The following is a 115,343-nucleotide window of genomic DNA, read 5'->3' on the forward strand; positions in this document are numbered from 1 at the left end:
ACTTTAGTTTGGCGATTTTAGTGGTAAAAAAAAGACTTTTATTCCACATAGACAATGGGTGAGACTACTTCTCCTCATTGTCTTGAAAAATACACCTCCTTTTTTCATCTAAAATTCCATCAGTTGCATTTGTGACTTGAATCTAAGCATTCTTTTATTAGTTAAATTCTCAATTACAGATTACAAAACTTCCCTCTATCTCAATATATGTTTAGAACACAGATTTGTATGCTCATTTAATATATATTCAGCTAATTTAGCTTAGAAATTAGAAATACCTAAACAATGTCGATAAACGACACGTTTAGAACTGTATTTGACCTTGACTGAAAACCGCTGATAACCTTACTTTAAGGTATTAGTATTAATCTTTAAAAAGTAAAAATATGAAAGATCTGTTTTTTATGGGTGGTGCACTCTTTATGGGTGTACTTAGCATTCTTCTTATTGTTATGGTATCGTGGATTGCTTATCATTTTATTGGTGTTCTATTATCCAAGAAGACAACGCAAGATGAAGCACTTCGAAAAGTAGAGTATGGAAAATCAATTGGTTTATTTGCTATGGTTATTGGCATACTTGGGCAATTACTAGGCTTATTCAATGCATTTTCGGTTTTAGAACAAGCTGGTAGTATTTCACCAAATGTGATTTATGGTGGCATAAAAGTTTCGATGATACCTACACTTTATGGAATCATTATTTACCTCCTCTCTATCCTATTATGGTTTGTTACCAGTGTTTTGATTGAAAAGAAATTAAATTAACAAAAAATTCTGAAAAAGTAAAAGCTCATTCTTTTTGCAAGAATGAGCTTTTAAAATTTCTATATATCACCAATCAATGCGCCTCAAGCCAGTTCTCGCCTACTCCCATTTCTATGGTAAGTGGAACGCTTATTTTTACTGCATTTTCCATTTCTTCGCGAAGAATAATTTTCATTTGATCGAGCTCAGATTTTAAGCAATCAAAGTTCAATTCATCATGAACTTGAATCAGCATTTTAGACTTCATGCCTTCCGCTTTCATACGATTACTAATGCCAATCATAGCCAATTTAATTACATCGGCAGCAGAACCCTGTACGGGTGCATTAATCGCATTTCGTTCTGCAATGGAACGCATCATACCATTGCTCGAGTTGATATCCTTAAGGTAACGACGGCGACCTTTAATCGTTGTCACATATTCGTTTTCTCTTGCGTCGGCAACGGACTTATCCATAAATTCTTTAACACCAGGATAGGATTCAAAATAACCAGTAATTAAAGCTTTCCCTTCCTTACGAGATATCTTCAAGTTTTCAGCCAAACCGAAAGCGGAGATACCATATATAATACCAAAGTTGGCAGACTTAGCATGCGAACGCATATCACTAGTTACTTCCTCAATTGGCAATTTATAGATTTTTGCCGCAGTTGCCTGATGGAAATCAGCTGCATGATTAAAGGCATCGATCATTGCTTTATCCTGACTCATGTGAGCCATTAAACGTAATTCGACCTGAGAGTAATCGGCTGATAAAAAGATATGATTCTCATCAGATGGAATAAAGGCTTTACGTACATATCGCCCTTGAGGTGTACGAATTGGAATATTCTGAATGTTTGGATTAATAGAACTCAAACGACCCGTTGCCGCTTCGGCTTGCTTAAACGACGTATGAATTCGTCCCGATTTCTGATTGATATAGGTTGGCAAGGCTTCCACATAGGTTGAAATTAACTTCTTCAATCCACGGAAAGTCAAAATTTTCTCAATAATTGGATGCTTATCCTTCAACTTGCTTAAAACTTGTTCCGAAGTTGAGAATTGTCCCGATTTGGTCTTTTTCGCTTTGGAGTCTAGAGCCATTTTCTCAAATAAGACCTCTCCCAATTGTTTAGGCGAAGCCACATTAAATTCCTGACCAGCCATTTCGATAATCTCTTTCTCAATTCCCTCTACCTCGGTATTTAACTCAACAGCGTAGGACTTAAGCATTGGCACATCAATCTTCACTCCTGTGAATTCCATGTCAGCCAAAACCAGAAGAAGTGGCATTTCCATATTGTAAAATAAATCCAGAAGCTTCGAATCGGTCAACTCATTCTCTAAAGCTTCAACCAATTCAAGATTCACTAATGTCTCTTCACAATATTTATCGTGCTTAATTGGTTCTGGTTCTAACATCAGACTCAACTGAGCTTTCTTTTTCTTATCGGGTTTTTCTGCCTCCATCATTTTATAATGGATACTTGCTTGGGCAATGGTTCCCATATCGTGCTTCAATTCTGGCTGAATTAAATAATGCGCAATCATGGTATCAAAAATAGCACCTTTCAATTCTACACCACACCATCGCAATGCCAAAACGTCTTGCTTGATGTCGTGACCAATTTTTAGAATTTTTTCATCCTCAAAAATAAATCGGAATTCTTGAGCCACTTTTTTCGCTTGGGAAGGATCTTGAGGGAATGGCACAAAAAATGAGCGGTTATTTTTAAAGGCAAAGGCCAATCCTAATATATTTGATTGATTAGGATCAATATCACTCAAAACGATTCTAAAAGAGAAGGATTTTTGAACACATAAATCAGCTCGTAAATCGGCTCTAACTGCCGCATTATCAAGCACAAAAAACTGAGATTTAAGGTCTTTAAGCTCTCTTAGAATAATTTCTTTCTCTTCTATCGTGCTCTTACCCACAGATTTTGAACTGTCAGGTGTATTGTTATCGACATTATCTATCGATTTACCATTTGTATTAGACAAAACCTTTTCTCTCAAAGAAAAGAACTCCAACTCCTGAAAAACACTTCCCAATGAGTCTTCATCAATATCTATTAACTTATATTTTTCATCAGAATAGTCGATAGGTACATCCAATGCGATTGTTGCCAAGACTCTCGAAAAACGAACTTGTTCTTCTGAATTGACAATATTTTCTTTCTGCTTACCTTTTAGCTTATCCGTATTTTCATATAAACCATCGATAGATTTATAAGCTGCTAATAATTTTTGAGCCGTTTTTGGACCAATACCTGGACAACCCGGAATATTATCGGCAGCATCACCCATCAACCCTAAATAGTCAATTATTTGCTCAGGATCTTCAAGACCAAAATTCGTTAAAATTTCGGGAACGCCTAAAACCTCTGTTTCATTGCCAGAACGACCAGGCTTAAACATGAATATATTATCACTCACCAATTGGGCATAATCCTTATCAGGCGTCATCATATAAACCGTGAAACCTTGTTTTTCAGCTTTCTTTGCCAAAGTTCCAATCACATCATCAGCCTCATAACCTTCAACCTCAATCTCAGGAATGTTAAAGCCTTTAATAATTCGCTTAATATATGGAATAGAACTTTTTAAATCATCAGGCATAGGCGGTCTTTGTGCCTTATACGCCTCAAACATTTCGTGACGAAAGGTTTTACCTATTGGATCGAAAACAACTGCTATATGAGATGGTTTTTCCTTCTCAAGAACATTCAATAATGTATTTGTAAAACCCAACATTGCTGAAGAGTTTATTCCCGTTGATGTGTATCTAGGATTCTTGATAAAAGCATAATACGATCGATAAATCAATGCAAAAGCATCAAGCAAAAAAAGTTTTTTATCAGGATTACTATCTGATGAATACATATATTATAGGTTTGTTAATGATGAACTATTCTAATTAAAACAAAAGTAAGAGAATTATTCACGGCCTTACATTTGTAGCTAAAATTATTGAATCTCTTTTAACCAATTTTCTATCTCCTCTACAATCAAATCTACATTAAGCTCTTTTCGTTGAAACTGACTGGCAAACAAAACCATTTTCTTTGAATTTGATACGTCTAGATCTGCTCCACAAAAATTCCCAAATCGGAAAGCTTCCAAAGTTAAGGCATCCTTTAAGAGCTTATATAATAATAAAGCTTCTTCTCTATTCTCAAGTTTAAACTGAGCCATATTTTCATAAACATCTTCCGGACTATTTAATTGTGATTGAAAAAGAAAGTGTGTTAAGTTATTCTTAAAGAGATTTTTGCCGAAAAAATTCGCCTTTCTGAGTTTCTCATAGGATTTAAGTCCAAAATTTGAATTCTTTTGATTCTCTTCTCTACCCATATCAATAAACAGAGCACAAAATTTTATAATTTGAACTTGATCACCTTCTAATTTCTCAAATTCAGCTATTCTTTCCACGAGTTTAAATACGCGATATGCATGTTCAATACCGTAATGACCAGTTGAAAAAAGGGACAACATGGAATTAAGAGATTTTGTCTTATCAAAATTGGAAGAATCTAGAGTCATTTTGATATTAATTTAAAATTTGGGGTACAAAAAAGTCCGGATAAAAGCCGGACTTCAATTTATATATTTTCTTTTAATTAGTTATCCTCTGCATACCATTCAGCAAAAGAAGTTGCTGTTTCGTGGAGTTTAAGAGAATGTAATTTTACATCTGCTGGTAAACGTTTAAGAATTCGTTGTGCAAAGTCAGCTATCATGTTCTCACAAGTTGGCTGATAATCAAAAACGAAAAATCGTTCAAACATTTGAGGAATATTCAATTGGTCAAGCATTGGCGTTTTATCACTTAAAACAACAGCATGATCCAATTTATCAACGATCTCTGAATTTACAATCCGCTTAAGATCTCCAAAATCCATTACCATTCCCAGTTTTGGATTCTTTTCGTCCGCAACAGGTTCTCCAATTACGGTTACATATAGAATGTATGAATGTCCGTGAATATTCTTACACAAGCCATCGTAATTCCAAAGGGCATGTGCCATTTCGAATCGAAATTCTTTGGTTAATCTAATTTTTGCCATTTAATCAATCTAAAAAACTGTTTAAACCAGTTTTATTTTTTATGCCTGAGTACAATTACTGATACAATCAATAATATTGCTTAAGCTACAGTGCTTTAAGAAATAATATGTATTCTTCCCTTCGCGTTTCGATTGTAAAACACCTTTATCCTTAAGAATACCTAAATGATGTGAAGTTGTTGATTGTTCAATATTCAATAATTCATGTATTTCAGTCACCGTCAATTTCTTTCCATCGTCGAGATAACCTAAAATTGCAATTCTCATTGGATGGGCAATTGCCTTTAACATGTTGGCTGCTTGTTCTAACTTTTCCGGTTCTAAATCACTAATTTTCATATACTAAACTTAAACTTGTATTTAATAACTATACAAATATATAAATATATTCGGTTAAGAAAGAAAACTATCATATCGAAATAGCTAAATTTGTTACTTTGATATTAAATAAGCCCGTTTTGAAGAGATTCTAGTTGAATTTAGGTGATTAAAAACAAGCCTATTCCATTAAAATTAGATTGACAATAAACTTCTATTCTATTTAAAGAGGGATACATCTGAAAATTTACATCTTTTTTATCCGTTGAAAGCACTAAATTTTTACCTTTGGTTGCTATGACAAAAGCTTCTACTTTAAAGATTATAAAATCTCCTATAGAAAAAGAGTTAAAGGAATTTGGTCCGTATTTTAAGAATGCCATGCGGACTAAAGTTCGCCTGCTTGATATTATCAACCATTATATCATTAAAAGAAAAGGTAAAGAAATGAGGCCTATTTTGGTTTTTCTTGCAGCGAAACTCTGCGGAGAAACCAATCAATCAACCTTTACTGCAGCAACCCTTACCCAGCTATTGCATACTGCAACTTTGGTTCACGATGATGTTGTTGACGAAGCCTACGAAAGAAGAGGTTTTTTCTCGATAAATGCACTTTGGAAATCAAAGGTTGCCGTTTTAGTGGGAGATTTTCTTTTGTCAAAGGGTTTATTAATTGCTCTCGACAACGATGAGTTTCAACAGTTAAAAGTTGTTTCTGAGTCGGTTAAAGAAATGAGTGAAGGTGAACTTTTACAAATAGAGAAGTCGAAAAAACTTGATATTACCGAAGAGGTTTACTTTGATATTATCTATAAAAAAACAGCCAGTTTAATTGCTGCTTGTACACAACTTGGTGCCCTATCGGCAAATGCTGATACTGAAACCCAGAAAAAAATGAAAGAATTTGGGACCAACTTAGGCATTGCTTTTCAGATTAAAGATGACTTATTTGACTACGACAAGCAAGCTGCTATTGGGAAACCAACAGGGAACGATATTAAAGAAAAGAAACTAACTCTGCCTCTTATCTCGGTACTAAGAGATTGTTCTCCTAAGGAACGAAGATGGGCAATTAAAATTCTGAAAAAACATAATAAGAATAAAGAACGCGTTCAAGAACTGATACAATTTGTAAAAGACAAAGGTGGTATTGAATACACACGAGAAAAAATGTTAGAATACAAGGCTAAAGCGGAAGCTATTATTATGACTTTTCCGGAATCTGATGCTAGAAATGCAATGAGCGCTTTGGTAGATTATACGATAGAAAGGAAAATATAGCAACGAACTTATTGCTTTGGAACTGTAAATGAGAAACAGCTTCCCACTCCTTCTTCACTTTCGACCCAAATAGTTCCATTATTGGTATCAACAAATTCTTTACAGAGAATAAGACCTAAACCAGTTCCCATTTCCATTTCTGTACCAACAGTAGAATACTGATTATCCAATTGAAAGAGTCTCGCTTGGTTACATTTATTTATTCCTTTACCATCATCTTTAATCGAAACAAAAAAATGTTTTTCTTGTTCTTGTATCGAGATATCTATATTCCCTTTTTTGTAGGTAAACTTCAATGCGTTAGCTAATAAATTCCTAATAATAGTATCAATCATATATTTATCAGCAAAAACAAAACAATTTTTTTCTACTTTAAAATCTACGTTAATATTTTTCTTATGAATATTGGCTTGTATCAGTTTGATATTTGAATCAATTAAACTTACTAAATCAAATTCTTCTGGCTGCCATTTTATATTTCCTCTTTGCGATCTTGACCACTCTAATAAATTCTCGAGTAAATCGTTACCCTGTGTTGCAGAAGTATGAATAATACCAGCAAACTCTTTTATTTCCTCTTTCGAAAGGTCATCGTTATTTATAATATATTCCGAAAGTGTTTTTAAAGAACCAAATGGATTTCTAAGATCGTGAGCAATAATAGAAAAGAATTTATCTTTTGTTTTTAAGGCTTCTTCTAGAGCCTTTTCACTTCTTATTCTCTTTGAGACATCACGAGCAATAGCTAATACATATTGTATTTCGTCCTCAGTATTAAATTCAGGAATTAATTGCCATTCGAAATAAATTTCTTTCCCTCTTACATTAATTGAGAAATCAAAAATATCAGAAATTCCAGTTTCAAAAACCTTATCCATTGCAACTTCCCAGAATTCACACAAAGCATCTGGAAAGCCCATTTCTTGGTGAGTTTTCCCTATAAATTCCTCGGGAGCAATATCCAAAACAGGTAAAGTTGCTGAATTTACAAATACATGACGGTGATCTCGATCAATACGCATCACTAAATCAGTCGCATTTTCTACTAAGGTTCGAAAATGAATTTCACTCTCTAAAAGTTTCTTTTGAGCTACTTTTCGATTTTCAATATCCCTAAAAGTGATAAAAAATACTGTTTCATTTAAATATCTTATTGGAGATGAACTAGATTCAACCGGAATCAATTTACCTGATTTAGAAATCAAATCAGTTTCGAAAACGGCTCCTTTATCTCTCTTTATTCGGAATAGTCTATCTTCAAAGGGAAGCGAATTAGTAGGATCATCAATATCGAAAATTGTCAGTTTTGAAAATTCTTCTTCAGAATACGAAAGCATTTTGGATAGCTTTCTTGTGAACTTCAAAATTCGACCTTTACTATCTAAAACTAAAAGAGCATCACCTGTCGACTCAAAAAGTTGCTCATAAAAAAGCTCACTTTCTTTTATATCCAATTCATTAGGTTGAATATGACTTGTAGGCATTATCATACTTTGACGTCGAGAACCGTCCTGACCATCTAATTGAGGTTCTACAAAATACTTAACATCCTTATGAGGGGGTTGATCAGAAATCGCACATCCCTTACAAGGTTCATCCAAACCATAAAAAGCAGCATGGCACTTCTTGCCATGAAATTTCTCGTGAGATTCAATTAAATCATTATTCCATTGATCATGAATTGAGAGAACATTATAATGACTATCAACAACTCCCCAAAGATTAGTGAAATTTTTAGAATTAGAAGTTTTCCTCTGACTTAGGGAAACAACCTTAGAGACCTCCAGCTTTTTCTTAAGTTGAGAAATCTCTTCTTCTAATTCAAGGATCTTTTCTTTGTCTGTCAAGTTTGTTTCTAGTTTCATTAGTTAGATATTTTTTCAAACATCTTATAAATCATATTTATTTAAAGCCGTATACTCCTCCTCATCCTACATCGTTGAATCCATATAAAATACTCCGAAATATGACCATCAAAAAATACGCTCTACCTTACCATGAGCTAACATAAAAACATGACAAACAGACATATTACAATGCTAAACAGATGTTTGAAGAGGTTCTAAAGCTACATAATATTTCACACTAATCAAGTTTTAAGTTCAATAATATAGATTTTAAAACGACAAAAGCCGGAATAATCCGGCTTTCGTTTCAATATAAATATCTAAAGAGTATTAGAAATACTTGATCTCTGTCTCTTCTCCTGTTTCTAATTTGTGAATCTCAGTAAGCAGATTATTCGCTAAACTTGAAGCTCCAATTCTACACCAATTATTATTCAACCATGCCTCTCCTAAGTTATTCTTAGAAATTGAATAGAACTCAATAGCATCCTTAGCTGTTGAAATCCCTCCTGCTGGTTTAAAACCAACCATACGGCCTGTTTTTTCGTAATACTCAGTAATTGCCTTAGTCATAATATAGGCAGCTTCTAAGGTTGCATTAACAGGTACTTTACCTGTTGATGTTTTAATAAAATCGGCACCAGCCTCCATTGCAATAATAGATGCTTTACGAATATTCTCTGCTGTTTTTAATTCTCCAGTTTCAAGAATAACCTTAAAATGTGCTTTTCCACTAGCTTCTTTCTGAGCTACAATTTCATCAAATACCGTTTGATACTCGCCTTCAAGAAAAGCTCCTACTGATATCACAATATCGATATCGTCAGCTCCTTTTTCAACGGCCATTTTACATTCCAATGCTTTTACTTCAACGTATGATTGAGAAGATGGGAAAACACCTGCTACAGCTGCAATTCTAACGCCCTTAGCTTTTAAGTTTTCATTTAATGTTGGCACTTGGTATGGATATACACAAATAGCGGCCACATTTGGCATGTCAAAATCATTCTGGAAGTTATTTACATTGTCAGCAAAACTTTTAGCTCTTGCGTGCGTGTCAGTCGAGTTTAGTGTCGTTAAATCTATAAAAGAAAAATTCTTTTTTAGATTTTCAATTGTGTACAAAGATTTAAAATCTCTATCCAAAATTGTCTTGACATTTGCCTTTACTTCTGCATCGCTAATCTTAAGATCGTATGATTTTAAGATCTCTAAAATGTCTCTCTTCATAATGTGTGTAAATAATTAATAACCAGTTGCGAATCGTTATTCGCTGATTTTTCCATTAATACTCTCAGCCAAAACGGCATAGAATATTTCCTTTCGAATCACAAAAATAGAATAATTTTTACGCATCCCCTATTTCTATAACATTAATTTACTTTGGTTTAATACATAAATAACGACTTATATGATAAAGAAATAATTGTAAAGTAAAAACCATAATTTCAATATGTAAGACAAGGCAGCTTCTTAAATTGAAGCTGCCTTGTCTTACATATTGAAATTGAATTAATCTATTGTTATAATTTTGCTTTAGCCTTATCTAAGTGAGATAACCAAATAGCTCTGGTTTCAGCATAATCTTCTAAACCTTTCATTACATCAGTTACGGTATAACCAGCAGCTTCTAATCTTTCTCTCCACGATTGCTCAGCAGGATTAGTTTCACCTGTCACACCGTTCATATCATTGTTAGCATGATCTCCAGCAATCGACATTAAAGGAGTAATCGTAACATTTTTAGAACTTAAATCTAAAGCATCAAGTTTTGTAACAATAGAACCAATTGAAGTTGTTCCATTCTCGAAAGTAATACCTTCAACAGTTCCAACGAAAAAATTCTTATACAATTTCTGCAATTCAACTTCCATTGCAGGATATTTCGCGTTATTTACGTGAGGCGTACCATGTCCCATAAAAAGGACAGGCTCACCTGCAGCTATTTGTGTTGAGAATTTATCAGCTAAAATTTTTGCTACCGCGACCAAATCGTCATCACTATTTAAAAGTGGCATACCTACAGTTATTTCTACCCCTTCGTATTCCGCTTCAATTTTATCTACAGTTTCAATTAATTCATCGTATTCTTCTCCAGGGATGACATGTAATGATTGAGCAAAGATTTTACCATATCCTTCTTCAATCATCAATTTAAAGGCTTCTTCTGGACTATCGTTATCAATGATTTTTCCATTTAATGCACCTTCTCCATTTCCTTGTCGCAATTTATTAAGTATAAGATCTGAAGTAAAACCCCAACGGATTTCCTCACCTGCAAATTTAGTTTTTGCGGTTTTATCCATACCTGCAAAAGACGCTTGAGGCGCTTCGTAACTTGAACCAAAGGTAACTAACAAAATTCCTTCTTTGTTACCAATTTTGGTTTCGTTCTTGTCATCATCATCACTACTACATGATGTACACAAAAGTGCTGCAGCACTTAAAATCAAAAATACTTTACGGATACTAAACATGTTATTAAAAATTATAAAGGTTAATTTTAACTATAGCCATTTATGGCTGTTTATTTATTTTTATTTGAAAAATTCAGTTTTATGCCAACAAATACGCTTCGCCCCGGGTTTAAAGTACCATAATGAGAACCATAAGGACTATCATCTACATAATCAAAAATATTATCAACACCTCCAGTGATTGACCAATTGATTTTTTTGAACTTACGTATCTTATAATTAGCTGTGAATTTGAACAATTGGTAAGCCTTAGCGTAACTTTTCTCTAAATCTTCATCGATATAAAACCGATTTGATTTATAAACACCCGTTAAATTCAGATTTAAACTTTTAGTGTGCCAAGCTTTTGTCCACGAAGCCTTAAAATTGGCACTATGTGCGGACACGCCATTTAGTCTAATATCTTCGGTTAAATTGCGAGCATCAACATAACTATATCCTGCATTTAAAGATAAATGAGACGAAAATTTGTATCTTATTTGATAATCTATTCCGCAAGTACGGGCATCATCTATATTATATCTTTTTTTTGTTTCTTCTATCCCTCTTAGTTCATCATAATAATCGGTTTCAATAAGACGAAAATCAATCATATCGTAAAGACGATTTAGATATAAATTTAGGCTAGTTTGGAACTTTTTATGCTTGTATTCGGTTGACAAAGAAAAATAATGAGAGCGTTGAGGTTTTAAGTCTTCGTTACCCAAATAAAGACGATAAACGCCCATCATATTACTCTCGTAATAATAGTACAGCTCTTTTAATGTAGGACTTTTAAACCCACTGGAATACGTGAAGCGATAGGTAAACCCTTTCTCTTTGTACATCGTAGATATCTTTGGTGTAACAGAAAATCCAGATATATCATGATAAAGTGTACGAAGGCCTAAAACCACATCAATTTTATCGCCAATTTTAATTTCATCCTGACCGTAAACAGAATATGTAAGTGCATCTGCACTAGGCTTATTTAATCGATACTGCGCCTCCAGATAATTACTTAAAACATCAAAACCTAAGCTCAATTTGTTCTTTGTATTGATATAAAAAACACCTTTTGCCTGTGCATTAATTGTTATCTGTTCGGAATTTTTAAATCTATCACCCGGATAGTAGGTTACACTAATGACATCAGAGGCAGTAGTATAGGTTTCATTATATTTATAAGGATATTCGGTGTAATACAGATAATTACCAAAAGTGATATTGAAATCGATATAATTTTTGTTCTTTAACTTGTAATTACCACCAAGGTCAATGCTTCTGTTATTGTAATAGTAGTTGTGCATTCGTCCTCTAAAAGGAAAATATAAGGTCTTCTCATACCATGAAAGATCTGCATTTAAGCTCAGTTTCTTATTTACATCATACTCTAGATTCTGAGTAATGGTGTAGCCTCTGCTCTTATTTACGGGTTTATCGTAGGTTAGCACCAAATATGGTAAATCATGGTTATCTTCCCATGAGGAATTATATTCCATATTATTTAACTGCCAGCCATCTGTTCGTTTATGAGAATAAGTCGTTTTGGATAATAATTTGTTTTTACGGAAGGATAAAGAATTAAACTGCTTTAATTCTCCATAAGCACCAATTCTGGTATGACTATTAATCTCCAGCTTTTGCTTACTTTTCTTTGTAATGATATTAATCACCCCAGCAATGGCATCGGAGCCATATAGTGTTGAGGATGCTCCCTTAATAATTTCAACCTGCTTAATATTATCAAAATCAATTCTACTTAAATCAGTATAACCCCCAATACCACCAGTAAGTCTTTTTCCATTTAATAATAAAAGAACAAAATCATCACCCAAACCATTTAATTTGATATTGGTTCCCATAGAGCTAGAGGTATAATCAAACGAAGATGATATATTTGAGATAATTTCCTCAAGATTACGACCACTTATCTCTTCAATGTCTTTCTTTGTTATAATTTCCGTCTGAACAGGAACATCATCAAGTTTGTAATGTGTACCAGTACCCGTTACTACAATTTCATCGAGAAATTTGAGATTTTCTTCTAGCTCAAAGTTGATAATATTCTCACCTTCCTTCAAGCTTATAGCTTTACGAACAGTTATATATCCTGAAAAAGAAGCAATTAAGGTGTGTTGACCAGTTTTTAAATTCTTTATCAGATAATCACCTTTGGAGTCACTTGCACAACCTTGGGTACTCCCTTCGATATAGACGCTTGCACCACAAAGAGAATTGGCACTTCCTTTCTCCTTAACATTGCCCAACAAACTTACTGTTTGTGCTGTAAGTGATAGATTCGTCAACAAAATAAGAGCAAACAGAAAACAATTCTTTAGTCGCATTAATGTGTAATTATTTTATAAAACACTGCAAATTGCGACCAAGAGTTTGTTATACAAACACCTAATTAGAATAGTAAATACTGAACAGTTATAAGGTTCAATACATATACTTCGGTTCCCGGAAGCAAAATGTTATTAAGTTACGATTGGGCAGGTCTCCTGACTTTTCTCAATTTTCACGGCCTTCCCATTTCAACTAATTGAAACAGTGGCTTGTGGTGTGAAAACTATGTTTTGCATTTGCAAAATGAGAATTACAGTAGCGGGTGCTGTTCCGGATTTTAACCGGATTCCCTTTTCATTCTCTCAGACGATAATCTGAGAAGAACACCTAAATCGCCACAAATATATAGTATTTAAATTAATTTTAAAATTAAAGCAATCATTATTATTATGTTCTTAAACACAGAGTAATATAGTAAACTTAATAGAACTAATCTCGGTAAAACTAGAATATCAAGACACATCGAAAATGCTCAAAAAACCAAACAGTTAGGGACTTTCAGACAGTTCTACATTACAACTTCGCTTGGTGCAAAAGTTCAGTAAATTAAAGATGTTAGAATAGAGAACATAAAATTGCTAGAAGAACTGATCACTAGCAAGTGTGTTCAAATAAAAAAGCCCAAACCATTGCAATGATGATTTGGGCTTTCGACAACAATTAATTAAAGTTACTCTTTCACAATTTTATAAGTCTTACGAACATTATCCATATCAAATACTAGTAAGTACATACCAGCCCCTAAATGCTGGAGTGATTTATTAATTCTGACTTCCTCCCCTATATTTTGATGTGTTTCTTTAAACATTAAGCTTCCCGTTAAACTGTATAAAGCTATATCTAGATTTTCTCCTTTAAAATTTGAGAAATCGATATGCAATTCGTTGGCCACAGGATTAGGATAGATACTCACCATCGTTTCAGTAAAGCTAGGTTCTATACCTGTAACAACCTCCACTTCAATATTGAATTCTTGTTCAACTGTAAATTCTGAGTCTTGGGCTTCTAATACCACATGATAAGAACCTCCTAGAGTTGGTGTACCACTTAGCATGAATGTACCATCGCCATTATCAACCAGACTTAACCATTCTGGTTTTTCAATAGCAAGCACATTAATAGCATCGCCATCAACATCTATACTTTCTATTGTGTAAATATATTCCATGTCCTCAGCGCCTACGGTAATAGCTTCAGATACAAAAACAGGTGCTTCATTCACATCGGTAATTTGAATGGTCAAACTTTCGGTATAGCTCAAATCATTTTGATCAACAACAGTAATTTCAACAGAATAACTATCCAAAGTTTCAAAATCGAAAGCTGCTTTACTGACTAACTTGTCACCTACAAGCTCAAAGTTCTCATTCTCGACAATTGTATAAGTAAAAGTTTGATTTGTATCTACATCATTTGTGCTTAGTATTCCAACTTCAGTTCCTATTGCTGAATTCTCTGCAATTGTATTGGCTGAAAGTTGAATATCACTCGGTCCATCATTTACATCGGTAATAGTAATGCTAAAACTCTCAGTATAGCTCAAATCGCCTTTATCCGTCACCGTGATTTCAACTGAATAGCTATCCTTTGTTTCAAAATCAAAGACTGATTTACTTACCAGCTTATCTCCTGAAATCCCGAAGTTTTCATTTTCAGCTACTGTGTAAGTGAAGCTTTGATTGGCATCAACATCGCTGGCTGTTAACATTCCAACTTCTATACCTATTACTGAGTTCTCAGAAATTGTGTTTGTAGAGAGTTGAATGCCTGTTGGTGCTTCGTTGATATCAGTTACATTAACACTTACTGTTTGAACAGAACTGGTATTTTCTCCATCACCTACTGTTACAGATAAAGTATAAGTAGTTGTTGTTTCAAAATCAAGATTCGTATTGTCTGCAATCGTAATTGCTCCTGTTGACTCATTAACAGCAAAGACAGAATTTGTATTCCCTGCTGTAATTGTCCAACTGCTAAAAGTCGTACCTGCATCGTCATCTGTTGCTAAAACAGTTCCTACACTAGCATTATTTACTGCAACCTCATCAATATTAAAAGTTTGTGAAGCCGTAATAACAGGAAGTTCATCGTTAATATCAGTTACATTAATACTTACTGTTTGAACAGAACTGGTATTTTTCCCATCGCCTACTGTTACGGATAAAGTGTAAGTAGTTGTTGTTTCAAAATCAAGATTCGTATTGTCTGCAATCGTAATTGCTCCTGTTGACTCATTAACAGCAAAGACAGAATTTGTATTGCCTGCAGTAATTATCCAACTGCTAAAAATCGTTCCTGCATCGGCATCTGTTGCTAAAACAGTTCCTACACTAGCATTATTTGCGGCATCTTCATCAATGTTAAAAGTCTGTGAAGCTGTAATAACAGGAAGTTCATCGTTGATATCAGTTACATTAATACTTACTGTTTGAACAGAACTAGTATTTTCACCATCGCCTACTGTTACGGAGAAAGTGTAATTCGTTGTTGTTTCAAAATCAAGATTCGTATTGTCTACAATTGTGATTTTTCCTGTTAATTCATGAATCACAAAAATTGCATCTTCATTGCCTGCTGTAATTGTCCAACTGCTAAAAATTGTACCTGCATCGTCATCTGTTGCTAAAACACGCCCTACAATGGCACTATTTACAACGTCTTCATCAATGTTAAAAGTCTGTGAAGCTGTAATAACAGGAATCTCATCGTTGATATCACTTACATTAACACTTACTGTTTGAACAGAACTGGTATTTACTCCATCGCCTACTGTTACGGATAAAGTGTAAGTAGTTGTTGTTTCAAAATCAAGATTCGTATTGTCTGCAATCGTAATTGCTCCTGTTGATTCATTAATCACAAAAATTGCATCTGAGTTCCCTCCGGTAATTGTCCAACTGCTAAAAGTGGTATTTGCATCGTCATCTGTTGCTAAAACACTTTCTACACTAGCATTATTTGCGGCATTTTCATCGATGTTAAAAGTCTGTGAAGCTGTAATAACAGGAAGTTCATCGTTGATATCATTTATAGTAACACTTACAGTTTCAATAGAACTTGTATTTGTTCCATCGCCTACTGTTACGGATAAAGTGTAAGTAATTGTTGTTTCCAAATCAAGATTCCTATTGTCTGCAATTGTAATTGCTCCTGTTGATTCATTAATCACAAAAATTGCATCTGAGTTCCCTCCGGTAATTGTCCAACTATTAAAAGTTGTATCTGCATCGTCATCTGTTGCTAAAATGATTCCTACACTAGCATTGTTTTCAGCATTTTCATCGATGTTAAAAGTCTGTGAAGCCGTAATAACAGGAAGTTCATCGTTGATATCAGTTACATTAACACTTACTGTTTGAACAGAGCTCGTATTTTCACCATCGCCTACTGTTAGGGATAAAGTGTAAGTAGTTGTTGTTTCAAAATCAAGATTTGTATTGTCTGCAATCGTAATTTCTCCTGTTGATTCATTAATCACAAAAATTGCATCTGAGTTCCCTCCGGTAATTGTCCAACTGCTAAAAGTCGTACCTGCATCAGCATCTGTTGCTAAAACGGTTCCTACACTAGCATTGTTTACAGCATCTTCATCAATATTAAAAGTCTGAGAAGCCGTAATAACAGGAAGCTCATCGTTGATATCAGTTACATTAACACTTACTGTTTGAACAGAACTGGTATTTACACCATCGCCTACTGTTACGGATAAAGTGTAAGTAATTGTTGTTTCAAAATCAAGATTCGTATTGTCTGTAATCGTAATTTCTCCTGTTGATTCATTAATAGCAAAGACAGAATTTGTATTACCAGCTGTAATTGTCCAAGAGCTAAAAGTCGTACTTGCATCGTCATCTGTTGCTAAAACAGTTCCTACACTAGCATTGGTTTCAGCATTTTCATTTACATTGAATGTTTGGCTTGCAGTAACAACCGGAATGGCTTGCGTTGTAAAACTCACCTCAGAACCATAAAAAGTACCTGCAGTATTTATAGCATAAGCTTTTACCGAATAAGTGGCACCTGCAGTCAAGTCAGTAATACTTTTACTGAATATTCCCGTTCCTGTCCCATTTGCATTTACGGTAACTCCTGTTCCTCCTATTTCGGGATTACTGTTGGTTGCTGTTACAGAATAAACCACTCCTCGTTCGCTCACTGAAGATCCTCCATCAGCTGTTACTTCTCCACCCATTGTAGCTGATGTCGTATTAAAAATTGTAATGGCTGCTGTTGCTATAGAAGGTGTGTTAATTGTAGTAAAATTCCAACTACCTGATGCTACGGTAATTTCAGCATTCCCATTGTCACTCAAATCCTTTACAAAGTCAGAACTAATCTCAATTGTTATCAGACTATTTTTGGGTAAGCTCTCTGTGATGTCTAAACTAAGAGTTTTATTATCTGTCGACTGAGTAAAAGCATTTCTATCATCAACTACAAACAAATCGTATGTCTTTAAATTCGATCCGTCACTAATCAAAGATAATGTACCTGTTGATGCAAGGCTTATCTCTTCGTCGAAGGTTACCGATAGCGTTGGCTTTAAACCTACTGCTGTTGCATTATCAAGAGGACTAAAAACAGATACTGATGGTTTTATAGTATCTATAACTGTAATGGTAAAGGCTTGCTCAACATATCCAGCATCATTAGTGGCTCTAATCACAACTAAGTGATCTCCTAAATCTGACTTAGAAGGGGTTCCTGATAGTATTGCACCGGTTTGCAAACGGTAAACTTCATTGGTTCCAAACTTCGCATAAACAAGTGCTCCTGAAGATGTAAATGACAAACTCCAAATATTGTCATTCGTTAATAATGATACATCTTCATAAGACGAAAAATTCTGGGTATATTTCCGTACCCCACCAGATGACATAGAAAGGTAAAAGTTTCCTCTTTTGTCCTGCCTAATTGAACTAACATTATTTGGTAAACCCGAAAGAACAGTTGTGATACTACTTCCATCATACTTTAAAATTGATTTATTAGTCCATGTAGCAATATATAGATTGTCATCTTGATCAAAAGTTAAACCAAAAGGTCCACTACTAGGTACGCCATCTGATGAATCTAATAATAATTCTACTGCTTTAGAATCTTCATTTATTCGGGAGATAGTAGCTGAATTCCAATCAGCAGCATAAATCCAGCCATCCTTATCAGTTAATGAAAGTGCTCCTCCTGCTATCGAAGCAAATGTTTCTTCGGTAGCCGATGAATTATTCAAAGGCAAACGAGTAATCGACTGACTTGAATTACCATAACGAGGAATATACAAGTACCCATTTGCAATATGAAGCGCATAAACCTGCCCTGAAATTAAATCATCCCTCCACAATGTGGTATTACCATCAGGAGCAATTTTATATATTGTAGTTCCATTAGAAGTAATCGCATAAATATTACCCTCATCATCGCCAGCTACACCAGAAATAGATACGCCTTCTGGAATATCACCAAAAACGCTTGCTTGACTTTGTCCATCAGCACTAGCCGTAAGCCAGTCAGGTACAGTTGGTGCCGAAATTATTGTTTCTAATTCACCCTCGGTTGTGGCGACAATACTATATGCGTATGGCTTATCGTAAGCTACAGTTAATTCTGGTGTTGTAGTAATTGTTGGTTTATTTACCGTTGTAAAACTCACCTGAGAACCATAACTTGTTCCAGCACTATTGGTGGCATAAGCACGAACGTAATAAGTTATACCGCTTATTAAACCTGTTATATCTGAGACAAATGCTCCGGTTGTAGTAATTGCACCTTCTTCGGTTTTACTATCTGCTACTGTTGGTGTCCCCGATGTATTCCAACAAACGCCATGTTGAGTTGGATTTGGCGAACCAAGATCAGTAATACTTCCATTTGCCGTGGCTGTTGAAAATAAAATGTCAGAAATAGCCAGAGTTGTGACTGTAGATAAATCGTCGGTTGCCTGCAATTCAACAGTGGAAACTATTGAAAGATCAGCCATATTATCGTTGTCGCCTGTATTAATACCACTATCTGTTAGGCTAGTAATGGTCACCACTCTATCTGTAATATTAGGTGTATTACTATTATTTTGGTAAGCAATCATATTAATCAAAACCTGAAAATCAGAAGTAATTAATGTTCCTCCACTTAGGCTTAAAGTTGCAGTTGTTCCACTTAGAGAAACACTATAGGTAAGTGAATTAGTAGTCGTTGTTCCAGTAGTACCATGGGTTAGAACAATAGTACTTCCATCCAAAGTAAGAACTTCATTAGAACCATCGTTAACATTGGAAATTGTTGCGGTAAAAGCAGAAAAACTTTGGTCACTTTCAATTGTTGATGCTGAAGCGTTACTAAATACAAAAACAGCACTTCCATCTTCAGTAAATGTGGGGTTGGTAGCTGTAGCTGTTAACGTAGGTTCATCGTTTACATCTGAAATGTCAATATTTACAGTTCCTAAAGAAATATCTGTTCCGCCTCCTGTTCCAGTATTACCACCATCATTAACAGTCAAACTTACTGATGACGCATCATTTCCACTTACATTAAGAGAACCTGTATATTTTATATTCGAAGCAGAATTTAAATAAGTATTGATATTGGCAAGTGTGCCACTTAAACTAAGCACTCCAGTATCCGAACCACCAATGGTAACAGAACCACCTGAGCTTGCTACAAGGGTTCCTGTTCCTGCAGTTATTGTTAATACAATACTGTTTCCCCCAGCATCAACATCACTTAATGTTGTAGCCGAAAGATCAACATTACTAGTAACATCCTCCGTAACGTTGATATCAGAAGGTAAACCAGATATTTGAGGATCATCATTTACTGCACTTATATCAAAACTAACCGATGCAGCACTTGAAGTTTCTGTTCCATCATTAGTTGTAAATGAAATCGTACCTGCATTGGTTCCATTTAAATTAGAAGTTGGTGTAAAAGTTGCGGCATCCAAAGCCGTATTAATTGCAGCTAAAGTACCAGCCGCCGTAAAACTTGATGAACCATTTCCACCGCCACCAAAGGTGAGACCTGAAGTTCCAGTAGTAAGCTTTCCTCCGGTTATTGTAAATGTAAGAGTTTGATCATCTCCATCGGTATCTGACACTTGAATATCATTTGCCAGAGCAACATTTGTGTCATCTTCGGCTACTATTGGAGTACTTGGCGCAGTAGCTGTTGGAGCGTTATTAGTAACAACTGTATTCGTTACATTTGAAATAGTTATAGATCTAAATTCAAAGTTTGAAGTCGGATTGGCTGTAGTATAATTTATTGCTATTTCAGCGACATTATCGTAACCACCAGCTGGCCAAGCTGTAGAAAAGGAAAAACTACTAATTGAAAAGTCGAAATTATCAATTACCTGACTCCCAGAAAATGTATGAGCAGCAATAGTTGCTCCAAATGCATTCTTTAGTATAACTTCAAATTGAGTAATTATAGTTGAAGCTGTAAAAGAACCTATTACCATATTTTCAAACGTAAAGGCTTTCATGGTTGTTGTTCCTTCTGCTTTCCATTCAACAGAACCAAATGTAGTATTTCCATTGGCCAACTTGTTATTCAAATAAATAACTGGCTCCGCACCTTGAAAATTATTGCTAATTATAAACTTATCACCTTGAGTTTTATATCCTGCCCCTCCAGAATTGTCAGCTCCAACATTTCCAAAATCATACGTGCCATCTGCCGTTCCATTTGTGATTGCCATACTAGAATTCACGGAAATAGCGAACAATATGACGACTAAGAATAAGATTTTGAAAGTATCCTTAACTATATTAGTATTCATAGCTCTAATTGGTCCAAAAGAGCACGGATATTTCTCTTCTTTGTGGTTTTTTGAGTATAGTTTTTTCATATATTCGTTTTAAGGTTTTACATTTTAAGAGAGACTACCTGTTTCGATATTCTCACTTTTTTTTAGACTAAGTAGCACTCTTCTACAGTATGAATTCACACAATCACACCTCCTATACACTTGTAAATAAACACATTAATTGGTTGGTAAAAATAAAATAATACATAAATTCGTCAAGGCAGTAATGTGACAAAGAGCACAATAATTGTTGTAAACATACATTATTAAACGACGAATACACTTATTCTAATGATTAATAGTATAGTGTATTACATAAAAACACATAGAACATAATATTACACAAAACAGTATATACTTATTATTAGCTATTATTTACTCAAGAAACATTTAAGCAAACAAAAAGGCCAAAACCATCGTAATGATGGCTTTGACCTTTTTATAAAACTAAATATATACCTATGTACTAATATGCAAATGTCGAGCTTATTCAGAATAAGACATTCATCTAAAATATAACAAAAGCTAGAATAACTTAGTGTTATTTATATGCCTCTCCTTATCACGGCAGGTTTTCTTTTCCATATTTTTCTGAAAAGCTTTATTTAAATCCACCCCAGTTTGGTTAGCAAGACAGATTAAAACCCAAAGTACATCGGCCATTTCGTCTGCTAAATCTACTTTCTTGTCGCTCTCCTTAAAAGATTGTTCTCCATATTTGCGTGAAATAATACGAGCTACTTCCCCAACCTCTTCAGTTAAAATTGCCATATTGGTGAGTTCAGAAAAATATCGTACACCATATTTCTTTATCCAGGCATCGACTTGTTCTTGGGCTTCTTTTATACTTATATCTTTATTCATAATTTCACTATTTACATATTAAACACTTCCGCTGATTGCGCAGATTAACTTAGATTTTTTAGTTTTCATTTATACATATTACCTCAACAACATATCCCCCAATCGTCACGTAAACAAAGCAAATTCTCCCACAGATTTCACAGATTAACGCAGATTTTTTAATTTGCATTTCAGCATATTTCAGAGATATCATATCTCCCAATCATCACAGGAACACATCAAACTACTCTTTGATTTTGGTATCAATAGTAATGGTAACCGGGCCGTCGTTAATTAAAGAAACTTGCATGTCGGCGCCAAACTTACCTCTTTGAGGTGTTTTACCACTCTCTTTCTCCAAAGCTAAAAGAAAGGCTTCGTATAAGGGAATTGATATATCCGGTTTTGCGGCATGAATATAAGACGGACGATTCCCTTTTTTGGTTTTTGCATGCAAGGTAAACTGGCTAATGGCTAAAATATCGCCTCCAACTTCTATTAGAGATTTATTCATTACACCAGCTTCATCATCGAAAATTCTTAGATTACAAATCTTTCTACAAAGCCAATCGATATCCTCTTGTTTATCGGCATTTTCTATACCGACCAAAATCAAAAGCCCCTTCTCTATTTCACCAATAATTTGCTTCTCCACTTCTACCGAAGCACGATTCACTCTCTGTATAACAACACACATTTTCTATATTTTAGATTATCAATTAGCAAAGTTAAATTTTTACAGATTCTATAATAGGGAATCCTTAGAAAGCTTCTATAAAATTAAATCAGAATAAAGGCAATCCAATTTTATTGAGCATATTTGTAAGAGACAATCAAAGAATTAAAATTGATGATTTTGAACGATTAAGAACAACTAATCCAAAATCATAAAGCAAAAACCCTACGAATTACATGTTCTACTATATCAGCAATAGCAATCAAGCAGCATACAATCAAGCAACAGAAGAATACTTTTTAAAGAACTTTGAAGAGAATTTCTATATGCTCTACCGCAACAAAGCGGCAGTTATTATAGGCAAACATCAGAATGCTTTAGCTGAGATTAATTTGGATAAATGTGAGGACGAGGGAATCGAAATTGTTCGTCGCCTATCAGGAGGTGGTACCGTTTTTCATGACGACGGAAACTTAAACTATTGCTTCATCAGCAATGGTACTAAGGGTGAATTAATCAATTTTAAAAAATATTCTCAACCTGTTATCGATGTGCTTCAAAGTCTTAATGTGGATGCTAAATTCGAAGGGAAAAGTGATTTAACAATTGCGGGAATGAAATTCTCGGGTAACGCTTCTCACATTTACCGAAGCAAAGTGTTACAGCATGGCACCATGCTTTTTTCAAGCGATTTAAACCGCCTAAATAGCCTTCTAAAGGTTAATCCATTAAAGTTTACAGACCGAGGCGTTCGTTCCATTAGAAGTCGTGTAACGAATATTTGCGATCATCTCTCCTCTCCTTTAAGTATTGAAGAACTACAGACTAAAATTGTAGATCATCTTCAAGAAACATTCCCTGGAATTAAAGCCTATGAATTGAAAGAAGCAGATCGTGAAGCCATTTTAAAACTGATGGAAGAAAAATACTTGAAATGGGAATGGAATTTTGGCTATTCTCCCAAGTACAAAATCGAAAGATTACTCAGTTTTGCCAATGGTAACATACTAGAAGTTGAACTTGACATAGAGAAAGGAAGAATTGTTAGAGCTGAAATTCTCGGTAACTGTATTAAAAAAGAAAGCATAGCAAAACTTGAAGAGAAACTAATTAACATGCCCCACCATAAAGAAACGATAAGCAGTGAGCTTAAAACTCTTGATATGGATACTTATTTCAATAACTTAAGTCTAAATGAGCTTATAAAAGCTATTTTTTAGAGAATTAGCTAAGGTAAAAAACATAATTAATCACTCTAACTTAAACATCCTAATTGAAATGTTTCCAGAGCTTTAGGGCTTTGGCTTTACCAATGCATTTTTCAAGATCTTCTAAGCTTGTTTTTTTTATATTCTCAACCGATTTAAAGGTCGCAATCAAACTTTGCTTCGTTTTAGGACCAATTCCTGAGACTTCATCAAGCTCTGAGACGATAAAAGCCTTAGATCTCTTCTGCCTATGAAAGGTAATTGCAAAACGGTGAGATTCATTACGCAAATATTGAACAACCTTCAAACTTTCCGAATTCTTATCTAAATACAAAGGATAAGGATCACCAGGAAAGAAGATTTCCTCTAAACGTTTCGCAATCCCAACAATCGCAATCTTCCCTCTTAAATCTAATTTCTCAAGAGCATTTAAGGCTGCACCCAACTGCCCTTTCCCACCATCAATTACAATCAACTGAGGTAATGATTTCTCTTCCTCCAGTAAACGTTTATATCGACGATAAATGATCTCTTCCATAGAAGCAAAATCGTTGGCTCCAACAACCGTTTTAATATTAAAATGTCGGTAGTCTTTTTTATACGGTTTCCCGTTTCGGAAAACAACACATGAAGCCACAGGAATGGTTCCTTGAATATTGGAGTTATCGAAACATTCGATATGCACAGGCAATTCCTGAAGACGAAAATCCTTTTTCATTCCCTCAACAATTCTATCCACATGTTTCTTGGGTTGTATTTTTGCAAGCTGCTTTAATTTTTCCTGTCTGAAATATTTCACACTTCGAAAAGAATAGTCTAAGAGCTTTTTCTTATCTCCCCTTTGAGGAACTGTAAACCCAATGTTTTGCATTGATAAATCAACAGGGAAAGGAATTAAAATTTCCTTGGCCGTACTAAAGATCTTTTGTCGTATCTCCACAATTCCCATTAGCAATAACTCTTCCTCGCTCTCATTCAATTTCTTCTTAATCTCGATACTATGAGCCTGAATAATAGCACCATTTACAAGTTTCAAGAAATTGACATACGCTGTATCTTCATCAGCTATTATGGAATAAACATCAATGTTTTCAATAGTAGGACTAACAATGGTTGACTTACTCTTATACTTCTCAAGTAAATCTAACTTCTCCTTAATTAAATGTGCCTCCTCGAACTTAAAGTCTGAAGCTAAAACACGCATTTTATCATGAAGAAAGTCGGTAACCGTTTTAATATTACCTTTTAAAATATGCTTTATATCTGCAATAGTCTGGCGGTAATCTTCAAAGGATTCTTTACCAACACAAGGCGCTTTACAATTACCCATGTGGTACTCTAAACAGACCTTAAACTTACCTTGTGAAATACTATCTTCAGTCAACTTAAGGTTGCAGGTTCTTAACTTATATAACGAACGAATTAAATCCATTAATGTTCTTACCATACGAACACTGGTGTAAGGTCCAAAATATTCTGAGCCATCTTTCACCAATTGTCGCGTGATAAAAACACGGGGATAAGTTTCTTTTTTAATACAAATCCAAGGGTAGGATTTATCGTCTTTAAGAAGAATATTGTATCGCGGTTGATGCTTTTTAATTAAATTATTTTCCAACAAAAGAGCATCCTCCTCCGTCTCAACCACAAGATGTTTAATATTCGCGATTTTTTTGACCATCACATTGGTCTTTCCACAATCGTGAACCTTATTAAAGTAAGAAGCGACACGTCTTTTTAAACGTTTAGCTTTTCCTACGTATATTATTTTATCGTTCTCGTCGAAAAATTGATAAACTCCCGGTTCCTCTGGCAAAGCCGAAACCAGTTCTTTTAGACGAGCAATATGCTTATTTTCTATCACAGATAACAAATTCTAATGGATCAAAAGGCAATATAGGCAAGTCTATTTACAATACAAATCAATTAATTTGAATTGTTCAACATCAAAAAGGCCTTTATCTGAAAGTTTAAGTTTAGGTATTACAAGTAAAGACATAAAAGCCAGTGTCATAAATGGAGAATGAAAGCTACTTTCGAAACTTTTAATGAAAAAAGACAAATGATTATAATCTGCTAATAGATACTCACCTCTTTTATTTGACATCAAACCAGCTATATCAAGTTGTACCGATCTAACCTTATCGCCATGAAAAGCAACCATGCCACCTCTTAGTTCAATTACAGTATTCAATGCATTTAAGATATCTGCATCATTCGTTCCCACAGCAATAATATTGTGACTATCGTGAGCAATACTAGCAGCAATAGCCCCTTTCTTAAAACCAAAACCTTGTGCAAAAGCCACAACAGGTTTTTCGTTATTGTAACGACTCATTACAACAATCTTTAATATATCTCTATTTGTATCAGCAACAAATTTACCATCCTTTACTTTAGGTTTGGCTTTTTCCCAACCTGTTAATAATTCACCATCACTTACAGTTATTACATTTACATCACAGTCTCTAGCCTCAATTTGAATATCCTTCAACTTGATTTCTTTACGGTAAAAATTATTCAATACGATCTCATTGTGGCTTTCGAAAAAGACTTCCCCTTCCTTATAAATACACTCCCCTTTCATATAGGAAGAATATACATTAAAAGACTCTGGATTATCAATGACAATAAAATCTGCAGAATCTCCTTTTTGTAGTAAACCTAAATTCAAGTCATAATGCTTAATCGCATTAAATGATGATGCTCGCAATAGATTCATAAGATCACATCCTTTTTCTAATCCTTTACGAATAAGATTATCAATATGACCATGTTCAAACAAATCGTCAGGATGTGTATCATCGGTACACAACATCACTCTATCAGGATTAGAATCAATTAAAGAATATAAGGCATCAAAGTTTTTCGCGGCACTACCCTCTCTAATCTGTACCATCATACCCAAGTTAATTCGAGCTAAAGCTTCATCCAAAGTAGAGCATTCATGATCGGAAGAAATGCCTGCAGCGGCATACTTTTTTAAATCACTCCCCATAAGTCCAGGTGCGTGCCCATCTACTTTTTTACCCAACCGTTTGGTAGCAACTATTTTTTTCATGACTTCTAACTCATGACTCACGACACCAGGATAATCCATAACCTCAGCCAAGCACACCACCTCTTCACGTTTGAGTAAACTCTCAACCTTATTCGATCCAAGCTTGAACCCTGATGTTTCAAATGGTGTGACTGGCACACAAGATGGTACCCCAAAACGAATTTCTAGGGGCGTCTTTCTTGCATCATTTATCATGAAATCGATACCAATCTCCCCTAGTACATTAGCTATTTCGTGAGGATCAGTCACAACACCTAAAGTCCCTTTTCGTACAACTAAATCGGCAAATCGGCTTGGAATCAAAAGTGAACTTTCAATATGCACGTGCGAATCAACTAAACCAGGAAGGATGTAACGATCGGGAACATCATCCAGTTCTTTAATAGAAGAAATGAATCCATCACAAATGGTCAACTCCCCCTTAAAAATTTTCTTTGAGACAACATCTATAATATTCCCTGCAACAGTAAATTTAGATTTAGTCATAATTAAAGGTTTTCAATTTATATACAAGTTACTTAAGTATCCAATTAAAAAGAATTCTAATTAGAATATGCTTTAATCTTAGTCAAACACCTTATGCTACATACACAAAAACGCCCATTTCCAAAAGAAACAAGGCGTTTTCGAGTCCTTAAAGGACACATCTACATACAAACCTAACACAAGGTTCCACGTGGAACGTTAGCGCCCCATAAGTACTAAAAGAACGTTTAAATCGCTTGGCGACACACCAGGTATTCGCGAGGCTTGACCAATCGTTTCAGGTCTAATTTTATCTAGTTTCTGACGTGCTTCAGTCGATAAAGACTGTAAAGTCGTATAATCAAAACGATCTGTAATGACAATCTTCTCAAGTCGAATTAACTTATCAGCGATCAATTTTTCTCGCTCAATATAACCCGAATATTTAATCAAAACTTCTGCCGCTTCAACAATCTCCTCTGTCCTATTGGGAATAGAATCAACCATTTCTTTTAAAGGAAGAATAGAATCAAGTAAATCGGAAATATGAACTTGTGGTCTTAAAATAACATCATAAAGTTTCACACCTTGTTTAAGTGGACTTGTTCCCAAATCTTCTAAAGCAGCATTTATATATTTAGGTTTTACACCAAATTCTTTACAAAAATCAATAAGCTTATTTCTATATTCAATCTTCTCATTAAGCAAATCCATACGTTCTTGACCAGCCAAACCTATCTCGAAAGCTTTTGGCGTTAATCGCACATCAGCATCATCTTGTCTCAATAAAATTCGATACTCAGCTCTTGAAGTAAACATACGATATGGTTCGTCCACACCTTTAGTCACCAAATCGTCAATCAATACACCAATATAGGCTTCATCACGTTTTAGGGTAAAAGAATCACGATTTTGAACCTTTAAACTTGCATTTATACCGGCCATCATACCCTGTGCTCCTGCCTCTTCATATCCTGTTGTTCCATTAATCTGACCAGCAAAATATAAATTTGCAATGAGCTTTGTTTCTAAGGTACGATATAACTGTGTTGGCGCAAAATAATCGTATTCGATAGCATATCCTGGACGATACATTTTCACCTTCTCTAGACCAGGTACTTTTCTCAATCCATTCAGTTGAATATCCCAAGCTAAGCTTGATGAAAAGCCATTAATATAGAATTCATGAGTTGTTTCACCTTCGGGTTCTAAGAATAAAAGATGCTCATTCTTAGCAGAAAAAGTCACTAATTTTGATTCTATACTTGGGCAATATCGTGGTCCTGTACTTTTAATTGTTCCATCGTACATTGGTGATTCTTCAAAACCCAGTTTAAGCTCTGAATGCACTTCAGGATTTGTATATGTAATATAACAAGGACGTTGAATTAATTCCTTATCAACATGATTCGTTAAATACGAAAATTGATGAAAATCATCTTCCCCATCCTGACGTTTCATAACAGAAAAATCAATACTTCTAGCATCTAAACGAGCAGGTGTTCCTGTCTTCATTCTGCCTACTTCAAAACCAACTGATTTCAACTGCTCACTTATTCCAAGCGAAGCTGGTTCTGACGAACGACCTCCCCTTTCTTGCTTATGACCAACATGCATTAAGCCGTTTAGGAACGTTCCATTGGTTAAAATAACAGTTTTCGATTTAATATCAATCCCTAATTTTGTTTTAACACCTACAACTTTTTTATCCTCGAATAACAGGGCAACTACAGCATCTTGCCACATATCTAAGTTGTCTGTATTCTCGATAACACTTCTCCATTGTGCAGAAAAAACCATACGGTCGCACTGGGCTCTTGGACTCCACATAGCAGGTCCTTTAGAACGATTAAGCATTCTAAATTGGATAGAAGATCTATCGGTAACAATGCCCGTATAACCACCTAAAGCATCAATTTCTCGCACAATTTGTCCTTTCGCAATACCGCCCATGGCCGGATTACAAGACATTTGTGCAATCTTATTCATATCCATAGTGATTAAAAGCACCGAGGATCCTAAATTCGCAGCTGTAGTTGCGGCCTCACAACCTGCATGACCGGCACCTACTACTATTACATCATATTCAGCTAACATATTTGCTTTCAGTATTTTAGACCAAAGTTTTCAGTTAAACTTTAGGGTAATATATTATAGATCAACTCTTTATATGCAAGATAAGCAATGTAAAGAACTAATAATCAATTTTTTAATTAGAAAATTTTACAAATCTAATGAATCTTGGAAAGTAATACTAATGATTCATCTTCCTTTTGGGTCATTATTTTCTGATCCTCATCACACTTGTCATCAATGCCAAGCAAGTGAAGTATACCATGAATTATAACGCGGTGCAATTCTTCGAAAAAATCAACCTTATATTCTTCGGCATTATCACGAACAGTATCAATAGAAATATATAAATCGCCAGATATAATATCTGATACTCTGTAATCAAAAGTGATAATATCCGTAAAGTAATCGTGATTTAAATGTTCACGGTTCATTTCTAACAAATAATTATCGGAACAAAAATAATAATTAATCTCCCCTATTTCACATTCAAAATTCTCTACCACTTTAGAGATCCACAAACTAATTCTTTCCTGATTAATTTCAGGCATTTCAGTTTCGCAAGTACTATAACTTATTTGCATTAATTAAATATTAAAAATCATTTTAACATGTCTACCATCTGCACTATATTTTACAGAATCGGCCAAATAATTCATCAAAAATAAACCTCTTCCGCTTAATTTCTCAATATTTTCAGGAAGAGTTGGATCTGGAACGCATAAAAAATCAAAACCATCACCTTCATCCATGATTTCGCATGAAATACTATTTTCACTTATCTGAAAGTGAACAGTCACAGTTTTTTTATAATCAAGCTTATTACCATGGCAAATGGCATTTTTCACGGCCTCTAAAACAGCTAATGAAACTTTATCTTTAGCTTCTTGATTAATATTGTAATGTGATGACAGATTACTAATTAGATTCTCAACGCGCTTTAAGTAATCAACACGAGAAGGAAGTCTTAGTAGGTTATCTGATTTTGCCATTGTTTAATTGAATAAGGTAATCCAAATAAATTCTATTGTAATAATCTATGAGTTTAACATTCGAATCATTTAATAAGTCATCGAATTCGGTATCTATTTTCTTATACTTAAATATCTCCTTGGGGTTGCTTAATTTATGATTATAACCCGATTTACTTTCTCTTTTCTTCTCAAAATCCTTTTCTCGTGAAGCATTTTCAGCTTCTAATAATCGTGACATTATAAGATTCTGACGTTTTATAGTTTGACTATTGATAGAATAATTAGACGTTTCACGTTCCGTCTGTTCCATCATTCTCATCACTTCTTTTAAAATCTTATCTGTTTGCTCACCATGTCCTCCATGCTGAATCATATCATTCATTTTTTGACGGAACATCTCTTGTTCTTGAAGGTATTTACCTAGTTTTTCACTCTTATTACCAGCCTTACCTTCTCCATCTTTCATACCTTCAATCATCTGCTCGAGCATCTTTTTAAGGGACTCTTGCTGTGCTTTCATTCCTGAAAATGAAGGCTGATTTCCCTTTTTGTCTCCCATTTGATTGCCTGGCATTCCATTTGCCATTTGCTCCATCAGTTGTTTCAATGCTTCTGACAAGAACACGGCCAACTCATTGATTTCTGTCATTGATTTCTGTTGAGTAACCCTAGCCTGATAAGCACGACGATTAGTTAACTCATCAAGGCTGTTACGCAATAAATCTTCTAAATCAAATATTCTATTACCTATTAAGGCCGCAACCTGAGGTGTACGACTCGATAAAGATAATAGAGAATCTTGTAACAATTCATATTCTTCTTTCAAAACCCCTTGTTTGTCTATAATATTGACATATAATGGGTTCTGATAGTTCGTTTTTTGCAATTCTAAAATAAGCTTTTCTTGTTGAAAAGAAAAATCAATTAGATTAATTAGTAATTTATTTAACATATCAGTGTCAACACTCATTTGCATAGACATGCTTCCAGACATTGCGCTAGAAAGCTTCTGAGCAATTTGAGATTGTTTCTGAGAACTATTTTGCATACTTTTTTCAGCCTTATTTAGATTATTATCTCGAAGCTGATCGAGACTTTCTTGCATACTATTTTGTATGTCTTCTTTTTCCTTGTTAAAATCACCTAAACTAAAAGGTTTATTAATTTCTGTATTTTTCTTTAAAAGATCATCAAGATCCTTTTCAATCCGCTCCCATTTCATTTTAGATGCAACCTGTTTTCCAATTGCAGATTCTTTATCTTTTCGTTTAAACTTGGAAAGTTCGTTTTGCTCTTCGGCTAGTTTTTCAATTCGAGATGAAATTTGTTTTACCCCTAACTCAATTTCATAACGCTGCAATAATTGTAAATTTCTATCGAGTTGTTTCTGAAAATCATTCATAGACATTTTCAATTGGTTTCCCAATTTATTAATCTTATCTCTATCGAGCTCTTCGGACAATTTATTGAACTCTTCAAAAAGTGATTTCAACTCATCGTCCATTATTTTCTCCATCAGCTCTTCAATTTTCTTTTGTTTGTCGAGAAGTAGCGAATCTTGCAATCCTGCCGCCTTCATAAGCTGATTTTTACGGCCATTATCCTTCTTAATTTCTTTTAAGAGATTCTCAAGGTGGTTTTTTTGTGCTTCAATCTCATTAAACATCTGATTTTGTTGCCATTGGTCACTGGAATTGTCCAATAAACTTTTCTGTAATTTATGCACTTTCTGCTGGATAGAACGACTTATTTCCTTCCCTTTCTCAATTTTGCTTGTCAAACTATCCTGAATGTGAGAATTCAATTCAAAAACCTGTTCCGCGTTTGGTAAATAATAATTTAGAAAATCGGACTTTGTACTTTTGGGTTTATTGATAGCATCATTATCAAAAACTTCAAAATAATATTGCAAACGACTTCCTGCTGGAATATTTGATGAAGCGAAGTCAAAGGCAAAATAAAATTCTTGTCGATTAAGATTTTTCTGAATGGGCACATTTACAAATTTAGAATCACCCTCTTCAAGCTGATAAACGAAATTTAATTTTGTAAAACCATAATCATCTTTTATCACCCCCTTAAAATAATAAGCCGAATCATTAATCGAATCCGCCTGAACACTTATTCCAATACTCGGAAATTGATCGGGCAAAACTTCAAGTTGGTAACGAGCATAAACTTTCTTAGGATAGGCTTTATTCGCTAAACTAATTTCATAGGTATCTGATTCAAAAATGACATCGGAAAATTCTAATTTGGAATCGTCTTTTGAAATAAATTTATCCTTCTTCACAAAATGAACAGCAAGCGTATCCGCATCATAGGCTTCTATAAACCATTTTAGACGTGAGCCTATAGGAATACTCACATCTCCAATTTGACTCTCCTTACGAGAAGGTAAACCTGTGTAAACAGGAGGAATTATATTAATCTCAAGCTTATCTAAAATAGGTTTAGATTTTAAGTATAATTGATAAACTCTCGATTTTGTTCTACCCGATTGAAACGAAAATTGAATATCAGCATTTAAATTTCTAAACTCATAGGTATACGATCCAGACTCATTTAAAGTCATCAAATACTTTTGTCCACCATATATCAAATCTACAAACTCAGGTAATAATTTTCCTTGAGTATGAACACTTAAAAGGTAATTTTCTCCCTTTTCTGCAAATAGCTCACTTTCCACAATAAACTCAAAATCTGCTGGAGCTTGAAAATCTTGCTGAAAGTGAATTAATCGCGTACTGCTAGTTGAATAAAAGTCGGGGAAAGCAAAATAAATGATAGTCGCTAAAAACAATATTCCAGCTAGATATTTTAGATAAATATAGGTGTCCTTAAAGGTAATGCTTTCGCGAAATGATAATAGTTTTAGTGAAGATATCCTCTTATTAATACTTGCTATAAGCAAAGCATTTTCGTCTGAATTAAGAGATGCTTTCTCGTTTAATTCATAGGTATTCAAAAGCCTATCCTCCAAATCGGGAAAATGTGCCGAGATTAACGTAATAGCCTTTCGATACGAAATGCGTGAGCCTTTATTTAAAAGGCTTCTTAGTGGAAGTAAAATGGAAAATATTAAAACAATTATCTGCAAGCTAGCTCCTACAATAAGCAATACTGTTTTAACTTTTGATGATAAATATAAATGGTATTCAAAAACACTTAAACCCAGGTAAAGTAGTATCAGGAAAATAACCGTAAGAAGTAGTCCTCTTAGGATTTTTACTTGATAATATTTCCGGATAAAATTATCCAGTTTTTCAATAAATATATCTTGATTGGATTTCATTTACTTGAAAATAGATAAGCATATTAAAAGCATAAAATCAGCTACTTTTTCAAAAGCCAAGTAGCCGGATTCAGTTTAGTGGTTGCTTTCCAAACTTGAAAATTTAACACCGTTTGATTCTCATTTTCGTCTGTATAAACAACCCCTATTTTCTCTTTAGCCGAAACAAAATCGCCTTTCTTAACATTCACGTTAATTAAATTGGAATAGAGAGTGATATATGAACCGTGCTTAATAAGTACAACCATATTTAAGCCTGGCATAGATAAAATATGTGTTACCTCACCCTTAAAAACCGCTCTACATTCCGACATGGGCTTCGTTGTAATATCAATACCACTATTATTCACCATAACCGATTTGAGTACTGGATGTGCATGCTTCCCAAATTTTTGCGAAATAAAACCGGTTGCTGTAGGCCAAGGTAATTTACCTTTATTTTGTCCAAAATTATCGCCCAATATTTTCTCTTCTGGTGTTAGGCTATAAGCTCCACTGGTATTCTTTTTCTTTTTAGCTAACCTTGCTTGATCTGCAATTATATCGCGAATTTTATTCTCTAACCTTTTCGCGTTTTTACGTTGTGTTTTAATGTTTTTAAGAAGTGTTTTCTCCTTTTTCTGCAATTGAGTTAAAACACTTGATTGTTGAGACTTTTGAGAAGATAAATTCATTGACGCTTTTGTGTTGAGAGCCAAAAGCACTTGCTTTTCCTTTTTTACAAGCTTTAACTTATCAAGTTTAGAATCTAATGACACCTTTGTTTCAACCAATTCCTCGCCGCGTTTTCTAGTAAACTCTGAAAACTGCTGAAGGTATTTATACCTCATATAAGCCTGATTAAAATCTTTTGAGGCAAAGAGAAACATGAGTTTATCACGTGAATTTTTTTGACGGTGAGCATACATAATAAGCTTTTCGTATTGAACCTTAAGCTTTTCGTATTTTTTTTCTAACGATTCTATTTCTCTATCAGTTGTACCAATTTTAGAATCCGTATAATCCAGTTCTTTTTGGATATTACGAATCATTTCCTTCTGTAATAAAATCTTTCTATTTAATACTGATAAAAACCCTAAGCTAGCCTTTTTCTCTTTTTGTGTGTTCTGCAAGAGCTGTTGCGTATAAGCTATATCTTCAGCATTCTGTTTTTTTTGTTGCTTAAGCTGAGATACATCTTGTGCATTTACAGGGCTACACAGCACTAAAACTGTAATAATTAGAAATAAAAATGACTTAATATTTGCAAAAAATTCCATAGTTTATTCTGGATAGATTCTTTCAAATTTACTTGAAACTTTAAAAGGAAACTTTAAATCCTCATCAATTTCGAGTTTATTATATTTTAGTTTACAAGATAAGGATTGTATTGAATCCTTCACCTTAAAAACCAATTCACTTGGAAATTTTTGCCCTTTTAAATCAATAAAATCACGATATTTTAAGACTATATCCCTGTCTTCTCCAAACATTTTAACCGCAACATCGGTAATTTTCATTAAGGAGGGATCAATCTCAAAACGCTGATAGTTAAATTTATGAAGTTTCCAGAACTTGTCTTTCCTCAATTTTCGTTCTACTTTTGACCCTTTATCTGAGATAAAAACATACTTGTTATCAATCACTTTACTCTTAAAATTTCTTACAAAAGGTCTCCTTCTTTCAGAGAAACTCTCTAGTTGAAAAAGCTCGTTTGTAAGAATACTTTGAAGCGTATAAAAGTCAACATTCATATTAAGTTTCTCCGACAAAAAACTAAAGTCACTTACAATATACTTCTTCTTTATCCGGTCAAGCATTTTTACAGAGTCGGGTGTAATATACAAACGAGCGACTTCCATAATCCCAGCTGGTGCATTGATTTGCACCATGATAATACTATCTCTTAAAATCTTTATTGATCCTCTAATACTTTGTGATTTTTCCTTAGACTCATAATGAGCAGCAAAGCGTTTAACCCAAAGAGTTTTATATAATAAACTACTATCTGCAATTTGATTATACAGTTTATTATCACTTATTCCATGAGCTCTCTTACGTCCTAATTCGTAAGTAGATTTACACGAAAACTGCAAAAACATTAATAGCAAAACTGCAATACTAAGTAGACTATTTTTTCTTTTAAATACGCTCATTTTACTATTCAGAAATTATCCCTGTTTTAATCTTATCCAATAACTGTTTTGATCCCTCACCAATCTTCTCAGCATTTTTCCATTCTGCCATCGCAGCTTCTTTTTCTCCCAATCTATAAAGAATATCACCATAGTGTTCTACAATTACAGCAGATTCTCTTCCTCCAAATTGAAGTGACTTCTCCATAGCTATTTTAGCATCAGAAAAAGATCCTAACTTAAATAAAACCCAAGCATGAGTATCTAAATAAGTTGAATTTTCTTTTTCGATCTGAACGCATTTAAGACTCATTTCTTTAGCCTTTTCCAAGTTCTGATTAAGTACAGATAGATAATAACTATAGTTATTTAATACAACCACATTTGCAGGTTCGAAAAGCAAGACTTCATCGTAAGCTTCGAAAGCTTTCTTTATATTACCTAGTTCGTATTGAGAATCTCCTAAATAGGTTAGGAATTGAATTCGCAAGGCGAGATTATTCCCCACATAATTAAATCCAATTGTAAGTGTCTTAACTGCAGTCTCAAAATCTTTCTTTTGTGCTGCTGCAACACCATTAAAAACATATAAAAGTGGCTGAGTAGGAAAATATTTAATCGCTTCGGCACTTTCAGTAAACATACTATCAAAATCTAAAAGCTCATTGTCTATAAACATTAACTCTTCCCAAATGGCATACGTATTCTTCTCTTGCAAAAGAACTTTTCGTAAAAGTTTACGAGCACCTACACTGTCTTTTTGGCGACGTAAATAATCAGCATATATTAGATTAACATGAATATCATCAGGATGAACTTTCATTAGCAAATCCAATAATGTTTTTAGATTTTCATCAGATAACGGGTTCTGAGTATCGGCCAAAACAACACCCACTAGATATTGAATTTTTTTATCTGAGCTAACCATATTACTGGAAAAAGCTTTTTCGAGATGTGATTGAGCCATCTCTTTTTGCTTTTCTTTTCGATAATACTCTGCCAAATAAAAATGAACTAATCCATTTTCTGGAGCAATCTCAACAATCTTTTTATATTGCTCTAATGCTTTTTCCTTATTACCATCTTGAAGATACATATCGGCCAAAAGACCATAAGTTTCAATCTTAAATGGAAATTTTTTGATTAGTTTATTGAGTTCAGCGTACGCATTTTTCCTTTTATTTAAACGTAAGTAAAGCGTATGTTTGTTAATGCTAACATCTTCGGTTACACCAAGCTTTTTTTCTATGGTTTGGTACACCTCTAGTGCTTCTTCAAACTTCTCAACGGATATAAATAATTCGGCTTGTATGAGTCGAAAATCATCTCTTTCTGGAAACTGAACAGCTAAATTTTCATAGACTTCACAAGCTTGATCAATCATACCTTTAGCTTTAAAAATACCCGCTAATTGTACTTGATACCAAATATTTTTGGGCTGAAGAGCCACAGCACTTCTTGCCAACTCAAGAGCCGAATTAAAATTTTCCTGACTGATATAGATATTAGCCAACTCGTAATAAACAACAGCACTCGTTGTGTCAAGCTTAAGGCAATTTGCAAACCACGATATGGCCTTTTCATATTCACCTAAGCCAAGAGCTTTCTCACCTTCATGAAACGCATAATCAAACTCAAGACGTTTTTGTTCAGTCAATTCAACTTTATTCTTCTTTTTATCAGTTCCTCTCTTTTGAGCAAAACTTACTGAAGAACTAAACATAAGCACTCCAACTAGCACATAAACTATAGATTGTCTTTTTAACATTCTCATTTGTGTTTCAATTCCATCAAGCTCTTATATACAAATCAATTCTGAAGTCCATATACACAGACTTCAGAATCTAAACTTGAACTAAATTAATTAACAGTTGGTATAATCACCAATACTGTATTCTTTTGCTTCGCCAGTAACTTCTACAAAATTACCTAGCATAGAATTCTTAATATTTGCACCAATAATTTTCGTATTGGTTTGTACAATCGCATTACAAACTAATGAATTATCAACTAGCGAATTATCGCCCAAAGAAACATGGGGTCCAACAACTGAATTCTTAATAACGACATTCTCTCCAATATAGCAAGGAGGAATAATCACAGAATTTTCATTGACCATAGAATCTGCAATAAGCTTGTCATCCTTATGGTATTCTAATATACGTTGATTCGTATTAACCGTTGCATCCTTATTACCACAATCCATCCACTCAATTACCTGACCAGGAACAAATTTAAGTCCCTTGTTTTTCATGTTTTCAAGGGCATCAGTTAACTGATATTCGCCATTTACTACAACTTTATTATCCAATAAATACTGCAGTTCAGATCTAAGATTAGCACCATCTTTAAAGTAATAAATACCAATAATAGCTAAATCAGAAACGAATTCCTGTGGTTTCTCAACAAAGTCAGTTATACAATTATTATCGTCCATTTTAACCACTCCAAAGGCAGAAGGGTCTTCTACTTTCTGAACCCAAATGACTGAGTCAGCTTTATCATCTAAAACAAAATCGGCCTTAAACAAAGTATCTGCAAAAGCTACAACAACTTTGCCATCAAGAGAATCTGCTGCACAATGAATAGCATGAGCTGTTCCCAAAGCTTCATTTTGATAATAGATACTTGCCTTGGCATTTAAATTAGATGCAATCTCCTTTAATTGGTTTTCCACTTCGTCGCCAAAATGACCAACGATGTAAGCAATTTCATCAATTTTTTCGCCTGAAACCTTAGCAATCTCTTCTAATAAGCGTTGAACTATAGGTTTTCCTGCTATAGGAATTAAAGGTTTTGGTACAGTTAAAGTATGAGGGCGCATTCGCTTACCCATTCCTGCCATTGGAACAATAATCTTCATATACTTTTTATTTTTTTTAATATCTTGATTACGCCTACCCCAAACCACACAAAACAGGGGAGTTATTAAAGCGATACCAAAGTTACTTATTAAGTTGTAAACAACTCAGTGTTTAATATTTATTAACGAATTGTAATTAAAAAGAGATGTAATAGTTTACTCTTTACCCGTATGGCCAAAACCACCGGCAGCACGAACAGTCTCATCTAATTTTTCAACAGCTTCCCACTCAACAACAGAATGAGCTGCAACAACCATTTGACAAATTCGATCACCATCATTAATCTCAACTTTAGAGTTCGAAAGATTAGCCAAAATCACACGAATTTCGCCTCGATAATCAGCATCAATAGTTCCCGGTGAATTCAAAACAGTAATCCCTTCTTTTAAAGCCATACCACTACGAGGACGTATTTGAGCTTCGTATCCAGCTGGCAATTCAATAAATAAACCTGTAGGAATTAATGTTCTTTCAAGAGGCTCTAGCATAACTTTTTCGCTAATATTAGCTCTCAAATCCATACCTGCCGATAAAGCCGTGCTGTACTTAGGTAAATCGTGTTTTGATTTATTAATGATCTTAACCTTCATCTTTATATATTTTAGTTTTAATTTCTATTTTTTCACACGCAGATTACACTAATAAGCGCAGATTCTTTGAAGTGGATATTTATAATTTCTAAGCAATTAAGGATTTGGAATATCCATCTAATAAGTAAGTATATCCAAACCTGAATAGTATGCTTACTTTATGCTTTGCTCTTACCCTTTCTTAACACGGTCCATAATTTCTCTTTTTGTAAAACGACCACTAAAAATAGAAGAATTAATGGGGTTTTGGCTAACATCTTAAGCCAATTATTATCGATTTGAATAAAAGTACTTAAAAAATAGAGTAGCATAGCTAAGCCAAAATAGAGACTAATTCGCTTCAAATCATAATCTATTGGATAATATTTACGACCAAGTAAGAAACTGGCAATTGTCATTAATACAGAACAAACCAGTATGGCTATTGCAGCTCCATAATACCCCATTTTTGGTACCAATATAATATTCAAGCTCAAGGTTATTACTGCACCTCCCAAAGCCATATAAGCGCCAAATCTAGTTTTATCAGTAAGCTTATACCATAAGGATAAGGAAAAGAAAATACCTAAAAAGAAATTGGCTAAAAGTACATAAGGAACAATGCCTAAACCTTCGTGATATTCAGGAGCAATAAGAATTTTCACAATATCGATATAGAACATCACACCCATAAAGATGAGCAGACCAAATATGACAAAGTACTTAAGAACATCAGCATAAAGTTTCTTGCTGTTTTCGTCCTTATTTTGAGAAAAGAAAAAGGGTTCAAAAGCAAAGCGAAAAGCCTGAATAAAAAGAGTCATAATAACAGCCAACTTAAAATTAGCACCATAAATACCTGTTTGAGCGAGTGCTTCGCTAGCATCAGAAATTAATTTTGGCATCAGCATTTTATCCACATTCAAATTAATCTGAGCTGCAATGCTCACCACCAAAATTGGAGATGCATATTTAAGAACCTTTCGCAGCAAAGCCTTATCAAATTGCCACTGAATTTTAATCAAATCTGGTAATAAAAAAATCAAGTTAAAAAGACTTGCCACAAACATAGCAATAAAGATATAGCCAATACCAATTTCTGGATTCCATATTGCAGTAACTCCCAGTTCGGGATACCACATATTTAACTTAGGACAAAGCACTAGAAAAAAGAGGTTAAGTCCTAAATTGATACCGATATTGCTAAGCTTAATAAAAGCATAGCGCACAGGCCTATTTTGATGTCTAAGTTGTGCAAATGGAAGTGATGTTATGGCATCAAGCGCAAGCGTAAGTGCTAAAAGTATTATGAAATTAGATCGATCAGTAACATTTAAAAACGAAGCTATAGGATCAATAAATACAAAAACACCTAAAAGGAAAAGCAAACTGGTTGTTGTAACAGAGAAAAAAGTTGTAGAGAATACCTTTTTGCAATAAGTTTCGTCGTTAGCAAACCGAAAATAACCGGTCTCCAAACCGTAAGTTAAAATCACCAGAGACATAGCAACATAAGCCATCAAGTTAGTTACAATACCATACTCTTCTTGAACGAATATAATCGTATATAAAGGCACCAAAAGCCAATTAAGCAATCGTCCTAAAATGGAACTTACGCCATAAATGGCAGTTTCGCCAGCAAGTTTTTTTAATGGATTCAAAATATCTTTTTTGAAGTTAAAATCATCATACTATCATTAGGAAATTCTGATATAAGCTGAATAAAATATTGAAACTGAATATCTTTATAAATCCCTTAATAAGAAGACAAATATAACTAAAATTAGGTTTGGAATGGACTCGAAATTTTGAGTTTTAGGAATAGATGACACGCTTTTGAAACAAAACCTATAAAAAACAGATTGTTCTCTAGAATATCAACACTAAAATTTTTATGATTGCTCCACGTGGAGCAAAATTTACGAAAAGCAAGACTCACAAGTCTTTTATTTAAATTCTATATAAATAACAACACATCAAACGTTTGCAGAGAAGGTTTATAACGTTTGCGCTCATAAATGCCTGAAAATCACTTTCAATAACCACTTTTAATGCTCATCTTTGTCGTGTACACGTTTAAGGAACGTTTATGTTAGTGTTTGTTGTTTAAGTATTTTGTAAAAATCCCGGTTGGTAATCCCAGTCGGGATATTTTTTTATATACCCCCCTCACCATAAGTCTTCTATGAATTTTATTGCTCCCCGAAAAGAGTCATAATCCTAGACAAAGCAGTTCTATTATAGTAAAAAAAAACTTAGATGAACCATCGCCCATGCCGAGCAACAAATACGGGAGAAAGACTTAGCTGTTATGGTTTGTTACAAACTCCATTATAAATTCGAACATTATTTACAAATAATGCAAATTTTAAACAATACTAATCCAATTCTTAAGTGATCTTCAAAGAGATTGAAGTAAACACAAAGAATATTGCACAAAATGTAGCTACAGAACTAGAATATATTCCATATAACAACCTGCTTATTTATTGTAATTACAAAATTTCATCCCACGTATAACTGTGTGAATGACCTTTTGTATCGAATTCTAGATTGGTAATATTCTTTGATTGAAGCGCAGAAATTAGATCTTCTCCTTTAACTGGAGTATCTAATGCATCATTAACAGTTTGAAATATTAATTCGAATATTTTTTTATGCATTTTAAGACCATACTCCCTTTCCTCTCCTTCTAATTCAGAAATATCATTAGCGGAAAACATTAACGTACGTGTACCATTCAAGTTTGCTTTTACAGACAAATATGATTCAGGATTGTTTCCTTTAATGGTATCTGAAATAGAATTACATAGAGAATTAATTTGCTTCATGGATAAATTGAAGTTATTTATATTCCCAGGTTTTTGTGGTTTTTCTATTTTAATATAATCTAAAGAAATTTGAGCTCCTGCTCCAATAAAAGGTCCTACATAATCACCTAACCATTCCGTGTTGCATTTCATATGTGCTAAATGCTTTTCTTCTGAACCTAAATCTAGAAGAACTAAAAAACCATCATTCTTTTTACGAATCACAAAATCGTAATAAGCCGTATTACCTTTTAGAAATGCAGTAGGATCCTCCTGCCAACCATCTTCACATATTTCGATACCATTTACCATAGAATAGGCCTTGTACCCAAACTCTCCAACACCAACACTATGGGGTGCCTTTTGTAAAACAATAGCATTATAATTGTCCCAATCTTTAAAACCCCAAGTAAATCCCCATTGAGGCGTTGTTACCCATCTTTTTGTTAATTTGCCATGATATTTTGAATATATCGGATATTTATATCCTGTCTCATTATTAAGATTAGCTAAGGAAAATCTAATGACATAATCACATGAGTCATCGAAATCTGCGTGGGTTAAATTTACTCTCTGTACACCTTCTTTTCCCAAATAATCAACTAGTTTGCCACCTACTACTTCAGATAGTCTTAAAGTTGTATGTGATATTTTCCAATTGTTTTTGTTCGAATTAAAATCGTCATTAAACAAAACTTCACTTTGTTGAGAAAATAATGTCTTTGCACAAAACAATGCAATAATCATAAAAAAAATGCGCATCTGTCTAGTTTTATATACTGAGTGTTTATAAAATAAATAATACGGCTACTTTATTGTTAAATAAAACTAGCTGTTATTTCAAAAGAGTAAATTTATTAAAGAAAGTAAATTTACAAATTCGAAGTAATCATCATATATAAATACTGTAAAACATACCAAGGAATTGACAGAAATAGATTCATCTTCCATGAGTGACCTAATTAAGTAAAGGTAACACACCTAGAGCCTAAGTCACAATGAACTACTTCGAGCTATATTTTACTATAAACAGCATAAAAGAATAGATTAAATGAGAAGAGATCTATTAAATTAAAAAAAATAAAACGTTAATTGAACATGCACTTTATCAAGCATTATGTTTATATTAAACCATGATTTAATCATTAAAGTTAGTCTCGGCAAAAATTTTCACGCTTTCTCTTTTCGAGAAAAAATCTCGTCATATATGTTTAGACAGGTTTAGGAAGCAAGAAGATAAATGAATGCGATCACGTTTCCATATTTCCTCTTTCACACTTTGACACGGCTCAGTGCATTGTAATGTTATTCATACCTCAAACTCTCCACCGGATTTTGGCGTGCATTTCGTGTAAAATTGATGACTGTGACTAGAGCTACAAGCAAGAGAATAATCAAACTACAGATGAAAAATAGCCACCAATGTAGGGGGAGTTTGTAAGCGAAATTCTGCATCCACAAGTTGGCTGTAAACCATGCTCCCAAAGAACCAAATAATACGGCAGGAGCAGCCACAATCTCGATATCCCACAAGAAAACCTTAAGAAGACTTGAAAACTTTGCTCCATTTATTCTGCGAATAGCCAATTCTTTACGTCGCCTTACCGCCTCGTTGGTTGTATAGCCTAGCAAGCCAATAATTGTAATAAGTAAGATTATAAAACTACCCGCCATCATCGCATTTCGAAACCCTCGTTGTTGTGTATAGCCTTTTTCTTGCTGCATTTCTAGACTCTTTATGTTGGCATCTTTATAGGGCAAAGCAGTGTTAAATACCTCTCTTATTTTATTCATCGTTCCAGCTTGGGTACTCGGATAGGTTTTAACCAATATATTGAATGAATAGGATGGATATTTGATAGCTGTCTTCACGAAATTAGATTCAGATCTATAGAAAAATACGGCGGGACGTGTATCTGGCTCAGCCTTAGAGCCAATTGTAAAATCAGAAAAAACACCCTTAATAGTAGTACTTCCATGTTCACTAATCACTATCTGTTTACCAACAACACCCTCATCCCATGCATTGTGCATTTGCAACAGTTTAGCGCCTTTTTTACTAATTAGCACATCTCCTTCAAGTGTTGATTCTTCAGGGAATAGCTGCCCTTCTGTCACTTTTACATCCAGTATGGATAAATAATTATTGTCGACAGTATAAAAATCTGCAACATTAAATAAATCTCTTTGTTCATCCAGAGATAGAATATTATTACCAGATTTCGAGTTGCATGGTAATGTCGCTCCAAAACCAACTTTTTCAATCTCAGGCATCGATCTTAAATCGTGTAATACACTAGCTATTTTAGTTCCTTCCATACCACTAGTCGAACCATAAAAGACACCCTCAGCTTGATAACCGTGAGAACTATTCTTCATGTTATCGTATTGCAAACTAACAATAACCAGCATGCATAGAATAAAAGAAGCGCCGACAAACTGAAAGGATAATAAAACCAGTTTCCATTTATTCTTTTTCTGATGATAATGACGAAAAGCATTTGCCACAGGAATACGGGAGAAAAAACGAGCTGGCAAGTAACTCATCAGAATAAGTATGAATATCAATATGCCCATTAAAGGCAAAATTACATAGGGGTTTAATACGGATTGAAGTTGATGCCCAACTTGCTGCTCGGCTGCGGATTGTAATACAATAATCAGGATAAAAGCGGCGAAAAGTGATATGAGAAATATGAGCGCTGACTCAGAGAAAATAATCTGACGTAAATGACGGGCATGAGCTCCAAAAGTTTTATAAATAGCCGATGATTTTGATCGCTCAACCAATACGCTCAGTGTCAGCAAAATGTAATTCAGCAACGAGACGAACAAAACAGCAAATGCAATCGTACTCAGAATTAAAATAATATCCTTTAGGTTTTCGATATAAACTTTCTGAATGGGTTTAAATGAATATTTCAAAACAAAACTATCATCCTGTGCTTCAATCTTTTCAATATCCTGATGCACTTCTTGCATCTTTCTAACTGCAGGAGCTAAACTTTCTGGTTTTACACCTAGTGCCAGTTTTACACAAGAGTAATAACGATCATTTCCAAGCCACTGGTCACTTCCATCCCACATAAAATAACTTGTCGAAACCATCGATATTAAAACGTCATATTTGTAATTCGTATTTTCTGGCAAAGCTTCAAACACGCCACCAATCGTTAACTGCTTGCCTAAATATTCTTTTAATTCAATAGTTTTACCAATAACATTGCCGCCTATATTTTCAGCTATTTCACTCGAGATCATACATGTCATTGGTGCTTTCAGTATCTCAACAGGATTACCTTTTAACATTGGTCTAGGTAAAACATCAAAAAGATGTTCATCTGCCAAAACAAAAATTGCTTTGTAGCTTTTTTTATCATCAGTATAAAATAGCGATAAACCTATAGAATTTAATCGGGTAGCTGCTTCTACTCCAGGCACCTCTGCATTTAAACCTGGAGCAATTGCGCCACTAACATGATTACGACTTTCCAATTCATCTTTAGACTTATCCGCTTTATAATTTTCAGATACAACATAAATACGATCCGAATCGGGATAAAAGCTATCAAAACTGTAATAATAGAACACCTCAGATAAAAGCAAAATACCAAATGCCAAACCTGTGGCTAAGGAAATTATGCGGGCTGCACTGTGCTCACCCTTAAGGAACAAACGACGAAATGCCAATTTTATAAAATTCATATCTACATTTTTGGAACTCAAAATTTTAATTTATTATTCAGACCTCAAGCTATCCACCGGATTTCTTGTGGCAGCTCTGTACGATTGAAATGAAACGGTTAATAAGGCAATTGCCATGGCTATGAGCCCCGCTAAAGCAAAAATCCACCAGCTTAATTCTGTTTTATAGGCAAAGTTTTCGAGCCACTTACTCATGGCATAGTAAGCAATTGGGCAGGCGATAATAAAGGCGATCAGAACCCATTTAATAAAATCTTTATTTAGCATTTTGATTATTTCAGGGGTTTTGGCTCCGTTTACTTTGCGGATACCGATTTCTTTGGTGCGTTGTTCCGATGAGAAAATGGCGAGACCTAAAATTCCGAAGCAAGAAATTGCGATAGCCAATAGAGCAAAGAGTCCAATCGTTTTGGCGAAACGTTCTTCTTTCTCGTACATCTGATCAAACCAGTCATCGAAAAATTGATATTTAAGAGGATAGGCTGGCATTATTTCTCCCCATTTTTCTTTTATTATTTTCATTGCAGAGGGAAGGTTATTTGCTGCAATTTTTATGCTGAGTTGATAATAATTACTATTCTCAGCAAATATAATGCAGAGTGGTTCTATTTTATTGTGCGAAGATCCGTATTGAAAATCATTTACAACGGCTATAATATCTAAACCACCTTTTCTGTAATTATTATATTTTTTATTTTCTAGATTGTTAAATTCAAAATAATTGTAAAAGGATTCATTAACCATACAAACTTTTCCGTAATCTCCAGGCTTTAAATTTCTACCTTTTACAATTTTAAGTTGAAAAGTGGAAATAAATGCCGTATCGACAATTAAGCAAGGAATTACAAGATCCTTATTTTTGATTCCTGATCCCATTGTGTAATTTATGCGCCCAGGAACGCCATTGGTAAGTGAGATACTTTTAAAAAAAGGATAGTTTCTTAGTTCATTAACTAATGATTGCGCATTCGCTTTTTCTTCTTTAGGAAGATAGGGCATAGAAACGCAAATAAAATGCTCTTCGGAGAATCCAGGATTTTTATTTTTGACAAAAGAAATTTGTTTTTGTACGATCAATAAACAAATGATTAAGACTACTGAAACCGTGAATTGAAAAATGATGAGGAGGTTGCGAAAATAGGATTGATTACCGCCTTGTGCGCTTGTTTTTTTTAGGATATCGTTTGGGTTCGATCTGGATAAGACTAGAGCTGGAGTTAAACCGCTAAGGCAACCAACAATCAGTATGCATAATAGTATACTAAATAGGACAGAGCTTTTAAGTAGGCTACTAACATGTATGGGAGAACCAAAAACAGCGGTATAAACAGGGGTGAATATCCAAACAAGGATAATGGACAAGATAAAAGCAATGGCTGATATGATTATCGATTCAATAATGAAATGAATAAATAGATCGGAATTGGAAGCACCAAAACTTTTTTTAATACCAATAATTCTATTTCGTTTATACTGTTGAGCTAGGCTTAGGTTAATGTAGTTAACGATAGCAATAATTAGAATGATGATGGCAATTGCCACAAGTAATTTTAGAAGTTTAGGGTTTCCTCTTTTTGTCTGACTTCCAATAGTGGAGTCATACAGGTACATGTCTTTAAGAGGAAGAAATCCAATTTCGTTAATATATGGTTTTAATGAAGCAAGATTGGCATTTATTTTTTTGCTTAAGACATTGTTTTCGATTCCCTCAGCAATACGAGTATAGATTCTAAAATCCCATCTGTGAGTACTTTTATCCGAATATTCTTCGCAACTAAAAGAGAATTTAAAATCGTCATTTTCAGCATTTACCAATAAGTTGGCCGAAATACTGGAGTTGGCAGGGAAATCTTTAATTACTGCAGTGATTGTTAAGAGATTTGTTCTTTCAAATAAAATTTCTTTTCCAATAGGATTTTCTGTGCCAAATAGTTGTTTGGCTTTACTTTCAGTAACAATTGCCGAATTGATATTCTCAAATGGCTTTGTTGAATCTCCATTTAAAAATGGAATTGAGAACATTGTGAAAAAGTTATTATCAACAGACATTATGTCTGTAAAACTAAATGCCTTGTCTCCAATATTAATATTTGTAGGACTCGTTTCACGATATACTAAACATGCATTTTCAAATTCAGGAAAACTTTCTAATAAAATATCTTTTGCCCGATAATCTATATTACTGGTATTTTTATTTGCATCGATGATTCGAACAATCCGGTCAGCATTTTCAGGATAGCTATCGTAGGAGTATTCTTGAAGTAGAAATAAAGAGATAGCCAGACAAACAGATATCGCAAAAGCAAATCCAATTACATTGATCAAAGTGAATTTTCTATCTGAGAAAATACTTTTTAACGCTGATTTTATATTGTATGCTATCATGCTATGTGTTTTTTGCATTTTGAATATTTTTTTTGGCCCATAAGAGTTTTTTGGAAACAATTATTTACTCAGATCTCAAACTCTCCACCGGATTCCGAGTTGCAGCTCTATACGATTGAAATGAAACCGTAAGCAGCGCAATTCCCATGGCAATGATTCCTGCTAAAGCAAAAATCCACCAGCTTAGTTCTGTTTTATAGGCAAAGTTTTCGAGCCACTTACTCATGGCATAATAAGCAATTGGGCAGGCTATAATAAAGGCGATCAGAACCCATTTAATAAAATCTTTATTTAGCATTTTGATTATTTCAGGGGTTTTGGCTCCATTTATTTTGCGAATTCCTATCTCTTTAGTTCGTGTTTCCAGAACAAAAATGGTGAGACTAATAAGACCCAAACAAGAAAGAATGAGAGAGATGATTGTAGAAAAATTAAGAATTTTCTGAAACTGGTTTTCCTTTTTGTATAAGGCTCCCCACGAAGTATTCATAAACTTTATTTCCAAAGGGAAATTAGGAGATAGTTTATTCCATAATTTTTCGAGTGAATTTATGCTTTGGTTAAAAATAGGCCCATTTGTTCCTGTCATTTTTAAATAGGCAACCTCATCAACATCACCCGAACACATAAAACCAACGGGTCTAATAGCAACATGCAACGATTCGAAATTAAAATCTTTCGTTTCAGCAATTATATTACCCGTGTTTGATTTTGCCATCTTAAATCGTGCATCCTCTAACTTATCTATATTAAATTTCTTAAAAGCTGTTTCGTTAAGAATCCAATCTTTGAGATCATTCGAATGATCGTTAAATTGACTTCCTTTTATCAAATTAATACCAAAAAATTTAAAAAAGTTTTTGCTGACAAAGAAGTTAGCAACTCCCACCTCTTTTTCAGTCCCCTTATTAACTAAATTCAAACCCCAATTTTGTTGGTTGTACCCCAAAAGTCCTGATGAAAAGGTGATGTCTTTAATTCCAGGAATTTTTTTCAACTCATTTTTAAAAGCAGAAATTTTTTTTTGTAGCTCTGCATTTGTGGTTGTATAAACAATATTTTCCTTTTTAAACCCTGGGTCTAAATTGTTTAGTAAGTTGTTTTGCTTGTTTATAAAAAGGATGCTTGCAATTAAAACAATTGAGATTGTAAATTGAAAAACAAGTAAAATATTTCTCAAATAATTCTGTTTATCGGTGCTAATCGAATTTTTAAGAAGTAAAGTTGTTTGGTATTTGCTTAGAATATAGCCAGGAATAAGGCCGGTAATGCAAATAGTAAAGAGTAGTATTAAAAAAAACAGAAGCAGGTTATTCTGTGAAAAAATATCATGAAAAGTAAAATGTGATTCAGTTAAATTATTCAAGCCCTCAAGCGAAAAATAAATCAGAATAACTGAAATAATGCTTGTTATAGCTAGAACAAGAACTGATTCAGTTAGGACTAGTTCAATGATTTTTGTTTTTTTACTACCTAGGGCTTTTAATATACCAATATTTTTTATCCGCTTTAATTTTTGGGCGGTTACAAGGTTCACATAATTAATACAAGCAAGTATGAGTATTAGAAAACCAATAATCTGAATGATAATTAAGCTTAAAGAATTTCCATGTTTTACTAAATCAAGATCTGGCATGTCGGTATATGCCTTATTGAAAGGGAAAAGGCTAAATAAGGCTCTTTCCTTATAGTGTTCTGGAATATTTTCCAGAGAAATATGAGCTAACTTTTCTTTTGCAACAGAATAAGAAACTTTATCAGTTAGTCTGAAAAATGATGCATAATTCTGCGAGCCCCAATTTTTCATCGAATTGTCATACCACCCTATCTTTCGATTAGTTTCTATTGACAAAACGGCATCGAAATCCCATGAAGAGTTGTGAGGTAGGTCTTTTATTACGGCTCCAACCTCAAGCAATTCATTTTGTAAATTAGTTGCATTGTACATGAGTTCTTTACCTACAGGGTTCACATTGCCAAATATCTTTTTCGATAGTGATTGAGTTAAAACAATTTTATTTTTGCCAGATAAAGCCTTTTGTGGATTTCCATAAACCGATTCCAACTGAAAAACTTGAAAAAACATTGAATCTGCAACCAAAAGGTCTTCAATCTTAAAATCGACCTGATTGTGTTTTACAAAAACTTGTGGCGACCATTCAAAATGAGCAAAGGTGATGCATGATATTTCCGGAATATTTTGCTGTACATACCCCACCATTCGTGCAGAAACATTTGGTACATCGTGTGTTGTCAATACATAAACATTATCTATATCAGGAATAAACTCATCCATTGATTGCTCTTTTTGAACGTAGGAAAAAGTTAACACACTTATACTAATGCCTATGGCTAAACCGATAATATTGATGCTTGTAACAAGCTTATTTTTCAATAAATTTCGGAACGACATTTTGAAATTATAGATGTTCATTATTATCTAAATTATTTAGTAAGCCTTGTTACTTATTTGTTATAACACTACTCATACCTCAAACTCTCAACAGGATTCCTCGTAGCTGCTCACCACGATTGAAACGAAACGGTTAGCAAAGCAATTAATCCCGCTAAGGCAAAAATCCACCAGCTTAGTTCTGTTTTGTAGGCAAGTTTTCGAGCTATAAGGTATGTTCCTCTTTCAAGATTTCTTCTGTCACAATCTTGCCATCAAATAGATTAATTACACGATGTGAATAAGCTGAGTCTCTATGTGAGTGAGTCACCATAATGATGGTTGTACCTTCTCTATTCAGTTCAGTCAATAATTCCATAACTTCCTGTCCATTTTTAGAATCAAGATTACCCGTTGGTTCATCGGCAAGTATTAATCCTGGGTTTGACACAACTGCTCGAGCAATAGCCACACGCTGTTGTTGTCCTCCTGAAAGTTGCTGAGGATAATGCTTAGCTCTATGACTCATATTCATACGATCCAGAACTTTAGTAACCATTTCTTTTCTCTTTTTACTACTAAAACCTTGGTAAACGAGAGGCATCTCTACATTTTCAAAAACATTGAGTTCATCTATCAGATTAAAACTCTGAAATACGAAACCAATATTTCCTTTTCTTAGATCGGTTCTTTGTCCTTCTTTTAATCCGGCAACCTCATTATCACCAAATGTATATTCCCCTTCGGTAGGGTTATCAAGCAGGCCAAGAATGTTCAAAAGCGTTGATTTTCCACAACCTGATGGTCCCATAATGGCAACAAATTCACCTTTTTTTATGTCTAAATTAATGTTGTTTAATGCCAACGTTTCAATCTCACTTGTTTGAAACACTTTCGATAAATTCTTAATTGTTATCATTTTTTTTGTTTTTATAAGTAAGCGTATATAATTATCACCGGTAAAAAATTTGTTGTTTCTTTCGGCCTTTATTTCACTTTAACCTTTATCCTTACTTCTCTTTATATTTGAGTTATTTAAACTCTATTATGTCGTTATTACCAAAGCTTTCGTAATTATTGATTATCACTTGTTCTCCAGCTTCCAATCCTTCCAAAACCTCAAAATATTTCGAGTTCTGTCTACCAATTTTAATCGCTCGCTTTGTCGCAAAATCACCCGATTTATCTAAAACAAATACCCATTGTCCGCCAGTGCTTTGAAAAAACCCACCTCTTGGTAATAAAAGTGCATCAACTGGTTTTCCTAGCTCCAATTTAAGATGATAGGTCTGTCCTGTACGTAAACTTTTAGGCGAATCTCCATCAAAAACTAAATCCACTTTAAATCGGCCATCCCGTACTTCTGGGTAAACTTTTTTTGTGATTTGTTTGTACTCTTTTCCATTTCTTGTGAACGAACTGGCAAGACCTCTTCTAACTCTATCAATATAATGTTCATCGACATCGGCAACAATTTTAAAATCGTTTAGAATATGCAACTGTCCTATTCGTTCTCCACGGTTTATAGATTGACCAATCTCAATATCCAAACTTCCCAACTGACCATCAGCTGGAGCTTTAATATTCAAATTTTCTAAACGTTCTCTTACCATTTCCAAATTCTGTTTCATAGTCATTAAACTGCTATTCATTTGCAATTTTTGATTAGCACGAAAAATGGAATCCTGAACCATACGTTGGTGTCTCAGTTCTCTATCACGAAGAGAAAAATTATAGTTTTCCTTAGAAGTAAGAAAATCTTCCTCTGATATAAACCCCTTTTCAAAAAGCATTAAATTTTGTTCATAATGTCGCTTTAGTTTTATGATATCAGTATCGATACTAAGTAGTTGCTGTAGATTAGTGATCTTCTGCTGCTCCATGCTTATAAGTGTGTTTCGTAACTCGTTGGACTGATAAGCCAATGAAGATTCAGTATTAAGAATTTGTAATTTGAGATCATTATTAACCAATTTGACAATCACATCACCTTTCTTCACGGTTTCACCTTCGTCAATCAGTTTTTCAACAACCTTACCACCCTCTTCGAGATCTAAATAAATAGTCGTTTTAGGTTCTACCATACCAATTATCGATACATAATCCTTAAAACTTCCCGCATTCACTTCAGCAATATTGAGCTTATCTACCTCGGCACGAAAAGTTGAAGACTGCGACCCAAAAATCATCTTACCCGATAAAATTAAAACAATAACAGCTATGCTAAAAATGTAAATATGCTTGGCTTTAATACCTTTTTTCTTTTCTATTTTTCTATCCATCGACATACAAAGTATTTTCTTTAGATTAATCAATTGTGAAATATTATTGATTCATAAATTTCATCATATTTATAGCTAACTTCATGCCACCACACACAATAGCCAAATAAACAACACTTTACACATAACCGATCAAGTTAGAGTGTCAAATTTATTGACAGGTCGTGTCTAATATTTTGAAAAGCTTTATACATTAGATAAAAATTACATGATGTTATATAGATTTTGTATAATATCTCATCAGTTTCCAATATGAAAGACGCTAGAATTCTCATCGTAGACGACAATAAAAGTATACTCTCAGCTTTAGATTTATTGTTAACAACTTACTGTAAGAAATTGAAATGTATTTCTACCCCCAATTGCTTAATGACAGAGCTAAAAGCCGATAACTACGATGTTGTTCTTTTGGATATGAATTTTAAGGCGGGTATTAATACGGGCAATGAAGGTATTTATTGGTTAAACCAGATATTGGACTATAATTCGGGCATTAGCGTGGTGATGATTACAGCATATGGCGACGTAGAATTAGCCGTAAAAGCTGTACGAAATGGAGCTGCCGATTTTGTGCTGAAACCATGGGAAAATGAAAAAATGTTGGCTACCATTGAAATGGCATGGAAACTTAGTCGATCTAAAAAAGAAGTTTCTTCCTTAAAATTAAAGGAAAACGAGCTGGTTGCTCAACTTAATTCCAAGGAAAATTTGATTATTGGCAATTCATTGGTTTGGCAAAATTTAATGAAACTTGTAAAAAAAGTAGCTAGCACCGATGCAAATATTCTGATTACAGGAGAAAATGGCACCGGAAAAGAACTGATTGCTAGAGAAATTCATAGGCTATCGAACCAATCTCAAAATGTAATGGTTCATGTAGACATGGGATCTATTGCGGAATCTCTTTTTGAAAGCGAATTGTTTGGACATAAAAAAGGTGCTTTTACCGACGCGCAATCTGATAGAATGGGCAAAATAGAAGCTTCAAACCACGGAACCCTTTTTCTTGATGAAATTGGTAACCTATCCTTACCCATGCAAGCCAAATTATTAGCTGTTTTACAAAATAGATCTTTAACCCGAGTAGGTGAAAATAAGCCCGTAGATATTGATATTCGTTTGGTTTGTGCAACTAACTGTAAACTCAGCAAAATGGTAGGTGAAGGATTGTTTAGGGAAGATTTACTTTATCGAATAAACACGATTCAAATTGAATTGCCTCCATTAAGAGACAGACAAGATGATATTCCCAAACTAGTCTCTCATTTTATGAAACTATATGCAGATAAATACAATAAAAAAGGGCTAAACATATCAGATAAAGCCATTACAAAACTTCAAAATTATACTTGGCCGGGCAATGTACGGGAACTGCAACATGCCATTGAAAAAGCGGTTATTCTTTGTGACGATCATTTAATTGGAACACACAATTTTGTGTTCAAAATGGATGAATTTACAAAAGTAGAATCCTACGGAGGAACTCTGGAGGATATGGAAAAACAACTTATTACGGCTGCCATTGAAAAACAGATGGGAAACCTTACTGCCGTGTCCAATCAACTAGGAATTTCACGCCAAACCTTATACAATAAAATAAAGAAATATGGGATATAAATATTATAACTCCATTTTATTTCTGAGGATAATAAGCCTTATAGCAGTCGCAATTGCGATAGGTTACACCTTCTCTATTCAGTTTTATTATAGTTTTGGAATATGCCTAATTATAGAAATATATTGGGCATGGTCATTTATGCTGTTTCTGAACAAAACTCACAAGCAAATGAATTACTTTGTTCAGGCCATAAAAAATAAAGATACAACCCTACACTTCCCTAAAAAGTCGGGTAATAAAATTATCGATGAATTAAGTATCAGCTTGAACGAACTAAACGGAATTATTCAAAACGTTCAGATGAAAAGCAAGATAAAAGAAACGTATTTTGCTGAAATACTTCAAAACATAGCCACAGGTGTTATCGTAATTACTGAAGATGGATTTGTTACCGACGTTAATTCGGCAAGTTTAGAACTTCTTGGTTTAGATACTTTCACTCACATTAAACAGTTAGATAGAATAGATCCAAAGTTTAATGTAGACTTATCAAAGTTGAAAAATAAACAACGAAAAGTACTCAACTTAACTACAAAAAACGAACACATTCAGGTTATGACTCGTTGTTCTCTTATTCGCATAGATAAAGAAGAGGTTAAACTGATTACCATACAAGATATTAGAGGCGAATTGGAACGTAAAGAAATTGATGCTTGGGTGAAATTGATACGAGTTCTTAGTCATGAAATTATGAATTCGCTTGCTCCTATTACTTCAATTTCACAATCCCTAAAACAGATTTGGGAAAATAAACAGCAAAAACATGTTGGTAACAAACAAGATTCAGATGTAAGAAAAACACTGGATGGCTTAAATGTGATTACCCAAACCAATCAGGATTTAATTCAATTTGTTCAATCGTATAGAGTCCTTTCTAAAGCACCTATCCCACAACTAAACAGAATTAATGCAAATGGTTTTTTCGATCGCTTAAATATTCTTTTATCTCCTATTAAAGAGAATTTTTCAGGACAACTTAAACTTGATACACCAAGTACCGATTTTAGCTTTATAGCAGATGAACAAATGCTGATTCAGGTTATTATTAATTTGGTTAAAAATGCCTCGGAAGCTTTTCATGACGAAACAAAGAATATAAATCTAGAACCTAAAATAAAAGTAAGCGCAAAGCAAAATGGCGCTACAACAGAGATAATCGTTTCGGATAATGGTCCTGGGATTCCTGAAGAAATTCAAGACAATATATTCGTGCCTTTCTTTACTACAAAAGAGAGCGGTTCTGGTATTGGATTAAGTTACTCCAGACAAATAGTAAGAGCACACGGAGGAAGTCTCTTATATTATCCCAAACTAGGGAAAACAGAGTTTATAATAAGGTGGTGATTTAAAATCCCCTATTTTATATTTAGCATTTGAGATTCATCTTATAGCCAATAAGATTACATAACTACCTTAATGATTTTCCAAAGGGTGCTAAAGCAAAACCGGCTAATTTAATATGCTGAGCGGCAAAAGGAATACCTATAATTGTAATGGCAAAAAGAATTGCAAATACGAGGTGAGTTAAGGCAATCCATATGCCTCCAAAAATAAGCCAAAATATATTTAAGATTAGGCTAAGACAACCGCCAGCACTTTCATTGGGAACAACTTTCTGTCCGAAAGGTGCTAAGCCCAAAATAGAGAATTGAATAGCTTTTAAACCGAAAGGTATACCAACAATTGTACAGCACATGAGGATACCAGCAATTATATACTCCAAGAAAATAAAAATTCCTCCAAAAATAATCCAAATAATATTTCCTATAATGCTCATTCTATTTCAGTTTATAATTTAAGCGAACAATGTACAATTAAGTATTAATGAATCAAAACACAGTATGTAAAGCAATGAGTTTAATCAACAATTATTTATCATCTTAAATTTCAATTATGGGTAATTCTTGAGTATTAAAAAGTATAGTTTAAGGCCAAATGAAGAAGAAAATCTGGTGATGTATTAATTTTAATATCCTCGGAGAAGCCTCCAGTAAGAATCAAATTTTCATTAAGAATAAAGTCAGCTCCCAAGAGGAGTTGCAAACCAGAGTCACCTAATTCTTCAGTCATTGAATTTTTAAAAAACTTAGAATGATAATCGAACTGAACTTTAGGTACAAATAACGAAGTTGCTTTTACGGCTAGACCCAAAGAAGCAAAAGTTACATTCCTACTCTGCATATCTTCCAACAAAGATCCTTTTCCAACACGTAAATAGCCCAAAGAATAAAAAAAGTAAGCCGGTCTTGGGCCAACACCCGTAGTTTGACCAGAAAACTGGAATGAAAAATCGACCGTTCCACTTCCCAGCAATTTCTTTTTATCGGCATTATTCAACTTAAGGTAAGCACGTAAAGCCATTGAATGCGTTTTGTGCTCAAGGAGTTTTAAGCCTAATTCGAAACTGATATCACCAATACCAAACGAAGGTTCATCAATATTAAAAAGGATTATACCATCCCTTGAATACACATAGTGCATCTCTCCTTTTGGAGTGACACCACGAGCACCACCTGAAAGACCTAAAGCACTATGGAAACCGTCAATACTTGAATCCATAAAACCACTGGAATGATTAACAAAGGGTAGATTTAGGCCAATCTCAAAACGTTCCGCAATTCCATATTTAGCATTTAGATCAAGGCGAGCCATCTCACCATCAAAATAAACAATCTCATTTTGAAAAAGAGCATTGGTACTATTGCTTGATAAATTGAAAATTGAAGACATTGAAAATTTACCCTTTTCAACTATTTTTCCTCCTTCAGTATTAGGTAGACCATAAGAATGAATCAAAGGAGCTTGATTATGTGAGGCAAATGGTTTTATATTAGTTTGTGATAAGCCAATAAAATAACTACAACAAAACAATAAACAGGAAACAAATCTGAGCATATCGTAATTCAAATTAATATTGAGAAAGTAGCAAGGTAAAATAATATCCTGAATCAGATAAGAATCAAAACGAGAAATTAACAATAGAACAAAACAAATCCCCTGATAGAGATTCAGAGGATTTGTAGATCAGTTAGTCGTGTCATATCTATGGTACTAGTTGTTTACATCAATACAGACTGAATATATATTTTGATAACACTATATCAATTTAATAATAATATATCTAATATAAAAGTTTATTAACCTATATACTAAATGATTACATATAAACAAAGCCAATAATTCATTAAATAATATGATAAGAGAAATTAGATCTGATAAAATAATTAAGTAAAACTAGAGCATTCAGAAGGATCAAATATATTTTTGGCTGTGAAAAACATAATTTATTCAGCAACAAATACCCCATTAATTTTTTTTTCTTCCTTAATAAAACATCAAGATTTATTCAATATTCATATTAAATGTGCTTGTAAATTGAAAAACACGATAGGCTATACTAATTAAAAAGTAATGATAATAAATAACGCTATAGTTAAGAGTCAATACAAAAGAGAAAAGAAGTATAAATTAAAATAGTAAAAGATTCGTTAGTCTTAATTATCAAGTATTTAAGAACAAAAATAAAACGCTTAATCTTGACTAAATGAGGAATCTTCTTTTTGACAAATAATGGTAAATAGACATATTTAGTAGATTAACAGACAAATAAACCTGATAAAATTAAATTTCGTATGCATATTATTATATCTTTAAGCATTAATATATATGCATATCTTTTTTATATGAATAAAATCACACTACTAAATATTGAGTATTTACGTCGCGAAAGAGGTATAGAAACTTATCAGCTTTCTTTAAAAGAAGAGAAAGAAATTTGCTATGTTTATAATTTTGAAGATAAATACTACCGGTATTTTAGAACACTAAAGTCATTAACAAATTATCTCAAAGATCGAATAGAACCGAAAGTTAAATTCAAAACACGAGAAGAATTAGATGATTTTTTATTGTATAAAAATATCGTTCCTATTGAAGAAATAAATAAAGCTTTTGTCGGTGCAAAAGCATAATTATTAATGCCCGCTCATAAAAACTAAAGCAGCAGAGCCAAGAACTCCTGCATTTGATTTGATAGAAGATAAATTAAGTTTTATTTTTCCTTTTAAAACAGAAAGAAGATTAGATTCCATATGAAATTGAGTTGGCTTTAAAATCAAATCGCCTGCCTTTGCAAGACCTCCTGAAAGAAAAATGGCTTCGGGATTAAAAATTGCTGCAACATTAGCAAGTGTTTTACCTAATAATCGCCCCGTATATTCAAAAGATTCAATAGCCACCTTATCGCCATTATACGCAGCAATAGCTAATTTTCTTGCAGAGAATTTATTAAATGGGATATCACGTAAAACGGATGGACCATCATACTTTGCCAAAAGTTTACTTACAGTTCTTTTAATGCCTTTTGCCGACACATAGGTTTCAAGGCAGCCTTTTCTTCCACAGGAGCAAGAACGTCCTTGTTCACGTACAATAATATGCCCCATTTCACCAGCATAGCCTTCATTTCCATTATATATTTTCCCATCCAATACCAAACCACATCCTAAGCCAGTACCAAGCGTTATCACCATAAAATTCTCCATTCCCTTGGCACCACCATAATGCATTTCACCTAAAGCCGCGGCATTAGCATCATTGGTTAGTTCAACTGGTAATTGTAAATGAGCACCGAGAAGTTTAACCAAGGGCAAATGTTTACCCCACACCAGATTCACAGCATCCTCTATGAAACCTGTGAGATAACTAGCATTGGGAGCCCCAACTCCAACACCCACTAACTTGTATTTACGATCTAAGGTTTTGTACTTGGATTTAATATGCATGGCAAGCTCACGAACAAAATTCTCGAAAATTGGATAATTGGACGTGGAAAAAGAAGACTGGAAAAGACAAACACCAGCCTCTGTTACGAAACCATAAACGGTATTCGTACCACCAATATCTACCCCAACTGCGACCTTTTGCATACCCATAAACTTATGTTTACATCTAATTTAGCCTAAAAGCGTGAGACAAACAAGAATACAAATGGTTAAAGAGTTAAAAAGGATAAAGGTTAAAGGAGAAAGAGTTGAAAAGTATAGATTTTGCACAAGTGACTATTGACAACAATTTTATAATGTAACAATAAAACAGTTCAACAGTTCAACAGTTCAACAGTTCAACAGTTCAACAGTTTAGCAGTTTAGCAGTTTAGTAGTTTAGCAATTAAAACAATAAAACCATTAAACAATCAAACATTATTAATCTTTTACAACATGCTCCTTTAATAAAGCTTTTAGTGGATTAAAAATACGTTGGAGCAAACGTTGATCCTCCGTAATTATTTCTGCAACGCCTTCAATCTTTTGAGCGAATTTCAGTTTAATACCATAACTTGTTATAAGCCCATTAGAGAGCTCTACATCCAAACTGTAGTTATCTCCTTCGGGCACCTGAGAAATTGAACGGATACGTCCTTCGAGCATACCAAATTCCATGTATGGATAATTATTGAGTTTAATATTAACTCGTTGTCCAAGCTTTACTTTCCCTGATCGATTCATACCTAATTCAACACGTGCAATAATTCGTGTGGAATCAGATGGAATAACAGTAAAAACCTTGTCACCTTGCTTCACATTTTGGTTAGCCGACCAAAAACTATTGAAACTTACCGATCCGTCAATTGGCGATTTCAAAAGATAATTCTGCTCCCAAATATCCATTTGTGCTATTAAATTATCATTTGTTTGGATAATCACATCCTGCAATTCTTTTCTCTGCTTCTCCTTATCTAAATCTAGATCTATAATGTCTTGATCAAGCTCATTTATTTCTATTTGAGTTGCTGATAAAGTAGAGCGTGAGCCATGAAAAGTATAGCTTTGTTGCAAATAATTCTTCTCAGATTGCTGATATGCAGATTTAGATATTACACCTCGAGAATAAAGTAAGGAATCTCTATTAAACTCTTTATAAGTAATTGACAATTCCTTTTCTAGTATATTTCTTTGCCTATACTGACGATTATAATACATGCGATAATTGCTTTTCTTCTGAAGCAAAGAGGCCTTTTTCTTTTTATGATATTGCAGTTCAATAAAACGATTATAATCTGCACAAGATTTTAAGTAGGTATTAAACGGTGTCTGAACTTCACCAAGTCTGTAACTTTTATTGGAAGAAACGATGTTAATTTTCTTATCATCAATAAGAAAAGAACTCGTTTTTTTAAGTTCATCTCTTAATAAAAACATATCTTCAAAATCAGCAGAATTCTCAATTACTGCAAGCAAATCGCCTGCTTTTATCTTTTGTTTATCGACCACCTTCAAGTCAACAATCTTACCATTCGCACGAGCTATTAACTCAGCAGGAGGGTTTTGAGTCGTCAAAACCAATTTAGATTCAATAATCTCAGGATAAGAAAAAAACCAGGAACCAACCACAAGAACTAACACAACGAGAAACACCAATCCCGAACCTACCCTCACAATCCACGAAGGCATTTTCCCGAGAATCTCTTGCACCGACTCTGATCTTAATTCTATATTATCGCTCATTTTTTTTTATTTTGACGCTGATAAAATATGATTCACTATGATTAAAAAACAATAGTGAAATCATAAAAATTTGATGCTAGACTATTTAGTTTGTAAGAACCCTACGTTTATACTGAAGTATTTTACCAAAACTTTAATAGAAGCTTGTTATTGCACATTCTGTTTCTTTATTTCGACGCTGATAAAATATGATTCTCTATGATTAAAAAACAATAGTGAAATCATAAAAATTTGATGCTAGACTATTTAGTTTGTAAGAACCCTACGTTTATATTGAGTTATTTTACCAAAACTTTAATAGGAGCTTGTTATTGCACATTCTGTTTATATATTTCGACGCTGATAAAATATGATTCACTATGATAAAAAAACAAAGTTGAAATCATAAAAGTTTACTGCTAGTCTATTTAGGTTGAAAAGACCCTACGTTTATACTGAGGTATTTTCCCAAAATTTAATAATAAACCAACTTCAATATCAGAAGCCTTTAAGTAATTAACAAGTTGTACTTCATGAATTGGATTTAGCCTTTCGATGGCTTTTAATTCTATTATAACAAGGTCATTAACGATAATATCTGCAAGAAAATCTCCAACAATTTGTTTCCCATACAAAACTTTAATAGGAGCTTGTTGTTGAACATTCAATCCTAATTCCTTTAATTCAATAATTAAGGCATTCTCGTAAACCTTCTCGAGAAAACCATAACCTAATTCATTATACACATTAAAAAATGCTTTCAGTATTAGTGATGTAATATCTGAATATTTATAATTATCGTTCATTATTCTTTATTTTTTTGACGCTGATAAAATATGATCTAAAATTGAGTACAGTAATTTTTCAAAAAATTCATATTTAAACAATTCACTTTTAAAATTTAAATCATAATTTAATCATTTTTTTAATCTGCGTCTAAAAAAAATTAATTTCCAAGTTCTAGCTGATTCTTAACAAGCTCATAATACCTGCCTTTCAGCTTCGTTAAATCATCATGGTTACCATGCTCAACGATTTGTCCTTTTTCGAGTACAATAATTTTATCCGCATTGCGAACCGTACTTAAACGATGAGCGACAACCACAACAGTTCTTCCTTGATTAAATTCATTAAGATTCTCCATAATAGCTCTTTCATTATTAGCATCAAGAGAATTGGTTGCTTCATCGAAAAATAAGAATTCTGGATCTTTATAAACTGCGCGTGCAATCAGTATTCTTTGCTTTTGTCCCTGGCTCAAACCATGACCACTCGCTCCAATTTTTGTATTGTATCGCAAAGGTAAACTATCAATAAATTCATGAATGCATGCTACCTGAACAGCATAAAGCAGACGTTTTTTATCTATTACCTCATCACCAACTGCAATATTTTTAGCAATGGTATCTGAGAAGATAAAACCATCTTGCATTACGACACCACAATTCTGACGCCACATGGCTGCGCTATAATTTTGAATAGAAATACCGCCTAAATTGATTTTCCCCTTCGTTGCAGGATAAAACCCTAGCATAAGCTTTATTAAAGTCGTTTTTCCAGAACCTGAAGCACCAACTATAGCAGTCGTTTTCCCTTTAGCAACATTCAAATCAACTTCATTAAGCACCATCTCAGAGTGAGGTCCTTCGTATTGAAAACAGACTTTCTCAATATGAATCGATTTATCCTCAGGTAATTCAATTAACTTTTCATCCTTATCCGATTCCTCGTCTTCCATTTCGTGAATCTCACCCAATCGCTCTAGAGAAATTTTAGCATCTTGCCATGAATGAATAAATTGAACCAAATTATCGATAGGAGAATTCAACTGACCAAGAATATACTGAACAGCCAGCATCATACCCAAAGTCATGCTACCATTTACAACTGCTTGTGCAGCTAAAAAGGTGATAACAATATTCTTTGTTTCGTTAAAAAACACAGAACCTGATACTTGGTACTGATTCAATGCCAAGCCCTTGGTACGTACCTTAAAAAGTTCGGCCTGAATATTCTCCCACTCCCAACGCTTTTGCTTTTCGCAATTATTCAATTTAATTTCCTGCATCCCAGTAATCAATTGAATTAGCGAATTTTGATTGCTTGACATTTGTGCAAAACTTTTGCCATCGAGTTCGCGACGCCTCTTAAGAAAAAGGTTAATCCAGATGATATAGAGTGATGACCCCAAAACAAATACACCGAAGATAGTCATATCATATATCGCTAATACAATTCCAAAAATCACCAAGTTCACCATAGAGAACAGAATGTTCAGGGTAGATGATGTGAGGAAATTCTCGATACGCGTATGGTCTTGTATACGCTGCAAAAGGTCACCAATCATCTTAATGTCGAAGAAACCAATGGGTAGCTTCATCAACTTGATTAGGAAGTCGGAAATTAGGGAAATATTGATGCGGGTTGATATGTGTAAGAGTATCCAGGAACGAATAAACTCAACAGAAATACGCGATATAAACAGTACCAACTGAGCAACTAAAACCAAGGTAATGAAACTCAAGTTTTGTGTATTTATACCAATATCGACAACCGATTGGGTTAAGAATGGAAAAATAAGCTGCAGCATACTTCCGAAAAGCATGCCCAAAAACAACTGGAAAAGAAATTTTTTGTAGGGTTTAAGGTAACGCAGAAGAAAGGCTACACTCTGTTTCTTTTTGTCACTCTCGTCCTTGGTCTTATAAAAATCAGGCGTTGGTTCCAGCAGCAAACACAGGCCTTTTAACTCTCCCTCTACTTTGGTCGATGCCCATGATTTTAGAAACTCCTCTTTCGTGAATTTAAGCATTCCCGATGCTGGATCTGCCACATACACCGTCGTCTTCTTATTCTTGGTTTCTATTTTATGAACCACAACAAAATGCGCTTGGTTCCAATGACAAATAGCAGGCAAAGTGGCTTGTTCTGCTAACTGCTGAAAGGTGATTCGCACTCCCATACTCCGAAAACCTATACTCTCAGCGGCATCAGCAATACCCATCATCGACACACCTTCGCGAGTAATATAGGACTTATCGCGCAGCGATTGCAGGCTGTAGGTTTTACCGTAAAACTTCGATATCATGCGCAGACAGGTAGGTCCGCAGTCCATGGCATCGAGTTGTCGAAAGTGGGGGAATTTCTTTTTCAAGGCAGAGTATAGATTAGCAATAAAAATTTATGAAGCTAAAAATAAGGAAAATAAAACATAAGATTTCAAATATCTGAAAAATAAAGGTCTTATTCTCCCAACACACTAGATTCAATTTATCAACATCAGCAGTTACAATCAAATTTCTTTTGTAGTAAACAAAAACACCAATTTCTTCAAAGGAACGTTTATCAAATTAAATATCCTTTAAAATACCATCACTTATAATTATCCAAAAAATATGTTGCTCAACCAAACTCTTCAAATATTTCATTTGAGATGCGACTACCATAAGGTCCTCTATCTAATAAAAACGAACAAACCTTTTTAATTTCATACTCACAAAAATAAATCATAGGCCACATTAGTCTGACAACCAATCATCTACAGCCTTAAACACATCTATCCAATTAAACTTTTCACTTAGAATATTCCCTTTAGTATCATATTCTCTTTCAAAATAGTTATGATCATAATTAGGATAACACTTAAAGGTTAAATTATCTTTATTAGCCCTAGTATAAAACATTGGTAATAAATCTAATTCTCTTGACTTTTGATCTGCACTACCATATACGACTAAAGTTGGTTGATTAAATTGTAACAAATACTGCAAACTAGGATCGAAATTAAAAGAATAATCATCTCTATAGAAATAATAATCTAAGTTCGTAGTATCGACACAATAATTTATTGATTTTTTAAGATCTCTATAATTTTCATAAATACTATCAATTTTCGATTGTGCATTACGATGAGTAATTATCCGATAATCTGCCCTTTGCCTGAGAGAATTTATTTCCTGATACTTACGATCAAAAATACATCCGGACATAAACACTAATTTACTAACCTTTCCAGGGTATTTAGCAGCTATTTTTGCAGCTATCGCGCTACCCTGAGAATGACCTACCAAATAAATTTTTTGAGAATCAACAAAATCCTGTTTCTTTAAAAAGTCAATTACCTGAGCAATTGCATTCACATAATAATCTTTGTAATCATTTTTAACGAAAAGCTTATAATCTCCTCGTTTTGCATTCCACAATTGACGACTACTTTCAGAACTTTCACAAATCGGTACTCCAGGCTTAGATACTAAAACGAAATCATATTTCTCAAAACATTCAGCAGGTATTAATGATTCAATTATAGAATAGGATTGATTTTGATCTAATATTATTAAAGAGCCATTACCCGAACCTTGAATAAAAATAATAACTGGTTTTGGTTTTGTATCCTTTTTTTTAACTATAAAGCGAATAGAATCACACTCGGAAGTTTCGCAGGTATCCTGTATGCTAAAATAATTAAATCCTGTATGATTTATAGAATTTAAATCCACTTGAGAATACGCAGATATTTTTAAAAACAATAACATTATAACAAATACTACTTTACGATAATACATCTTCTAAATTTATTTTTTCAATTTTAGTTTTATCCTTTATTTCCATGGGAAGCAAATCAAAAAGTTGATTCTGCATAAACACATAAAATCTCATAATTTCATAACAATAAATTGATGGATTATTAAACTCATTTTCATCAGAATATCTATGTGCAAGTTGTCCTCCACCACAAATATCAACAAGCAAACAATTCTTACATTGCGAACACAAATATTTATCATTATGCGCGTAATAATAGGTATGAATTAACGAATGACCAAAAACATCATTAAATTCATCATTTTCAACATTAAAACTCGTAGATGTAAATCCATCTCCACAAATTTTCAAAGAATCCACAGCTTCAATTTGGCCATTAGTTTTAATGGTCAAAACTCCATTATTTCTTCTTCCAATAGATTCATCTCCTAAATCTTCAAAACCTAAGAATTTTTGAAATATAGCGTCAAATGGCTTATAAATAGTACTATTTTTATTTTTATCATTAAACCAAATTTTAAAAAACTCTTGCATCCAAAGACCTACTTTAGGTACCTTTTCACCCATTTTAGAGTGCAGATAATTCATTTCTGGATATAAAAAAGAAACGGAAGAAATATTTAACCCTTTAAAATGATCATATACATTTTGTGGCGCCTCTTTTGTATTCATAACACTCAAAAGATGCACCCCTTGTTTACCGTATACCTGTATATTTTCAAGTCCATTTATAATTTCATTATACGCAGGCTCCCCATTTTTTCTATATACACGTTCTTTATTTGCTTCTTTTGTTCCATCCAAACTAATACCAATTTGAATCTTTAAACTCCCTAAAAATTCGACCCAATCTTTATCAAGAAGTACTCCATTTGTTTGGAGTGCCCAATCAAATTGCACCGTTGGAGCCATTCGAACTGCTTCTTCAATAAAAAAACTATAGAATTCTTTTTTCGCTAATAATGGTTCACCTCCATGAAAAATAATTAAAAATTTATTTTGGTTGTGAGATATACAGTGATTATTAACCTTTTCTAAAAGTAAACTTACAGTTCGCTTTTCCATAAAATTAGGTTCTTTTATGTATGATTTGTCCCCCTTATTATAAACATAACAATAAGAGCAATTCAAATTACATAAACTAGTTACTTTAACTACCAGACTATTCAGCTTCATAATATAATCAGGGGGATATATCATCCCCCTATAAATTAAACGTTAGAATTTAGTTTATTTAAAAACAATCGGAACAAAAACACCACGTACATAAGTGCTTTCTGCATAAACTGTACGTTGGTACGAAGGAGGTATATAACCTCCGAATATTTTTGCTTGAACAGCCCTATTTACAACTGTATCAAGTAATTTAACATTTTCTTTCAATTCATTTTTAGTTAATGAAATTTTCTTCTTCATAATAACGAAATAATAACACCTCCTTCCCCGAACAGTTGTCAATTGTGCAGGTCATCTCATTTTAGTAACTTTGCCTACGCTTAAGAGTAGCTCAGCTACTAGGCCGCTTCCGGCTTGAGAATGGATTAATATCTATTTTTCCAGAGCGGCTAATAACAATACGTATTGTTAATAACAGGGCTAAGGTAATATTGTTCACTGCCATATTTGGCAGTGAACAATATTTTTAATACACAACACATAATTTTTAGCTCTATTCGTAAAAAACATGAGTCACAAAAAGCTACCTAAGCGTATAGCTCCGTCTAGTTCTCGAATAGGAAACATCAGCACCTGTATCTCGTAAACACGAGATTAAACGATACAAGTTTCTTTCTGACACACCAAGCCTTTTAGCCAATTCGCGAGGAGTTCCTGTCGCTTTTTTAGCAGCTAAGTGCGTCATTATATCCTTTAATTCTTGATGATCTATAACATTCATATATTTCGAATTACTAATACATTTTACAACTAATAAACTCTAACAAAAGGAGTAAAAGATCTAATCTATAAGTTTAACTTAAGCAAAAATAGAAAAAAGCCTATTCGAATACTCCATCGTAACTGTATCTTTATTCCTTTTTTTTATGAAAAGTAACCCACTATAATGTTAATTTGTGTTAAAATAATCATAACAATTTCATTATCGGCTTAATAATAAATAAGTCGTGTTACTTATTCAAAAATTGGAATCCACAAATTTCACTGATTTTCACAAATTAAAGTACCCTAATAAGAGTCTACCTTAAAAGGTAAATACACGAAAATGATTGGTGCTTATTTACTCGTAAGCTATTTAACATCTCGTAAAAATTCATACATAATAACTATAAGAAGATCATATAAAACAAATAACAAAACTCGTATCAGCTTAAATCTATTTCATTTTAAAATAGAAACTATAAGGCATAAAAAAGCGGGCTAAGCTTGTCGTCTTAGTCCGTTTTAATCATGTAAAATTTTAAAATTATCTTAAAAGAAGCCCATCTCAAAAAAAATAGTCCCCTTCGTAATTTAATGTCATCCTTCTCTGTTTTACCCCTTCCTTCTGATATTTTTCTCAAATCTTCTGGAATTTTACCCGCCCTTCTGAAAAAAATGGCTCCCTTCTGTGATTTAAGGTATCCTTCTGAAAAGGGAGTAGTCTTCTCGGGGCTTTCAGAGCTTTAGGCGTCTTGTTCCTCTTTCTTTTCTCGTGCCTCTCTTAACTTTCTAAAATAAGCACTGGTATACTGTTCTGCTTTCTCTTCATCTTTCCAAAACAAGAAACGACCTGCCTCACGAATGTTATCAACAGCCTCTTTAAGGTAATTAAAGGCACGATCGCGCATGTCTTTATCAACTTTAAGATTATCGTCTCTGTCGCCATTTACTTTACCTAGCAACAAGCCACCTTGTTCAGCTAACTCGGCAGCCCTGTCAAGCTTTAATAAATCGAAACTGACAGCTTCGAGCTGACTTGGGTTATTCTTACCTAGCATCGATAGTTCTGATAAATCCTGAATCATATCAGCATTGGTCGCCCCATCGGCAATTCGGTATACAATATCCATTAAAGCCTTATCTTTTCGATAAGCATATCGGCAGAAATGCAAAATCTCGTCACGCAATTCAAAGCCTTCAGCCGATATTAAACTCCACTGCTTTTCAGCGTCCGATTTTTCTGCAAAAACTTGTGTCCACCGCGATTGTGCATAACGCAAGCCACCAACTCTTACCGGAAGGCTTTCAATTAATGCTACATCTACATCAGTGCTCGCAAACTTAACTTTGTCGCGTATTGCAATTTCGTACAAATACATAGCTTCATCATTCGCCACATCAACAGGTAAGTTGGGTTGTTTAATTTCATTTTTCTCTATGGCATCGTAATTGGGTTTTAAACTTTCAAAGCTTTCTTTATCATTCATAATTTTTAGGTATTTGGGGTTAAAAAATATTTTTAAGACACTTCAAATTAATCATAAAAAAAAGAATAATCAAAAAAAAAATAATTCTAGAACAAAATTAATGATTTGATAATGTGGCAATAACACATCCCCTACCTGCAAAAACTCAACTCACAGGGGCTTTTATTATTTATTTCCGTTTTGGAGATTATCGATAATATTTTTCGATACATAATCAAACAAACCATCATCTTTGATAAAAAAAAACATCACCTGAATAAGATGATGCTCCTTTGTACTTTTAAATTTAAACATAATTATCGCTCCATAAACAAATCTTCTTTAAGCTTATCTATTCGAGATTTGGAGTAGTCGCGAATAGAGGCTGTAAGTATATCCACACCCCTCTTCTCATCAATACCATCGATCACGAGTTGGTAATATTTTAGGGCTTCTTGCTTCTTATTAAGGGCATCGTACTGCTCGGCAATTAAATACAAGAAAAATTTCTTTTTAGGATTAAGTTGATAAGCCAATAGGTAATTATTTAAGGCTTTTTGATGCATTTTTTTATCACCATAAATAATTCCTTTTTCCTTATATATCATCGATAAAATAGAAGAATCGGCTTGCATCAATTTCAATGATTCATCAAATAATTCGAGTCCTCTATCGGGATTAAAAAGATACGTTTCAGCCATAGCCAAATAGAAAACGACTTTCACATTAGTACTATCTATTTGATAAGCTTTATTTAAAAGATCCAAAGCCTTATCTGACTTCTTAAATTTTTGAAATAGGATTCCTGCATTACGTATCGTATTGAGAGTTGAGTCACCTAAAAACATCGCTTTTTCGTATTGCTTAAGCGCTGCCTTTTCATTCTCCAATTTAACGTATGCCGATGCTGCTATTTGTATAAAACGAACATTCGTAGAGTCTTTATCCAAAACATATTGGCAAATTTCAAGCGCAGCTTTGGGATTATCCATCAGGTAAAGGCGAGCCAACTTACTGCTGGTTTGATAATCTGAAGGATTTAAGGCAAGAGCCGATTCATAATTCTGAATGGCTGAATTAAACTCTCCTATGATTTTATGGTTGTCACCCAAATGTATCCAATAGAAAGACATAGAAGGATTATATCCCCAACCCTTTCGAAGAAGTTCGAGTGCAGCCTGTGGTTCCTTCTCAAATTCATGAATCAAGATTCTATGTTCGAAGCTTCTGTACTCAGGTTTGGGATGAGCAATCAAACTATCGAGAAGCGATTTGGCTTGCAGATACATACCTTGCTCAAAATAAATATTTTCTAATTCCCTTCTAACCTCAATCTTGTTTTCACAAGATTCAAACGCCGCTTTTAAAACCTCTATGGCTTCTTTATTTTTACCTTGTTCGAGTAAGGCATACTGTTTCCAATAATAAGCCTGATAATTACTTTTATCAGCTTGTATTTTTGCATTAGAAGTCCTTATTAATTCATTCCAATCTTTTTTCTGCCACAGTTCAAGTAATTCAGTATTCTGAGCAATCAATGTAAATTGCAGACAACTTAAGACGATTAATAAACAAAGCGTTTTCTTCATGATAATAAATGGGCTAGTGATAAATGATTTAACAAAACCAAATCTACTATTTTTGTAGTAGATTTAAAACAGAGCTAACATTTTTTAACATAAATTGAGAAATAAAAAAGTGGAAGTGTAAAAATCAAGAAGCAAATACAAAAGAAGGAATCGCCCACAACTTCAAACTTTTAAGCTAAAAAGCACCATCCGAATGAACGAACAGTGCAGTAATATATTTTAAACTTATGTCTATCTAAGAACAATAGTATTCTAAACATTTTCACTCACACCTCTTATTTTATTTTCATATAGTAATTTAACGAATGACGAGTCCCAAAAAAAGGGCGTATTTTTGAACACCTCAAAATATGGCATCTTCTTTAAATGTTTTTCGTTTTATGAAAGCTTTAGAAAGACTGGGATCCGCCTAAGGCGGATTGTTCGAAAATCACCCGGCCGCACTTAAGCTTGAGGCAAATAAGGAAGAAATTTAAAAAGGAGCCTTGATCTTTTTTATTCGTAAATATTATTTCGGGCGCTCATGAGCTCACTTCGTTCGGTTGCTTCGTTTTTTGGATCAAGCCAAAAAATGAAGTCTGGTTTGGGCGAAGCACCAATTATTAGGACAAAATTGATCTAAGAACAAAAATTTACACTTTAATTATAAATTAATAATCCTTAATCAGTAATTAATAAACACCACCAACTCTCTTTAATGCGAGAACATCTACAATCTTTATTTTTCGTCCTTTTATCTCGATATAACCCGCATTTTTAAACTCCGATAGTAAACGAATTACCGATTCGGTTGCTGTTCCAACAATATTAGCTAGTTCTTCTCGAGTTAATGAAATTTGTAGAAAATTATCCTGATCAAGACCAAAGGAATTCATAAGCTGCATAAGTACCTCTGCGAGGCGTTCTCGTACCGATTTTTGAGCAATATCAGTTATGTAACTGTTCGCATCACCCAGTTCCTTACAAGTCATTTTTATGAGCTCCATTGAGAACATCGGATTTTTTTCAATAAGTTGGGTTAGGCTGTGATTAGGGATAAAACAAACAATGGCATCTTCAATTACTTTAGACGATGTACACGCAGGCTCTTCGCTTAATGCAGATCGGAAACCAATAATATCTCCTGATTTAGAAAAACGGATAATCTGTTCCTTCCCTTCAAGTCCTGTTTTAAAAACCTTTAAAATACCTGAATACACAAAATAGCATCCTTTTGCCGAGTCGCCCTCTGCATAAATCACACTTCCTCGCTTAAGTAATAAGCATTGCTCTTCAAAAAAAAGAAGATTCATCTGTTCAGCATTCAAATGTTTGAATGATTTAGAAAAACAGGCCGCCAATTGATCGCAATTGGGAAAAACTTGATTCTGATTTTGATTCATTTTCAAAGCCATTAAAAATTAACTTATCAAACCGAGATATTGTCCAAATCAATAAACAACTAAATCGGGTATTAAAATCTTAAAACTAACTCTCAACACTGTCGAAATTACCCCTATTAAATATAAATTTAGAAGGTTAATTTAGAAGACAAATTTAGCTTTCCACAGGGCAACTCAATATAGTAATTAAACTCGTAGAAAAACAAACTCAAATTCCTTACAAAAAAAAAAATCCCAAAAGCTTGTAAAGCTCTCGGGATCTATATCTTATATTTATGGATAATCTAGAATCCTGCTGCAGAAAACTGCTCAAGGAAACGAATATCATTTTCAAAAAATAAACGAAGGTCTTTAATACCGTACTTTAACATAGCAATACGTTCAATACCCATACCCAATGCAAAACCAGTATATTTCTTACTGTCGATACCATTAAGCTCCATAACATTTGGATCAACCATACCACAACCAAGAATCTCAAGCCATCCTGTACCTTTACATACATTACAACCTTCTCCTCCACAAAGCGAACATGTTACATCAACCTCGGCCGATGGTTCAGTAAATGGGAAATATGATGGACGTAAACGAATCTCTGTTTTCTCGCCAAAGAATTCCTTTGCAAAATAACTTAAAGTCTGTTTCAAATCGGCAAAAGAAACATTCTCATCAATGTATAAACACTCAATTTGGTGGAAAATACAGTGAGCACGAGCAGAAATGGCTTCGTTACGAAATACACGTCCAGGTGTTAAACAACGAATTGGCAAGTCCATTTCAGACATATCATGAGCTTGAACCGATGATGTATGCGTACGCAATAAAATATCAGGATCCTTCTCAATAAAGAACGTATCTTGCATATCACGAGCTGGATGCTCTTCAGGAAAATTCAAGGCAGAGAAATTATGCCAATCATCTTCAATCTCTGGACCTTCAGAAATTGTAAAACCTAGACGAGAAAAAATCTCAATGATTTCATTCTTAACCATTGACAATGGATGACGAGATCCAAGTTTAACTGAATCAGCAGGAAGACTTAAATCTAAACCAGATTTATCAAAATCAGAGTTAGTAAAACTATCTTTTAGTTCATTTACTTTATCAAGAGCAGTTGTTTTTAACTCATTCAAAAGTTGTCCTACAGTCTTTTTTTCTTCATTTGGCACATTCTTAAAATCGCCAAAAAGAGCTGCAATTGTTCCTTTTTTACTCAGGTGCTTAATTCTGAATTGCTCTACTTCGTCGAGATTAGTCGCTGTAAAAGCTCTTAACTCTTCTAATAACTCATTTATCTTACCTATCATCATTGTATTGTTTAGTCTACCAAATAGGTCGGCAAAGTTACAAAAAGATTGTTGAATATTAATACAGCGCAGCTAGAAGTCTCTGAGCAAACTACACAGCTTGATGTACTTTGTGTAAAACAAAAGAAAAAACGCCTCGCAAAGTACACAAAGATAGAAACCGCAGAGAACGCAAAGAATTAAATAAAACACTTTGCGATCTTAGCGTATGAAACAGATAAAATAAATACTTGGCGCACTTTGCGTGAAAAATTAAAAACTACTTAATACTTTAATATTCTAACTTTCATTTTCACATCTTGGTAAGGTCTATCAAACTTATCCGTTTTCAGATTCGCAATTTTATCCATAACATCAAAACCTTCAATCACTTCTCCAAAAACAGTATAATTTTTATCTAGATGTGGCACACCTCCAATAGTTGTAAAGGCCTTTATTTGTTCATCAGAAAATTCGAGTTTATCTCTTGAACTCTGATAATCGAAAGTAATATTAGACTTAATCTTGTTTGCAATTGCTCTAAACTCGTTAACCTTTTTAAGTTTTTTTAATGAGTCTAAAATCTGACGCTTTTTAGATGTTAGGTATCGTTTAGTGATTCTCTTTTTTAAAGGCTTATTCACAGCATTTTCTAAAGATTTCAGTTCTTCCAATGTATAAACCCTACCGTGAACAATATAGAATTGAGAAACATCTGATTCTTTAAAAACATTTACTTTATCGGGCTGACGAGCTGCAGCCAAAGCACCTTTTTTGTGAAAATGGTGAGGATTAAATTCCGATTCTATCGTTCTGTTTGAACTACCATAACCTATCTGTATACCAGCAGCAGCATTTCTAGAATCTTGCGACCCACCTTGCAGAACAAACCCTTTTATAACTCGATAAAATAAAGTGCCATCGAAATGTTTGTTTTCTATAAGCTGAAGAAAATTTTTACGATGTTTAGGCGTATCCTTATAGAGCATCAATTTTATATTACCCAAATTAGTTTCGATCAAAATAATAGAATTCGTCAACTTCGTTTGGGCAAATAATTCCCCTGAGGAGAATGACACCATCACAAAAAATGAAATAAGTATTATTGTTTTTAAATGCTTCATAGGATTAATTAGCTTTGACAAGTCAAAAAAACAAAAAAGCTTCGAATGATCGAAGCTTTTTCTTATAATTCTAAATTAAACGTGTTATTGAATAATCGAAATTTTCACTTCCACATCCTCTAAAGGGCGATTATTTTTATCCGTTTTTTCTGCAGCAATCTTATCAATAATATCCAATCCTTCAATTACTTCACCAAAAACAGTATAAGCCTGATCAAGGTGAGGAATACCTCCTACGGTAGAATATGCCTCTCTCATAGCATCAGTTAAAACGAGCGTTTGAGTATTCATAATAGAATCAACTTTAGATTTCATCTCTTCCATCTTGGTATTGAATAGTTCATACTCGCCATCCTTTTGAAGTTTTATTAATTCATCTTTATACAATTCGCGCTGATTTTCGAATACCTCCTTGTTCCGCTTTTTATTTATATTTGCTACCAACGGATCTAATTCCTCAGGTTCGTAAACTTTACCTTGAGCAATATAAAATTGAGATCCTGATGACATTTTTTTCGGATTCACCCTATCACCCTCACGTGCAGCAGCAATAACACCTTTTTTGTGAAATAAATTTGCATTGAATTCTGCAGGAATATCATAACCAGGTCCACCTTCTCCTAAGATAACATTTGCCTTTGCTCCCTTAGAATCAGGATCACCACCTTGAATCATAAAACCATCAATTACGCGATGAAAAAGAGTACCATCAAAAAATCCTTTATCAGCTAGCTTTATAAAATTATCCCGATGAAGTGGCGTTTCGTCATACAATTTAATCTTAACGGCACCATATTTCGTATCGATCTGCACAATACGATCTTTTTTACCCAGCTTAACCGCAGTTTTGCATGAAAACGACAGAGTCAGAAGAATTAATAAACTTAAAGTAATGAGTTTGTTCATAGATTTATTTTTTGGTTAGTCATTTTAAATAAAAATATTAAAATTCAAGATAATCGCTCTCTTTAAAATACTCTACAATTGAAGACTTCAAAAGTAAATCTTCTTTATCCTTCGAAAAGGGAGGAATCATTTTAATTTTCTTGAAAATTGGCCACTTATCATCATCATACCCTTCAATGGAATAATAATTCAATTTCATCAGCAAACGACATGTCGCCAAATTAATTAAAGCCATTTTATCATCTTTCGAATAGGTTTCTTTAAAGCCTTCTTCCCGTTCTTGAATGCCAATTAACAGCAAAGTGCCATTCAAATCTGCATCAACATTAAAATCTTCAGAAATTTTATATAAAAGTTTATTCCAGTCACTTTCTAAATTATTATCCATGTAATCAATTTTTTATGAGTTCTAAAAGTAGAGATTTTCAGCAAAAACAAAGGGCTACGAGCAGGTTTTTTTCATTTATTTTCAATTAGGGCTTGCGTATAAAGAAATTCCCTCCTATATTTGCATCGCAATTAAGGGAAAGGGCGATTAGCTCAGTTGGTTCAGAGCACTTGGTTTACACCCAAGGGGTCATAGGTTCGAATCCTATATCGCCCACAATTGTAACAAAAAAAAATATAGAATTCTCGGGCGATTAGCTCAGTTGGTTCAGAGCACTTGGTTTACACCCAAGGGGTCATAGGTTCGAATCCTATATCGCCCACCGAGAAATAAAAAGGAAATTTTCATTTGAAGATTTCCTTTTTTTAATTTATACCACATAAGAATTATATAGCCTAAATTAATTTCCTCCTCAATAAAATTCACTCTCTTTATATCGATAGAATAACATCTTTATTCCGTCAATAATGTAAGCAAAAGAAACCTCAGCAACTAAGCGGCAAGTAAAAATTACACATATCAAGCTTAAAAAACCATTTATCAAAATAAAATCATTCCCTTCCATATATATACATTCACAAGACAAAAACAATAATTCATCATTATTTTAGATAACTTTGTCACTAAACTCTATTAGCTTATAAGAGACCAGTTGTACAATCAAATATCGAATTAATTTGAAAATCATATTTTTTTTGAAATCACAATATGCTGATAATGTTTAAGATGTGAAGCAAAATTAAAGCATAATTATTTTTTTTCATTTTATTGGGTTACTTTTTGCAAAAAAAAGGAATAAAGGGGTAGATAGTATGGATTACACAACCGAAGCAATTCTAGATGGAATTGGAACGAGCAATAATGATGTATTGAATTACATCTATCGCAAATTCTTTCCTGACACTTGCAGATTCGTTGAAAACAATAGTGGAACCAGTGAAGACGCACGCGATCTTTTTCAGGAAGCTATTATTGTAATCTTTCGAAAAATGAAGAAAGCACCCATCGTGCTGACTTGTAATTTTAGAACGTATATCTACTCTGTATGCCGCCTATTGTGGTTAAAAAAACTAGAGAAGCGAAAAGATAGTCTTGAGATTATTAAATCGGATATTGTACTTGACCAACAAGTTGAAGATGTAAGTCAGTCTTACGAACAAACGGAAAAGTACCGTCTCTATCAGAAGCACTTTAAACAATTGCCTTCTGATTGTCAGGAAATTATGAAGCTGTATCTTAAAAAAGTATCTGCAAAAGAAATTGCAAAAGAACTAGGCTTTGCCGGAGAAGATTACGTGAAATCTAGAAAATATAAGTGCAAGCAAACACTTATAGTGAATATTAAAAGCGATAATCAATTTACCGAAGTATGATGAACGAAAAAGACTTTGATCGCATAGAAAATTATCTGGACGATCAACTAAACGAAAAAGAGACATTAGATTTTGAACAAAATTTAATGGATGATCTTGACTTGGAGAAGGAATTAAACCTTCACAACGAGATTAACGAAGCAATTATGGAAGAAGATGTGATGGATTTGAGAGCTAAGCTTGAAGCCATTGATATACCAACTACTCAGAAGGAAAAGCGTAAGATAAGATTTCATGGCAAATGGAGACTTGCTGCAGCATCGATGATTGTATTTATTGGTTTGGCTAGTGCATATTACATGCTTGGCGATAAAACGTATACCAATAAAGATGTGTTTATGGATTATTACAAGCCTTACGGTATTGTTATCAATACACGTTCGTCTGCTGAAACAACAAACACAGATAAGGTCATAAAAGAGGCTTCACAATACTATGAATCTAAAAATTACCGTGCTGCATTATCATTATTTCAAACAATTTTGGACAAAGACAGTACGAACTTAACAAGTAATTTTTATTCGGGTATCTCTAATATTCAAATACAAGAGTATCAAAAAGCAAATAAGAATTTTATTCGGGTTTTAAATCATAAGAACAACCTGTTTATTGAACAATCTGAATGGAATTTAGGATTTTGCTACCTAATGACCAATGAAAGAGAAAAGGCTAAAGAAACTTTTAATGCTATTGCCAAAGGGAATAGTTTTTACAAAACCAAGGCTAAGGAAATCCTTAGTAAACTGGAATAGATCAATTCGTCATACATCGATCATATATAAAGGATTGTTCTAAAGGACAATCCTTTTTCTTCGTTTATAATGGCGCAACTCTATTGGAGTTTCAAAGGTCAAAACTTTGACGTTCTTAAATGGAATATTTAAACCAATTATGACGTCTCAAACACATCCAATGTTTGCTCTTTATCTTTTTTACTAGTCATTTTTTTCCAAATAAGATAAATTCCTCCAATCGATATTGCGATACCTAAAACCATCAAGAGTCTATAAATCATACTATATTTTAGTAGACTATCTGTGTCACCAATAACAACATAACCCGACCAAAAATAAGGGTGAGATCTTAAAGCATCCGCAGTTTCCAAATAGGCTAACTTCGCTTTCTGAAGAGCCATATCTTTAGGGTAATTTTGAGATAAAAATTGATAAAATGAAGACATCAAATGTGAACCAGATAAATCTTCAACGGTCCAAAGAGTCATGATCAAACTAGGACATCCTGAATAAAAGAAGCCTCGAGCTAAACTCATAACTCCTTCTCCTTTCAAAAACTTACCGTCTCCAGAATTACAAGCACTCAATACAACCATTCTCGCTTTAAGATTCATATTATAAATCTCATAGGCATTCAATAAGTTATCATTCAAACTATCCTCCGTTTGTGTAAAAACTAATTTTGAATACATCGGATTTTCATCATCTAAAATAGCGTGCATGGCTAGATGCAGAATGTCAAAATTCTCAGCATTTTTCTTAAAATTCGTTTCAGTAGCCTTATCATCAATAAATGTTTCCCCTTCAAATATGTTTGAAATATTTTCAACTTCAACTTTAGCACCTGGTAAAGGGTACAATTTATTTTGTCGAACTTGCCTTGTTACAAGAATTGAGTCACTCACATTATTGTAAGAAGGAGCAAAAGCTAAAAGTCTTTTTGAAGAAGAGCTTATGAATTGTTTACTTGGTCGCTTAAAACCAATCGTAGCTGAATTTTGATAACTGATTGGATTGTGACGAATTAGGTAATCCAAATCACGATAATTCAAACTCTCTGAATCTCCTTTTGACCTAAGTAAAATGCCAAATGGTACATAGGACAATTTACCTTCAGGAATAATAATTAAACGCTTACCTTCGATCAATTCTTCATAAGGTTCTATCATAAGTTGATAAAGCTTATGGGCAAAGAAAATATAATCCCGGTAATACTTCATGCTGTTATCACCAAATAGATCTGATTTAAGACTCGTTTTAATCGTATTAATATTACTCTCCAATTCACCTTTCCTAAGAGAAATACACTTCATTTCGAAAAGATCCTTCCCTAAAACAAAAGAATATAAGATTGAATCCGATAAAGCATATTCGATCAAAATTTCATCCTCATTCAGTTGCTTTTGAAGTTCATCTACTGAAATACTAGAATTATCATACTTCAAGGCATAATACTCTGGATGATCTGTTTCAAATCGTTTAACCATTTTCTCATAGTCGGCATTCAGCCCAAAAAGAGTATGTCGCCAATTCGATATCGAATCTTGAGATGGATTAAGCTGCTTTCTCTCTTGATAAATCTTATCACGAAAGTTTGCAATATCTTGCTTTAATTGTCGCTCCAAATCTTGAAGATCAACAGGAATACCACCAAACAATTTAGCATCAACATCATTTAAATAATTACGTAAACTAGATGCCTTAGCTCGTTCGGAATATCTGAAAGCCTTTTCTTTATAAAGTGTATTACCAGTAAGTTCAAACAGCTTTGCCGCAACATTAATAGCTGAAGAAAAAGTCTCACTTTCATTAGCACTCAAAGCCAACTTTGATTCTTCATCCTGATAAGCAATACGAATCTGGTCAATAATTTCAACACACAAATCAAAGGTCTTCAAAGATCCTTTTAGATACTTAATTTCTTTCGACTCAATATACAACTTATGTAAGGTTGAAGCCTTGTCATTTAAAATATCAAAAGTTGATAGCTGACCATCAACTTCCCGCATATCTGGATTCTGATCAAAAGTCTCCCCATGAAAGTCGTAGGTACTCGATATAAGCGCTTTTTGGTAATATTTTAATGCCTTATCATAATCCTTATCCTTAAAATAAAAGGCTGCAATATTTTTCAAACAATGAGCCGTATCTGGATGTTTCAAGCCAAATTCTTCAATATAAATTTGATAGGATTTATCTAGATAGGCTTTCGCTAATTCAGACTTGTCTATTTCAGAATTAAATATGGCATAATTCAAATATAAGTTAGCCAAAGCCGAATTTTCCTTACCATTCAACCTTATCGATTCTTCTATACTTAATTTTAGATAGTAATCAGCTTCGATGTAATTTCCAAGATCTTTATAACAATTACCTATATTAGTATAGCTAATAGAAAGGTCTTTTACATGCCTTTCTCTCTTAATTTTAAGCCCTTCTAATAAATATTTAAGGGCCTTTTTATAATCCTTATTATTCTTTGATACCAAACCCAAATTACTAATTATTCGACCTCTCCAACGAATAGCATCTGGATTCTTTTCAATGATAAACAAAGCCGCTTCATAAAATTTCTGTGCCTTTAAATTATCTTTCAAATAGAAATAAATATTACCCATATTCACATATATGGGAGCTAGTTTTCCTGATGTCTCACCAAAATGTTTTTTACATATAGATACTGCAGAATTCAAGAAAAATAAGGCATTTTTAAAGTTACCCAATTTTAAAAGTGCAACACCATAATTAACCTTATAACGATACAAGAGTTCATAATTCGTCAAGTCATCTTCATTTATCGTGTTTTCAACCTGTTGAAAATACCTCTCTGCTCCCTTATAATTTTGAGAACGTAATTCGTTCACAGCCTTATTTAGTAAAACTAACAAGGAAGAATCTGCAGATATGCTCACATCAGGTTGAAAAGATAGTGACAATTTTGATGCTTTTACCTGGATATTTGATCCCCAAAACATCAAAAAGCATAAAATAATCAGTAAGAATCGAAATATTTTTTGATTTTTTTTCACGCTGTAAAAAAAGATTTAAAAGACTGATCTTGTGATGAATAAACCCACTTAAATTATTCAAAATATAGGGCGTATTTATATTTTTGAAAAAAAACTTTGACTTTCTGGGTTACTTTTTAACCAAAAAGGGAATAAAGGGGTGTAAAACGAAAACAATATTCACTTTATAATTTAAATAACCATGGAAAATTTTGAAATTCTTAACTCGACTCAATTATTAGAAGTAACTGGTGGACATAATGAAATGACTTCAAAAGATGTTGCTGAAGATTGCATCGTTTAATTTTTCGATCATTTTCACAAGACCTTACAACCATAACAAATTTTGATATTTTATCTACAGAGTAATTTTTAAAAGGAAAGATGTTACATGTGACGATGTCGTTTTAGCTTCCTTACAAAAACTTTAGAGTGATTAAAATTAACCGCTCCAAACTCTCACTATAGGTATAATCAGAAAAAACTACTAAATGGATAAACATCCGACATACTGCGAGCTTGAAAAACAGTTAGCAGTGGCATTACAGAAAGCAGAAGGAGCAGAAAAATTAAAAAATGCGTTCCTAGCGAATATTTCACACGAAATACGCACGCCTATGAATGCCATAATCGGAGCATCAGACATTTTATGTGACAATTCATTAACAAAAGAAGATAGAAAAGAATTTACTTCTATTTTAAATACAAGCAGTCGTTCGCTGCTCAATTTACTCAATCAAATTATAGATTTATCGCAATTGGATTCTGGTATTATGCCATTAAATGAATCCGAGATCGATCTAGAAGCAATCATCATCAGGTTATATATAACCTATGAAGAAAAAATCAAAATACTAGAAAAAAACATTGCAATTAGTTATCAAATAGATTGCCATAATCCCAATATTATCGTTGATGGTGAGAAACTTGAAAAAGCTATCTGCTATTTATTAGATAATGCTATTAATTTTACTCAATCAGGTAAAATTAGTCTTCATTGTAGCCTAATAGATAATAAAGAAATTAAAATTTCGGTAAAGGATACTGGTTCTGGCATTAGTGATGAACAAAAAGAATTAATATTCAATCGGTTTAATCAAATTGACAATTCATATACTCGCAAACAGTCGGGCGCAGGTATCGGACTAAGCCTCTGTTCTAGATATATAAAATTGATGAACGGTAATATAGAAGTTGAATCTGAATTAGGAAAAGGTTCAATTTTTCACCTCACAATTCCCGTCAAATACAAGTTTGAAAAATTTAAACTAATTGGATCTTCAAAAAAAATTCATAGCAAAAAAACAGCTATTGGATAATCTACACATTAAAAATACTCCTATTTTTAATTGCACAATCGGTTCTATCTAAGAACTGGAATCTTTATCTACCATATTTTTTTTCTGACTAATTGCTTACCTTTAGTTTTTAAATAAAACTAAAAAGAGATAAATGGCTACCAAGAAAAAACTAGTCGTGCTTTCAGGTGCTGGAATTAGTGCTGAAAGTGGCTTAAGAACCTTTCGTGAAATGGGAGGTTTATGGGAAGAATATGATGTTATGGATGTAGCGAGTCCACAAGGCTGGAAAAAGGATCCAGAGCTCGTTACTAAGTTTTATAACGACAGACGAAAGCAACTACTCAATTGCAAACCCAACGATGGCCATCTGATATTACATGAACTTGAAAAATATTTTGATGTAGAAATAATTACTCAAAATGTAGATGATTTACATGAAAGAGCTGGAAGTACTAAGATACTTCATCTTCATGGTGAACTATTAAAAGCAAGAAGCACTGTAGATGAAAACCTTATTTACGATTTAGACGATTGGGAATTAACAGCCGATAGTAAATGTGAAAAAGGCTCACGCTTAAGACCACATATTGTATGGTTTGGCGAAGCTGTTCCTGCCATAACAGAAGCTGCAGAAACCGTCTCTAAAGTAGATATAATGGTTATTGTAGGTACATCGATGAATGTATATCCTGCAGCAGGTTTAATTGACTACGCTCCCTCTAATTGCCCAATCTATATTATAGATCCCCATGAAGTAAATATGTCCTCTTATGGTAATCGTACATTCATTAAAGAAAAAGCTAGTGTTGGTATGAAGAAACTTCTTGATATTCTAACAAATAAGCAATAAAATACAAACTAAAAAAGAGAGCTGTTCAACTTAGTGAACAGCTCTTTTTGTTTAATATTACAACTATAGATCTAATATTATTCTAAATCATCATCTGCATTGGAAGTTGAAAAATCACGTGCAGATTTAAGCAGATTTCCTGCATATAAAATCAAGTTTTTAGTCTCATTTAATATACCAAGATATAGAACTGAGTTTCTTGTTCCAACCTTCTCAGCTTTAATTCTCTTGATTTGTTCTTTTCTGAATTTTTTGATTGATTTCAGCAAGACCTCTTGCTCTTCTAAAACTGAATCTACATTTTCAATAAGATAATTTCTATCATTAATTATCGTGTTAATATGGGTGAAAAACTCAGAAAGATTAGCTTGAATAATATTCAATTCTTTAATTTGTTCTAACTCAAAAGCCTTGTGATTATTATCAATATACTCGAAAACAGGTTCTACAATAAAGCTAGTAGCATGAGCCATTTCGCGAAGATAATCGATAAGTTGAACATAGAATGGACCCGAGTAAATGCTGTCTTCGTTAAGTAATTTTACCATAACAGGTACCTGATTTTTAATCTTCTTAACCTCAACATTTAACTTATTTACTTTCTTAGAACATTCTTTCAATTTAGCTCTATCTTCATAGGCTAATCCCGTAATCATTTTTCCAAATAAACCTGAAATCTTAGCAATTAGTGTAGAAACAGCATGCGTACATTGCTCAGCTGCATCGCCAGTAATAATCAAAGAATCATTATCCTCTTCAGAAACAACTTCATTCTTACGTTTATGTGCTAAGTGTGAACGAACCACAAAGAAAATAGCTAATATAAGTAAACCAAATATGGCATATCCGCCTAACCAATTAATTAAGTTAGCAAAAATAAATGCAGCGGTAAATGCACTAATAGCAGTAAAAAACCAACCACCAATAACAGTAAGTACTCCCGTAATACGATAAACTGCAGAATCACGTCCCCAAGCTCTATCGGCCAATGACGTACCCATAGCAACCATAAACGTAACATAGGTGGTCGAAAGTGGTAACTTAAGCGATGTACCAATTGCAATCAAGATACTCGCAACAGTAAGATTTACCGAAGCTCGAATCATATCAAATGCTGGGATATCTTTTTTATCAATATCGGGAGAAATGACAGGTTGCGAAAAACTTATATCGATACTCTTTTGAATTCGATCGGGTAAAATAGTTCTTAAACGACTATTAGCAGAAAGAGAACGACGTACGATTAATCGTCCAAAATATGAAGAACCAAATCGTTCATCACCTTCATTTTGATTACTCAAACTCAATTCAGTTTCGGTAACTGTTCTTGCTTTCTTAGAGAACCAAAGTGTAACAGTCATTATAATACCTGCAATTAAAAGAAGGTAGGTTTCTGTTTGAACTTTACCAGTTAGCATTTCCATGGTTAAACCATACGGATCGCCTGAACCACTCGCTACATATGCTTGAAATGATTTAAAACCAGCTAGTGGAACGCCAATAAAATTAACCAAGTCGTTACCTGCAAAAGCCATAGCCAATGCAAAAGTACCAACGAGTACAATTACCTTAAGAATATTCAAACGCACCAACCAAACTAGCAGCTGAAGAAGAACTGTCCACCCTACAAAACAACTTGCAATTATGGTAAATGTATTAGACTTTATCCATAACAAGGTTTCTTTTGAGATAAACGAAGATCCCTTTGCTCCCTTAATAAGAATAAAATAAGTAATAGCAGTAATGGCGAAACCGCCAAAAATGGCTCCAAAATATCTAAATCGTTTATCGTATTTATAAGTAAAAATAAGACGTGTAATATATTGAACTAATGAACCAGCCGTAAAAGCAATAACAACACTCAGAAGTATTCCCGTTATAATGGCGAGAGCTTTTGCAGAATTTATATAACGACCTAAATCTAAAAGTGATTGATCCGAGTTCAAGATTTTAACAAGGGCAACAGCAACTGCAGCACCAAGTAATTCGAATACAATGGACACCGTTGTAGATGTTGGCAAACCAATGGTATTATAAAAATCTAAAAGAATAATATCCGTTAACATGACTGCCACAAAAATGATCATGATCTCGGCAAAATAGAACTGATCGGGGTGAAAAATACCCTTACGAGCTACTTCCATCATACCACTAGAGAAGGTTGCTCCAATAAGAATACCTAAACTAGCAATAATCAAAATAGCCCATCGAGGAGCTGCTTTAGATCCAAATGCAGAATTCAAAAAATTTACTGCATCATTACTCACTCCAACAATTAAGTCAGAAATTGCAAGTGCAAATAACACAACAACAATAATTAAATAGAAATTATCCATGCTTTTCAATTTATAAGTTCGATACAAATTTACAAAGAGGCAAAAGCAGAAGTGTTCCCTGAATTTTACCTTTGTGTTAATTTTAGATTAACAAAACATAAAAAATAGATGTTTAATTTCATTCTAAAATCCAATCAACAGCAGCTTCAACGGTACTAAATCCGTTCGAAGTATATCCTTCATCCTTTGATTTAACCATAATTGGAATAACAAGGTCTTTTGCTTCGGTAGTAATAATTGCGATTTTAAAACCGCCAAATACCTCCAAGTTTGCCTTATAAAAATCTGCAATCTCTGTCGTTTGATCCAAACTAACCTGAAAGTTGGCTTTACGATAATCCAAGACAATGCCTTTCATGCCATTGTGTACAATATTATTAGCAATAGCAGTTTCCCATGAAGAAGAAATATCTCGAACAGTAATTGTTCCAAAGTAAGTCTTAAATAAGATATTTAATTCTGGGAAAAATTTATATTTACAGAAATCACTCATTTAAAAGATCAATTAATAGAACCTTAATTTAAGTAAAAAAGCTCATAATAACATAATTATTATGAGCTCTTTATAAGAATAAATAAGTTAAACGTCTTTACTCCGTTCTGATTTATTGAGTTCAACAAGGAAATCAGCAGTAGCTAAATTTAAGGCAATTGGAACATTATTTAAAACAGCTGTACGTATCAAAGTTTGAATATCATGTTCATGTCCATGAGGCGTTTCGGCATCAATTAAAAAAATCACTTCATCAACATGACCTCCTAGAATTTGAGCAGCAAGAAGAATATCACCTCCATTAGGTCCATGTCCAAAAGGCTCAACTTTAAGATCTAAAACAGAGTTTAGTAATTGTGATGTATTCGAGGTACCAATTAATTTATGCTTTTTAAGTTCGTCCATATGACGTTTAACCCAAGCCAACATTTCACTTTTTTTCTCGTTATGAGCAACTAGTGCAATTCTTTTCATGTTCTATATTGTTAGTTATGTTTTAATGTTTGAAATAATATTAACATCAGCTCAGCATTTATTTTGAACAAATAATTATAAATCCTGAATAATGCTCAAATCAAAATTAAATAGAATATGATTAAAAACTGATGTTATAAAGATAAATAAACATTATTATACAGTTACTGTTTATCGAAATCTATTATATTTGTTAGTAATTTGATTAGCATTATATTAAATTTGTTGAAATATGAACACAAGATATAAGTTTTTGTTTATTGCATTCCTTAGTTTAGCTATTGGAATAAGTGCCTGTAAGGAAGAGAAGAAAACGCTTAAGAATCCTAAAACAACGAAGAAAATTGTAAAGGCTAAACCTATTAAAAAGAAAGTAGAAAAGGTTGTTCCTAAAGTTGTTGTTAAAAAAGCGATCAACAAATATTTCTTAATCAAAGCAAGCTTTAAGAATCAATCAAATGCTAAAAGAATGAAATCAAAACTTCAAGAAGAAGGCTTCGATTCAGAAATTATGTTGTCTAATAATAACTTTTATCGTGTATCGTATCAAGGATTTTCTAAAAGAGACGTAGCCTTTAATGAACTTAAGCAAGCTCGTGCAAATCAGGGTACTGAAGATGTTTGGTTACATATAAAGCATTAACAATATTTGATTCTATGAAGTCGTATAAATACAGCTTAATTTCACTTCTAATAATTCTATCAGCTTGCAGTAATAAAGAACTGACAAAGATTGATGGGACAAATGTGGTTGAGCTTACGGCAAATAGAGAAATACCTAAAGCGCCTTCGGCTGAAAGTCAGCAATTATCTAAGACATTCTCCCTTACTCAAATTCTTGAGAACAGAGCCTTATTTAATTACCATATAGTTGGTGGAAGTAGCAAACGAAAGAACACTGCTTTAACTTTAAGCCAGCAGTTATACAAGAAGGGTTACCCTTGTAGAATTATAGAAACTAACGGTAGATATCGAGTTATCATACAATCTTTCGCAAGTAAAGAAGTTGCTGTGCAAGAACTTAAAAGACTTAAAAAACTAAATCATAAACCCGATTTATGGATTTTAAAAGAATAAAAAAAAGAGCTCATATGAGCTCTTTTTTTATGTGCTATTGTAAAGTATTATATTCTATTTAAAAAGAAACGTTCCACATACAACAATAAACCCAAGTAAAAAACCAGCGTATATCTGACTTGGTTTATGCAATTCTAATTTTAAGCGAGAAAAAGCTAAAAGTCCTGCAGCTAATATCGCCATCATAAACAGACTACGTAATGATGTGGAAAAACGAATAGAGAATGCGAAGATTAAAGCGCATAAACCTCCAATACCTGCCATGTGCAGGCTTATCTTCCACCAATAAGATATTATTAACAAAAGGGTTAAACTAATCATACCAGCAAGCTGTAATCGTGCAAATATGTTTGATCCAGGTAACTCCATTAATAAATAAAAGCCTAAACTATACGATAAAATTGCCAAGATTAATGGGATCATTCTATCCTTACGTTCCGTCAAACTATAATTGGTTATTAACGAATATGATTTTAATAAAGGTAAACAACTCAAAGGAAGTAATACGGTTGTAATAAACACAATCATATAAATTGCTTTAGCCAAAGGAAATGGCGTAAAATCGAGCAATGTATTGGAATGAAAAATTAAGTATAAAGCATATGAAGGCATGAGCATTGGATGTGCAAGCCCTGATATTATTTTAGGATATTTCATGGATTTCAACTGTATTTTTTAGAGTTCTTTTCTTAATCGAGCCACTGGTATATTTAACTGTTCACGATACTTAGCCACTGTTCTTCGAGCAATCATGTAGGATTTTTCTTTCAGAATAGCAGTTAATTTATCATCGGTAAGTGGTTTACTTTTATCCTCATTGTCAACACACTCTCTCAGTATATTTTTAATTTCTCGAGTCGATACTTCTTCACCACTATCGGTTTGTAAACCTTCCGAAAAGAAATATTTAAGAGAAAATATACCAAAATGAGTTTGGATATACTTAGAATTAGAAACACGAGAAATTGTAGAAATATCTAAGGATGTTAGCTCAGAAATATCTTTCAGAATCATTGGCCTTAATTGCTTCTCATCCCCTTCGAGAAAATAAGCATGCTGAAAATTAATAATAGCTTGCATAGTCAGCATAAGCGTATTTTGACGTTGACGTATGGCATCGATAAACCACTTAGCCGAATCGAGCTTTTGCTTAACGAACATGACTGCATCCTTTTGATCCTTGGAATGATTTGCCTTATTATTAGAATAATCCTGCAACATATCCGCATAAGACCTATTGATATGCAAATCAGGAACATTTCGTAAATTCAAACTTAAGTTTAATTCACCATCTTGTTCTTCGAGAATAAAATCGGGAATAATAGTTGGTGATGGCTTAGACATCGGATTCGTAAAAGCTCCACCAGGCTTTGGGTTTAATCTTAAAATTTCATCCACAGCACATTTAAAATCTTCATCATTTAAATCTAAACGCTTCTGGATTTTATCATAATGTTTACGTGTAAATTCTTCGAAATATTTTTTGAGTATGATGTGTGCATTCTTAACATCTGGATTGTGTGAACCTTTTCGCTTAATTTGTAAAAGTAAACACTCTTGAAGATCTCGAGCACCAATACCAGCTGGATCAAAATCCTGAATCACATGCAACAATTCTACTAATTCTTCAAAAGTGGTATTAATACCTGTGGAGAAAGCTAAATCATCAATAATACTATCTATATCACGACGTAAATAACCATCTTCATCTATATTACCAATCAAATATTCGGCTAAAGCAGCCTTTTCGGGTGTAAGTATTCTTAAACCCAGTTGACTAACTAATTGTTCATAAAATGTTGTTCCTCCCGAGAAAGGAATATCCTCATGTTTATCGTCCTTAGAATAATTTTTTGCAGATAACTTATAAGAAGGTGTATCATCATCATCCATATAATCTTCGATTGAGAACTCCTCCTGATCCTTATCTTTTATTTCGTGTTCTTCTTCTTGATAATCATCTTGAGGAATTTCTTCACTTTCTCCTTCGTCGAGAACAGGATTTTCTTCCAATTCTTTTTTAATTCTTTCCTCAAGCTGCAAAGTAGGAAGCTCAAGAAGTTTAATCACCTGTATTTGCTGAGGTGATAACTTTTGTAATAATTTTTGTTGTAAACTCTGCTTCAGCATATACGTATTTAACTGTTAATAATTATATGATGATTATAAATACAGCTTGATATAACAAATATCAAACCATAAAAGATAAATGGATTAAAGATAGGTAAATATACTTGCAGAATAAGTGAATAAAAAGACTTTTAACAGAAAAGTTTAATCACAAAAAAAGTTGGTCCCTATAGAACCAACTTAAATATATAATTTACTTTACTTTTTAAAATTCAGCATTTTTAGGTGAACGTGGAAAAGGAATTACGTCACGAATATTAGCCATACCTGTAACAAAAAGCATCATACGCTCAAATCCTAATCCAAATCCTGAGTGAGTAGCCGAACCAAAACGACGTGTATCTAAATACCAATCCATTTCGTCGGTAGGAACACCCATTTCATTCATACGTGTAACTAATTTATCATAATTTTCTTCACGTTGAGATCCTCCAATAATTTCACCAATACCTGGGAAAAGAATATCCATAGCACCTACGGTTTTTCCATCGTCATTTTGTTTCATATAGAACGACTTGATTTCCTTAGGGTAATCAATTAGAATAACTGGTTTTTTGAATTCCTTCTCAACCAAATATCTTTCGTGCTCCGACTGAAGATCAGCTCCCCAACCATCAATCACATATTTGAATTTTTTCTTCTTATTTGGCTTACAGTTACGAAGAATGTCAATTGCCTCTGTATAAGTTAAACGAACAAAATCGTTTGCCAATACAAAACGAAGTTTCTCAACAAGTTCCATAGAACGATCGTCAGCTTTCTTACCTTTTTCTTCTTCTTGTAAACGCTTACTTAAGAATTCAAGATCGCTCATACAGTTATCCAAAGCATACTTAATCATATACTTAAGGAATTCCTCAGCCAAATCCATATTGTCTTTCAAGTCGTAGAATGCCATTTCAGGCTCAATCATCCAAAACTCAGCAAGGTGACGAGTTGTATTTGAATTCTCGGCACGGAAAGTAGGACCAAAAGTGTAAATCTCCCCCAAAGCCATAGCTCCAAGTTCACCTTCAAGCTGACCAGAAACAGTAAGGTTAGTCTCTTTTCCGAAGAAATCTTCTTTATAATTAATTGTTCCATCCTCGTTTAAAGGTGGGTTTTTATCATCAAGAGTTGTTACTCGAAACATTTCACCAGCACCCTCGGCATCAGAACCTGTGATAAGTGGCGTATGCATATAAAAGAATCCCTTTTTATTGAAAAACTCATGCACAGCAAATGCCATCGCATGACGAATACGGAAAACAGCACTAAAAGTACTTGTACGGAAACGCAAATGAGCTTTTTCTCTTAAAAATTCTAAAGAGTGTTTTTTAGGTTGTAATGGATATTTTTCAGGATCGGCAACACCTAAAACATCGATAGATATAGCTTCTAATTCAACAGTTTGTCCACTACCTGCTGATTCAATTAGTTTACCTTGAACAGAAATAGCTGCTCCAGTAGTAATCTTCTTCAACAAGTCCTCATTAAAACTAGGAACATCAACAACGATCTGAATATTATTAATAGTAGAACCATCATTTAAAGCAACAAAATTAATTTGTTTATTACCACGCTTGGTTCTTACCCATCCCTTAACATTTACTTCACTGCCGTACGCTTTCGAAACCAACAGATCTTTGACCTTAATTCTTTTCTGTTCCATGTTTATTATAACTTAATGAGATAATAATGAGTATCTGTTTTTATTACAAAACTGATAACAAGGTTACAAAAATATAAAAATGCATTCAATTAAGCTTAGTAACAGCTATATTAAATGAGAAAAAGCTTGATCACTATTTAAAGACATGGTAAAATATATAAACAAACAATTAGAGATTATTAGCAGTAAAGCAACACAATTCTGAAACACTTGATTTTATGGAACTAATTACTAGTTTTATGAAGTTGAAGAGAGTTAAATATTGATTTTTTAATCAGATTACTATCTTTACAATCGTAAAAAAACACATTAAATATATGATTACAAATAAGTTAATTCATTCCATAGAGGAAAGTATTCAAAATAATTGGGAGCTCCCAGCCTTTACCAACTACAAAAAAGATAGCCTTACTTTTAAAGAAGTAGCCGAAAAAATACAATGGATTCATCTTCTTTATAAGGAGATGGGAATTAAAAAAGGAGATAAAGTGGCCTTAATAGGTCGTAACCTTAATAATTGGGCCGTAACATATTTAGCAACTATAACCTATGGTGCTACCATAGTTCCTATTTTACCCGATTTCAATTCGGGTGATATTCATCATATCATCAACCATTCTGAAGCTTCATTACTGTTTGCAACAGAAAATTTGTTCAATAAAATTGATGATTCAAAAATTAAAAAGATCAAGGGCTTTGTATCTTTAAACGACTTCTCTGTACTTTGCTCATCTTGCGAAAAATTGGACAAAGCTCTTCGTAAAACGAATGAAAAATTTGATCCATCAAGAGTCAATAAAAACAAATTAAACTATGTAGATTCTAAGGAAAGTGATATTGCTGTTCTATCATACACATCAGGAACGTCAGGTTTTTCTAAAGGTGTAATGCTAACCTATCGATGCTTACATTCCAATGTTAAATTTGGTTTTGATCATATTGATTTACGTCCGAAAGATAAAGTTGTTTCTTTCCTTCCTCTTGCCCATGTATTTGGATGCATGTTCGAATTCTTAACTGAATTTTGTATTGGTTGCCATGTTGTCTTTTTATCCCGTGTTCCTACGCCACAACTTATCACAAAGGCTTTTCAAGAAGTAAAACCTCGACTTATATGTTTGGTTCCTCTTATTATGGAAAAAATATATAAAAAGAAAATATTACCAGTACTTGAAAGTCGTCGTGTTAAGTTGATGTTGAAGGTTCCTTTGCTTGAGAGAAAAGTTTATAAGAAAATTAGAGAAACCCTTATTGAAACCTTTGGTGGAGAATTTATAGAAGTCATTATTGGTGGCGCTGCTTTAAGTAAGGAAGTAGAAGATTTCCTTTTTAAAATAGATTTTCCATTTTCAATTGGATATGGCATGACAGAATGTGGACCATTAATTGGTTACAGTCCCAATAAACAATTTCGTCCTTATTCTTGTGGTCGAATTATAGATAGAATGCTGGTTCGAATAGATTCCAAAGATCCCATAAATATTGTAGGAGAAATTCAAGTTAAAGGTGATAATGTAATGGCCGGTTATTATAAAAATAAGGTAGCCACTGCAGAAACAATTACAAAAGATGGTTGGTTAAAAACAGGAGACTTAGGTGTTCTCGATGAAGATGATGTTATATATATAAAAGGTAGAAATAAAAATATGTTGTTGGGCCCATCAGGGCAAAATATATATCCCGAAGAAATAGAATCTAAATTAAATAACCTACCCTTTATACAAGAATCAATTGTAACCGATAATAAGGATCATAAATTAATTGCTCTAGTTTATCCTGATTATGAAAGTTGTGATGCTGAACGTTTATCTAAAAGTGAAATTGAAGAAGCTTTTGAATCGAATAGAAAAATATTAAATAAAAAGCTTCCTCCCTATATGAACGTTTCAAAACTTATTCTTTATCCTGAAGAATTTAAGAAAACACCTAAACGAAATATTAAACGATTTTTATATACAGAAATGTATCATTAAAGCGTAATTCAAATATTATTTTTAAGCAGCTATATTAAATTATATGCTGCTTTTTTTATGCCTAAAAAAGGAAAAAAAAGATAAAGTAAATGCAACCTTTTTATCTAAATCAAGTATAAGAATTTATAAGCTTATTAGAATTATACATTTTAAAATGTGGTTAGTTTAGAGTTTATGAAGAGTATTGAGTATCGTTTTTATTTTTTTTAGTGAAAATCGCATATAATCCTAGTAAGCAAATACTTATAACAGTTTTTTATGAAATCAACAGTTTGTTAACATATAGTTAACATGCTGTTGATTTTTTCTTATTAAATATTCAAAACAAATCTTAGGATATTTGATTTCCCCTCTTGTATGAAAAAATTATTCCAATTAAACAATTTTACTTTTAAGTCCTGAAAATGGATCTTCCAACAACTTATCAACAGTATGTTAATAATGATTTAGCAAATTCTTATCAGAATTCACACTTATCAACAGTGTGTTAATAAAGCATATAATCAATTACAAATCAATAGCCCTATATTAACATAGCTTGTTGATATCCTGTTATTAGATTGATTTTCTTAAATAATCCAATAAAACTCAATTGGACTTACCAACATTATTAACAGGATATTATAATCATCATATTTTTTTAGAGAAATTAAAAGAAAAGAAAATAATAATATAGATGTGTATAAGTCTGAAATAGGAGAAATGAAGTTTTTATAAAAGCTTGAGTAGAATCTAATTTTAGAAGAAGTTATATTGGACTTATAACTAAATTAAAAAATTGAAAGTTTAAGTAAAATTATATTGTTGAATTTAGTATATTGCGGAGACTAAATGATAAAAAAATAATGAGCTGGGAAAATAAAAATTTTAAGTTATTATTGGTAGAAGACAACAAGCTAAATCAGGTTGTTGTTAAGTTTAGTTTAAAACGCTTCGGTTATGAAATTATAACAGCTAATAATGGAATCGAGGCTGTAGAGAAATTCAAGAAAGAAGATTTTGATTTTATCTTGATGGATGTCATGATGCCAGAGATGGATGGATTAGAAGCTACCAAAATAATTAGAGATCTTGAAAAAGGAGATGATATTCCAATTATCGCTCTTACTGCTGATGTGATTACTGCAACCGAAAATAAATGCCGAGAATCTGGTATGGATGCTTATATGATAAAACCTTTTGAGGTTGAAAAACTTTTTGATATTCTAGAAAGTTTAAATCTATAAATAAAAATTACTGCTTTTATTTATCTCATTTGTGTCTAATTTTAAACAAATGAGACTATTTTTGTGCTTTGCTGTTTATAGTTTTTAAACTGCTTTTATAATACCTACAAATGGACGATAAGCTTAATACTAAGAATCAAGATACTGAAGATAAAGTGGTTGATGTTGATCAACAATTAAGACCCTTACGTTTTGAAGATTTTAGTGGACAGAAAAAAATCGTTGAAAATCTAGATGTTTTTGTAAAAGCAGCTAAAATGCGTGGCGAAGCATTGGATCATGTTTTACTTCATGGACCTCCAGGTTTGGGTAAAACAACACTTTCGAATATTCTTGCAAATGAATTAGGAGTGGGCATAAAAATTACTTCTGGGCCCGTTTTAGATAAACCTGGCGATTTAGCAGGGCTATTAACAAATCTAGACGAGAATGATGTGCTATTCATCGACGAGATACACCGTTTAAGCCCCATAGTTGAAGAATATTTGTATTCGGCTATGGAAGACTTCAGAATAGATATTGTGATTGATAAAGGGCCTGCTGCGCGTTCAATTCAATTGGAATTAAACCCATTTACCTTAATTGGAGCTACAACTCGGTCTGGATTATTAACCTCACCGCTTCGTGCTCGTTTTGGTATCAATTCACACCTAGAGTATTACGATATGTCTGTACTGACTCAAATCGTAAAACGATCAGCAAAAATTTTAGATATTGAAATTTCACATGAAGCTGCAGGAGAAATAGCATCTCGAAGTAGAGGAACACCTCGAATTGTAAATGCTTTACTTCGCCGAGTTCGTGATTTTGCTCAAGTAAAAGGAAATGGATCTATCGATTTAGAAATTGCTAGATATTCTCTAAAAGCTTTAAATATTGATAAGCATGGTTTAGATGAAATGGATAATAAAATTTTGACTTGTATAATTGATAAATTTAAAGGAGGACCAGTTGGTATTTCAACAATTGCAACTGCAGTTAGTGAAGATGCTGGAACAATTGAGGAAGTTTATGAGCCATTTTTAATTAAAGAAGGTTTCATAAAAAGAACGCCACGAGGTCGTGAAGTAACTGCACTTGCTTATTCTCATTTAGGTAAAAGTAGATTCGAAGAACCTAACTCTCTTTTTTAAATTAAGTCAAATCATATATAAACATAATACAAACTAAATTTAATGAATAAAATACGTTCAATTTTATACACCTTAGCAACCGTTTTAATTATTGTAGGTGCTTTATTTATTATACAAGATAATACTTATGGTATTTTAATTCTTGTTTTAGGTTTGGTTTTAAATATGGTTTATAGAGCCATAAATATTGACTTTAAAAAAATTGAATTATTCCATTGGTTTGAGTTTATTAAGTTAGGAAGCATCATTTTTATGGCAGTTGCTTGTTTAAGTTTTATGTTAGAATTAGAACAAAAATTCAATCTACTGATTCTTTCAATTATTATCGATTTAATTGTGAATATGAAAGAAATATCTTTTAAAAAGAAAGCTTAATTAGTCGTATTGGCTAAAATAAATAATACAAAATATATTTAAGGAGTCTAATCGGTAAGTCTGATTATGACTCTTTTTTTATATGAGTTTTTGAAATAAATAAGTATTAACTTAGAATAAATTTTAAAGTAGTAATAATGAATTATTAACCTTTACTTAATATGACAAATACTATTGCTTATTTATTAATTTGAATATTTGTGCAAGAGAAAATTCTTAACATTATCTTTATTTTATACAGATATAAATCTGATTTTAGAGCCATTTTATGCAAATAATTACTTCCAAAAAAGTCAATTTCTTAATGACACTTTCTGCTGTCATTATCATTTTTGTTGAATTTCTACTTTATACATTTTTTGAAGACAAAGCTTTAGTACTTTTTATAAGTTTGGTTATTTTAAGTATATTTATGTTTATTATGTCTCGTTATTTGGTTCGTCGTTTTTTATACTCTAAAATTCGAATGATTTATAAAACCATACACGATACTCAGTTTATCGATAGAGAATTGGTTGATAAGGTAAAGACGATTGATATACTTAATGAAGCTGAGAAAGAAGTTTTAGAATGGAGCGAAGGTCGTGGTTCTTTAATTATGCAATTAAAGCGCCAGGAAGAGTATAGAAAAGAATTTATTGGTAATGTATCTCATGAGTTAAAAACGCCAATTTTTAATATTCAAGGCTATATTTTAACCTTACTTGATGGTGGTTTGGAAGATGAAAATATTAATAGAGCTTATCTTGAACGTACAGAGAAAAGTATTAATAGAATGATTGGTATTGTGAAAGATTTGGAATCAATTTCAAAACTCGAACATGGTGAATTAAAATTAATACAAGAGCATTTTAATATTATCGAATTGATAAATGAGGCTGTTGAAATGCAAGAGATGCGAGCACAAAAACATAAAATAGATGTTCAATTTCCTCAAAAAAATGCTGTCGCTAAATTTGTAGAAGCTGATAAAAAAGAAATTTTTCAAGCCATGGTTAATCTTCTTGTTAATTCTATAAAATATGGAAAACAAGGAGGAAAAACTCAAATAGAGGTTATGGATATGGACGATAAACTTTTGATTGAGTTTCGTGATAATGGAATTGGAATTGAGAAAGATAATCTACCAAGAATTTTTGAACGATTTTATAGAGTTGATAAAAGTAGATCGAGAAATATGGGCGGATCTGGTTTAGGGTTAGCAATAGTAAAACATATTATTGATGCACATGATCAAAGCATAAATGTAAGTAGTACATATGGTGAAGGCACAAGTTTTACTTTCACTCTAAATAAGGTAAAATAGACTTAAGCATCTAAATTTGAAGATATGGAGAATAGTGATTATAAGATTTTACTTGTCGATGACGAGCCAGATATTTTAGAATTCTTAAGTTATAATATAAAAAAAGAAGGTTTTCAGGTTAAAACAGCTAGTAATGGCGTTGAAGGTATTGAGGTTGCTAAAAAATTTCAACCACATCTTATTATTTTAGATGTAATGATGCCGGAAATGGATGGTATTGAAACTTGCGATAACTTGAGAGAAATGCCAGAATTTAAAGATGTATTAATTACATTCTTAACAGCAAGAAATGAAGATTATTCTCAAATTGCTGGATTCGATGCAGGTGCTGATGACTACATTAGTAAGCCAATTAAACCTAAGGTTTTAATTTCTCGACTTAAAGCCATGTTAAAACGTGCTAATAGAACAAAGGCTAATGGAGATAATAGTACTAGTTCAATTATTAAGTTTGGTTCTATTGCGATTGATAAGGAGCGGTATTTGGTTATAAAAGGCGAAGATGAATTATCATTACCACGAAAAGAATTTGAATTACTGTTATTATTATCATCTCGTCCACAAAGAGTATTTACCCGCGAAGAAATTTATAATGGTGTATGGGGAGAAAATATTATTGTAGGAGATAGAACAATAGATGTACATATTCGAAAATTAAGAGAAAAATTAGGAGATAACTTAATTAAAACGGTTAAGGGAGTAGGTTATAAATTTATAGATAAGGACTAGAAAATTCTTACATAAATATGTATAAAGTTTGGTTAATATAGATATTAATTGAGCTTTTATTTATGCTTGAGCAAGACAAGCAATACTAACTTTAATATGATCTATTTCTAATAATTTTTGTGCACAAGCCTCAAGTGTTGCACCAGTAGTTATAACATCGTCAACTAACAAAACATGTTTGTTTTTTAATTTCTCTGAAGATTTTAATGCAAATATATTTTCCACATTTAACCATCTTTCAATTTTATCTTTTTTTGTTTGAGATTCAGAATGAATATTTCTTACAAGAACATCGACTATCATTTCTATATTCATTGTTTCAGCCATTCCTTTAGCTATCATTTCTGCCTGGTTATAAGTTCTAGCTTTTTTCTTTTTAGGATGAAGAGGAACTGGTATAATAACATCAATATCTCTGTAATATTCAGAATTCATTAACGTATTGCCAAAATGTTTTCCAAGTTCAATACCAATTTCAGCTTGTCTATTGTATTTTAATTTATGAATAAGTTTTTGGTATCGGCTACCCTTATTAAAAGTGAAAAATGCTGTTGCATTAGTGATATTAACTCTTCCAATAAAAATTTCTGAAATGGGATTATCTTTTTGAAAATGAAAATTTGTTTTGGGTAATTGAAAAAGACAAGAGGTACATATAACTTTTTCTCCTTTCAATAAATAATTTCCACAAGCAGCACAATTTAAGGGAAAAAATAGATTGAGAAAATTCCACCAAGTACTCTTTAAATAAAAGCTAAATGTATTCCAACGTTTATAGCGTGTTTTAGGAGGCATAGAAAATAAAAATAAATTTAGAATCTTTTTTATTGCTAATAGACAAGTAATTAACCATAATTTATGAAAAATATCTGAAATTACAAAATATAAATTTGATGGTATATATCTGATATAATAATTGTTAGCTTATGATGATTTATTACTATTTTTTTTAAAAAGTTGATTGTTATTTCATAATAAAATATGACATAGTATTAAATATGAATTTCAACAAGATTGTCTATTTCAACTAATCTTGATAGCTTTGTTTTATTTTAAATTTTAATCAGAATTAATAGGTTAGTGGCAAAATCAGAATTAAATAAAGAAACTGAGCAGCATTCAAAAATGAGTGCATGGAAAGAGTTTAAAGACTATTTAAATCGTAATCGTTATGGTTTAATGGGAACTTTAGCCTTTCATATGGTGCTGCTTATTATTTTGCTTTTATTCAAGCTTAATTCTCCAATGCATTTTGTCGAAACTGAAATTTTTTTAGATATTCCTGATGATATTGTAGAACAAATAGAATTGGAAAATAAACGAGTAGAAGAAGAAATAATTGAAAAGCAAAAAGACAAGGTTTCCAATAGTGTTGATGAAATGTTAAAATCGATAGCAGTTAATCGAAATTTAAAAACTGAAAATAGAAAAGAACGATCTGTCCAGGATCTTGATAAAATGATTGACGATATTAAACAAGAATTGGATGGTTATGAATCTGATGAATATAGTGCCAACTCAAAAGATTTAGAAAGTTTTAAAAAAGATAGTATTCAATTGGCTAAAGAACGTAAAGAGCAATTGAAATTAGATTCGCTTAAAAATATGGAATACTCAGGAGAGAGTAGTGTTTTTTATAGTCTGAAAAACCGGAATAAATTAATTTTACCTATTCCTGTTTTTAAATGTGAAGAATCTGGTCGGGTTAGAGTAAAAATTACTGTAAACAGAAATGGTAAAGTTATAAAAGCAGAAGTAATTGAGAAGGAATCTGATACAAGTGACGAAAATTTATTCGAAGCTGCCTTAGATGCTGCATACCGATCTCGATTTAATATAGATAATAGTAGTCCAATGAAACAAATTGGGAGCATTACGTTTAATTTTATTAGACAATAATTAGATCCATTTTTTAGTATTAAACAACTGTTTGTCAATTAGTTTAGTCAGTTTATGTCAAAATACAATTTGTTCGTAATAATGAATCATTCTCTTAATATAATTGAGAATTTATAATAAATGCTTAAATTCGGACATCATAATTAACATCAAATAGCGTAAAATATGGCTTTATTCCTTTCATCAAAACTTCGAAAAGCTGCTGATACTTCTTTAATAGAAGGTAAAAAAAGCCAGCTATTAAATAATTACGAAGAATTTGTAGCTTTTGAACAATCTGAAGAATTACAAAATTATTTAGAACTCGAAAGAGAAATTAATTCGGAAGATTTTAAGCAAAACAAAAAGCAAATTGAAAATAAAAAGTTTAAGGGAAGTGATCTCGAAAAGAGAGAAAAAAAACTTAAATACCTTTTAAAGTCAAAACGCTATCGTGTTTATGCATCTGTTCACGAAGGATCTGAACTTTCTGCTTTTGAAAAAACGAAAGAATCAGAGAACCTTGCAAAATATTTAGAATTACAAGCTGATGTTGATTCTGGAAAACTAAATAAGAAGGAAGGTAAAGAAGATTGGTTACTTTATAAAAAGCTTAAAAGTTCATCAGAGATTAAAGCTTATTTCAAGTTTAAGGATTCCAAGAAACACGATATTTATCGTCAGGTTATTGCTTCTAATTTACTACTAGAAATAGAGGATTTAAAAGCCGAGTTAGCCTCAGAAGAGTTTACAACCGAAAAGAACTTTTTATTAGATAAAAAGCGATTCGAAAAAACAGAAGCTTTTAATAAATTAATTACCTATAAAGAATTAAGTGAATCTGAATCCTTCAAAAAATATTTCCAATTTAAAAAGAAAAATGATTTTAATCTAGTTACAGAATGGGAATTGACTTTCTCTGAAAATTTTGAAGGTTCGGAACTGGATAATGAAAAATGGATTACTCGATACTATTGGGGTGATAAATTTTTAAATGAAAATTACGCTCTTCCAACAGATGCTCATATCTTTTCTGAAAAAAATATTAAAGTATCAAATTCTATAGCCCGACTTGAAACTCGAAAAGAAAAAGCTCAAGGTAAAGTTTGGAATCCTAAAATTGGATTTGTTCAAACTGAATTTGATTATACTTCTGCACTAATTAGTACTGGTAAATCATTTAGACAAAAATATGGTCTTTTCGAGGCTAAAATAAAGGTGAATGATATTAAAAATGTAATGCATTCGTTCTGGATGCTTTCTGATACAAGTTTACCACATATTGATATCGTTAAAACAAACCCTTCTGGTAAATTATTTCCTGGGAATATTTCGGGAAGTGAGGATACACCAAAAGTGAATTACGGTAAAATTAAAGGCTTAGATTGGACTAAAGATTTCTTTATTTATTCTTTTGAGTGGACACCAACTAAATTGATATGGAGAATTAATGGTGTTGAAGTTTATACTCAGACAGAAAATATTCCACACGATCCAATGTATCTTATTTTAAGTTCGGGTGTTTCGAATCCAAACGCTGATGTAAATGCAGTTATGGAAATTGATTGGGTTAAATGTTATAAAAGACCTGAATAAATTTTATTTGATTAAAATATAAAAATGCCCCAGCTCATTAGAGTTGGGGCATTTTCTATTTATTTACTTTTATAGTTTTATTTCTGTCTCTTTTCAGCAAAGCGATATAATCTGTGCTCAACTTGAGTAGAGATTCTAAACATGACTGGAGCAATAATTAATGTTAGGAAAGTAGAAACGGTTAAACCGAATATGACTGTCCACGACATTGGTCCCCAAAATGATGTACTATCGCTACCAAATGATAAATGAGGATTAAACTCACTAAATAGAGTTAGAAAATTGAAGTTCATACCAATGGCTAAAGGTAAAAGACCTAACACTGTTGTAATTGCTGTAAGCATTACAGGGCGTAAACGCGTTTTTCCAGCTTGAGCTATACAATCAATTTCTTGTTGTGGCGTAAGATACTTTCTACCTCCCAGATCAGTAGTTGCTTTTTTCTCTTTTCTAAGTAAATCGATATAATCGACCAAAACAATTCCATTGTTTACCACAATACCTGCTAGCGATATAATTCCAATACCAGTCATTAATACAACAAATGGCATTTGGAAAGTTCCTAAACCAAGGAATACACCAATGGTACTAAACAGAACCGTAATCATAATAATAAGAGGCTTAACAGCAGAGTTAAACTGAGTTACGAGTATTAATGTTATTAAAGCCAGAGCAATCATCAGCGCCTCTGTTAAGAATGCAGATGTTTCATCTTGCTCTTCTTGTTCACCTGTTAGTTTAAATTCATATGATTTTGGCATTTCGTAATCAGCCATTAACTTTTTAATACGTGAATTAATTTTATTGGCATTAAATCCTTCAATAACATTTGAATAGATTGTTACAACACGTTTGTTTTCTATACGGTTAATTTTTTCGTAGGTTGAACCATACTTATAGGAAGCAACCGATGAAATAGGAATCTGAATGAATTTATTATTCACCGGGCTCACTAAGGAAATTTTTTGATTCATAAGAGCTGGAACATCGTAACGATACTTATCGCTTAAACGTAACATGATATCATATTCATCTTCACCATCCTTAAATTTAGATACTTCTAAACCATAAAGAGAAGTACGAAGTGCACTGGCAACCTGACTTGTAGATAAACCAAAACGACGAACTTTATCTCTATCAATATTGATCAACATTTCTGGTTTCCCTTGGTCCAGGTCAAGTTTTAAACCTTCAACTCCAGGAATTTTATCGTCATCAAGCATTTCTTTAATATTATTAGAAACGCTTAATAACTTTTTAAAATTATCACCAGAAATTTCCAAGTTAATTGGATACCCAACAGGAGGGCCATCACTATTTTTCTCAACAAATATTTTAGCACCAACAAATCCTTCAAGATTTTTCGAAACTAATTTCATTATTTCTGATGTATTGTGTCCTTTTCTATCTTTAAACTCTACAAAAGAAATGGTTGTTAAAGATTTATTAGCTGCACGAGATCCTTCGAACATGCCTCCTTTACCAGATCCAACATTAGTGGCTATCGATCGGATAATATCTTGGTAAGGTTCAAGCGTTTTCTTGACAATTTTTTCTACTTTTCTTGATACTTCATCCGTTTTATGAATATCGGTTCCCAATGGTAATTCCATAGTTATATATACCGATTTTGGATCATTATCTGGAAAAAAGACTACAGTTGGATTGCTACCAAAATAAAAAGAGATAGATCCAATCATTAATAGAAAGGTTGCCGCAAAGAAAATAAGTGGACGGTAGCCTTTCAATGCAAATCGTAAACTATTCTCGTAGATATTCTCAAGTGCTACCAATACTTTAAGTTGGAACCAGCGAGCAAATGGTCTTAATGCAAATAGATTAAATATCATGATTATCGCAATACATGTTAATATATTGGCAAACAAAATGTTTGATGTAATATAGAATGGTATCGATATTGCGATTATAATTGATGCAATTGTTATGACACGTTTGTATTTTAGCTTTGCTTTTATATTATCAATTTTAACAAAAGTTGCCGTAAAAACGGGATTAAGAATAAGAGCTACAAATAATGATGATGTTAAAACGATAATCAGAGTAATTGGTAGGTATTTCATAAATTCACCCATAATGCCACCCCACAATAATAGAGGGAAAAAGGCTGCAACTGTTGTTGCTGTTGATGAAATAATAGGACCTGCAATTTCACTCACACCTTTTTTTGTTGCTTCGAGAGGAGAGAGGCCTTCTTCGTGGAGTCGATAAACATTCTCGACGACGACAATGGCATTATCTACCAGCATACCTAAGGCAAGAATAAGAGAAAAAAGAACCATTGTATTTATGGTATATCCCATTTGGTTAAGTACTATGAATGATAAAAACATCGACATAGGAATTGCCAAACCAGAGAATAGTGCATTTCTTAATCCCATAAATAGATATAGAATTAGTACAACTAATATCATACCCATGATAATAGAATTCTCCAAATCGCTAATCATACCACGAACATCTTCTGATGTATCGTTGGTTACTGTAACCATTAAACCTTTAGGTAAAAATCCGGTATCCTTAAGCTCAGCTATAATTTTATAAATATGATCGGTAGCTGCAAGAAGATTTTCTCCTGATTTTTTAGTTAATGAAAGAGATACAACCGGATGGTTATTTAAACGAGAAATGGAAGAAAGTTCTTCATAGCCATCTTCAACTTCAGCAACATCCTTAAGGTAAACCACCTTATTGTTTGTGACTTTGATAATGGTATTCTCAATTTGTTCCATCGAGGTATAGTCGGCTGATGTACGAATACTTCGTCGAGTTCTATCTGTGATTAAAGTACCAGCACTTATTGTCACATTCTCGTCAGCAATTGCTGTTTCTATATCTTTAAAAGCAATACCATTTGCTTCCATTTTGTGTAAATCGACGTTGATTTTAATTTCACGCTCGTCTATACCTTTAATGTCAGCTTCAGAAATTTCACTCAGATATTCAAACTTATCTTGTAATTCTTCAGCAAAATGTTTTAGGTTATTTAAACCATAGTCACCCGATAGGTTAACATTCAAAATAGGGAAGTCGGCAAAATCAATATCTTCTACACTAGGATTGTTTGGTAAATCATCAGGTAACTCACTTAAGGCTTTATCAACCTTATCTTTGGTGTCTTGTAATGCTTGTTTAACCTCAATATTTGTATTAAACTCAACGACAATCATACTCATATCTTCGTAAGAAGCAGAAGATAACTTTTTGACATTTTTCAAAGATTTTAATTCCTTCTCGATTGGTCTTGTTACCAAATTTTCAATATCCACAGGTGAATTACCAGGATAAGGCGTAGAGATAGAAATGCTTGGAATAACTACTTCAGGAAATAATTCTCGTGGCATTCCGATATAGGAAAATAAGCCATACACACATAAAAGTGCAGTCAGAATAAAAATGGAATTCTTATTCTTTAAAGCTGCAAACGTAGGCTTAAACTGCCTTTGTTCTGTTTCGTCAGATTTATTTTTAGTATTATCGTTCATCTTATAATTATTGTAATCCGATTTACTCGGGATGAAATTCTAAGTGTCTAATTATTTAATGTTGATAAGTGTACCGTTTACAACTTGTGAAGCACCCTCTGTAATAATTAAGTCGCCCAACTTAAGCCCTGATTCAATCATTGATAAATTATTGTATGTTTTTGAAACAACAACATATCTTTTTTTAGCCAACATTTTCTTATCCTTCTTTTCAGCAATATATAGGTAGTTACCCTTAAAATCTTTTTTAATGATGATTGAAGGAACAACTAAAGCTTCATTTTGAACAAAATCGCGAATTTTAATAATCGACATTAGGTTTGGCTTAATCTTTTGACCCGGATTTTTTAAATTAACACGTACTTTAAAGCTTCTGTTTGCAGGATCAATAATATTTGAAGTTCGGTAGATTTTAGCTTTGGTTTTGTAATTAATAGCAGGAAATTCTAATTCTGCATTTCCACCAGCTTTAATAGATGTTAGGTATGTTTCCGAAACATCAGCTTCAACATAAACACGATTAATATTTACTAGCTGTGCAAGTGGTACCGATGGACTTGCCATTTCACCTTTCTTTTGGTGAATTTTATCTATAATTCCATCGAATGGCGCACGAACAATAGCTAAATCTTTTTGAGCCTCTAAAGCACTTAGATTATTTTCAAGAGATTCTTTATTTGTTTTCGCAGTAAGAAACTCAACTTCAGAACCAATTTTTTGATCCCAAAGACGCTTTTGTCTTTCAAATAAGGTATTATTTAAAGCGAGTTTCGTTTTAAGTTCATTAATCATACTCTGTAATTGCTGTGTGTTTAATTTTGCAATAACATCACCTTGTTTCACATTCTGTCCTTCTTTCACATCAATAGATTTAATATTTCCAGATGCTTCTGGTTGAATGGTAATATTTTTATCAGCTTCAACATTTCCTGTAACCTGAATAAAATGTTCAAATTTCGAGACATTCAGCTTTTCTACATTTACATTTAGAGCAATTTCTTTTCTATCATCTTTATTCACTTCAGATTCAAGTTTCGAGATCTTTTCTTGTAAAGTCTTTAGTTCAGTTTTAAATTCTTTTAGCTGTTCAACTTTGTTTTTGTCGGCATCTTTAGAAGAACATGCAAATAATAAGGGAATAAGTCCTGCTATAATTAATTTTTTCATGGTTTTATATTTGTAAAATCAGTTTTCAATATTGAATTCTGATTTGTTATATGTGTAATAAGATTGTTAGTTATTGTAACTGTTCAATTATAGTTTTCCAAGAGCTTTATCAAATGCAATCTTAGAATTTAATAAGTTCAGTGTAGAATTAATATAAGCCGTATGAGAATTCAGATATTGTTCTTCAATATTAGAAAGGTCGGTACTTGTTGAAACACCTTCGTTAAATTTTATGAGCGTTTTATCGTAAATGCGTCTTGCAATTTCTAAGCCTTTAAGATCATTCTCGTAATTTGCCTTAGCATTCACCAATGAATTGTGAGAAATACTTAAATTCTTTTTAATACTTTGTTCCGTGTTGTATTTCAGATTTTCCATTTTTTTATAGTTGATCTTCTCTTGTTTAATCTTAGAACGCCTATTAAATCCTGTGAAAATTGGAACATTTAAGCTCAAACCAATCATTGACGATTTATACCATGGCACATTGCTTTTATAGATATTTGAAACATCCGTACTTGTGTTTTTACCGTAGTTATAGAAAGCTGATAAATTTGGTAAATACCCTGCTTGTTCATTTCTAACAATTAATTTTTGCGCTTTAAGTTGTGTATCAACAATTTTATAATCGATATGATTTTCTAGATCCAAGTTAGTTTGGTCGTTTTTAGAAATACGTAAAGGTGTAATAAAAGTTTCCAAGTCGTTTTTAAGTTCAATTTCTTTATCAATTTCATAGCCCATTGTGAACTTCAGCATAATAAGAGCATTAGAAATAGCTCTTTTTGCATTTGACAATTGATTTTCAGTACGTTTAAACATTAACATGACCTGATCAACATCAAGTTCCTCACGAAAACCGTTTTCGTAATAAGCCTTGGTTTCAAAAAGTGTTTTCTTAGTAATGGTCAAATTTTCTTCAATTGTCTTGTAGTTTTCTCTTGCTACTAATACATTATAATAGGCTTGAGCAACGGCATCTTTAACTTCAATCTCCGATTTTGTTTTTGTATTTTGTGATAATTGAACAAAAACTTTTGCAGCACCAAGACCTACAATATAAGAACCATCAAAAATTTTCTGATCGACTTTAATCGAGGCAGAACCGGCATAAGTTTGTCCAAATTTCACGGGTGTATATTCACCAGCAACACCACCAAAGAATTCAGCAGGTAATAAACTCACAGTAATATCTAAGTTTTTAGAATAGTCAGCACTTGCACTTACTTGGGGTAGACCAGTAGAAATGGCTTCCCAAACTTTTTTCTTAGCCACTTTTAAATCGTAATCACTACCTTTTGCCGTATAGGAATTTTCTAAAGCATAGCTTTGGGCTTCATGCAAACTAAATTTTGTTAGATCTTCTGTTTGAGCTTTTATGCTTAAACTAGAAAATACCAACAAAAATACACTTGCAGTTTGTAGTATTTTATTCATTTGTGCTTTTATTATCATGATGATTTATAATGTTTTTAGTTACTGGTCTGTTACTGTTTTAAGATATTCAACACCCTTTATACTACATATTCCATGTAAATGATATAGTGTTAATTCTCGATGAAAACTTTCTGTGAATTTATCATCTTGATTATACACTGCCAAATTTTGATTCCAAAGACCTAAGTAGAGTCTAATAAGTAGGTTAGATATAATATCCTTATCAAAATCATCTCGGTATAAACCTTCTTTAATACCTTGATTTAAATTCATGATTAAATCTGCCTTAAACATTTCCATTTTTTTAGTCTTGAATGTTAAGGCTAATTCTGGATGATACTTGTTTAAGTCGTAATCGAATGAATGATGTGGATTTCCTAGAATTTCTATTATAAATTGATGAAACTTCCAGTAACACTCAATTGCATTTAAATTCTTAAGTTTTTCAGACTGAAAATTGAACTTAGGATTTTTTAAAACCCAATTTAAAACTTGCTCTATTAAGTCGTTCTTGGTTTTAAAGTATTGGTAAAGTGTTTTTTTAGAAATACTAAGATCTTTAGATATATCATCCATAGAAACACTTCGAATGCCACATTGAAAAAATAAGTTGTGAGTTGTTTCTAGTATTTTTTGTTTTTGACTTTCCATTCTGTAAATATAAACTTTAAAAACTATTAACCCAATAAAAGTTTCCTGGGTTTCGTTGGAATTTATTAAAGTGACTTTATCATTTTTTAATTCAACAGAAATGTATAATTGTTAGGCTTTTATATGAAGGTAAAAATAGGAAATCTCAGTGTTAATTTTAGACTTTTTTAGGTGAACTGGAAATAATAATCGGTAAACAGATTGAAATTCTATTTCGAGGAATTGAGTTTATGCATGATTTTAAATCCTTTGGCTTCCCAACGATCTAAACCTCCGTTAAGATTGAAAACTTTATGAGGATAGCTTTTCTTAATCAGTTTGCAAGCTTTTAGGCTTCTGTCTCCAGATGTGCAATAGATTAAAACAGGTAGGTTTTCTGGAGTAGTATCGAGAATGGAATAAAGTATTTGAGATGTTTCCGCAGAAATAGAGCCTTGTATTCTTGCTTTATCGAATACATTTTTACTGTCAACATCAATCAATAAATTGTCTTCATCTTCTAAAATGAGTGCTTGAAATTTTTTTGCGGATACTTTTTCAAACTTCATTTTTTGTGCTTGTACCTTTAAAGTCAAAATAATTATCAGAATACTTATAAGTAGTATGTGTTTCATGTTTAGCTTAACTAGTTATTGGTACTAATTCTTAAATTAGGGTTCATTCCTCTATAAAAAAGAAATCAGACATCACATCATTTGATATAAACACACCTTTGTCGGTTAAAATGATGTGACTATTTTCTATCCTTACATCATTACTTTGAATATACTTATCTGCTTTCTCTAGACAATGTTTATGGTAAGATTCACCAAATTCTTTTTTTATAATATCTAAGTTTAAACCCCACATGGTTCTTAATGATGTTAGAACGTAGTCGTTAAATTTATCATTAAAACTTAATTCTTCGTATTCAGAATATTCACCACCTTTTTCAATGGCATTCATGTATTTCAGATTATCCGATACATTCCATTCACGTCTATTAATATTATATGAATGAGCAGATGGACCTAAGCCTAAATACATTTTTTGTTTCCAATAATTACTATTATGCCTCGATTCTAATCCGGGTTTACTAAAATTTGATATTTCGTAATGTACAAAACCATGCTTTTGAGCTTCTGATATCAGATGTTTGTATTGAGCCAAACTTACCTCCTCTTCAACTTCTTTGAGAATGCCTTTTTTTAGTTTGTGAGTAAAAACTGTATTGGGATCATACATTAAATGGTAAGAGGAGATATGCTGAATATTTAATTCGAATACTTTTTTAAGATTTTCTTCCCATTTTTCCACTGTTAATCCAGGAACACCATATATTTGATCAACCGAAATATTATCGAAACCATACGCTTGTGCTCTTTTAATTGCATCGTATGCTTGTTGTCCAGTATGACGTCGATTCATTAAAATTAAATCTTCATCATGAAAAGATTGTATGCCAACTGATAACCTATTTACCGATGATTCTTTAAGAGCTTTAAGATAATCACGATTTAGGTCGTCTGGATTAGCCTCTAAAGTTATCTCAACATCCTTATTAATAGTGAAATGTAGAGCAACTTCATCAATTAAAGATTGAATTTCAGTTGGAGAATAAACAGATGGTGTGCCACCTCCAAAATAAATGCTATCAATATTTTCACCTTTTAAGTAATCTTTTCTGTTTTTAAGTTCCTTTTTCAAGCAAATAAGCATTCTTTCTTTTGCTTGTAAGCTGATGCTTTTATGAAAGGCACAGTAATGACAAAGCTGTTTGCAGAAGGGAATATGAAAATAAATGCCTGACATAAGTGCTTGTTTAAGAGTTTAGTTTGAGATATTCAATTTCTAAATGGATGTATATTTTTTATTTTGTATAAATCCCATTTTGAATTGATATGCAACGTTAACAAAAAAATGTCGTCTTTCAGATAGTTGTTACCAACCAAATTAAGATTTTTGTTTAAGCCCGATTGATCGGGACAAAATATTTACCATGAATAAGTTAAGAAAGTTAATAGTATTATTGTTTGCCTCTTTAATGGTTTTATCTATTGCAACGCCTGTTTTTGCTAATAGTGTTAAAGGTAATGGCGATGTTCAGACTCAAGATCGAGAAATTAGTAATTTTTCTGGGATAAAGGTAAGTGGAGCTTACACAATATACCTAAGCCAGAATAATGAGTGTAGCCTTAGAGTTGTAGCTGATGAGAATATTCAGGAAATTATAAAAACTGAGGTAATAAATGATGTTTTATATATTAAGAATGAAAAAGATATTCATAATGCGAAAAAAATGGAGCTCTATATTGGCTTTAAATATTTACGCTTTATTAAGGCAAATGGAGCAATATCATTGAAAAATGAAAACGAATTAAAGTTCGATGAATTTAAAATAGAAATTAACGGTGCATCTTCAGCCAAATTAGAATTATCAGCCAATAAATTGTCTATTGATAATAGTGGAGCTTCTTCTATTTATTTAAAAGGGAAAGCTAATGAGCTAAATATAGATATATCTGGTGCTGGTAGCGTAAATGCACTTGACCTTAAAGTAAGCGAAGCCCGAATTGATATTAGTGGTGTTGGATCATGTAAAGTTTATGTGGAAGATAAGCTTAGAGTTACCATATCAGGTATTGGATCTGTTAAATATAAAGGAGATCCTACAGTTACTAGCGATGTTTCTTTTTTAGGTGTTATTAAAAAAATATAGATCGTATTATAACTTTCCCTATGTTTAAATGTTAAACATGGGGATTTTTACGTTAAAATTTTAGAGCTTTGGATTCTCTTAAGCAACTTTATGCTTAACTTTAGTAAATTGTAACTATATACATCGGTATGCATTTATTTATACGAACTATTATTTGGGCCATTGTTATCTTTGTTTTATGCTCAATCCCTGGTGATGATCTTCCCCAAGCTTCAATGATTCAAATTCCGCACTTTGATAAAATGGTTCATTTTGGATTATTCTTTATTATGGGAATATTTCTTATTTCCGAATTGAGATATCAAACAAAGCTGAGTCGAATGAGTATTGCCCTTATTGTTTTTGCAGCAATTGCTATTTATGGAGGAGTAATTGAGCTTTTACAAGAGAAGTACTTTATTAATAGGAGTGGTGACTTTTGGGATCTTTGTGCCGATGCAGCTGGAGGGGCAACTTCGGTATTTGTATTCCCATTTCTAAAAAAACAAAAGGACTTACTTTTGAATCGTAAGCCCTTTAATAAGTATTCTTTTCTCAAGAAAATATTATAAACTGATATATTCATCAGTATCTTCTATTTCAGTAATCAAATTTCCAATGGTTCTTTCATTAAACAATTTGAACATTTGTTGCCGTATACCTTTAAATTGATTGTGCACAGGACACGGATCTTGATTATTTGTATCTGTTTTACAAGGACGCATACCAATTAGGCAGTTCTCAAACATATCTAAACCATCAACAATCTCAACAATATTCATCAAACTTATTTCCATAGGATCCTTACCTAAACCAAATCCACCATGAGGTCCTTTTGTAGAACTAAGTAATTTTTGTCGAGCTAAGCTTTGTAGAATCTTACCTAAAAATGGAGTAGGAATATCTAAATCTTCTGATATTTTTTTGATGCCGATTTTCTTTCCATCTTTTGCATTTAATGCTAGATAGATAACTGATCGGATTGCGTATTTACAAGTATTCGATAACATTTTTTATAATAAAAGTTTGCTAAAAATAATTGAAATATCATTTCAGCTAGTTGTGTATTTTATGATTAATCTTCTCAAAATAAGAGGATGAAATAATCAATTGAGCAAATATAGAAAAATTAAAAGACTATTAACACATCTTTAACTCTGTAATTATAAATTTATAACGATTATTAAATCTTGACATAATATTAAGTGAATTACTTTATAGGAATTTTATCAATTCGAGTTTGATGACGTCCACCTTCAAAACCTGTCGAAATAAAAGTTTTTGCGATAGCTTCTGCTTCTTCGTATGAAATAAAACGTGCTGGCATACCACAAATATTTGCATCATTGTGTAAACGTGCCAATTCAGCAATCTCAACATTCCAGCAAAGTGCTGCACGAATACCTTGATGCTTATTAGCAGTCATCGTAATTCCATTACCACTACCACAAATAGTAAATCCATACTTAAATTCTTTATTTTCTACAGCTATAGCCAAAGGGTGAGCTGTATCAGGATAGTCCATACTTTCTTCCGAGTGACAACCAAAGTCTTTTACTTCATGTCCCATTTTGGTTAAAAATTTTACTAATTGGTTTTTGTATTGAAATCCAGCGTGGTCACAAGCAATTGCAATTTTCATATTCTTTCTTTTGTAATTATTCTCTAATAAATCTGCTACATGCTTACTTTACGAATAAGATAAGTTTTTTAGTATTTATAAGTGAACAAGATAGGTTTATTATAAATGTTTGTTGTTTAGCTCACAAAAGTAGTAAATTATGTATCAAGCTAGATGTGTTTTGTATGCATTTATCTAAGGATATTTTTTATTTATGTATCCATTTTAATTTTCATTCGGTTTTGCAGTGAATAATACCTTTTGTTTTCTTGTTGAAATTTTTTTCTAAAATAAAGAAATCATTTAAGGCATCTTTCCTATTTTTGTTTCATGATTGATCAATCAACAGTACAACGAATTTTTGATACAGCACAAATCTTTGAAGTGGTTTCAGATTTTGTTACGCTTCGTAAACGAGGTGTTAACTTTCTAGGTCTATGTCCTTTTCACAATGAGAAGACACCTTCATTTACGGTTTCGCCAGCCAAGGGTATTTATAAATGCTTTGGTTGTGGTAAAGGAGGAAATGCTGTCAACTTTCTGATGGAACATGAACACCTAGACTATGTTGGTGCTCTAAAATATTTAGGTAGAAAATATCACATCGATATTGTCGAAGAAGAATTATCACCAGAACAGGAGCAACGAAAGAACGATAGAGAGAGTATGATGATTGTTAACTCATACGCTCAAAAATATTTCTCAGAGAACCTTTTACAGAGTAACGAGGGGATTGCTGTTGGTATGAGTTATATGCGTGAGCGTGGTTTTCGTGAGGATACTATAAAAAAATTTCAAGTTGGTTTTTGTCTTGATAGTTGGAATGCTTTTTCTGATCAAGCCATTAAAACAGGCTATAAAAAAGAGTTTCTAGTTAAAACAGGCTTAAGTATCGACAAAGAAAAAGGACCTATCGACCGTTTTAAAGGTCGAGTTATTTTCCCAATTCATGGCATAGCTGGTAGAACTCTTGGTTTTGGTGGTCGTATATTAAAGAAAGATCCTAAAGCTGCTAAATATCTTAATTCTCCAGAATCTGAGGTTTATCACAAGAGCCGTATTCTTTATGGTATCTATCAAGCTAAAAAAACTATTGTTCAGAACGATAAATGTTTCTTGGTTGAAGGTTATACCGATGTTTTATCATTTCACCAAGCGGGTATAGAAAATGTGGTTGCTTCATCAGGAACAGCTCTTACCGTCGATCAAATTCGATTGGTTAAGCGATTTACTAATAATTTAACCATTATATATGATGGCGATTCTGCTGGAATAAAAGCTTCTCTTAGAGGTATCGATTTGGTTTTGGAACAAGAGCTTAATGTAAAAGTTCTGTTGTTGCCAGATGGTGAAGATCCAGATTCATTTTCGAGAACCATGAGTTCGTCCGAATTAGCTCAATATATAGAGAAAAACGAAACTGATTTTATCGTTTTTAAAACAAACCTGCTTTTAGCAGACGCAAAAAATGATCCTGTTAAGAGAGCTAATTTGATTATTGATATTGTTCGTTCAATCGCTATCATTCCCGATAATATTATTCGTTCTGAGTATATAAAAGAATGTAGTAGTATCTTAAATGTGCAAGAACAAGTGCTCTATACTGAAATAGACAAGATAAAAGGACATCTGCAGGAGCAAGCCTGGAAAAATGAACAGCGCTCTAATATAGAATTGCAAGCACAGGAAGATTCAATTATAAATCAATCGATCATTCGTGCCGATAATGATTGCGATCTAGAGGAAAGAGCATTGATTCGATTATTACTCAATTTTGGGAATGAAGAATTGTTTAGCACAAAAAACGAACAGGGTGAAGAAGAGATTATTCGAGTAGGTAATTATATTGTCGATGAACTTGAGCGTGATGAGTTAAGCTCAGTAAATGAAACCTATCAACAGGTTTTTGATGAGTATATGAAGAATAAGTTTGATCCAAATTTCGAAGCTAAAATCTTTTTTAGAGATCACACCGATTCTAAGATCGTTCAACTTGCTGCCGATATTATGAGTGAACCTTATCAATTAAGTGATATGTGGACTCGTAAAGATAGTTATCTCGAGTCTGAAGAAATGAAGTTGAAAGAGATTGTACCTAAGCAAGTAAATGAATATAAAGGTAAAAAAGTGAAGATCCTTCTTGAAGAAGTGGTACAAGAAATGCAACAAGTACAGGAAAGTGGCGATACCGATAGATTAATGGAGTTAATGAAACAAAAAATGCTTCTCGACCAAATTAAGAATGCCATATTAAAAGAACTAGGGCGAGAATAGAATCTAATTTTAAACCGTGAAATAGGGATTGGTATATGATGTATCGATCACAATATAAAAGAATATATATGAAGACTGTATTTATTGAAGACCAAGAGCAAATTGATGAAATTATTAATTCCTGTGACGTTTGTCATTTAGGCGTTATCGATACTGAGGGTAGACCCTATGTTTTACCGATGAACTTTGGTTATCTCGATGGATATATCTACTTACATGGTGGCAACTTCGGAAAATTGATCGATTCTTTAAAAAACAATCCTGATGCATGCATTACTTTTTGTACTGATACGGTTTTAGCATATCAAAACGTTGAGGTGGCATGTAGTTATAGAGTAAAAGGTAAAAGTATTGTTGCTCGAGGTGCTATTGAGTTTATAAGTGATTTCGATACTAAAGTAGATTCTCTAAACGCTTTAATGTCTCAATTCACTGATAAAAAGTTTACTTATAACTCTCCAGCCATTAAAAATGTTGAAGTTTATCGAATGAAGTTGGATGATTTTACCGCCAAAGAATTTGGTAAGTTGAACGATCAAACCTTTCCTTGGATGAAAAGACATGGTAGAGAATAAAGTCGACATTTTGCTTTTTGTCTTATTATTAAGATATTAACTGCTTTTGCAGATGACGATTCTATAACTAGAGCAAAAAGACACTATATATAGCATAGATAATTGGATTTTTATCGATGAAAAAAAGGTAAACGAGAGTTTACCTTTTTTTTGTGAACTTATTTGTGATAATTTGAGTATTCCCAATAGCTTGTAATGACTAGAATTATTGACTTAATAAACTTTTTTTTAAATAATAATTACTGGTTGACAGCATCTTAAGAATAAAAAGAAATAAACTTTATAAAACCATTAGGAAGTGTAGGAATAAAAGTCTTATATTTGCACTCGCTTTAAGAGAAAGGCAATGGTCTTTGAATCGTTTGTAAGTATTGAAAACATTGGGGTGACCCGATAAAAACAATTAAAAAATAAACGAAAAAAGATTTGCAAGTTTAGAATTAAAGTTCTTATATTTGCAGCCGCTAACACAGCGAAAAGTTCTTAAAAAATCTGGAGTGATGAAACAACGAGAGTTGAAATTTTAGAAAG

86 protein-coding genes, 2 tRNA genes and 1 riboswitch are annotated in these 115,343 nt (G+C 32.9%); of the genes, 26 read left to right on the forward strand and 62 right to left on the reverse strand.

The annotated features are described in order from the left end of the window. The first annotated feature begins 386 nt into the window (after positions 1–386). Positions 387–767: a MotA/TolQ/ExbB proton channel family protein gene (locus tag EMN46_RS12870; protein ID WP_154201228.1), complete on the forward strand. Its 381-nt coding sequence runs from the start codon at positions 387–389 to the stop codon at positions 765–767. A gap of 73 nt (positions 768–840) precedes the next feature. On the opposite strand, the gene polA is transcribed toward EMN46_RS12870, so the two are convergent. The 4 genes from polA to EMN46_RS12890 all read right to left on the reverse strand — a co-directional run bounded on the left by polA (position 841) and on the right by EMN46_RS12890 (position 5,159). Then, positions 841–3,636, reverse strand: a complete 2,796-nt coding sequence (gene polA / locus EMN46_RS12875) for a DNA polymerase I (protein WP_154201229.1) — start codon at positions 3,634–3,636, stop codon at positions 841–843. Between the two features lie 84 nt (positions 3,637–3,720). Beyond that, positions 3,721–4,296, reverse strand: a complete 576-nt coding sequence (locus EMN46_RS12880) for an HD domain-containing protein (RefSeq protein ID WP_154201230.1) — start codon at positions 4,294–4,296, stop codon at positions 3,721–3,723. Between the two features lie 77 nt (positions 4,297–4,373). Further along, the gene (locus EMN46_RS12885; RefSeq protein ID WP_154201231.1) at positions 4,374–4,820 is read right to left on the reverse strand and encodes a 6-carboxytetrahydropterin synthase; all 447 of its coding nucleotides are present in this window, start codon (positions 4,818–4,820) and stop codon (positions 4,374–4,376) included. Positions 4,821–4,859: 39 nt separating this feature from the next. Then, positions 4,860–5,159, reverse strand: coding sequence for a helix-turn-helix transcriptional regulator (locus EMN46_RS12890; protein ID WP_154201232.1), 300 nt, complete (start codon positions 5,157–5,159; stop codon positions 4,860–4,862). Between the two features lie 276 nt (positions 5,160–5,435). Here EMN46_RS12890 and EMN46_RS12895 point away from each other — a divergent pair, with 276 nt between their 5' ends. Then, positions 5,436–6,419, forward strand: coding sequence for a polyprenyl synthetase family protein (locus EMN46_RS12895; protein ID WP_154201233.1), 984 nt, complete (start codon positions 5,436–5,438; stop codon positions 6,417–6,419). A gap of 8 nt (positions 6,420–6,427) precedes the next feature. Here the strand turns inward: EMN46_RS12895 and EMN46_RS12900 are convergent, their stop codons facing one another. The 7 genes from EMN46_RS12900 to dtd form a co-directional block, all read right to left on the reverse strand. Then, positions 6,428–8,284, reverse strand: a complete 1,857-nt coding sequence (locus EMN46_RS12900) for a PAS domain-containing sensor histidine kinase (protein ID WP_154201234.1) — start codon at positions 8,282–8,284, stop codon at positions 6,428–6,430. A gap of 312 nt (positions 8,285–8,596) precedes the next feature. Further along, positions 8,597–9,496: a deoxyribose-phosphate aldolase gene (deoC, locus tag EMN46_RS12905; protein WP_154201235.1), complete on the reverse strand. Its 900-nt coding sequence runs from the start codon at positions 9,494–9,496 to the stop codon at positions 8,597–8,599. A gap of 293 nt (positions 9,497–9,789) precedes the next feature. Beyond that, complete coding sequence (locus tag EMN46_RS12910; RefSeq protein ID WP_154201236.1) at positions 9,790–10,743, reverse strand: sirohydrochlorin cobaltochelatase; 954 nt, start codon at positions 10,741–10,743, stop codon at positions 9,790–9,792. 50 nt (positions 10,744–10,793) lie between these two features. Next, positions 10,794–13,070: a TonB-dependent receptor gene (locus EMN46_RS12915; protein ID WP_154201237.1), complete on the reverse strand. Its 2,277-nt coding sequence runs from the start codon at positions 13,068–13,070 to the stop codon at positions 10,794–10,796. Positions 13,071–13,201: 131 nt separating this feature from the next. Further along, positions 13,202–13,420, reverse strand: a riboswitch (cobalamin riboswitch). Between the two features lie 324 nt (positions 13,421–13,744). Beyond that, positions 13,745–20,923: a cadherin domain-containing protein gene (locus EMN46_RS12920; RefSeq protein WP_154201238.1), complete on the reverse strand. Its 7,179-nt coding sequence runs from the start codon at positions 20,921–20,923 to the stop codon at positions 13,745–13,747. A gap of 483 nt (positions 20,924–21,406) precedes the next feature. Continuing rightward, positions 21,407–21,745 carry a nucleotide pyrophosphohydrolase gene (locus EMN46_RS12925; RefSeq protein ID WP_154201239.1) on the reverse strand — a complete coding sequence of 113 codons (339 nt, stop codon included), beginning with the start codon at positions 21,743–21,745 and terminating at the stop codon, positions 21,407–21,409. A gap of 223 nt (positions 21,746–21,968) precedes the next feature. Then, positions 21,969–22,421, reverse strand: coding sequence for a D-aminoacyl-tRNA deacylase (gene dtd / locus EMN46_RS12930; RefSeq protein WP_154201240.1), 453 nt, complete (start codon positions 22,419–22,421; stop codon positions 21,969–21,971). A 215-nt stretch (positions 22,422–22,636) separates the two neighbouring features. Here dtd and EMN46_RS12935 point away from each other — a divergent pair, with 215 nt between their 5' ends. Then, a complete protein-coding gene (locus EMN46_RS12935) occupies positions 22,637–23,620 on the forward strand; it encodes a lipoate--protein ligase (RefSeq protein WP_154201241.1) in 984 nt (327 codons plus the stop codon). A 49-nt stretch (positions 23,621–23,669) separates the two neighbouring features. On the opposite strand, the gene uvrC is transcribed toward EMN46_RS12935, so the two are convergent. From uvrC to EMN46_RS13025, 18 genes are all read right to left on the reverse strand, one after another. Further along, on the reverse strand, positions 23,670–25,472 hold the full coding sequence (gene uvrC, locus EMN46_RS12940; RefSeq protein ID WP_368667538.1) for an excinuclease ABC subunit UvrC: 1,803 nt from the start codon (positions 25,470–25,472) through the stop codon (positions 23,670–23,672). A 42-nt stretch (positions 25,473–25,514) separates the two neighbouring features. After that, on the reverse strand, positions 25,515–27,155 hold the full coding sequence (gene ade, locus EMN46_RS12945; RefSeq protein WP_154201243.1) for an adenine deaminase: 1,641 nt from the start codon (positions 27,153–27,155) through the stop codon (positions 25,515–25,517). Between the two features lie 198 nt (positions 27,156–27,353). Continuing rightward, on the reverse strand, positions 27,354–29,231 hold the full coding sequence (gene mnmG / locus EMN46_RS12950) for a tRNA uridine-5-carboxymethylaminomethyl(34) synthesis enzyme MnmG (protein WP_154201244.1): 1,878 nt from the start codon (positions 29,229–29,231) through the stop codon (positions 27,354–27,356). A gap of 134 nt (positions 29,232–29,365) precedes the next feature. Next, positions 29,366–29,791, reverse strand: a complete 426-nt coding sequence (gene ybeY / locus EMN46_RS12955; RefSeq protein WP_154201245.1) for an rRNA maturation RNase YbeY — start codon at positions 29,789–29,791, stop codon at positions 29,366–29,368. 3 nt (positions 29,792–29,794) lie between these two features. Further along, positions 29,795–30,199, reverse strand: a complete 405-nt coding sequence (locus EMN46_RS12960) for an ATP-binding protein (protein WP_154201246.1) — start codon at positions 30,197–30,199, stop codon at positions 29,795–29,797. Continuing rightward, a complete protein-coding gene (locus EMN46_RS12965) occupies positions 30,183–33,476 on the reverse strand; it encodes a DUF4175 family protein (protein WP_154201247.1) in 3,294 nt (1,097 codons plus the stop codon). Before EMN46_RS12965 ends, EMN46_RS12960 begins: the two co-directional genes overlap by 17 nt. A 41-nt stretch (positions 33,477–33,517) precedes the next feature. Beyond that, positions 33,518–34,735 carry a murein hydrolase activator EnvC gene (locus EMN46_RS12970; RefSeq protein ID WP_154201248.1) on the reverse strand — a complete coding sequence of 406 codons (1,218 nt, stop codon included), beginning with the start codon at positions 34,733–34,735 and terminating at the stop codon, positions 33,518–33,520. A gap of 3 nt (positions 34,736–34,738) precedes the next feature. Next, positions 34,739–35,611, reverse strand: a complete 873-nt coding sequence (locus EMN46_RS12975; RefSeq protein ID WP_154201249.1) for a DUF4292 domain-containing protein — start codon at positions 35,609–35,611, stop codon at positions 34,739–34,741. A 4-nt stretch (positions 35,612–35,615) separates the two neighbouring features. Then, a complete protein-coding gene (locus EMN46_RS12980) occupies positions 35,616–37,358 on the reverse strand; it encodes a tetratricopeptide repeat protein (RefSeq protein ID WP_195715269.1) in 1,743 nt (580 codons plus the stop codon). Between the two features lie 96 nt (positions 37,359–37,454). Further along, positions 37,455–38,453 carry a sugar phosphate nucleotidyltransferase gene (locus EMN46_RS12985; protein ID WP_154201251.1) on the reverse strand — a complete coding sequence of 333 codons (999 nt, stop codon included), beginning with the start codon at positions 38,451–38,453 and terminating at the stop codon, positions 37,455–37,457. A 156-nt stretch (positions 38,454–38,609) separates the two neighbouring features. Next, entirely contained in the window at positions 38,610–39,044 is a 435-nt protein-coding gene (gene dut, locus EMN46_RS12990) for a dUTP diphosphatase (protein WP_154201252.1), read from the reverse strand. Between the two features lie 158 nt (positions 39,045–39,202). Further along, the gene (locus tag EMN46_RS12995; RefSeq protein WP_154201253.1) at positions 39,203–40,684 is read right to left on the reverse strand and encodes a lipopolysaccharide biosynthesis protein; all 1,482 of its coding nucleotides are present in this window, start codon (positions 40,682–40,684) and stop codon (positions 39,203–39,205) included. An 834-nt stretch (positions 40,685–41,518) separates the two neighbouring features. Continuing rightward, the gene (locus EMN46_RS13000; protein WP_154201254.1) at positions 41,519–42,595 is read right to left on the reverse strand and encodes a hypothetical protein; all 1,077 of its coding nucleotides are present in this window, start codon (positions 42,593–42,595) and stop codon (positions 41,519–41,521) included. Between the two features lie 543 nt (positions 42,596–43,138). Further along, entirely contained in the window at positions 43,139–45,538 is a 2,400-nt protein-coding gene (locus tag EMN46_RS13005) for an ABC transporter permease (protein WP_154201255.1), read from the reverse strand. 33 nt (positions 45,539–45,571) lie between these two features. Continuing rightward, entirely contained in the window at positions 45,572–47,923 is a 2,352-nt protein-coding gene (locus EMN46_RS13010; RefSeq protein WP_195715270.1) for an ABC transporter permease, read from the reverse strand. Positions 47,924–47,987: 64 nt separating this feature from the next. Continuing rightward, positions 47,988–50,357 (reverse strand): ABC transporter permease, encoded by a 2,370-nt coding sequence (locus tag EMN46_RS13015; RefSeq protein WP_154201257.1) that lies wholly within the window; start codon positions 50,355–50,357, stop codon positions 47,988–47,990. A gap of 184 nt (positions 50,358–50,541) precedes the next feature. After that, the gene (locus EMN46_RS13020) at positions 50,542–51,234 is read right to left on the reverse strand and encodes an ABC transporter ATP-binding protein (protein WP_154201258.1); all 693 of its coding nucleotides are present in this window, start codon (positions 51,232–51,234) and stop codon (positions 50,542–50,544) included. A gap of 112 nt (positions 51,235–51,346) precedes the next feature. Then, positions 51,347–52,603: an efflux RND transporter periplasmic adaptor subunit gene (locus EMN46_RS13025; RefSeq protein WP_229130371.1), complete on the reverse strand. Its 1,257-nt coding sequence runs from the start codon at positions 52,601–52,603 to the stop codon at positions 51,347–51,349. A gap of 246 nt (positions 52,604–52,849) precedes the next feature. Between EMN46_RS13025 and EMN46_RS13030 the strand changes: the two genes are divergently transcribed. Both EMN46_RS13030 and EMN46_RS13035 read left to right on the forward strand, forming a co-directional pair. Then, a complete protein-coding gene (locus tag EMN46_RS13030; protein ID WP_154201259.1) occupies positions 52,850–54,214 on the forward strand; it encodes a sigma-54 dependent transcriptional regulator in 1,365 nt (454 codons plus the stop codon). Then, positions 54,204–55,559 carry a PAS domain-containing sensor histidine kinase gene (locus EMN46_RS13035; RefSeq protein WP_154201260.1) on the forward strand — a complete coding sequence of 452 codons (1,356 nt, stop codon included), beginning with the start codon at positions 54,204–54,206 and terminating at the stop codon, positions 55,557–55,559. Before EMN46_RS13030 ends, EMN46_RS13035 begins: the two co-directional genes overlap by 11 nt. Positions 55,560–55,623: 64 nt before the next feature. Here the strand turns inward: EMN46_RS13035 and EMN46_RS13040 are convergent, their stop codons facing one another. Together EMN46_RS13040 and EMN46_RS13045 are read right to left on the reverse strand one after the other, a co-directional pair. After that, positions 55,624–55,992, reverse strand: a complete 369-nt coding sequence (locus tag EMN46_RS13040; protein ID WP_154201261.1) for a YccF domain-containing protein — start codon at positions 55,990–55,992, stop codon at positions 55,624–55,626. 134 nt (positions 55,993–56,126) lie between these two features. Next, positions 56,127–57,110, reverse strand: a complete 984-nt coding sequence (locus tag EMN46_RS13045) for a DUF3187 family protein (protein WP_154201262.1) — start codon at positions 57,108–57,110, stop codon at positions 56,127–56,129. A 788-nt stretch (positions 57,111–57,898) separates the two neighbouring features. Between EMN46_RS13045 and EMN46_RS13050 the strand changes: the two genes are divergently transcribed. Further along, on the forward strand, positions 57,899–58,186 hold the full coding sequence (locus tag EMN46_RS13050) for a hypothetical protein (protein ID WP_154201263.1): 288 nt from the start codon (positions 57,899–57,901) through the stop codon (positions 58,184–58,186). A 3-nt stretch (positions 58,187–58,189) separates the two neighbouring features. Here the strand turns inward: EMN46_RS13050 and EMN46_RS13055 are convergent, their stop codons facing one another. The 15 genes from EMN46_RS13055 to EMN46_RS13125 all read right to left on the reverse strand — a co-directional run bounded on the left by EMN46_RS13055 (position 58,190) and on the right by EMN46_RS13125 (position 75,264). After that, positions 58,190–59,143 carry an ROK family protein gene (locus tag EMN46_RS13055; protein ID WP_154201264.1) on the reverse strand — a complete coding sequence of 318 codons (954 nt, stop codon included), beginning with the start codon at positions 59,141–59,143 and terminating at the stop codon, positions 58,190–58,192. 276 nt (positions 59,144–59,419) lie between these two features. Then, complete coding sequence (locus tag EMN46_RS13060; RefSeq protein WP_154201265.1) at positions 59,420–60,721, reverse strand: HlyD family secretion protein; 1,302 nt, start codon at positions 60,719–60,721, stop codon at positions 59,420–59,422. Between the two features lie 407 nt (positions 60,722–61,128). Beyond that, positions 61,129–61,506, reverse strand: coding sequence for a GxxExxY protein (locus tag EMN46_RS13065; RefSeq protein WP_154201266.1), 378 nt, complete (start codon positions 61,504–61,506; stop codon positions 61,129–61,131). Between the two features lie 140 nt (positions 61,507–61,646). Further along, a complete protein-coding gene (locus tag EMN46_RS13070; protein WP_154201267.1) occupies positions 61,647–63,854 on the reverse strand; it encodes a peptidase domain-containing ABC transporter in 2,208 nt (735 codons plus the stop codon). A 364-nt stretch (positions 63,855–64,218) separates the two neighbouring features. Beyond that, entirely contained in the window at positions 64,219–65,265 is a 1,047-nt protein-coding gene (locus EMN46_RS13075) for an alpha/beta hydrolase (RefSeq protein ID WP_154201268.1), read from the reverse strand. Then, positions 65,252–66,445 carry a radical SAM protein gene (locus EMN46_RS13080; RefSeq protein ID WP_154201269.1) on the reverse strand — a complete coding sequence of 398 codons (1,194 nt, stop codon included), beginning with the start codon at positions 66,443–66,445 and terminating at the stop codon, positions 65,252–65,254. The genes EMN46_RS13075 and EMN46_RS13080 overlap by 14 nt, the downstream gene beginning before the upstream one ends. Positions 66,446–66,475: 30 nt before the next feature. After that, on the reverse strand, positions 66,476–66,661 hold the full coding sequence (locus EMN46_RS13085) for a hypothetical protein (protein ID WP_154201270.1): 186 nt from the start codon (positions 66,659–66,661) through the stop codon (positions 66,476–66,478). A 283-nt stretch (positions 66,662–66,944) separates the two neighbouring features. After that, positions 66,945–67,142 (reverse strand): HTH domain-containing protein, encoded by a 198-nt coding sequence (locus EMN46_RS13090; RefSeq protein ID WP_154201271.1) that lies wholly within the window; start codon positions 67,140–67,142, stop codon positions 66,945–66,947. A gap of 724 nt (positions 67,143–67,866) precedes the next feature. After that, a complete protein-coding gene (locus EMN46_RS13095) occupies positions 67,867–68,610 on the reverse strand; it encodes a hypothetical protein (protein ID WP_154201272.1) in 744 nt (247 codons plus the stop codon). Positions 68,611–68,906: 296 nt separating this feature from the next. Next, a complete protein-coding gene (locus EMN46_RS13100; RefSeq protein WP_154201273.1) occupies positions 68,907–70,178 on the reverse strand; it encodes a hypothetical protein in 1,272 nt (423 codons plus the stop codon). A gap of 671 nt (positions 70,179–70,849) precedes the next feature. After that, positions 70,850–71,560: a Crp/Fnr family transcriptional regulator gene (locus EMN46_RS13105; RefSeq protein WP_154201274.1), complete on the reverse strand. Its 711-nt coding sequence runs from the start codon at positions 71,558–71,560 to the stop codon at positions 70,850–70,852. Positions 71,561–71,844: 284 nt separating this feature from the next. Continuing rightward, positions 71,845–72,867, reverse strand: a complete 1,023-nt coding sequence (gene pheS, locus EMN46_RS13110; RefSeq protein ID WP_154201275.1) for a phenylalanine--tRNA ligase subunit alpha — start codon at positions 72,865–72,867, stop codon at positions 71,845–71,847. A gap of 263 nt (positions 72,868–73,130) precedes the next feature. Further along, positions 73,131–73,970, reverse strand: a complete 840-nt coding sequence (locus EMN46_RS13115; RefSeq protein WP_154201276.1) for a peptidylprolyl isomerase — start codon at positions 73,968–73,970, stop codon at positions 73,131–73,133. Between the two features lie 84 nt (positions 73,971–74,054). After that, a complete protein-coding gene (locus tag EMN46_RS13120; protein WP_154201277.1) occupies positions 74,055–74,876 on the reverse strand; it encodes a peptidylprolyl isomerase in 822 nt (273 codons plus the stop codon). A 37-nt stretch (positions 74,877–74,913) separates the two neighbouring features. Further along, positions 74,914–75,264, reverse strand: a complete 351-nt coding sequence (locus tag EMN46_RS13125) for a hypothetical protein (RefSeq protein WP_154201278.1) — start codon at positions 75,262–75,264, stop codon at positions 74,914–74,916. Positions 75,265–75,405: 141 nt separating this feature from the next. Here EMN46_RS13125 and EMN46_RS13130 point away from each other — a divergent pair. The 4 genes from EMN46_RS13130 (at position 75,406) to EMN46_RS13145 (ending at position 77,389) form a co-directional block, all read left to right on the forward strand. Then, positions 75,406–75,480 (forward strand) — tRNA-Val (locus EMN46_RS13130). A gap of 31 nt (positions 75,481–75,511) precedes the next feature. Further along, a tRNA-Val gene (locus EMN46_RS13135) sits at positions 75,512–75,586 on the forward strand. Between the two features lie 490 nt (positions 75,587–76,076). Further along, positions 76,077–76,637 carry an RNA polymerase sigma factor gene (locus EMN46_RS13140; RefSeq protein ID WP_154201279.1) on the forward strand — a complete coding sequence of 187 codons (561 nt, stop codon included), beginning with the start codon at positions 76,077–76,079 and terminating at the stop codon, positions 76,635–76,637. Next, a complete protein-coding gene (locus tag EMN46_RS13145; protein WP_154201280.1) occupies positions 76,634–77,389 on the forward strand; it encodes a tol-pal system YbgF family protein in 756 nt (251 codons plus the stop codon). Before EMN46_RS13140 ends, EMN46_RS13145 begins: the two co-directional genes overlap by 4 nt. A gap of 137 nt (positions 77,390–77,526) precedes the next feature. On the opposite strand, the gene EMN46_RS13150 is transcribed toward EMN46_RS13145, so the two are convergent. Continuing rightward, complete coding sequence (locus tag EMN46_RS13150) at positions 77,527–80,307, reverse strand: CHAT domain-containing protein (protein ID WP_195715272.1); 2,781 nt, start codon at positions 80,305–80,307, stop codon at positions 77,527–77,529. Between the two features lie 563 nt (positions 80,308–80,870). Here EMN46_RS13150 and EMN46_RS13155 point away from each other — a divergent pair. Beyond that, positions 80,871–81,698 carry a sensor histidine kinase KdpD gene (locus tag EMN46_RS13155; protein ID WP_154201282.1) on the forward strand — a complete coding sequence of 276 codons (828 nt, stop codon included), beginning with the start codon at positions 80,871–80,873 and terminating at the stop codon, positions 81,696–81,698. Between the two features lie 133 nt (positions 81,699–81,831). Continuing rightward, the gene (locus tag EMN46_RS13160) at positions 81,832–82,530 is read left to right on the forward strand and encodes an NAD-dependent deacylase (RefSeq protein ID WP_154201283.1); all 699 of its coding nucleotides are present in this window, start codon (positions 81,832–81,834) and stop codon (positions 82,528–82,530) included. 77 nt (positions 82,531–82,607) lie between these two features. On the opposite strand, the gene EMN46_RS13165 is transcribed toward EMN46_RS13160, so the two are convergent. The 3 genes from EMN46_RS13165 to EMN46_RS13175 form a co-directional block, all read right to left on the reverse strand. Continuing rightward, positions 82,608–84,866, reverse strand: coding sequence for an inorganic phosphate transporter (locus EMN46_RS13165; RefSeq protein WP_154201284.1), 2,259 nt, complete (start codon positions 84,864–84,866; stop codon positions 82,608–82,610). 118 nt (positions 84,867–84,984) lie between these two features. Beyond that, a complete protein-coding gene (locus EMN46_RS13170) occupies positions 84,985–85,359 on the reverse strand; it encodes a hypothetical protein (RefSeq protein ID WP_154201285.1) in 375 nt (124 codons plus the stop codon). An 87-nt stretch (positions 85,360–85,446) separates the two neighbouring features. After that, positions 85,447–85,833, reverse strand: a complete 387-nt coding sequence (locus EMN46_RS13175; protein WP_154201286.1) for a methylglyoxal synthase — start codon at positions 85,831–85,833, stop codon at positions 85,447–85,449. Between the two features lie 232 nt (positions 85,834–86,065). On the opposite strand from EMN46_RS13175, the gene EMN46_RS13180 reads away from it, so the two are divergent. Next, a complete protein-coding gene (locus tag EMN46_RS13180; protein ID WP_154201287.1) occupies positions 86,066–86,476 on the forward strand; it encodes an SPOR domain-containing protein in 411 nt (136 codons plus the stop codon). Positions 86,477–86,490: 14 nt separating this feature from the next. Further along, positions 86,491–86,910 carry an SPOR domain-containing protein gene (locus tag EMN46_RS13185; protein WP_154201288.1) on the forward strand — a complete coding sequence of 140 codons (420 nt, stop codon included), beginning with the start codon at positions 86,491–86,493 and terminating at the stop codon, positions 86,908–86,910. 54 nt (positions 86,911–86,964) lie between these two features. On the opposite strand, the gene EMN46_RS13190 is transcribed toward EMN46_RS13185, so the two are convergent. The 3 genes from EMN46_RS13190 to asnS all read right to left on the reverse strand — a co-directional run bounded on the left by EMN46_RS13190 (position 86,965) and on the right by asnS (position 90,691). Then, a complete protein-coding gene (locus EMN46_RS13190) occupies positions 86,965–87,567 on the reverse strand; it encodes a PAP2 family protein (protein WP_154201289.1) in 603 nt (200 codons plus the stop codon). Positions 87,568–87,585: 18 nt separating this feature from the next. After that, entirely contained in the window at positions 87,586–89,040 is a 1,455-nt protein-coding gene (gene rpoN / locus EMN46_RS13195) for an RNA polymerase factor sigma-54 (RefSeq protein WP_154201290.1), read from the reverse strand. Between the two features lie 205 nt (positions 89,041–89,245). After that, positions 89,246–90,691 (reverse strand): asparagine--tRNA ligase, encoded by a 1,446-nt coding sequence (gene asnS / locus EMN46_RS13200; protein ID WP_154201291.1) that lies wholly within the window; start codon positions 90,689–90,691, stop codon positions 89,246–89,248. A gap of 317 nt (positions 90,692–91,008) precedes the next feature. Between asnS and EMN46_RS13205 the strand changes: the two genes are divergently transcribed. The 6 genes from EMN46_RS13205 (at position 91,009) to EMN46_RS13230 (ending at position 97,433) form a co-directional block, all read left to right on the forward strand. Beyond that, positions 91,009–92,664 carry an AMP-binding protein gene (locus EMN46_RS13205; RefSeq protein ID WP_154201292.1) on the forward strand — a complete coding sequence of 552 codons (1,656 nt, stop codon included), beginning with the start codon at positions 91,009–91,011 and terminating at the stop codon, positions 92,662–92,664. 845 nt (positions 92,665–93,509) lie between these two features. After that, positions 93,510–93,890 carry a response regulator gene (locus tag EMN46_RS13210; protein ID WP_154201293.1) on the forward strand — a complete coding sequence of 127 codons (381 nt, stop codon included), beginning with the start codon at positions 93,510–93,512 and terminating at the stop codon, positions 93,888–93,890. A 110-nt stretch (positions 93,891–94,000) separates the two neighbouring features. Next, positions 94,001–95,023: a Holliday junction branch migration DNA helicase RuvB gene (ruvB, locus tag EMN46_RS13215; RefSeq protein ID WP_154201294.1), complete on the forward strand. Its 1,023-nt coding sequence runs from the start codon at positions 94,001–94,003 to the stop codon at positions 95,021–95,023. A gap of 42 nt (positions 95,024–95,065) precedes the next feature. After that, positions 95,066–95,398 (forward strand): hypothetical protein, encoded by a 333-nt coding sequence (locus tag EMN46_RS13220; protein ID WP_154201295.1) that lies wholly within the window; start codon positions 95,066–95,068, stop codon positions 95,396–95,398. A 268-nt stretch (positions 95,399–95,666) separates the two neighbouring features. Continuing rightward, the gene (locus EMN46_RS13225) at positions 95,667–96,704 is read left to right on the forward strand and encodes a cell wall metabolism sensor histidine kinase WalK (RefSeq protein WP_154201296.1); all 1,038 of its coding nucleotides are present in this window, start codon (positions 95,667–95,669) and stop codon (positions 96,702–96,704) included. 24 nt (positions 96,705–96,728) lie between these two features. After that, a complete protein-coding gene (locus EMN46_RS13230; RefSeq protein WP_154201297.1) occupies positions 96,729–97,433 on the forward strand; it encodes a response regulator transcription factor in 705 nt (234 codons plus the stop codon). Positions 97,434–97,493: 60 nt separating this feature from the next. Here the strand turns inward: EMN46_RS13230 and EMN46_RS13235 are convergent, their stop codons facing one another. Next, entirely contained in the window at positions 97,494–98,108 is a 615-nt protein-coding gene (locus EMN46_RS13235) for a ComF family protein (RefSeq protein ID WP_229130373.1), read from the reverse strand. 405 nt (positions 98,109–98,513) lie between these two features. Between EMN46_RS13235 and EMN46_RS20455 the strand changes: the two genes are divergently transcribed. Both EMN46_RS20455 and EMN46_RS13245 read left to right on the forward strand, forming a co-directional pair. Then, positions 98,514–99,332, forward strand: a complete 819-nt coding sequence (locus EMN46_RS20455; RefSeq protein ID WP_154201299.1) for a TonB family protein — start codon at positions 98,514–98,516, stop codon at positions 99,330–99,332. Between the two features lie 165 nt (positions 99,333–99,497). Then, on the forward strand, positions 99,498–100,907 hold the full coding sequence (locus EMN46_RS13245) for a family 16 glycosylhydrolase (protein ID WP_154201300.1): 1,410 nt from the start codon (positions 99,498–99,500) through the stop codon (positions 100,905–100,907). A 77-nt stretch (positions 100,908–100,984) separates the two neighbouring features. On the opposite strand, the gene EMN46_RS13250 is transcribed toward EMN46_RS13245, so the two are convergent. From EMN46_RS13250 to hemW, 6 genes are all read right to left on the reverse strand, one after another. Continuing rightward, positions 100,985–104,410, reverse strand: coding sequence for an efflux RND transporter permease subunit (locus EMN46_RS13250; RefSeq protein WP_154201301.1), 3,426 nt, complete (start codon positions 104,408–104,410; stop codon positions 100,985–100,987). A 51-nt stretch (positions 104,411–104,461) separates the two neighbouring features. Continuing rightward, positions 104,462–105,577, reverse strand: coding sequence for an efflux RND transporter periplasmic adaptor subunit (locus tag EMN46_RS13255; protein ID WP_154201302.1), 1,116 nt, complete (start codon positions 105,575–105,577; stop codon positions 104,462–104,464). Between the two features lie 87 nt (positions 105,578–105,664). Continuing rightward, positions 105,665–107,014, reverse strand: coding sequence for a TolC family protein (locus EMN46_RS13260; RefSeq protein ID WP_195715273.1), 1,350 nt, complete (start codon positions 107,012–107,014; stop codon positions 105,665–105,667). Positions 107,015–107,053: 39 nt separating this feature from the next. After that, the gene (locus EMN46_RS13265; protein ID WP_154201304.1) at positions 107,054–107,665 is read right to left on the reverse strand and encodes a TetR/AcrR family transcriptional regulator; all 612 of its coding nucleotides are present in this window, start codon (positions 107,663–107,665) and stop codon (positions 107,054–107,056) included. A 209-nt stretch (positions 107,666–107,874) separates the two neighbouring features. Then, positions 107,875–108,279, reverse strand: coding sequence for a rhodanese-like domain-containing protein (locus EMN46_RS13270; protein ID WP_154201305.1), 405 nt, complete (start codon positions 108,277–108,279; stop codon positions 107,875–107,877). A gap of 43 nt (positions 108,280–108,322) precedes the next feature. Next, positions 108,323–109,456 carry a radical SAM family heme chaperone HemW gene (gene hemW / locus EMN46_RS13275; RefSeq protein WP_154201306.1) on the reverse strand — a complete coding sequence of 378 codons (1,134 nt, stop codon included), beginning with the start codon at positions 109,454–109,456 and terminating at the stop codon, positions 108,323–108,325. Positions 109,457–109,643: 187 nt separating this feature from the next. Between hemW and EMN46_RS13280 the strand changes: the two genes are divergently transcribed. Continuing rightward, a complete protein-coding gene (locus EMN46_RS13280) occupies positions 109,644–110,363 on the forward strand; it encodes a head GIN domain-containing protein (protein WP_154201307.1) in 720 nt (239 codons plus the stop codon). A gap of 128 nt (positions 110,364–110,491) precedes the next feature. Further along, positions 110,492–110,914: a VanZ family protein gene (locus EMN46_RS13285; protein WP_154201308.1), complete on the forward strand. Its 423-nt coding sequence runs from the start codon at positions 110,492–110,494 to the stop codon at positions 110,912–110,914. Here the strand turns inward: EMN46_RS13285 and EMN46_RS13290 are convergent. Continuing rightward, complete coding sequence (locus tag EMN46_RS13290; protein WP_154201309.1) at positions 110,909–111,352, reverse strand: Rrf2 family transcriptional regulator; 444 nt, start codon at positions 111,350–111,352, stop codon at positions 110,909–110,911. The genes EMN46_RS13285 and EMN46_RS13290 overlap by 6 nt on opposite strands. Before the next feature lie 200 nt (positions 111,353–111,552). Further along, positions 111,553–111,984, reverse strand: coding sequence for a ribose 5-phosphate isomerase B (rpiB, locus tag EMN46_RS13295; protein ID WP_154201310.1), 432 nt, complete (start codon positions 111,982–111,984; stop codon positions 111,553–111,555). A 309-nt stretch (positions 111,985–112,293) separates the two neighbouring features. On the opposite strand from rpiB, the gene dnaG reads away from it, so the two are divergent. Further along, positions 112,294–114,237: a DNA primase gene (gene dnaG / locus EMN46_RS13300; protein ID WP_154201311.1), complete on the forward strand. Its 1,944-nt coding sequence runs from the start codon at positions 112,294–112,296 to the stop codon at positions 114,235–114,237. A 68-nt stretch (positions 114,238–114,305) separates the two neighbouring features. Further along, complete coding sequence (locus EMN46_RS13305) at positions 114,306–114,812, forward strand: pyridoxamine 5'-phosphate oxidase family protein (RefSeq protein ID WP_154201312.1); 507 nt, start codon at positions 114,306–114,308, stop codon at positions 114,810–114,812. The last annotated feature ends 531 nt before the right edge of the window (positions 114,813–115,343 follow it).

This window comes from Ancylomarina sp. 16SWW S1-10-2, from assembly GCF_009669305.1.
In the GTDB taxonomy this organism is placed as follows: Bacteria; Bacteroidota; Bacteroidia; order Bacteroidales; family Marinifilaceae; genus Ancylomarina.

Excerpts from the sequence above, each read along its gene's own strand:
- EMN46_RS12870 (WP_154201228.1), top strand. The coding sequence starts at position 387 with ATGAAAGATCTGTTTTTTATGGGTGGTGCACTCTTTATGGGTGTACTT.
- polA (WP_154201229.1), bottom strand. The coding sequence starts at position 3,636 with ATGTATTCATCAGATAGTAATCCTGATAAAAAACTTTTTTTGCTTGAT.
- EMN46_RS12880 (WP_154201230.1), bottom strand. The coding sequence starts at position 4,296 with ATGACTCTAGATTCTTCCAATTTTGATAAGACAAAATCTCTTAATTCC.
- EMN46_RS12885 (WP_154201231.1), bottom strand. The coding sequence starts at position 4,820 with ATGGCAAAAATTAGATTAACCAAAGAATTTCGATTCGAAATGGCACAT.
- EMN46_RS12890 (WP_154201232.1), bottom strand. The coding sequence starts at position 5,159 with ATGAAAATTAGTGATTTAGAACCGGAAAAGTTAGAACAAGCAGCCAAC.
- EMN46_RS12895 (WP_154201233.1), top strand. The coding sequence starts at position 5,436 with ATGACAAAAGCTTCTACTTTAAAGATTATAAAATCTCCTATAGAAAAA.
- EMN46_RS12900 (WP_154201234.1), bottom strand. The coding sequence starts at position 8,284 with ATGAAACTAGAAACAAACTTGACAGACAAAGAAAAGATCCTTGAATTA.
- deoC (WP_154201235.1), bottom strand. The coding sequence starts at position 9,496 with ATGAAGAGAGACATTTTAGAGATCTTAAAATCATACGATCTTAAGATT.
- EMN46_RS12910 (WP_154201236.1), bottom strand. The coding sequence starts at position 10,743 with ATGTTTAGTATCCGTAAAGTATTTTTGATTTTAAGTGCTGCAGCACTT.
- EMN46_RS12915 (WP_154201237.1), bottom strand. The coding sequence starts at position 13,070 with ATGCGACTAAAGAATTGTTTTCTGTTTGCTCTTATTTTGTTGACGAAT.
- EMN46_RS12920 (WP_154201238.1), bottom strand. The coding sequence starts at position 20,923 with ATGAAAAAACTATACTCAAAAAACCACAAAGAAGAGAAATATCCGTGC.
- EMN46_RS12925 (WP_154201239.1), bottom strand. The coding sequence starts at position 21,745 with ATGAATAAAGATATAAGTATAAAAGAAGCCCAAGAACAAGTCGATGCC.
- dtd (WP_154201240.1), bottom strand. The coding sequence starts at position 22,421 with ATGTGTGTTGTTATACAGAGAGTGAATCGTGCTTCGGTAGAAGTGGAG.
- EMN46_RS12935 (WP_154201241.1), top strand. The coding sequence starts at position 22,637 with ATGTTCTACTATATCAGCAATAGCAATCAAGCAGCATACAATCAAGCA.
- ade (WP_154201243.1), bottom strand. The coding sequence starts at position 27,155 with ATGACTAAATCTAAATTTACTGTTGCAGGGAATATTATAGATGTTGTC.
- mnmG (WP_154201244.1), bottom strand. The coding sequence starts at position 29,231 with ATGTTAGCTGAATATGATGTAATAGTAGTAGGTGCCGGTCATGCAGGT.
- ybeY (WP_154201245.1), bottom strand. The coding sequence starts at position 29,791 with ATGCAAATAAGTTATAGTACTTGCGAAACTGAAATGCCTGAAATTAAT.
- EMN46_RS12960 (WP_154201246.1), bottom strand. The coding sequence starts at position 30,199 with ATGGCAAAATCAGATAACCTACTAAGACTTCCTTCTCGTGTTGATTAC.
- EMN46_RS12965 (WP_154201247.1), bottom strand. The coding sequence starts at position 33,476 with ATGAAATCCAATCAAGATATATTTATTGAAAAACTGGATAATTTTATC.
- EMN46_RS12970 (WP_154201248.1), bottom strand. The coding sequence starts at position 34,735 with ATGGAATTTTTTGCAAATATTAAGTCATTTTTATTTCTAATTATTACA.
- EMN46_RS12975 (WP_154201249.1), bottom strand. The coding sequence starts at position 35,611 with ATGAGCGTATTTAAAAGAAAAAATAGTCTACTTAGTATTGCAGTTTTG.
- EMN46_RS12980 (WP_195715269.1), bottom strand. The coding sequence starts at position 37,358 with ATGTTAAAAAGACAATCTATAGTTTATGTGCTAGTTGGAGTGCTTATG.
- EMN46_RS12985 (WP_154201251.1), bottom strand. The coding sequence starts at position 38,453 with ATGAAGATTATTGTTCCAATGGCAGGAATGGGTAAGCGAATGCGCCCT.
- dut (WP_154201252.1), bottom strand. The coding sequence starts at position 39,044 with ATGAAGGTTAAGATCATTAATAAATCAAAACACGATTTACCTAAGTAC.
- EMN46_RS13000 (WP_154201254.1), bottom strand. The coding sequence starts at position 42,595 with ATGCGCATTTTTTTTATGATTATTGCATTGTTTTGTGCAAAGACATTA.
- EMN46_RS13005 (WP_154201255.1), bottom strand. The coding sequence starts at position 45,538 with ATGAATTTTATAAAATTGGCATTTCGTCGTTTGTTCCTTAAGGGTGAG.
- EMN46_RS13010 (WP_195715270.1), bottom strand. The coding sequence starts at position 47,923 with ATGATAGCATACAATATAAAATCAGCGTTAAAAAGTATTTTCTCAGAT.
- EMN46_RS13015 (WP_154201257.1), bottom strand. The coding sequence starts at position 50,357 with ATGAACATCTATAATTTCAAAATGTCGTTCCGAAATTTATTGAAAAAT.
- EMN46_RS13020 (WP_154201258.1), bottom strand. The coding sequence starts at position 51,234 with ATGATAACAATTAAGAATTTATCGAAAGTGTTTCAAACAAGTGAGATT.
- EMN46_RS13025 (WP_229130371.1), bottom strand. The coding sequence starts at position 52,603 with ATGTCGATGGATAGAAAAATAGAAAAGAAAAAAGGTATTAAAGCCAAG.
- EMN46_RS13030 (WP_154201259.1), top strand. The coding sequence starts at position 52,850 with ATGAAAGACGCTAGAATTCTCATCGTAGACGACAATAAAAGTATACTC.
- EMN46_RS13035 (WP_154201260.1), top strand. The coding sequence starts at position 54,204 with ATGGGATATAAATATTATAACTCCATTTTATTTCTGAGGATAATAAGC.
- EMN46_RS13040 (WP_154201261.1), bottom strand. The coding sequence starts at position 55,992 with ATGAGCATTATAGGAAATATTATTTGGATTATTTTTGGAGGAATTTTT.
- EMN46_RS13045 (WP_154201262.1), bottom strand. The coding sequence starts at position 57,110 with ATGCTCAGATTTGTTTCCTGTTTATTGTTTTGTTGTAGTTATTTTATT.
- EMN46_RS13050 (WP_154201263.1), top strand. The coding sequence starts at position 57,899 with ATGAATAAAATCACACTACTAAATATTGAGTATTTACGTCGCGAAAGA.
- EMN46_RS13055 (WP_154201264.1), bottom strand. The coding sequence starts at position 59,143 with ATGCAAAAGGTCGCAGTTGGGGTAGATATTGGTGGTACGAATACCGTT.
- EMN46_RS13060 (WP_154201265.1), bottom strand. The coding sequence starts at position 60,721 with ATGAGCGATAATATAGAATTAAGATCAGAGTCGGTGCAAGAGATTCTC.
- EMN46_RS13065 (WP_154201266.1), bottom strand. The coding sequence starts at position 61,506 with ATGAACGATAATTATAAATATTCAGATATTACATCACTAATACTGAAA.
- EMN46_RS13075 (WP_154201268.1), bottom strand. The coding sequence starts at position 65,265 with ATGTATTATCGTAAAGTAGTATTTGTTATAATGTTATTGTTTTTAAAA.
- EMN46_RS13080 (WP_154201269.1), bottom strand. The coding sequence starts at position 66,445 with ATGATATATCCCCCTGATTATATTATGAAGCTGAATAGTCTGGTAGTT.
- EMN46_RS13085 (WP_154201270.1), bottom strand. The coding sequence starts at position 66,661 with ATGAAGAAGAAAATTTCATTAACTAAAAATGAATTGAAAGAAAATGTT.
- EMN46_RS13090 (WP_154201271.1), bottom strand. The coding sequence starts at position 67,142 with ATGAATGTTATAGATCATCAAGAATTAAAGGATATAATGACGCACTTA.
- EMN46_RS13095 (WP_154201272.1), bottom strand. The coding sequence starts at position 68,610 with ATGAATGATAAAGAAAGCTTTGAAAGTTTAAAACCCAATTACGATGCC.
- EMN46_RS13100 (WP_154201273.1), bottom strand. The coding sequence starts at position 70,178 with ATGAAGAAAACGCTTTGTTTATTAATCGTCTTAAGTTGTCTGCAATTT.
- EMN46_RS13105 (WP_154201274.1), bottom strand. The coding sequence starts at position 71,560 with ATGAATCAAAATCAGAATCAAGTTTTTCCCAATTGCGATCAATTGGCG.
- pheS (WP_154201275.1), bottom strand. The coding sequence starts at position 72,867 with ATGATAGGTAAGATAAATGAGTTATTAGAAGAGTTAAGAGCTTTTACA.
- EMN46_RS13115 (WP_154201276.1), bottom strand. The coding sequence starts at position 73,970 with ATGAAGCATTTAAAAACAATAATACTTATTTCATTTTTTGTGATGGTG.
- EMN46_RS13120 (WP_154201277.1), bottom strand. The coding sequence starts at position 74,876 with ATGAACAAACTCATTACTTTAAGTTTATTAATTCTTCTGACTCTGTCG.
- EMN46_RS13125 (WP_154201278.1), bottom strand. The coding sequence starts at position 75,264 with ATGGATAATAATTTAGAAAGTGACTGGAATAAACTTTTATATAAAATT.
- EMN46_RS13140 (WP_154201279.1), top strand. The coding sequence starts at position 76,077 with ATGGATTACACAACCGAAGCAATTCTAGATGGAATTGGAACGAGCAAT.
- EMN46_RS13145 (WP_154201280.1), top strand. The coding sequence starts at position 76,634 with ATGATGAACGAAAAAGACTTTGATCGCATAGAAAATTATCTGGACGAT.
- EMN46_RS13155 (WP_154201282.1), top strand. The coding sequence starts at position 80,871 with ATGGATAAACATCCGACATACTGCGAGCTTGAAAAACAGTTAGCAGTG.
- EMN46_RS13160 (WP_154201283.1), top strand. The coding sequence starts at position 81,832 with ATGGCTACCAAGAAAAAACTAGTCGTGCTTTCAGGTGCTGGAATTAGT.
- EMN46_RS13165 (WP_154201284.1), bottom strand. The coding sequence starts at position 84,866 with ATGGATAATTTCTATTTAATTATTGTTGTTGTGTTATTTGCACTTGCA.
- EMN46_RS13170 (WP_154201285.1), bottom strand. The coding sequence starts at position 85,359 with ATGAGTGATTTCTGTAAATATAAATTTTTCCCAGAATTAAATATCTTA.
- EMN46_RS13175 (WP_154201286.1), bottom strand. The coding sequence starts at position 85,833 with ATGAAAAGAATTGCACTAGTTGCTCATAACGAGAAAAAAAGTGAAATG.
- EMN46_RS13180 (WP_154201287.1), top strand. The coding sequence starts at position 86,066 with ATGAACACAAGATATAAGTTTTTGTTTATTGCATTCCTTAGTTTAGCT.
- EMN46_RS13185 (WP_154201288.1), top strand. The coding sequence starts at position 86,491 with ATGAAGTCGTATAAATACAGCTTAATTTCACTTCTAATAATTCTATCA.
- EMN46_RS13190 (WP_154201289.1), bottom strand. The coding sequence starts at position 87,567 with ATGAAATATCCTAAAATAATATCAGGGCTTGCACATCCAATGCTCATG.
- rpoN (WP_154201290.1), bottom strand. The coding sequence starts at position 89,040 with ATGCTGAAGCAGAGTTTACAACAAAAATTATTACAAAAGTTATCACCT.
- asnS (WP_154201291.1), bottom strand. The coding sequence starts at position 90,691 with ATGGAACAGAAAAGAATTAAGGTCAAAGATCTGTTGGTTTCGAAAGCG.
- EMN46_RS13205 (WP_154201292.1), top strand. The coding sequence starts at position 91,009 with ATGATTACAAATAAGTTAATTCATTCCATAGAGGAAAGTATTCAAAAT.
- EMN46_RS13210 (WP_154201293.1), top strand. The coding sequence starts at position 93,510 with ATGAGCTGGGAAAATAAAAATTTTAAGTTATTATTGGTAGAAGACAAC.
- ruvB (WP_154201294.1), top strand. The coding sequence starts at position 94,001 with ATGGACGATAAGCTTAATACTAAGAATCAAGATACTGAAGATAAAGTG.
- EMN46_RS13220 (WP_154201295.1), top strand. The coding sequence starts at position 95,066 with ATGAATAAAATACGTTCAATTTTATACACCTTAGCAACCGTTTTAATT.
- EMN46_RS13225 (WP_154201296.1), top strand. The coding sequence starts at position 95,667 with ATGCAAATAATTACTTCCAAAAAAGTCAATTTCTTAATGACACTTTCT.
- EMN46_RS13230 (WP_154201297.1), top strand. The coding sequence starts at position 96,729 with ATGGAGAATAGTGATTATAAGATTTTACTTGTCGATGACGAGCCAGAT.
- EMN46_RS13245 (WP_154201300.1), top strand. The coding sequence starts at position 99,498 with ATGGCTTTATTCCTTTCATCAAAACTTCGAAAAGCTGCTGATACTTCT.
- EMN46_RS13250 (WP_154201301.1), bottom strand. The coding sequence starts at position 104,410 with ATGAACGATAATACTAAAAATAAATCTGACGAAACAGAACAAAGGCAG.
- EMN46_RS13255 (WP_154201302.1), bottom strand. The coding sequence starts at position 105,577 with ATGAAAAAATTAATTATAGCAGGACTTATTCCCTTATTATTTGCATGT.
- EMN46_RS13260 (WP_195715273.1), bottom strand. The coding sequence starts at position 107,014 with ATGAATAAAATACTACAAACTGCAAGTGTATTTTTGTTGGTATTTTCT.
- EMN46_RS13265 (WP_154201304.1), bottom strand. The coding sequence starts at position 107,665 with ATGGAAAGTCAAAAACAAAAAATACTAGAAACAACTCACAACTTATTT.
- EMN46_RS13270 (WP_154201305.1), bottom strand. The coding sequence starts at position 108,279 with ATGAAACACATACTACTTATAAGTATTCTGATAATTATTTTGACTTTA.
- hemW (WP_154201306.1), bottom strand. The coding sequence starts at position 109,456 with ATGTCAGGCATTTATTTTCATATTCCCTTCTGCAAACAGCTTTGTCAT.
- EMN46_RS13280 (WP_154201307.1), top strand. The coding sequence starts at position 109,644 with ATGAATAAGTTAAGAAAGTTAATAGTATTATTGTTTGCCTCTTTAATG.
- EMN46_RS13285 (WP_154201308.1), top strand. The coding sequence starts at position 110,492 with ATGCATTTATTTATACGAACTATTATTTGGGCCATTGTTATCTTTGTT.
- EMN46_RS13290 (WP_154201309.1), bottom strand. The coding sequence starts at position 111,352 with ATGTTATCGAATACTTGTAAATACGCAATCCGATCAGTTATCTATCTA.
- rpiB (WP_154201310.1), bottom strand. The coding sequence starts at position 111,984 with ATGAAAATTGCAATTGCTTGTGACCACGCTGGATTTCAATACAAAAAC.
- dnaG (WP_154201311.1), top strand. The coding sequence starts at position 112,294 with ATGATTGATCAATCAACAGTACAACGAATTTTTGATACAGCACAAATC.
- EMN46_RS13305 (WP_154201312.1), top strand. The coding sequence starts at position 114,306 with ATGAAGACTGTATTTATTGAAGACCAAGAGCAAATTGATGAAATTATT.